Annotated in this window: 92 protein-coding genes, 1 pseudogene and 1 riboswitch (2 of these 94 only partly in view); of the genes and pseudogenes, 53 read left to right on the top strand and 40 right to left on the bottom strand. The window is 72.1% G+C overall.

Annotation, left to right across the window (positions count from 1 at the left end; translation table 11 throughout):
• Positions 1–1193: the 5' portion of an alpha-galactosidase gene (locus ACH54P_RS06220; RefSeq protein ID WP_489911357.1), read on the bottom strand. Its footprint begins 898 nt before the window's first position; 1193 of the gene's 2091 nt are visible here — the first part of the coding sequence; the start codon lies at positions 1191–1193; the stop codon falls past the left edge of the window.
• A 55-nt stretch (positions 1194–1248) separates the two neighbouring features.
• Complete coding sequence (locus ACH54P_RS06215; protein ID WP_489911356.1) at positions 1249–2193, bottom strand: methionyl-tRNA formyltransferase; 945 nt, start codon at positions 2191–2193, stop codon at positions 1249–1251.
• 114 nt (positions 2194–2307) lie between these two features.
• Here ACH54P_RS06215 and ACH54P_RS06210 point away from each other — a divergent pair, with 114 nt between their 5' ends.
• Positions 2308–3624 carry a lysine N(6)-hydroxylase/L-ornithine N(5)-oxygenase family protein gene (locus ACH54P_RS06210; protein ID WP_489911355.1) on the top strand — a complete coding sequence of 439 codons (1317 nt, stop codon included), beginning with the start codon at positions 2308–2310 and terminating at the stop codon, positions 3622–3624.
• On the opposite strand, the gene ACH54P_RS06205 is transcribed toward ACH54P_RS06210, so the two are convergent.
• The 4 genes from ACH54P_RS06205 to ACH54P_RS06190 form a co-directional block, all read right to left on the bottom strand.
• Entirely contained in the window at positions 3611–4096 is a 486-nt protein-coding gene (locus ACH54P_RS06205; RefSeq protein ID WP_489911354.1) for a DinB family protein, read from the bottom strand. The genes ACH54P_RS06210 and ACH54P_RS06205 overlap by 14 nt on opposite strands.
• Before the next feature lie 86 nt (positions 4097–4182).
• On the bottom strand, positions 4183–4986 hold the full coding sequence (locus ACH54P_RS06200; protein WP_489911353.1) for an ABC transporter ATP-binding protein: 804 nt from the start codon (positions 4984–4986) through the stop codon (positions 4183–4185).
• A 4-nt stretch (positions 4987–4990) separates the two neighbouring features.
• Entirely contained in the window at positions 4991–6040 is a 1050-nt protein-coding gene (locus ACH54P_RS06195; RefSeq protein WP_489911352.1) for a FecCD family ABC transporter permease, read from the bottom strand.
• A 1-nt stretch (position 6041) separates the two neighbouring features.
• The gene (locus ACH54P_RS06190) at positions 6042–7079 is read right to left on the bottom strand and encodes a FecCD family ABC transporter permease (RefSeq protein WP_489911351.1); all 1038 of its coding nucleotides are present in this window, start codon (positions 7077–7079) and stop codon (positions 6042–6044) included.
• Positions 7080–7232: 153 nt separating this feature from the next.
• Here ACH54P_RS06190 and panD point away from each other — a divergent pair, with 153 nt between their 5' ends.
• From panD to ACH54P_RS06175, 3 genes are all read left to right on the top strand, one after another.
• Positions 7233–25775 (top strand): aspartate 1-decarboxylase, encoded by an 18543-nt coding sequence (gene panD, locus ACH54P_RS06185; protein ID WP_489911350.1) that lies wholly within the window; start codon positions 7233–7235, stop codon positions 25773–25775.
• A 142-nt stretch (positions 25776–25917) separates the two neighbouring features.
• On the top strand, positions 25918–26943 hold the full coding sequence (locus tag ACH54P_RS06180) for an ABC transporter substrate-binding protein (protein WP_489911349.1): 1026 nt from the start codon (positions 25918–25920) through the stop codon (positions 26941–26943).
• A gap of 11 nt (positions 26944–26954) precedes the next feature.
• Positions 26955–27164 carry an MbtH family protein gene (locus ACH54P_RS06175; RefSeq protein WP_489911348.1) on the top strand — a complete coding sequence of 70 codons (210 nt, stop codon included), beginning with the start codon at positions 26955–26957 and terminating at the stop codon, positions 27162–27164.
• Between the two features lie 261 nt (positions 27165–27425).
• On the opposite strand, the gene ACH54P_RS06170 is transcribed toward ACH54P_RS06175, so the two are convergent.
• The 3 genes from ACH54P_RS06170 to ACH54P_RS06160 all read right to left on the bottom strand — a co-directional run bounded on the left by ACH54P_RS06170 (position 27426) and on the right by ACH54P_RS06160 (position 31762).
• Positions 27426–29177: an ABC transporter ATP-binding protein gene (locus ACH54P_RS06170; protein ID WP_489911347.1), complete on the bottom strand. Its 1752-nt coding sequence runs from the start codon at positions 29175–29177 to the stop codon at positions 27426–27428.
• On the bottom strand, positions 29174–30844 hold the full coding sequence (locus tag ACH54P_RS06165; RefSeq protein ID WP_489911346.1) for an ABC transporter ATP-binding protein: 1671 nt from the start codon (positions 30842–30844) through the stop codon (positions 29174–29176). Before ACH54P_RS06165 ends, ACH54P_RS06170 begins: the two co-directional genes overlap by 4 nt.
• A 78-nt stretch (positions 30845–30922) precedes the next feature.
• Positions 30923–31762, bottom strand: coding sequence for a DMT family transporter (locus ACH54P_RS06160; protein ID WP_489911345.1), 840 nt, complete (start codon positions 31760–31762; stop codon positions 30923–30925).
• Positions 31763–31951: 189 nt separating this feature from the next.
• Between ACH54P_RS06160 and ACH54P_RS06155 the strand changes: the two genes are divergently transcribed.
• Entirely contained in the window at positions 31952–32464 is a 513-nt protein-coding gene (locus ACH54P_RS06155; protein WP_489911344.1) for a DinB family protein, read from the top strand.
• 452 nt (positions 32465–32916) lie between these two features.
• On the top strand, positions 32917–34092 hold the full coding sequence (gene srmL, locus ACH54P_RS06150; RefSeq protein WP_489911343.1) for a PheS-related mystery ligase SrmL: 1176 nt from the start codon (positions 32917–32919) through the stop codon (positions 34090–34092).
• Here srmL and ACH54P_RS06145 read toward each other — a convergent pair.
• A complete protein-coding gene (locus tag ACH54P_RS06145; protein WP_489911342.1) occupies positions 34024–34593 on the bottom strand; it encodes a TetR/AcrR family transcriptional regulator in 570 nt (189 codons plus the stop codon). The genes srmL and ACH54P_RS06145 overlap by 69 nt on opposite strands.
• Before the next feature lie 79 nt (positions 34594–34672).
• On the opposite strand from ACH54P_RS06145, the gene ACH54P_RS06140 reads away from it, so the two are divergent.
• The 6 genes from ACH54P_RS06140 to ACH54P_RS06115 all read left to right on the top strand — a co-directional run bounded on the left by ACH54P_RS06140 (position 34673) and on the right by ACH54P_RS06115 (position 40152).
• Entirely contained in the window at positions 34673–35638 is a 966-nt protein-coding gene (locus ACH54P_RS06140) for a zinc-binding dehydrogenase (protein ID WP_489911341.1), read from the top strand.
• 9 nt (positions 35639–35647) lie between these two features.
• The gene (locus ACH54P_RS06135) at positions 35648–36358 is read left to right on the top strand and encodes an MBL fold metallo-hydrolase (RefSeq protein WP_489911340.1); all 711 of its coding nucleotides are present in this window, start codon (positions 35648–35650) and stop codon (positions 36356–36358) included.
• Between the two features lie 126 nt (positions 36359–36484).
• Complete coding sequence (locus ACH54P_RS06130) at positions 36485–37303, top strand: ABC transporter permease (protein ID WP_489911339.1); 819 nt, start codon at positions 36485–36487, stop codon at positions 37301–37303.
• Positions 37288–37992: an ABC transporter ATP-binding protein gene (locus ACH54P_RS06125; RefSeq protein WP_489911338.1), complete on the top strand. Its 705-nt coding sequence runs from the start codon at positions 37288–37290 to the stop codon at positions 37990–37992. The genes ACH54P_RS06130 and ACH54P_RS06125 overlap by 16 nt, the downstream gene beginning before the upstream one ends.
• Positions 37993–37996: 4 nt before the next feature.
• Positions 37997–38989, top strand: a complete 993-nt coding sequence (locus ACH54P_RS06120) for an ABC transporter substrate-binding protein (protein WP_489911337.1) — start codon at positions 37997–37999, stop codon at positions 38987–38989.
• Positions 38986–40152 (top strand): LLM class flavin-dependent oxidoreductase, encoded by a 1167-nt coding sequence (locus tag ACH54P_RS06115; RefSeq protein ID WP_489911336.1) that lies wholly within the window; start codon positions 38986–38988, stop codon positions 40150–40152. The genes ACH54P_RS06120 and ACH54P_RS06115 overlap by 4 nt, the downstream gene beginning before the upstream one ends.
• On the opposite strand, the gene ACH54P_RS06110 is transcribed toward ACH54P_RS06115, so the two are convergent.
• The 3 genes from ACH54P_RS06110 to ACH54P_RS06100 form a co-directional block, all read right to left on the bottom strand.
• Positions 40101–41912 carry a glycosyl transferase gene (locus ACH54P_RS06110; protein WP_489911335.1) on the bottom strand — a complete coding sequence of 604 codons (1812 nt, stop codon included), beginning with the start codon at positions 41910–41912 and terminating at the stop codon, positions 40101–40103. The two genes, ACH54P_RS06115 and ACH54P_RS06110, sit on opposite strands and share 52 nt — an antisense overlap.
• A 96-nt stretch (positions 41913–42008) precedes the next feature.
• Positions 42009–42794 (bottom strand): IclR family transcriptional regulator, encoded by a 786-nt coding sequence (locus ACH54P_RS06105; protein ID WP_489911334.1) that lies wholly within the window; start codon positions 42792–42794, stop codon positions 42009–42011.
• 59 nt (positions 42795–42853) lie between these two features.
• Entirely contained in the window at positions 42854–43444 is a 591-nt protein-coding gene (locus tag ACH54P_RS06100; RefSeq protein WP_489911333.1) for a TetR/AcrR family transcriptional regulator, read from the bottom strand.
• Between the two features lie 86 nt (positions 43445–43530).
• Here ACH54P_RS06100 and ACH54P_RS06095 point away from each other — a divergent pair.
• The 4 genes and pseudogenes from ACH54P_RS06095 to ACH54P_RS06080 all read left to right on the top strand — a co-directional run.
• Positions 43531–44433 (top strand): annotated as a pseudogene (locus tag ACH54P_RS06095) (oxygenase MpaB family protein); the annotation flags it as partial.
• Between the two features lie 95 nt (positions 44434–44528).
• Positions 44529–45554, top strand: a complete 1026-nt coding sequence (locus ACH54P_RS06090) for an LLM class F420-dependent oxidoreductase (protein ID WP_489911332.1) — start codon at positions 44529–44531, stop codon at positions 45552–45554.
• A gap of 127 nt (positions 45555–45681) precedes the next feature.
• On the top strand, positions 45682–46986 hold the full coding sequence (locus ACH54P_RS06085) for an MFS transporter (RefSeq protein ID WP_489916331.1): 1305 nt from the start codon (positions 45682–45684) through the stop codon (positions 46984–46986).
• Positions 46986–48401 (top strand): pyridoxal phosphate-dependent decarboxylase family protein, encoded by a 1416-nt coding sequence (locus ACH54P_RS06080; RefSeq protein ID WP_489916329.1) that lies wholly within the window; start codon positions 46986–46988, stop codon positions 48399–48401. Before ACH54P_RS06085 ends, ACH54P_RS06080 begins: the two co-directional genes overlap by 1 nt.
• Before the next feature lie 23 nt (positions 48402–48424).
• Here ACH54P_RS06080 and ACH54P_RS06075 read toward each other — a convergent pair whose 3' ends face one another.
• From ACH54P_RS06075 to mrf, 11 genes are all read right to left on the bottom strand, one after another.
• Positions 48425–52645 (bottom strand): hypothetical protein, encoded by a 4221-nt coding sequence (locus ACH54P_RS06075; protein ID WP_489911331.1) that lies wholly within the window; start codon positions 52643–52645, stop codon positions 48425–48427.
• 760 nt (positions 52646–53405) lie between these two features.
• Positions 53406–56390, bottom strand: a complete 2985-nt coding sequence (locus tag ACH54P_RS06070) for an AAA family ATPase (RefSeq protein WP_489911330.1) — start codon at positions 56388–56390, stop codon at positions 53406–53408.
• 14 nt (positions 56391–56404) lie between these two features.
• Positions 56405–57247, bottom strand: a complete 843-nt coding sequence (locus ACH54P_RS06065; RefSeq protein WP_489911329.1) for a hypothetical protein — start codon at positions 57245–57247, stop codon at positions 56405–56407.
• A gap of 159 nt (positions 57248–57406) precedes the next feature.
• Positions 57407–57682 (bottom strand): DUF6295 family protein, encoded by a 276-nt coding sequence (locus ACH54P_RS06060; protein ID WP_489911328.1) that lies wholly within the window; start codon positions 57680–57682, stop codon positions 57407–57409.
• An 11-nt stretch (positions 57683–57693) separates the two neighbouring features.
• Positions 57694–58434 carry a dienelactone hydrolase family protein gene (locus tag ACH54P_RS06055; RefSeq protein ID WP_489911327.1) on the bottom strand — a complete coding sequence of 247 codons (741 nt, stop codon included), beginning with the start codon at positions 58432–58434 and terminating at the stop codon, positions 57694–57696.
• Positions 58431–60116 carry an MFS transporter gene (locus ACH54P_RS06050; protein ID WP_489911326.1) on the bottom strand — a complete coding sequence of 562 codons (1686 nt, stop codon included), beginning with the start codon at positions 60114–60116 and terminating at the stop codon, positions 58431–58433. The genes ACH54P_RS06055 and ACH54P_RS06050 overlap by 4 nt, the downstream gene beginning before the upstream one ends.
• 2 nt (positions 60117–60118) lie before the next feature.
• On the bottom strand, positions 60119–60553 hold the full coding sequence (locus ACH54P_RS06045) for a MarR family winged helix-turn-helix transcriptional regulator (protein ID WP_489911325.1): 435 nt from the start codon (positions 60551–60553) through the stop codon (positions 60119–60121).
• A gap of 243 nt (positions 60554–60796) precedes the next feature.
• Entirely contained in the window at positions 60797–61852 is a 1056-nt protein-coding gene (locus ACH54P_RS06040; RefSeq protein WP_489911324.1) for a GTP-binding protein, read from the bottom strand.
• Positions 61849–62001 (bottom strand): 50S ribosomal protein L32, encoded by a 153-nt coding sequence (rpmF, locus tag ACH54P_RS06035; RefSeq protein ID WP_489911323.1) that lies wholly within the window; start codon positions 61999–62001, stop codon positions 61849–61851. The genes ACH54P_RS06040 and rpmF overlap by 4 nt, the downstream gene beginning before the upstream one ends.
• Entirely contained in the window at positions 62001–62255 is a 255-nt protein-coding gene (locus ACH54P_RS06030) for a type B 50S ribosomal protein L31 (RefSeq protein ID WP_489911322.1), read from the bottom strand. Before ACH54P_RS06030 ends, rpmF begins: the two co-directional genes overlap by 1 nt.
• Positions 62252–63514 (bottom strand): ribosome hibernation factor-recruiting GTPase MRF, encoded by a 1263-nt coding sequence (mrf, locus tag ACH54P_RS06025; RefSeq protein WP_489911321.1) that lies wholly within the window; start codon positions 63512–63514, stop codon positions 62252–62254. The genes ACH54P_RS06030 and mrf overlap by 4 nt, the downstream gene beginning before the upstream one ends.
• Before the next feature lie 78 nt (positions 63515–63592).
• On the opposite strand from mrf, the gene rpmB reads away from it, so the two are divergent.
• From rpmB to cobA, 5 genes are all read left to right on the top strand, one after another.
• Positions 63593–63829, top strand: coding sequence for a 50S ribosomal protein L28 (gene rpmB / locus ACH54P_RS06020; protein ID WP_489911320.1), 237 nt, complete (start codon positions 63593–63595; stop codon positions 63827–63829).
• Complete coding sequence (gene rpmG, locus ACH54P_RS06015) at positions 63829–63996, top strand: 50S ribosomal protein L33 (protein ID WP_400873181.1); 168 nt, start codon at positions 63829–63831, stop codon at positions 63994–63996. The genes rpmB and rpmG overlap by 1 nt, the downstream gene beginning before the upstream one ends.
• Positions 63996–64301, top strand: coding sequence for a 30S ribosomal protein S14 (rpsN, locus tag ACH54P_RS06010; RefSeq protein WP_489911319.1), 306 nt, complete (start codon positions 63996–63998; stop codon positions 64299–64301). Before rpmG ends, rpsN begins: the two co-directional genes overlap by 1 nt.
• Positions 64298–64552: a 30S ribosomal protein S18 gene (gene rpsR / locus ACH54P_RS06005; protein ID WP_489911318.1), complete on the top strand. Its 255-nt coding sequence runs from the start codon at positions 64298–64300 to the stop codon at positions 64550–64552. The genes rpsN and rpsR overlap by 4 nt, the downstream gene beginning before the upstream one ends.
• A gap of 317 nt (positions 64553–64869) precedes the next feature.
• On the top strand, positions 64870–66090 hold the full coding sequence (cobA, locus tag ACH54P_RS06000) for a uroporphyrinogen-III C-methyltransferase (protein WP_489911317.1): 1221 nt from the start codon (positions 64870–64872) through the stop codon (positions 66088–66090).
• Between the two features lie 69 nt (positions 66091–66159).
• On the opposite strand, the gene ACH54P_RS05995 is transcribed toward cobA, so the two are convergent.
• Together ACH54P_RS05995 and ACH54P_RS05990 are read right to left on the bottom strand one after the other, a co-directional pair.
• Positions 66160–66714: an AAA family ATPase gene (locus ACH54P_RS05995; RefSeq protein ID WP_489911316.1), complete on the bottom strand. Its 555-nt coding sequence runs from the start codon at positions 66712–66714 to the stop codon at positions 66160–66162.
• 12 nt (positions 66715–66726) lie between these two features.
• A complete protein-coding gene (locus ACH54P_RS05990) occupies positions 66727–67608 on the bottom strand; it encodes an alpha/beta fold hydrolase (protein WP_489911315.1) in 882 nt (293 codons plus the stop codon).
• Positions 67609–67758: 150 nt separating this feature from the next.
• Here ACH54P_RS05990 and ACH54P_RS05985 point away from each other — a divergent pair, with 150 nt between their 5' ends.
• A complete protein-coding gene (locus ACH54P_RS05985; protein WP_489911314.1) occupies positions 67759–68601 on the top strand; it encodes a crotonase/enoyl-CoA hydratase family protein in 843 nt (280 codons plus the stop codon).
• A 12-nt stretch (positions 68602–68613) separates the two neighbouring features.
• A complete protein-coding gene (locus ACH54P_RS05980) occupies positions 68614–70317 on the top strand; it encodes an AMP-binding protein (protein WP_489911313.1) in 1704 nt (567 codons plus the stop codon).
• Positions 70318–70330: 13 nt separating this feature from the next.
• Here the strand turns inward: ACH54P_RS05980 and ACH54P_RS05975 are convergent, their stop codons facing one another.
• Both ACH54P_RS05975 and ACH54P_RS05970 read right to left on the bottom strand, forming a co-directional pair.
• On the bottom strand, positions 70331–70726 hold the full coding sequence (locus tag ACH54P_RS05975) for a hypothetical protein (protein WP_489911312.1): 396 nt from the start codon (positions 70724–70726) through the stop codon (positions 70331–70333).
• Between the two features lie 33 nt (positions 70727–70759).
• Complete coding sequence (locus ACH54P_RS05970; RefSeq protein ID WP_489911311.1) at positions 70760–71272, bottom strand: hypothetical protein; 513 nt, start codon at positions 71270–71272, stop codon at positions 70760–70762.
• 315 nt (positions 71273–71587) lie between these two features.
• Here ACH54P_RS05970 and ACH54P_RS05965 point away from each other — a divergent pair, with 315 nt between their 5' ends.
• The 8 genes from ACH54P_RS05965 to trxA all read left to right on the top strand — a co-directional run bounded on the left by ACH54P_RS05965 (position 71588) and on the right by trxA (position 75773).
• Entirely contained in the window at positions 71588–71815 is a 228-nt protein-coding gene (locus ACH54P_RS05965) for a hypothetical protein (protein WP_489911310.1), read from the top strand.
• 23 nt (positions 71816–71838) lie between these two features.
• Positions 71839–72456 (top strand): cardiolipin synthase ClsA, encoded by a 618-nt coding sequence (clsA, locus tag ACH54P_RS05960; RefSeq protein ID WP_489911309.1) that lies wholly within the window; start codon positions 71839–71841, stop codon positions 72454–72456.
• Between the two features lie 101 nt (positions 72457–72557).
• The gene (gcvH, locus tag ACH54P_RS05955) at positions 72558–72941 is read left to right on the top strand and encodes a glycine cleavage system protein GcvH (protein ID WP_331660181.1); all 384 of its coding nucleotides are present in this window, start codon (positions 72558–72560) and stop codon (positions 72939–72941) included.
• A gap of 136 nt (positions 72942–73077) precedes the next feature.
• On the top strand, positions 73078–73548 hold the full coding sequence (garA, locus tag ACH54P_RS05950; protein WP_348954380.1) for a glycogen accumulation regulator GarA: 471 nt from the start codon (positions 73078–73080) through the stop codon (positions 73546–73548).
• Complete coding sequence (gene ftsR / locus ACH54P_RS05945) at positions 73545–74291, top strand: transcriptional regulator FtsR (protein ID WP_489911308.1); 747 nt, start codon at positions 73545–73547, stop codon at positions 74289–74291. The genes garA and ftsR overlap by 4 nt, the downstream gene beginning before the upstream one ends.
• A 215-nt stretch (positions 74292–74506) precedes the next feature.
• A complete protein-coding gene (locus tag ACH54P_RS05940) occupies positions 74507–74980 on the top strand; it encodes a bifunctional nuclease family protein (protein ID WP_009078856.1) in 474 nt (157 codons plus the stop codon).
• Positions 74981–75021: 41 nt separating this feature from the next.
• Positions 75022–75417: a MerR family transcriptional regulator gene (locus tag ACH54P_RS05935; protein WP_489911307.1), complete on the top strand. Its 396-nt coding sequence runs from the start codon at positions 75022–75024 to the stop codon at positions 75415–75417.
• 11 nt (positions 75418–75428) lie between these two features.
• The gene (gene trxA / locus ACH54P_RS05930) at positions 75429–75773 is read left to right on the top strand and encodes a thioredoxin (protein WP_489911306.1); all 345 of its coding nucleotides are present in this window, start codon (positions 75429–75431) and stop codon (positions 75771–75773) included.
• Here the strand turns inward: trxA and ACH54P_RS05925 are convergent.
• Positions 75754–76386, bottom strand: coding sequence for a TetR/AcrR family transcriptional regulator (locus ACH54P_RS05925; RefSeq protein WP_489911305.1), 633 nt, complete (start codon positions 76384–76386; stop codon positions 75754–75756). The two genes, trxA and ACH54P_RS05925, sit on opposite strands and share 20 nt — an antisense overlap.
• Positions 76387–76664: 278 nt before the next feature.
• Here ACH54P_RS05925 and ACH54P_RS05920 point away from each other — a divergent pair, with 278 nt between their 5' ends.
• From ACH54P_RS05920 to ACH54P_RS05905, 4 genes are all read left to right on the top strand, one after another.
• The gene (locus ACH54P_RS05920; RefSeq protein WP_489911304.1) at positions 76665–77243 is read left to right on the top strand and encodes a MerR family transcriptional regulator; all 579 of its coding nucleotides are present in this window, start codon (positions 76665–76667) and stop codon (positions 77241–77243) included.
• A 42-nt stretch (positions 77244–77285) separates the two neighbouring features.
• Positions 77286–77384, top strand: a riboswitch (glycine riboswitch).
• A gap of 417 nt (positions 77385–77801) precedes the next feature.
• Positions 77802–80678, top strand: a complete 2877-nt coding sequence (gene gcvP, locus ACH54P_RS05915; protein WP_489911303.1) for an aminomethyl-transferring glycine dehydrogenase — start codon at positions 77802–77804, stop codon at positions 80676–80678.
• A gap of 383 nt (positions 80679–81061) precedes the next feature.
• A complete protein-coding gene (locus tag ACH54P_RS05910) occupies positions 81062–81997 on the top strand; it encodes an NAD-dependent epimerase/dehydratase family protein (RefSeq protein ID WP_489911302.1) in 936 nt (311 codons plus the stop codon).
• Entirely contained in the window at positions 81994–84168 is a 2175-nt protein-coding gene (locus ACH54P_RS05905) for a glycosyltransferase family 2 protein (RefSeq protein WP_489911301.1), read from the top strand. The genes ACH54P_RS05910 and ACH54P_RS05905 overlap by 4 nt, the downstream gene beginning before the upstream one ends.
• Here the strand turns inward: ACH54P_RS05905 and ACH54P_RS05900 are convergent.
• Positions 84098–84595 (bottom strand): GtrA family protein, encoded by a 498-nt coding sequence (locus ACH54P_RS05900; RefSeq protein WP_489911300.1) that lies wholly within the window; start codon positions 84593–84595, stop codon positions 84098–84100. The genes ACH54P_RS05905 and ACH54P_RS05900 overlap by 71 nt on opposite strands.
• 179 nt (positions 84596–84774) lie before the next feature.
• Here ACH54P_RS05900 and ACH54P_RS05895 point away from each other — a divergent pair, with 179 nt between their 5' ends.
• Complete coding sequence (locus ACH54P_RS05895; protein ID WP_489911299.1) at positions 84775–85929, top strand: NAD-dependent epimerase/dehydratase family protein; 1155 nt, start codon at positions 84775–84777, stop codon at positions 85927–85929.
• A gap of 52 nt (positions 85930–85981) precedes the next feature.
• On the opposite strand, the gene ACH54P_RS05890 is transcribed toward ACH54P_RS05895, so the two are convergent.
• A complete protein-coding gene (locus ACH54P_RS05890; protein ID WP_489911298.1) occupies positions 85982–86341 on the bottom strand; it encodes a nuclear transport factor 2 family protein in 360 nt (119 codons plus the stop codon).
• 159 nt (positions 86342–86500) lie between these two features.
• Between ACH54P_RS05890 and ACH54P_RS05885 the strand changes: the two genes are divergently transcribed.
• Together ACH54P_RS05885 and ACH54P_RS05880 are read left to right on the top strand one after the other, a co-directional pair.
• Positions 86501–87301, top strand: coding sequence for a helix-turn-helix domain-containing protein (locus ACH54P_RS05885; RefSeq protein ID WP_489911297.1), 801 nt, complete (start codon positions 86501–86503; stop codon positions 87299–87301).
• A 49-nt stretch (positions 87302–87350) separates the two neighbouring features.
• The gene (locus ACH54P_RS05880) at positions 87351–88130 is read left to right on the top strand and encodes an aldo/keto reductase (protein ID WP_489911296.1); all 780 of its coding nucleotides are present in this window, start codon (positions 87351–87353) and stop codon (positions 88128–88130) included.
• Here the strand turns inward: ACH54P_RS05880 and ACH54P_RS05875 are convergent.
• From ACH54P_RS05875 to ACH54P_RS05855, 5 genes are all read right to left on the bottom strand, one after another.
• The gene (locus ACH54P_RS05875; RefSeq protein ID WP_489911295.1) at positions 88127–90073 is read right to left on the bottom strand and encodes a hypothetical protein; all 1947 of its coding nucleotides are present in this window, start codon (positions 90071–90073) and stop codon (positions 88127–88129) included. The genes ACH54P_RS05880 and ACH54P_RS05875 overlap by 4 nt on opposite strands.
• A 117-nt stretch (positions 90074–90190) precedes the next feature.
• On the bottom strand, positions 90191–91072 hold the full coding sequence (locus ACH54P_RS05870) for a 3-methyladenine DNA glycosylase (RefSeq protein ID WP_489911294.1): 882 nt from the start codon (positions 91070–91072) through the stop codon (positions 90191–90193).
• A complete protein-coding gene (locus ACH54P_RS05865) occupies positions 91069–92112 on the bottom strand; it encodes a hemolysin family protein (protein WP_489911293.1) in 1044 nt (347 codons plus the stop codon). Before ACH54P_RS05865 ends, ACH54P_RS05870 begins: the two co-directional genes overlap by 4 nt.
• Positions 92109–93446 carry a hemolysin family protein gene (locus ACH54P_RS05860; protein WP_489911292.1) on the bottom strand — a complete coding sequence of 446 codons (1338 nt, stop codon included), beginning with the start codon at positions 93444–93446 and terminating at the stop codon, positions 92109–92111. Before ACH54P_RS05860 ends, ACH54P_RS05865 begins: the two co-directional genes overlap by 4 nt.
• 210 nt (positions 93447–93656) lie before the next feature.
• Entirely contained in the window at positions 93657–94238 is a 582-nt protein-coding gene (locus ACH54P_RS05855; protein WP_489911291.1) for a TetR/AcrR family transcriptional regulator, read from the bottom strand.
• A 185-nt stretch (positions 94239–94423) separates the two neighbouring features.
• On the opposite strand from ACH54P_RS05855, the gene ACH54P_RS05850 reads away from it, so the two are divergent.
• The 5 genes from ACH54P_RS05850 (at position 94424) to pip (ending at position 99152) form a co-directional block, all read left to right on the top strand.
• Positions 94424–94816: a hypothetical protein gene (locus ACH54P_RS05850; protein WP_489911290.1), complete on the top strand. Its 393-nt coding sequence runs from the start codon at positions 94424–94426 to the stop codon at positions 94814–94816.
• Positions 94817–94864: 48 nt separating this feature from the next.
• Complete coding sequence (locus ACH54P_RS05845; protein ID WP_489911289.1) at positions 94865–95467, top strand: DUF3558 domain-containing protein; 603 nt, start codon at positions 94865–94867, stop codon at positions 95465–95467.
• A 3-nt stretch (positions 95468–95470) separates the two neighbouring features.
• Complete coding sequence (locus tag ACH54P_RS05840) at positions 95471–96844, top strand: hypothetical protein (protein WP_489911288.1); 1374 nt, start codon at positions 95471–95473, stop codon at positions 96842–96844.
• 25 nt (positions 96845–96869) lie between these two features.
• A complete protein-coding gene (locus ACH54P_RS05835) occupies positions 96870–97598 on the top strand; it encodes an ESX secretion-associated protein EspG (protein ID WP_489917139.1) in 729 nt (242 codons plus the stop codon).
• A 612-nt stretch (positions 97599–98210) separates the two neighbouring features.
• Positions 98211–99152 carry a prolyl aminopeptidase gene (pip, locus tag ACH54P_RS05830; RefSeq protein ID WP_489911287.1) on the top strand — a complete coding sequence of 314 codons (942 nt, stop codon included), beginning with the start codon at positions 98211–98213 and terminating at the stop codon, positions 99150–99152.
• A 48-nt stretch (positions 99153–99200) separates the two neighbouring features.
• On the opposite strand, the gene ACH54P_RS05825 is transcribed toward pip, so the two are convergent.
• Positions 99201–100400: a Glu/Leu/Phe/Val dehydrogenase dimerization domain-containing protein gene (locus tag ACH54P_RS05825; protein ID WP_489911286.1), complete on the bottom strand. Its 1200-nt coding sequence runs from the start codon at positions 100398–100400 to the stop codon at positions 99201–99203.
• 120 nt (positions 100401–100520) lie between these two features.
• Here ACH54P_RS05825 and ACH54P_RS05820 point away from each other — a divergent pair, with 120 nt between their 5' ends.
• The 7 genes from ACH54P_RS05820 (at position 100521) to ACH54P_RS05790 (ending at position 108122) form a co-directional block, all read left to right on the top strand.
• On the top strand, positions 100521–101447 hold the full coding sequence (locus ACH54P_RS05820; protein ID WP_489911285.1) for a LysR family transcriptional regulator: 927 nt from the start codon (positions 100521–100523) through the stop codon (positions 101445–101447).
• 120 nt (positions 101448–101567) lie between these two features.
• The gene (locus ACH54P_RS05815; protein ID WP_489911284.1) at positions 101568–102830 is read left to right on the top strand and encodes a glutamate-cysteine ligase family protein; all 1263 of its coding nucleotides are present in this window, start codon (positions 101568–101570) and stop codon (positions 102828–102830) included.
• Positions 102827–104173, top strand: a complete 1347-nt coding sequence (gene egtB / locus ACH54P_RS05810; RefSeq protein WP_489911283.1) for an ergothioneine biosynthesis protein EgtB — start codon at positions 102827–102829, stop codon at positions 104171–104173. Before ACH54P_RS05815 ends, egtB begins: the two co-directional genes overlap by 4 nt.
• 4 nt (positions 104174–104177) lie before the next feature.
• On the top strand, positions 104178–104933 hold the full coding sequence (gene egtC / locus ACH54P_RS05805; RefSeq protein ID WP_489911282.1) for an ergothioneine biosynthesis protein EgtC: 756 nt from the start codon (positions 104178–104180) through the stop codon (positions 104931–104933).
• Positions 104930–105907, top strand: a complete 978-nt coding sequence (gene egtD, locus ACH54P_RS05800) for an L-histidine N(alpha)-methyltransferase (protein WP_489911281.1) — start codon at positions 104930–104932, stop codon at positions 105905–105907. The genes egtC and egtD overlap by 4 nt, the downstream gene beginning before the upstream one ends.
• A 46-nt stretch (positions 105908–105953) precedes the next feature.
• A complete protein-coding gene (locus tag ACH54P_RS05795) occupies positions 105954–106376 on the top strand; it encodes a nitroreductase family deazaflavin-dependent oxidoreductase (protein WP_489917137.1) in 423 nt (140 codons plus the stop codon).
• A 141-nt stretch (positions 106377–106517) separates the two neighbouring features.
• Positions 106518–108122: an alpha/beta hydrolase gene (locus tag ACH54P_RS05790; protein WP_489917135.1), complete on the top strand. Its 1605-nt coding sequence runs from the start codon at positions 106518–106520 to the stop codon at positions 108120–108122.
• A 45-nt stretch (positions 108123–108167) separates the two neighbouring features.
• Here the strand turns inward: ACH54P_RS05790 and ACH54P_RS05785 are convergent, their stop codons facing one another.
• Positions 108168–108746 carry a TetR/AcrR family transcriptional regulator gene (locus ACH54P_RS05785; protein WP_489911280.1) on the bottom strand — a complete coding sequence of 193 codons (579 nt, stop codon included), beginning with the start codon at positions 108744–108746 and terminating at the stop codon, positions 108168–108170.
• A 91-nt stretch (positions 108747–108837) separates the two neighbouring features.
• Between ACH54P_RS05785 and ACH54P_RS05780 the strand changes: the two genes are divergently transcribed.
• Together ACH54P_RS05780 and ACH54P_RS05775 are read left to right on the top strand one after the other, a co-directional pair.
• The gene (locus ACH54P_RS05780) at positions 108838–109692 is read left to right on the top strand and encodes an alpha/beta fold hydrolase (protein ID WP_489911279.1); all 855 of its coding nucleotides are present in this window, start codon (positions 108838–108840) and stop codon (positions 109690–109692) included.
• 207 nt (positions 109693–109899) lie between these two features.
• Positions 109900–110607 carry an MgtC/SapB family protein gene (locus tag ACH54P_RS05775; RefSeq protein ID WP_489911278.1) on the top strand — a complete coding sequence of 236 codons (708 nt, stop codon included), beginning with the start codon at positions 109900–109902 and terminating at the stop codon, positions 110605–110607.
• On the opposite strand, the gene ACH54P_RS05770 is transcribed toward ACH54P_RS05775, so the two are convergent.
• Together ACH54P_RS05770 and ACH54P_RS05765 are read right to left on the bottom strand one after the other, a co-directional pair.
• Complete coding sequence (locus ACH54P_RS05770; RefSeq protein WP_489911277.1) at positions 110604–111401, bottom strand: alpha/beta fold hydrolase; 798 nt, start codon at positions 111399–111401, stop codon at positions 110604–110606. The two genes, ACH54P_RS05775 and ACH54P_RS05770, sit on opposite strands and share 4 nt — an antisense overlap.
• Positions 111402–111468: 67 nt before the next feature.
• Positions 111469–114300: an aconitate hydratase gene (locus ACH54P_RS05765; protein WP_489911276.1), complete on the bottom strand. Its 2832-nt coding sequence runs from the start codon at positions 114298–114300 to the stop codon at positions 111469–111471.
• Positions 114301–114661: 361 nt separating this feature from the next.
• Here ACH54P_RS05765 and ACH54P_RS05760 point away from each other — a divergent pair, with 361 nt between their 5' ends.
• Positions 114662–115343 carry the 5' portion of an NlpC/P60 family protein gene (locus ACH54P_RS05760; protein WP_489917133.1) on the top strand. Its footprint extends 632 nt past the window's final position, so only the first 682 of its 1314 coding nucleotides appear in the window; it begins with the start codon at positions 114662–114664; its stop codon lies off the right edge, out of view.

Raw genomic sequence — 115343 nt, 5'->3', positions numbered from 1 at the left:
GGGTGGGCGCGGTAGAGGTCGCTGTCCGGGTTGACCATCTCGGGCTCGACCCAGATGCCGAACCGCAGGCCCAGCCCGTGGACGGCGTCCACCAGGGGTTTCAGCCCGTCCGGGAAGCGGTCGCGGTTGACGGTCCAGTCGCCGAGGCCGGCGTGGTCGCCGGTGCGGGTGCCGAACCAGCCGTCGTCCATGACGAACAGCTCGACCCCGAGCGACGCGGCCCGTTCGGCGAGCGCCCGCTGCCCGGCCTCGTGGACGTCGAAACCCGTGGCCTCCCAGGAGTTGTAGAGCACCGGACGCAGTTCGCCGGGGTGCGGCAGGACGTGCTCGAGGACGTAGGCGTGCCAGGCGCGGCTCGCCGCGCCGAACCCGCCCCGCGTGTACAGCCCGGCCGCGACCGGCGTGGTCAGCGGGCGTCCGGGGCCGACGCGGTGGACGACGCCGTCCTGGCCGAAGCCGCCGCTCACCGTCAGGCGGCCGGTCGAGGAGCGGGTGGTGGTCAGCCGCCACGATCCGCTCCACGCCAGCGCGACGCCGTAGACCTCGCCGTGGCGTTCGGTCGCCGTGCCGTCGTCGACCATCACCCACGGGTTGGCGTGGTGGCCGGTGATCCCGCGGCGGCTGCCGAAGACGGTTTCGCCGTGGGGCACGGGTTCCCGGTGCAGCTGGGTCTCCGCGGCCCAGCGGCCGGTGGCGTGGCTGAGCCGGTAGCCGTCGAAGACCGGGAGCGCCCACGTCGCCGAATCCGCGCGGACGACCTCGACGTCGGCGTCCGCGGTCAGCTCGGTCCAGCGTTCGAGGACGTCGGAGCGCAGCCGGTAGTGCAGGGTGATCCGCAGCGGGTAGTGGCGGTCGGCGAACCGGAGGCGCAGGTGCCCGGCGGTGATTTCGTGGTCTTCGTACCGCCATTCGAGGGCCCGCGTGCCGTCGGCGAAGCGGACTTGCAGGGCGGGCGTCCAGTACCGGGTGCCGCCGTCGGCGGCGAGCTCGTCGAGCCCTTCGTTCGGGTCGTTGAAGCCGTCCCACGGGGGAAGCGTTTTCTCCGTGAGCTCGACGACGTCGGCCGCGGACAGCGCGGGACCCCAGTACACGTGGGTCGGGACGTCATCTTCGCCGAGCCGCAGGGCGTACGTGCTCGATTCCCCCGTGAGCACCCAGGTGCGGTGCGCGGGGATGTGGCGGATCCCGGTCATGCGGGACATCCTGCTGACCGGCGTGGCCGCCGCCAAGGGATGTCCCGCTCACCGGTCAGGGGCGGTCGGTGAGGTAGCCGCCCATCGTCTTGAAGTACTCCTGGGCGGGCAGGTCGGTGCCGTCGGCGGTGCGGACCCGCTCGACCAGCAGGCCGGGCGACTGCCCGCGGCGGGCGTCCGGCCCGGCCACGATCACGACGCCGTCGCCCTCCCTGATGAAGATCCGGCCCGGCGTGCCGCCGTAGTGGCCCTTCGACACCGACGCCCGGGTGATCCGCAGCTCCTGGCCGCGGTGGTAGGCGAACGCGTTCGGGTACGGGTCCGACAGCGCCCGCACGAACCGCTCGATGTCGGCGGGCGGCGAGGTCCAGTCGATCAGGCTGTCGCGGTGGGCGCGCTTGTGGAAGAAGCTGGCGTTCGCCCGGTCCTGCGGCACGGGCGTGTAGCCGGTCTTGATGAGCTGGATGGCCTCGGCGGTGATCGGGGCGATGAGGTCCACGGTGCGGTGGAACAGGTCCGTCGTGGTGTCCTGCGGTCCGACCGGGATCGCGCGCTGCAGGACGATGTCGCCGGCGTCGAGCTCGCCGTCCATCATGTGGGCGGTGACGCCGACTTCGGGCTCGCCGTTGATCATCGCCCAGATCAGCGGGGAGAAGCCCGCGTACGCCGGCAGCAGCGAGTCGTGGATGTTCAGGGTGCCGTGGCGCGGCAGCGCGAAGATCTCCGGCGGCAGCCAGGTGCGCCAGTTGTTCGCGACGATCAGGTCGAGGTCGGCCGCCTTCAGTTCGGCCAGCAGCTCGGCGTCGTCCGGGCGGTTGCGCAGCAGGACGCGGATGCCGTTGGCCTCGGCGAGGTCGGCGACCGAGTCGGCCCAGATCCGCTCGTAGGCGTGGTCGCTCTTCGGGTGCGTGACCACGAGGGCGACCTCGTGGCCCGCGTCGATGAGCGCCTGGAGGGTCCGGTGCCCCCAGGTCTGGTAGCCGAACATCGCCACGCGCATTCGAGAGTGCCTTTCATGGTCGGGGGACGAACATCACCACGAACGTACTAGGCGAGGCTCGCCTAAGTTAGGTTAGGGTTCCCTGAACGGTACCGGAGCGCGCGAGGGAGCAACATGACTTCAGAGGTCCCGATCTACGACATCGTCGGCGTGGGCTTCGGGCCGTCGAACCTGGCGCTCGCGATCGCCCTCGCCGAGCACAACGCCGGCAACGCCGCTCAGGACAGCCCGGTGACCGCGCACTTCCTCGAGCGGCAGCCGCGGTTCGGCTGGCACCGGGGGATGCTGATCGACACGGCCACCATGCAGGTGTCGTTCCTGAAGGACCTGGTCACCATGCGGAACCCGACCAGCGGGTTCAGCTTCCTCAACTACCTGCACGCGTCGGGCAGGCTGGTCGACTTCATCAACCACAAGAACCTCTTCCCGCTGCGGGTCGAGTTCCACGACTACTTCGAGTGGGCGGCCGCGAAGGTCGACGACGTCGTCTCGTACGGCACCGAGGTCGTGTCGGTGAAGCCGGTGTACGACGGTCCGGAAGTGGCCTACTTCGACGTCGAGGCCTCGGACGGCTCTTCGCTGCGCGCCCGGAACCTGGTGATGGGGACCGGTCTGCGGCCGCAGCTGCCCGATGGCGTCACGGCCGGCGCCCGGATCTGGCACAACAGCGAACTGCTGTTCCGCGTCGAAAGCCTGCGCGGCAGCGCGCCGCGGCGGTTCGTCGTGGTCGGCGCCGGGCAGAGCGCCGCCGAGGTCGCCGCGCTGCTGCACGACGAGTTCCCGCGCGCCGAGGTGTGCGCGGTGTTCGCGCGCTACGGCTACAGCCCCGCCGACGACAGCGCGTTCGCCAACCGGATCTTCGACCCGGAGGCCGTCGACCAGTTCTACCGCGCGGGCGAGCCGGTGAAGGACCGCCTGATGCGCTACCACGGCGCGACGAACTACTCGGCCGTCGACATCGACCTGATCGACGAGCTCTACCGCCGGGTCTACCGCGAGAAGGTGCTGGGCGAGCAGCGGCTGCGGCTGTTCAACGTCTCGCGCCCGGTCGAGGTGACGGACACGGGGACGGCGGTCTCGGCGACGGTCGAGTCCCTGACGACGGGCGAGCGCACGGTGCTGGAGGCCGACGCGGTCGTCTACGCGACCGGCTACCGGCCCGCGGACCCGACCCCGCTGCTCGGCGAGCTCGGCGCCCGCTGCCGGCGCGACGAGTCCGGCCGCCTGCGCGTGGAGCGCGACTACCGGCTGACGACGGACTCGCCCCTGCGCGGCGGGATCTACCTGCAGGGCGGGACGGAGCACACGCACGGCATCACGTCGTCGCTGCTGTCGAACACGGCGGTGCGGGTGGGGGAGATCCTGCAGTCCATTGTGGAACGCCGAGAGGCCCCCGCGCCCGCCGGGGAGTACGCCGTCAGCCTGCGGTGATCTGCTCCCGGAGGATGTCGCCGTGGCCGGTGTGGCGGGCGAACTCCTCGATGAGGAACAGGTAGATGAACCGGAGGGTGACCTCGCCGACGACCGGGTGGGTCCAGCGGTTGTCGAGCGAGAAGCCCGCCGCTATCTCGCGGGAGCGGGCGCTCGTGCGCTCGTACTCGGCGATCACGTCGGCCACCGTCTCGTCGTCGGCGACCGCGAAACTCGGGTCGCCGGGTGTCGACGGGCCGTCGCACTCGGCTTCGGCCAACCCGGCCACCAGCCACTGGAACCAGCGGCGTTCGGCGACCGCGGCGTGCTTGACCAGGCTGATCGGCGTGGTCAGCGACGAGACCAGCCGCTGCCGGGCCTCGCTTTCCGACAGGCCTCGCGCGTTCTCGACGAGGGCGAGCCGGTTGCGGTCGAGCATGGCCTCGAGCAGCTCGCGCTCGGGGCCGGTGGTCTTTTCGGGCAGCACGTACATCACAACCTGCTTCCTGGTGGGGGAGAAGGCCGAAGAGTCCTCGGGGACACGGTCCGGAGCCGAGGAAGGCCGACGCCAGGATAGCGCTAGTTCACCGGCGCCGGGTGGTGACGGCTGATCGGGATCACCATCGGCGTCCCGCTCACCGGGTCCGGGGTCACCTGGCAGCGGACGTCGAACACCTCGTCGACCAGCTCCTCCGTGATGACGGCGGCCGGCGCGCCCGAGGCCACGATCCGGCCCGCCTTCATCGCGATCACGTGGTCGGCGTACCGGCAGGCCTGCGGCAGGTCGTGCAGCACCATCACCACCGTCCGGCCCTCGGCGCGGTTGAGGTCGACCACGAGATCCAGCACGTCGATCTGGTGCGCCAGGTCGAGGTAGGTCGTCGGCTCGTCCAGCAGCAGCACCGGCGTGCCCTGCGCGACCGCCATCGCGATCCACGCGCGCTGCCGCTGGCCGCCGGACAGCTCGTCCACCGGCCGGCCGGCCAGGTCGGTCATCTCCGTGGCCGCCAACGCGGAAGCGACCGCGCCTTCGTCCGAAGTGGACCATTGCCGCCACCAGCTCTGGTGCGGGGCGCGGCCGCGGCCGACGAGGTCCGCCACCGTCATGCCCTCGGGCGCCACCGGGGACTGCGGCAGGATCCCGAGCCGCTGGGCGACCTGGCGGGTCGGCAGGTCGTGGATGGACCGGCCGTCCAGGTAGACCCCGCCCGCCCGCGGCGTGAGCAGCCGGGCCAGCGTGCGCAGCAGCGTCGACTTGCCGCACGCGTTCGGCCCGACGATCGCGGTGATCCGCCCCGGCGGGATGTCGAGGTCGAGGCCGTCGATGACGACCCGGTCGTCGTAGGCGACGCGCAGGTCCTGCACGCGCAGGGACGGTGTCATCTTCTCAGCCTCCGGAACCGGATCGGTTGGCCCTGGCCAGCAGCCAGAGCAGCAGGGGGGCGCCGAGCGCGCCGGTCACGACGCCGACCGGCAGCGGCGACGCGGTCAGCGAGCGCGCGACGACGTCACTGCCCAGCACCACGACCGCGCCGGTGAGCGCGGACGCCGTGACCGGCGGCGACGACAGCCGCGCGAGCCGTTGCGCGATCTGGGGTGCGGTCAGCGCGACGAAGGAGATCGGGCCCGCCGACGCGGTCGCGAACGCGACCAAGCCGGCGCCGGCGAGCAGCAGGCCCAGCCGGACCGGCTGCACCGGTGTGCCGAGCCCGGCCGCCACGTCGTCGCCGAGCAGCAGCGTGCCCATCCACCGGGACAGCGCCAGCACCAGCGGGAACAGCACGGCCAGCGCGATGGACAGCGGCACGACGTGTTCCCAGCCGCGGTTGGCGAGGTTGCCCACCAGCCAGCCGATCGACGCCTGCGCCTCGGTGATCTGCGCGCGGCTGAGCAGGTAGTCCGTCAGGCTGGTGCACATCGCGAAGATCCCGATGCCCACCAGCAGGATCCGGTACCCGGTGGTGCCGCGCCGCCACGCCAGCGCGTACACGAGCAGCGCGGTGAGCAAGCCGCCGAGCAGGCCGAGCGTGGTGGTGCCGAGCCCGCCGCCGAACCCGAACGAAATCCCGGCGACCACGGCGGTCGCCGCGCCCGCGTTGATCCCGATCATGTCCGGGCTGGCCAGGGGATTGCGGGTGATGGTCTGGAACACCGCGCCGGACGCGCCGAACGCGAGCCCGGCCAGCAGCCCGGTGAGCGCCCGCGGCAGCCGCAGTTCCTGGACGATGTAGCCGGTTCCGCTCTCGCTGCCGAAGAGACCCGAAAGCACGTCGGACACGCTCATCGGGACGTCCCCGATCGTCATGCCCACACAGAAGAGGACGAACGCGGCCACGGCGAGCACGACCGAGACGAAGACCAGCCGCGGCCGGACCCGGCCCGACACCACGCCGGCGCGGAAGGTGACGCGGTCACGCCGCACCTGAAGCAGGCTCATGTCAGGACTCCACGAGCTTGCGCCGGCGGACCAGGTGGATGAAGAACGGTGCGCCGACGAACGCGACGATCACCCCGGCGCGGATCTCCCCGGGCCGCGCCAGGATCCGGCCGAGGATGTCCGCGGCCAGCAGCAGGCACGGCGCGAGCACGGCGGTGTAGGGCAGCAGCCAGCGGTGGTCCGGGCCGATGACGAACCGCACGGCGTGCGGCACGATCAGGCCGAGGAACACGATCGGCCCGGCGACGGCGACCGACGCGCCGGTCAAGAGCGTGATGGCCAGCGCGCCGCGCAGCCGCAGGGGGCCCAGCTTCCGGCCGAGCGCGACCGCGACGTCGTCGCCGAGGGCGAGGCTGTTGAGCGCCGGGCCGGACGCGATCGCGAGCACCACGCCGGCCACGAGGAACGGCAGCACCTGCAGCAGGGCGACGCCGTCCACCCCGGCCAGCGAGCCGGCCGACCAGAACCGGTAGCGGTTGAGCGCCACGGGGTCCGAGAGCACCATCGCGCTGGTGAACGACCAGAGCAGCGCCGTGACGGCGGCCCCGGCGAGGGCGAGCTTGACCGGGCTCGACCCGCTGCGGCCGCGAGTGCCGAGGAAGTAGACGACCGCGGTCGCGGCGAGCGCGCCGGCGAAGGCGAACCAGATGTAGCCGTAGAGCGAGCCGACGCCGAGCACGGTGATCGAGAAGACGATGGCGAACGCGGCCCCGGCGCTGACGCCGAGCAGCCCGGGGTCGGCGAGCGGGTTGCGGGTCAGCGCCTGCATGAGCGTGCCGGCCAGCCCCAGCCCGGCGCCCACGAGGACGGCGAGCAGCGTCCGCGGCATCCGGACACTGTGGATGATCACCGCGTCCGCCGAGCCGTCGTCGTGCCACAGCACCTGCCAGACGGCGCCGAACGAGATCTCCTTCGACCCCAGCCAGATGCTCAGCAGGCACAGGAAAACCAGGACGCCGAGAGCGGCCAGCAGACCGAGGGCGCGGCCCGTGTGTGGCGGGCGTCGCGTGAGAGCGATCCCTCCTGGGTCTGTTCGCACCGCACCTCCGACTGGTACTCATTTTAGGTAAGGCTAACCGATGGTACAGGAGTGCATCCTCACCATCCGTTTGTTAGGGTCACCTAAGTTTGCGCCCGTCCGGGGCGCCGCGAGCAGCGGGAGGCTGGTCTACCGGTGAGCAACGGTGACGCTGTGCAGCAGGTGTCGGGGCTCGGGTTCTGGCGTGACCGCCTCGCCTCGGCGCCCAAGGAGCTGCCGCTGCCGGTGGACCGGCCGTACCCCGCGGAGCCCGGTCCGGCCAGGGCGACGCTCGTCCGGCCCCTGCCCGCGGCCGACGAGCTGACCCTCCTCGCGGCCTTCACGGTGCTGCTGTCCCGTTATGCGGGATCCGCCGACGTGGTCCTCGGCATCGGCTCGCTGGTGCCGCTCAGGGTCGACCTCGGCGGGACGCCCGGTTTCGCCGACGTCGTCGCCCGCGTGCGCGAAGCGCGTGAAGAGGCCCTGGCTCACGAGGTTCCGTTCGGCGACCTGGTCGCCGAGCTGGAGCCGGAGCCCGGTCGCGGGGGATCGGTGCTCGTCAACGTCGGGTTCGGCGCCGAAACGGACCTGCCCCTGGACTTGAACCTGACCACCGCCGGGGACGTCCTGGCGGCGCACTACCGCGCCGACGTCCTCGACGAGTCCACTGTGGACCGGATGCTCGGGCAGCTCGAGCACCTGCTGGCCGACGCCCAGGTTCGTCCACAGTGGCCGGTCGCGCGGCTGGACCTGCTGCCGGAGCCGGAACTGCGGCGGATCCTGGACGACTGGAACGCCACGGATCTCGACACGCCCATGGTCACTCTGCCGGAGCTGTTCGCCGCCCGCGTGCGGGAGACGCCGGACGCCGTCGCGCTCGTCTTCGAAGACGAGGAGCTGACCTACGCCGAACTGGACGCGCGCGCCAACCGGCTCGCCCACGTCCTCATCGGTCGCGGGGCCGGGCCGGAGCGGGTCGTCGCGCTGGCCGTGCCGCGCTCGGTCGAGATGATCGTGGCCGAACTGGCCGTGCTCAAGGCCGGTGCCGCCTACCTGCCGCTCGACCAGGACTACCCGGCCGAGCGGATCGCGTTCATGGTGGCCGACGCCCGCCCGGTGTGCGTGGTGACCACGAGCGACCTCGCCGATCGCTTCGACGGCGACGTCCTCCTCCTGGACGAACTGAACCTCGACGACGCCCCGGCGACGGACCCGGAGGCGCGGATCGTCCCCGCCAACGCGGCCTACGTCATCTACACGTCCGGCTCCACCGGGCGCCCCAAGGGGGTCGTGGTTTCCCACGCCGGCGTGGCGAAGCTCGTCGCGACGCAGGCGGAGCGGTTCGGTGTCGGCCCGCACAGCCGAGTCCTGCAGTTCGCGTCGCCGAGCTTCGACGTCGCCTTCTGGGACCTGTGCCTCGGCCTGCTGTCGGGCGGCCGCCTGGTGATCGTGCCCGCCGAGCGGCGGGTGCCCGGCCCCGAACTGGCCGATTACGCCCACGCCAAGGGCGTCGACTTCATGATCCTGCCGCCCGCGCTGCTCGCCGAGTTCCCCGAGGACTGCGACCTGCCGCGGGACAGCGTCCTGCTCGCGGGGACCGAGCGCGTGTCGCCGGAGCTGGTGCGGCGGTGGGCCCCCGGGCGGCGGATGTTCAACGCCTACGGCCCGACCGAAGCCACGACCAACTCGACGCTCGGGCTCTGCGACCCGGAGATCGCCCCCGGTTCGGCCGTGCCGATCGGCGTCCCGGACCCCGGCACCCGCGCGTACGTCCTCGACGCCTCCCTCGCCCCCGTCCCGGTCGGCGTGGTCGGGGAGCTCTACCTCGCCGGATCCGGCTTGGCGCGCGGCTACCTCGGGCGGCCGGGGCTGACGGCGGAGCGGTTCGTGGCCGACCCGTTCGGCTCCGGTGGGCGCCTCTACCGCACCGGCGACCTGGTGAAGTGGCTGCCGGACGGGCGGCTGGTGTTCCTGGGCCGCGCCGACGACCAGGTCAAGATCCGCGGCTACCGCATCGAACTCGGCGAAATCGAGTCGGTCCTCGCCGAGCACCCCCGCGTCGGCCAGTCGGTCGTCGTCGCCCAGGACGGGCAGCTCGTCGCCTACGCCGTGCCGGTGCCCGACCGCGACCCGGCGGCCGAGCAGGGCCACGTCGCCGAATGGCACGACGTCCACGAGGAGATGCTCGCCGGTTCCACCGGCATCGAGGAGAACTTCGCCGGCTGGAACTCCAGCTACGACGGCTCGGAAATCCCGCTCGAGGAAATGCGGGAGTGGCACGCGGCGACGATCGAGCGGATCGCCGCCCTGCGGCCGCGCCGGGTGCTGGAGATCGGCGTGGGCAGCGGGCTGATCCTGTCGCGGATCGCCCCGGCGGCCGAAACCTACTGGGGCGTGGACCTTTCCGAGAGCGCGATCGAGAACGTCCGGCGCGAGGTCGCCGCGATGCCGGAGCTCGCGGGCAAGGTCCACCTCGCCGCGCGCCCGGCGCACGACCTGGGCGAGCTGCCGGACGAGCCGTTCGACACGGTGATCATCAACTCCGTCGCCCAGTACTTCCCGAGCGCCGACTACCTCGCCGAGGTCGTCCGCACGGCCGCCGGTCTCCTGGCCCCGGGCGGGACGATCTTCCTCGGCGACATCCGCAACCTCCGCTCGTTGCGGGCGTTCCGCACCGCGGTCGAGCTGCGGCACGGCCGCACCGACGTCGCCGCGGTCGACCAGGCGATCGCGCGCGAGGGCGAGCTCGTGCTCGACCCCGACTTCTTCCCGGCATTGGCCCGCGGCCTCGACGGCATCGGGGACGTCGACCTGTGGGTGAAGCGCGGCAAGGCGCACAACGAGCTGACCCGCCACCGCTACGACGTCGTCCTGCGGAAGGCCCCGAAGCCGGCCGCGGGCGGCGAACAGGTCGTCGCGTTCGGCGATCTGGGGACGGTGGAACGGTTCCTGGCCGCCGAGACCCCGGAGCGGCTGCGGGTCACCGGGATCCCGGACGCCCGATCGGCCGGCGAGCTGGCGGCGGTCCGCGCCCTGGACGAGGGTGACGCCGAGGGCGCCCTGACCGCGCTCGGACGCCGGGAGGGCGTCGACCCCGAAGCCCTGCACCGGCTCGGCGAAGGCGCGGGTTACCGGGTGGCGGTGACGTGGGCGGCCGAGGGTGGTGAGCTGGAGGCCGTCTTCACGCGGGGGGAGGACGGCCCCGCCTACCGCCCGGTGCGCCCGGCGGGCGCGCCCGCGTCCTACGCCAACAACCCGGCCGCCCGGCGGGAGACCGGCGCGCTGGTCGCGGCGCTGCGCGCGCACGTGCGCGACCGGCTGCCGCTGTACATGGTCCCTGCGGCGTTCGTCGTGCTGGACAAGCTGCCGGTGCTCGCCTCGGGCAAGCTGGACCGCAAGGCCCTGCCCAGCCCGGAGCGGTTCACCGCCGGGCCGGGCCGCGCGCCCCGCCACCCCGTCGAGCTGCTGCTCTGCGAGATGTTCGCCGACGTCCTCGGGGTGCCGCAGGCCGGCCCCGACGACGACTTCTTCGCCCTCGGCGGCCATTCGCTGCTGGCCACCCGGCTGATCCAGCGCATCCGCGCGGCGGTCGGCGCCGAGGTCCCGGTGCGCGCGGTCTTCGACGCCCCGACCCCGGCCGCGCTGGCCGACCTCCTCGCCGGCGCCGTCACCGGTACGGAACGGCACCCGCTCACCCGCGTCACCGAGCGGCCGGAGCGGCTGCCGCTGTCGTTCGCGCAGCGGCGGCTGTGGTTCCTGCACGGCCTCGAAGGCGGATCGGCCACCTACAACGTCCCGCTCGTCATGCGGCTGGCCGGCGAGCTGGACGTCGACGCGCTGCGCTCGGCGCTGAACGACGTCGTCGCCCGGCACGAGGCGCTGCGGACGGTGTTCCCGCTCGCCGATGGCGTCCCGTACCAGCGGGTCCTCGACGAAGGGGTCGTGGAGCTGGCCGTCCGCGCGGTCGGGGAGTCCGAAGTGGACCCGGCGGTGGACGGTCTGGTCCGCGGGGTGTTCGACCTCGGCGCGGGCGTGCCGGTGCGCGCCGAGCTGCTGACCGTCGACCCGCGCCGGCACGTGCTGGTCCTCGTCGTGCACCACATCGCCGCCGACGGCTGGTCGCTGTCCCCGCTCTGGCGCGACATCGCCACGGCGTACCGCGCCCGCCTCCGCGGCGAGGCGCCGGCGTGGACGCCGCTGCCGGTGCAGTACGCGGACTACACGCTCTGGCAGCGCGAGCTTCTCGCGGCCGAGGAGGCCACCCAGCTCGATTACTGGCGCGAAACCCTCGACGGCCTGCCCGAGCGGATCACCCTCCCGCTCGACCGGCCGCACCCGCCGACGTCGGCCTACCGCGGCGGGTTCTTCACCTTCGCCTGGGACGCCGGGCTCCAGGCCGGGCTCGCCGACCTCGCGCGGGCGTGCGGCGCCAGCCCGTTCATGGTCGTGCACGCGGGCCTGACCGCGCTGTTGTCCCGGCTCGGCGCCGGCACCGACATCCCGATCGGCACCCCGATCGCCGGGCGCACCGACCCGGCGCTGGACGACCTCGTCGGGTTCTTCGTCAACACCCTCGTCCTGCGCGTCGGCACCGGCGGCGACCCGACGTTCCGCGACCTCGTGGCGCGGGTCCGCGAGCGCAGCCTCGACGCCTACGCCCACCAGGACGTCCCGTTCGAACGGCTCGTGGAAGCGCTCAACCCCGCCCGGTCGCCGGCGCACCACCCGCTGTTCCAGACCATGCTCGCCTGGCAGAACACCCCCGGCACCGGCGTCGAACTGCCCGGGCTGACCGTCACCGAGCAGCCCGTCGGCACCGGCACGGCCAAGTTCGACCTGTGGTTCTCCTTCACCGAGCGGACCGGCGGCCTCCACGGCCAGGCCGAGTTCAACGCCGAGGTGTTCGACCGCGCCACCGTGACCGGCCTCCTCGACCGCCTGGAAGTCCTGCTGCGCCAGGTCGTCGCCGCCCCGGACCGCCGGCTCGGCACCCTGGACGTGCTGACCCCGGCCGAGCGCGACAACCTGGACGCGGTGTGGTCGGGTGCCGTCGAGGACGTCCCCGCGGTCACCGTGCCCGAGCTGTTCGCCGCCCAGGTCGCGCGGACGCCGGACCACCCGGCCCTGGTCTTCGAGGACGAAGAACTCACCTACGCCGAGCTGGACGCCGTCTCGAACCGGCTCGCCCGCGTGCTGGCCGCGCGAGGTGCGGGGCCCGAGCGCGTCGTCGCCCTGGCGTTGCCGCGCTCGACGCACCTGGTGACGGCCATCCTCGCCGTCCTCAAGACCGGCGCGGCCTACCTGCCGCTCGACCCCGGTTATCCGGCCGACCGCATCGCCTTCATGCTCGACGACGCCGACCCGGCGCTGGTGCTGGCCGTCGCGGACACCGCCGTCCCGGGCGCGCTGCTGCTCGACGACCCGGACACCCTGGCCGGAGTCCCGGACCCGCCCCTCGGCGTCGTGGTCCGGCCGGAGAACCCGGCGTACGTCATCTACACGTCCGGCTCGACGGGCCGCCCCAAGGGCGTCGTCGTGCCGCACGCCGGCATCGTCAACCGGCTGCTCTGGATGCAGGACGAGTACGGCCTCACCGGCGACAACCGCGTGCTCCAGAAGACGCCGTCCAGCTTCGACGTCTCGGTGTGGGAGTTCCTCTGGCCGCTGCTCACCGGCGCCACCGAGGTGCTCGCCCGGCCCGGCGGCCACCAGGACCCCGCCTACCTCGCCCGGCTGATCCGCGAACGCGCGATCACCACCGTCCACTTCGTCCCGTCGATGCTCCAGGTCTTCCTGCAGGAGCCGGCGGCGGCGGACTGCACCAGCCTGCGCCGCGTGCTGTGCAGCGGCGAGGCCCTGCCGCCGGACGCGGTCGCCCAGTTCGGCCGGGTCCTGTCCGCCGGGCTGCACAACCTCTACGGCCCGACCGAAGCCTCGGTGGACGTCACGTCGTGGCACACGTCCCCCGGGGACACCACCGTCCCGATCGGACGTCCGGTGTGGAACACGCGGACGTACGTGCTCGACGCCGCCCTGCGCCCGGTCCCGCCGGGCACCCCGGGGGAGCTGTACCTGGCCGGTGTCCAGCTCGCCCGCGGCTACCTCGGCCGGCCCGGGCTGAGCGCCGAGCGGTTCGTCGCCGACCCGTTCGGCGCGCCGGGCTCCCGCATGTACCGCACCGGGGACCTGGCCCGCTTCCGCCCGGACGGCGTTCTCGAGTTCCTCGGCCGCGGCGACGAGCAGGTCAAGATCCGCGGGTTCCGCGTCGAGCCCGGCGAGATCGCCGCGACCCTGGCCGCGCACGACGACGTCGCCCACGCCGTGGTGGTGGCCCGCGAAGACCGGCCGGGCGACGTCCGCCTGGTCGGGTACGTCGTGCCGGCGGACAGTGCCGGATCGCCCGCGGAAGAGACCGAGCAGGTCGGCGAATGGCGGGACCTGTACGACTCGATGTACTCGGGCGCCGAAGACGACTTCGCCGGCTGGGACTCCAGCTACACCGGCGAGCCGATCCCGCTGCCCGAGATGCGCGAGTGGCGCGAGGCCGTCGTCACGCGGATCCGCGACCTGGAGCCCCGGCGCGTGCTCGAGATCGGCGTCGGCACCGGCCTGCTCCTGACCGAGCTGGCGCCGCGGTGCGAGACGTACTGGGGCACGGACTTCTCGGCCGAGGTCATCGCCTCGCTGGGCCGGCGCGTGGCGGCCGACCCCGCGCTCGCCGGCCGCGTCGAACTGCGCACCGGCGCCGCCGCCGACCTCGACGGCCTGCCGTCCGGGTTCTTCGACACGATCGTGCTCAACTCCGTCGTCCAGTACTTCCCGAGCGGCACCTACCTCCTGGACGTCCTGCGGAAGGCCCTCGACCTGCTGGCACCGGGCGGGTCCGTGTTCGTCGGCGACGTCCGCGACCTGCGTCAGCTCCGCGCGTTCCACACCGCCGTGGCCGAGGCTCGCGGCGGCGACGTCGAGCAGAGCCTGCTGCGCGAAAAGGAACTCCTCATCGCTCCGGAGTTCTTCGCGGGCCTCGACGGCGTCACCGCGGACATCCGGGTCAAGCGCGGCCGCGCGGTCAACGAGCTGACCCAGTACCGCTACGACGTCGTCCTGCGCCCCGGCACGGCCGAGCCGCGCCCGCTGGAGACGCTGACGTGGGGCATCGAGGTGTCCTCCGTGGACGAGGTGGTTGCGCGGCTTCGCGACGGTCTGCGCGTCGAAGGCGTCCCGAACGGGCGGATCACCGAAGGCGTGGACCCCGAATACTGGTACGAACTGGGTGCGGTCGTCACCTGGTCCGCCGTCGGCGACGGCTCGGTCGACGTTCTGTTCACCGGCGGCGACCCGGCCGGGGCGTTCCGGCCCGGCCCGGACCCGATCCTCACCTACACCGGCAACCCGGGCCGGACGCGCCGGATCGGCACCCTGCCCGCGGACCTGCGGGCGCTGGCCGCGCACCGGCTGCCCGAGCACATGGTGCCGTCGGCGATCGTGGTGCTCGACGCGCTCCCGGTGACCGCCAACGGCAAGCTCGACCGCCGGGCCCTGCCGTCGCCGGACCCCGTGGCGCCGACGTCGGACCGCGAGCCGCGCACCCCGGTCGAACGGCAGCTGTGCGAGCTGTTCGCCGACGTCCTCGGCCTGCCGCGGGTCGGCCCGGACGACGACTTCTTCGCCCTCGGCGGCCATTCGCTGCTGGCCACCCGGCTGATCGCCCGGATCCGCACGGCGCTGGGTGCCGAGCTCGAGGTCCGGTCCGTGTTCGAGACGCCGACCGCCGCGGGCCTGGCCGGGGTCCTCGCCACGGCCGGCGGGAACGCGCGGCCGCCGCTGGTCCGGATGCGCCGGCCGGAGCCGGTGCCGCTGTCCGGCGCGCAGCAGCGGCTGTGGTTCCTGCACCACCTCGAAGGACCGTCGGCCACCTACAACGTGCCGCTGGTCATGCGCCTCGAAGGCGACCTCGACGTCGCGGCGCTGCGCACCGCGTTGTCCGACGTGGTCGCCCGGCACGAGGCCCTGCGCACCCGGTTCCCGCAGCGGGACGGCGTGCCGTACCAGGAGATCCTCCCGGCCGGAGACGTCGATCTGCCCGTCCGCGAGGTCGCCGACCTCGGCGAGGCGCTGACCGGGCTCGTCCGGGGTTCGTTCGACCTCGAACGGCAGGCGCCGATGCGCGTGGAGCTGCTGCGGCCGGGTGCGCGCGAGCACGTCCTGGCGCTGGTGTTCCACCACATCGCCTCCGACGGCTGGTCGATGGCGCCGCTGTGGCGCGACATCGCCACCGCCTACGCCGCCCGGCGTGCCGGTGAGCCTCCACAGTGGACTCCGCTGCCGGTGCAGTACGCGGACTACACCCTGTGGCAGCGGGAGCTGCTCGGCAGCGAGGACGACCCGGACAGCGTGCTGAGCGCCCAGCTCGGCTACTGGCGCGAAGCCCTGGAAGGGCTGCCGGACCGGATCGAGCTGCCACTGGACCGGCCGCACCCGGCGAACGCGACGTTCCGCGGCGAGCTGCACACCTTCACCTGGGACGCCGAACTCCACGGGCGGCTGGCCGAGCTGGCCCGCGAGTGCGGGGCGAGCGTGTTCATGGTCGTGCACGCGGCCCTCGCCGCGTTGCTCACTCGGCTGGGGGCGGGCACCGACGTGCCGATCGGCTCGCCCATCGCCGGGCGCACCGACCAGGCCCTCGACGACCTCGTCGGGTTCTTCGTCAACACCCTCGTCCTGCGGGTCGACACCGCGGGCGAGCCGTCGTTCCGCGACCTCGTGGCGCGGGTCCGTGAACGCAACCTCGACGCGTACGCGCACCAGGACGTGCCGTTCGAGCGGCTCGTCGAGGTGCTCAACCCGGCGCGGTCGCTGTCGTACCACCCGCTGTTCCAGGTGATGATCGCCGGGCAGAACAACGCCCGCGCCGAGGTGAGCCTGCCCGGCCTGACCGTCACCGAAATCCCGGTGACCACCGGGACGGCCAAGTTCGACCTCTCGATTTCGCTGACCGAGCGCGAAACCGGGATCGCGGGCGTGCTGGAGTTCAACGCCGACGTCTTCGACCACCCGGGGGCGAACGCCATCCTGCGCCGCCTCGAAGTGCTGCTCCGCGCGGCACTGGCCGAGCCCGACCGTCCCGTCGGAGCCCTCGATCTGCTGGCGGGCGACGAGCGCGACCGGGTCCTCGGCCAGTGGGCCGGGTCGCTCGAACCGGCGGGCACGGAGACGTTCCCCGCCCTGTTCGCGCGGCGCGTGGCCGAGGCACCGGACGCCGTGGCGCTGGTGTTCGAGGACATCGAGCTCACCTACGCCGAGGTGAACGCCCGCGCCAATCGGCTCGCGCACCTGCTGGCCGGGCGGGGCGCCGGGCCGGAGCGCGTGGTCGCGCTGGCCGTGCCGCGGTCGATCGACATGATCGTCGCCGAACTGGCCGTGCTCAAGGCGGGCGCCGCCTACCTCCCCATCGACGTCGACTACCCCGGCGACCGGATCGCCTACCTGGCCGGGGACGCGGCCCCGGTCTGCGTCGTCACGACCCGCGAGATCGACGCGAAGCTGCCTGCGGACGTGCCGCGGGTCCTGCTCGACAACCCGGCTCTGACGAAAATGTCCACAGAGGACCCGCAGGTCGAGGTGAAGCCGGAGAACGCGGCGTACGTGATCTACACGTCCGGCTCGTCCGGCCGGCCCAAGGGGGTCGTCCTCCAGCACTCGGGTGTCGCGAAACTCGTCGCCACCCAGGTCGAGCGCTTCGGCGTCGGCCCGCACAGCCGGGTGCTGCAGTTCGCGTCGCCGAGCTTCGACGTCGCGTTCTGGGACCTGTGCCTCGGCCTGCTCTCGGGCGGGCGCCTGGTCGTGGTCCCGGCCGAGCGCCGGGTCGCCGGGCCCGCGCTCAGCGAGTACGCGCAGCAGCACGAGGTGGACTTCATGATCCTCCCGCCCGCGTTGCTCGACGCCATGCCGGAGGACTGCGACCTCCCGCGCGACAGCGTGCTGCTGGCCGGGACCGAGCGGGTCTCGCCGGAGCTGGTGCGGCGGTGGGCGCCGGGGCGGCGGATGTTCAACGCCTACGGCCCGACCGAGGCGACCACCAACTCGACGCTCGGCGAGAGCGACCCGGCCGAGCTCGCGGACGCGACCGTCGTCCCGATCGGCATCCCCGACCCCGGGACCCGGGCGTACGTCCTCGACGCCGGGCTGCGGCCGGTGCCGCCCGGGGTGGTGGGGGAGCTGTACCTCGCCGGTTCCGGGCTGGCGCGCGGCTACCTCGGCCGGCCGGGGCTGACCGCCGAGCGGTTCGTCGCCGACCCGTTCGGCGCGGGCGGGCGGCTGTACCGGACCGGTGACCTCGTGAAGTGGCTGCCGGACGGACGGCTGGTGTTCCTGGGCCGGGCCGATGACCAGGTCAAGATCCGCGGCTACCGGATCGAGCCGGGCGAGATCGAAGCCGTGCTCGCCGAGCACCCGGCGGTCGGGCAGTCCGTCGTGCTCGCGCAGGACGGCCGGCTCGTCGCCTACGCCGTCCCGGCGGCCGGCCGGGACGAAGAAGCCGAGCTGGACCACGTCGGCGAGTGGCGCGAGCTGCACGAGAACGTCTTCACGGAAGCGGCGTCCGGCGGCCTGGAAGAGAACTTCACCGGCTGGAACTCCAGCTACGACGGTGCCGAGATCCCCCTCGGCGAGATGCGGGAGTGGCACGCGGCGACGATCGACCGGATCCGGTCGCTCCGGCCGAAGCGGGTGCTGGAGATCGGGGTCGGCAGCGGCCTGATCCTCTCGCGGATCGCGCCGGACGCCGAGGAGTACTGGGGCGTCGACCTGTCCGAGAAGGCGATCGCCAACCTGCGGCGGGAACTGGCGGCGACGCCGTTCGCGGGCAAGGTGCACCTCGCGGCGCGCCCGGCGCACGACCTGGGTGACCTGCCGGACTTCGACACGGTGATCATCAACTCGGTCGCGCAGTACTTCCCGAGCGTCGGCTACCTCGCCGAGGTCGTCCGCACGGCCGCCGCGCGGCTCCGGCCCGGTGGCGTGGTCTTCCTCGGCGACATCCGCAACCTGCGCTCGCTGCGGGCCTTCCGGACCGCGACCGAGCTGCGGCACGGCCGCCGGGACGCGGCGGCGGTGGACCAGGCGATCGCGCGCGAAGGCGAGCTGGTCCTCGATCCGGGCTTCTTCACCGCCTTGGCGCGGGAACTGGACGGCTTCGGTGACGTCGACCTGTGGGTCAAGCGCGGTGCCGCGCACAACGAGCTGACCCGGCACCGCTACGACGTCGTCCTGCGGAAGGCACCTCGCCCCGAGCCGCCCGAAGAGCAGGTCGTCGCCTTCGCCGCACTGGACGAGCTGGAGCGGGTCCTGGCGGCCGGCCCGGCCCGGGTGCGCGTCACCGGCGTGCCGGACGCCCGGCTGTCCGGCGAGCTCGCCGCCGTCACCGCGCTGGCGGCGGGGGACGCCGAGGGAGCACTGTCCGCTTTGGACAGCGAGCCGTCCGGGGTGGATCCGGAAACCCTGCACGCACTGGGTGAACGCCTGGGCTACCGGGTGTACGCGACGCCGACCGCGCAGGAAGGCGTGCTCGAAGCCGTCTTCACGCGCGGCGAGCCGACGCGGATCCACCGCGGCCGCCCGGTTCGCGCCGCCCTCGAAGCGCTGGGCAACCACCCGGCCGGCCGGCGCGACACGAGTGCGCTGGTGTCGGCGCTGCGGGCCCACGTCCGCGACCGCCTGCCGCAGTACATGGTGCCCTCGGCGTTCGTGGTGCTGGACCGGTTGCCGCTGCTCGCCTCCGGCAAGCTCGACCGCCGGGCCCTGCCCGGCCCGGACCAGCAGGCGGTCACCGCCGGCCGGGCGCCGCGCACCCCGGTGGAAGAGGTCCTCTGCGGGCTCTTCGCCGAAGTCCTCGACGCCCCGTCGATCGGCGTCGACGACGACTTCTTCGCCCTCGGCGGGCATTCGCTGATGGCGACGCGCCTGGTGGCTCGGCTGCGCGCGGTGTTCGGCGTCGAGCTGCAGGTGCGGTCGGTGTTCGAGACCCCGACGGTCGCCGGGCTGGCCGCGCTCCTGTCCACTTCGGGCGCCGCGGCCGCCCGGCCCGCGCTGGTGCGCGCCGAGCCGCGCCCGGCCGTGCTGCCGCTGTCGTTCGCCCAGCAGCGGCTGTGGTTCCTGCACCGCCTGGAGGGCCCGTCGGCGACGTACAACATGCCGACCGCGGTCCGGCTGACCGGCGACCTCGACGTCGAGGCGTTGCGGACCGCGCTGTCCGATGTGGTCGAACGCCACGAAGCCCTGCGCACCGTCTTCCCCGAGATCGACGGGGAGGCCCGGCAGCTGGTCCTCGACGACGTCACCCTCCCGCTGCCCGTCCGCGCGGTCACCGGTTCCACGCTCGCCGGCGCGGTCTCCGCGGTGGCCGGTTCGGTGTTCGAGCTGGAGTCCGAGATCCCGCTGCGGGCGGAGCTGCTCCGGTTGGGTGCGCGCGAGCACGTCCTGGTGCTGGTCTTCCACCACATCGCGTCCGACGGCTGGTCGACCGCGCCGCTGTGGCGCGACCTCGCCACGGCCTACACCGCCCGGCAAGCCGGAGAGGCTCCTCAGTGGACGCCGTTGCCGGTGCAGTACGCCGACTACACGCTGTGGCAGCGTGACGTCCTCGGCGAGCCGGTGATCGAGCCGCAGCTGGCCTACTGGCGCGAAGCACTGGCCGGCCTGCCGGAGCGGATCGAGCTGCCGGCCGACCGGCCGCACCCCGCGGAGGCGTCCTACCGGGGCGAACAGTTCGCGTTCGGCTGGGACGCGGAGCTCCACAGCGGACTCGTCGAACTGGCCCGCGCCTGCGGCGCCAGCGTGTTCATGGTCGTGCACGCCGGGCTCACCGCGGTGCTCACCCGGCTCGGCGCGGGCACCGACATCCCGCTCGGCACGTCCATCGCCGGGCGCACCGACCAGGCCCTCGACGACCTCGTCGGCTTCTTCGTCAACACCCTGGTCCTGCGCGTCGACACCGGCGACGACCCGTCGTTCCGGGACCTCGTCGCCCGGGTGCGGGACCGCAGCCTCGACGCGTACGCCCACCAAGATGTGCCGTTCGAGCGGCTCGTGGAGGCGCTGAACCCGGTCCGGTCGCTGGCGTACCACCCGCTGTTCCAGACGATGATCGCCTGGCAGAACAACGCCGTCGCCGACCTCGCGCTGCCCGGCCTGACCGTCGCGGAGGAACCGGTCCGCACCGGCACCGCCCGCGCCGACCTCACGTTCTTCGTCGGCGAGCGGCCCGGCAACCAGGCCGGGATCCGTGGTACGGCCGAGTACAACAGCGACGTCTTCGACCGCGCGAGCGTCGAACTGCTCCTCGAGCGGCTCCGGATGCTGCTGCGGGCCGTCGTCGCCGATCCGGACACCCGGATCGGCGCGGTCGACCTGCTCACCGACGCCGAGCACGACCGGCTCGCGGCCGTCCCCGCGACGCCGCTGCCCGCGGAGACGGCCGCCGAGCTGTTCTCCGCCCAGGTCGCGCGGACACCGGACGCGACGGCGCTGGTGTCCGGCGACGACCGCCTGACCTACGCCGAACTGGACGAACGCGCGACGACGCTCGCCCGGGCGTTGCTCGCGCGGGGCGCGGGGCCGGAGCGGGTGGTGGCGGTCGCGCTGCCGCGGTCGGCCGACCTGGTCGTCGCCCTCCTGGCCGTGCTCAAGACCGGCGCCGCCTCCCTGCCCGTCGACCTGAACCACCCGGCCGAGCGCATCGAGCTGATGCTCACCGATGCCGAGCCGCACCTGGTCATCGCCGAAGACGGCTTCGGTGCCCGGCTGGTCCGGCCCGGCGACACCGGGCCGGAACCGGCCTGGCCGTCGATCAGCCCGGACCACCCCGCGTACGTGATCTTCACGTCCGGCTCCACCGGACGCCCGAAGGCCGTCGCGGGCACCCAGCGGGCCCTGGCCAACCGGCTGCACTGGGGCCGGGACGTCGCTCAAGGCGTGCGTTTGGCCAAGAGCGCGCTGACGTTCATCGACGGCTCGACCGAGCTGCTCGGCGGGCTCGTCGCGGGCGACCCGGTGGTCCTCGCCGACGACGCCACGGCCACCGACCCGCACGCCCTCGCCGCAGTGGTGCGCGAATCCGGCGCGCAGGTGCTGACCGTGGTGCCGAGCCTCCTCGACAGCTTCGCCGAAGACGCCCCGGCCGACGCGTTCGCCTCGGTGACCACGTGGATCACCAGTGGCGAACCGCTTTCCGCCGCTCTCGCCGGGAAGGTCGCGCGGAAGTGGCCCGCGGCGAAGCTGGTCAACCTCTACGGCTGCTCGGAGGCCGCGGGCGACAGCCTCGTCCAGGTCTGCGGGCCGGTAGCCATCGGACGGCCGATCGCGAACACCCGCGCGTACGTCCTCGACGCCGCCCTGCGGCCGGTGCCGCCGGGGGTGCGCGGCGAGCTGTACCTGGCCGGTGCCGGGCTCGCCCGGGGCTACCTCGGCCGTCCGGCGCCGACCGCGGAACGGTTCGTCGCCTCGCCGTTCGAGCCGGGGGAGCGGATGTACCGGACCGGCGATCTCGTCCGCCGCCGCGCCGACGGCGCACTGGACTTCCTCGGCCGCGCGGACCAGCAGATCAAGATCCGCGGGTTCCGCGTCGAGCCGGGCGAGGTGGAAGCCGCGCTGACGGCCGACGCCTCGGTGGCGCGCGCGGCCGTGATCGCCCGGGAGAACCGGCTGATCGCTTACGTGGCGCCGTCGGGTGACCCGGTGGCACTGCGGGCGCTGCTCGCCGCGCGGCTGCCGGAGTACCTGGTGCCCTCGGCGATCGTCGTCCTGCCGGAGCTGCCGGTGAACGCCAACGGCAAGCTCGACCGCGCCGCCCTGCCCGACCCGGAAGTCCGGACCTCCGACCGGGTCGCGCGGACGCCGGCCGAGCAGGCGCTCTGCGACCTCTTCGCCGACGTCCTCGGCGTGGCCCAGGTCGGCCCGGACGACGGGTTCTTCACCCTCGGCGGGCACTCCCTGCTGGCGACGCGGCTGGTCAGCCGGATCCGCGCGCTGCTCGGCGTCGAGGTGCCGATCCGGGCCGTGTTCGACGCGCCGACCCCGGCCCGGCTCGCCGAACTGCTCGACCCGGGCCGCGAGAGCCGTCCGGCGCTGGTCCCGGCCGAGCGGCCGGAGGTCCTGCCGCTGTCGTTCGCCCAGCAGCGGCTGTGGTTCCTCGACCGCCTGGACGGGGTGAGCGCGACCTACAACATCCCGTGGGCGTGGGAACTGACCGGACCGGTCGACGCCGGCGCCCTGCGGGCCGCGCTCGCCGACGTTGTCGCGCGGCACGAAATCCTCCGCACGATCATCGTCGAGGAGCAGGGCAGGCCGCGGCAGGTCGTGCTCGATCCCGGCGACGACCGGGCGCGGCCCGTGCTCGTCACCGAAACGGCGGCCGATCTCGCCGGCCGCGTCACCGCCGCGGCGTCGTACTGCTTCACCCTGGACGCCGAGATCCCGGTGCGCGCCACCCTCGTTTCGGCCGGACCGGACCGGCACGTGTTCGTGCTGCTGGTGCACCACATCGCGGGGGACGGCTGGTCACTGCCGCCGCTGAAGCGCGACCTCGACACCGCGTACGCCGCCCGGCTGCGCGATGAGCGTCCACAGTGGACGCCGTTGCCGGTGCAGTACGCGGACTACACCCTGTGGCAGCGGGAAATGTTCGGCCGCGCCGACGACCCGGACAGCCTCCTCGGCCGCCAGGCCGCGTTCTGGCGCCGCACCCTGGCCGGACTCCCCGACGAGCTGGCGCTGCCGGCGGACCGGCCGCGCCCGGCCCGGTCGACCAACCGCGGTGCCGCCGTGCCGTTCACCGTGCCCGGCGAGGTCCACCGCGGCCTGCGCGACCTGGCCCACGGCAGCGACACCAGCACGTTCATGGTCCTGCAGGCGGCGCTCGCGGCCCTGCTGACCCGGCTCGGCGCGGGCACCGACATCCCGTTGGGGACGCCGGTGGCCGGCCGCACCGACCACGCGCTGGAGGACCTCGCCGGGTTCTTCGTCAACACCCTGGTGCTGCGCACCGACACCGGCGGCGACCCCACGTTCCGGGAGCTCCTCGACCGCGTCCGCGAGGCCGACCTGGCCGCGTACGCCCACCAGGACCTGCCGTTCGAGCACCTCGTCGAGCTGCTCAACCCGGCCCGGTCCCTGGCCCGGCACCCGCTGTTCCAGGTCATGCTCGCGGTGTACCACTCGGGCTCGGAGCCGGAGCGGCTGCTCGGGCTCGACGCGTCCTACCGGGACACCGGGCTGCGGCAGGCGAAGTTCGACCTGTCGTTCGACCTGGTGGAGACGCCCGGCGGCATCGAAGGCGACCTCGAGTTCAGCCTCGACCTGTTCGACGAGCCGACCGCCCGGACGCTCACCGAACGCCTGGTGCGGCTGATGGCGGCCGTCGTCGCGGACCCGGACCGGCCGCTGAGCCGCATCGACGTCCTCGAACCCTTTGAGCGCGACGAGATCCTGCACGAGTGGGGCGCCGGCGAGCCGCTGACGACCTCGGCGCCGACGGTGGTCGACCGGCTGGCCGCCCAGGTGGCGGCGACCCCGGGCGCGACGGCGGTGAGCGACGCGGAGTCGAGCGTCACCTTCGCGGAGTTCGCGGTCCGGACCGACCGTCTCGCCCGGTGGCTGGCCTCGCACGGTGCCGGTCTCGAGCGGATCGTGGCGCTGGTGCTGCCGCGGTCGGCGGCCGTCGTCGAAGCCATCTTCGGCGTGTTCAAGGCCGGTGCGGCGTACCTGCCGGTGGACCCGGACCAGCCGGCCGGCCGGATTTCGGCGATCCTCGCCGACGCCGGGCCCGCGTTGGTGCTCACCAGCCGTTCGCTGGCGTCACCGGTTCCCGGGGCGTTGTTCGTCGAGGACATTGTGGACAGTGACGCGGCCCTGATCCCGCCGTCACCGGCGAACCCGGCGTACGTGCTCTACACGTCCGGATCCACGGGCAAGCCCAAGGGTGTGGTGATCCCGCACTCCGGCCTGGTGAACCTGTTCCACAGCCACCGCGAGACGCTCTACCGCCCGGCGGTCGCGGCGGCGGGCGGGCGGCGGCTGCGGGTCGGGCACGCCTGGGCGTTCTTCTTCGACGCGTCGTGGCAGCCGCAGCTGTGGCTGCTCGACGGGCACGAGGTGCACGTCGTCGACGACGACACGCGCCGCGACCCGGACCGGCTGGCCGCGGTGGTGCGCGAGCGCGGCCTCGACTTCCTCGAGCTCACGCCGTCGCACTTCGCGCAGCTGGCCGCGGCCGGGGTGATCGAGGACGGCGAATGCGCGCTGGGGGTCGTCGGTGTCGGCGGTGAAGCGGTGTCCCAGACGTTGTGGGAGACGCTGCGGTCCATGCCGGGCACGGAGGCGTACAACCTCTACGGCCCCACGGAGGCCACGGTGGACGCTCTGGTCGGCCGCTTCCGCGACGCCGACCGGCCGGTGATCGGCCGTCCGGTGCACAACGCCCGCGCGTACGTCCTCGACGGCGGCCTGACCCCGGTCCCGGCCGGGGTGCCCGGCGAGCTGTACCTGGCCGGTGCCGGGCTGGCCCGCGGCTACCACGGCCGCGCGGCGCTGACCGCGGACCGGTTCGTCGCCGACCCGTTCGGGCCGCCGGGGGAGCGGATGTACCGCACCGGCGACCTGGTGCGGTGGCGGCCGGACGGGCAGCTGGAGTACCTCGGCCGCACCGACGACCAGGTCAAGATCCGCGGCTTCCGGATCGAACCCGGCGAGATCGAGACGGCGCTGACCCGGCACGAAGACGTCACGCAGGCCCTGGTCGTCGTGCGTGAGGACCGGGACAAGCGGCTGGTCGCCTACACGACGCCGGCGACCGTGGACCCGGTGCGGTTGCGGGAGTTCGTGGCGCGGTCGCTGCCGGAGTACATGGTGCCCGCGGCGATCGTGCCTCTCGACGCGTTCCCCGTGACCCCCAACGGGAAGCTGGATCGGGCGGCGTTGCCGGTGCCCGGGTACACAGCTCGCGGCCGGGCCCCCGAAACGGCCACGGAGAAGGCTCTTTGCGAGATCTTCGCGGAGGTCCTGGACGTCGCCACCGTCGGCGCCGACGACGACCTGTTCACCCTCGGCGGCCATTCGATGCTGCTGGTGGTCCTGCGCAACCGGATCACCGAGCGGCTCGGGACCGAGCTGGCCATCGCCGAATTCTTCCGTACCCCCACCGCGGCGGGACTCGCCGCACTGTTGAAACCGGGGCTTCGCCCCGGCCGGGGGCTCCGCCACCCGGAGCCCCCGAAAAAGCCCTGTGACCCGAGACACGGAGTAGACGTGCACCGCACCCTGATGAACGCCAAGATCCACCGCGCCACCGTGACCCAGGCCGACCTGCACTACGTCGGCTCCCTGACCATCGACGCCGACCTGATGGCCGCCGCGGACATCGTCGAAGGCGAGCGCGTCCAGGTCGTCGACATCACCAACGGCGCCCGGCTGGAGACCTACGCCATCACCGGTGAGCCGGGCTCCGGCGTCATCGGCGTCAACGGCGCGGCCGCGCACCTCGTGCACCCCGGCGACCTGGTCATCATCATCACCTACGCCCAGGTCCACGAGTCCGAGCGCGCCGGGCACCGGCCGCGGGTGGTGCACGTCGACGCCGGCAACCGCCAGGTCCACCTGGGACACGACCCGGCCGAGCCGGTGCCCGGGGCGGAAGCGCAGCTCTCGGGCCGGGGTGGGCGCTGACACAGAGAAGTCACGGCTGTTGCTTTTGCGAGGCTGTCCTAAATAAGGTGTGCCTATCCTAAAAGCTGCGGTGACATCCGGGCCTTCGGCCCGGGCCGGGGGCGCTGCCACCCGGAACCCCCGAAAGCCTCGAAAGGTTCTCATGTCCGTGTTTCAAGGCGCTGCCGGGCTCAGCCGGCGTGGATTCCTGATCGGGGCCGGCGGGGTCGCCGCCGCCGCGGCGCTCACCGCGTGCGGCAGCGGCGGCGACAAGCCGGCGGCCGCGGCCTCCGGGCCGTGGGAGTTCACCGACGACCGCGGCCAGAAGGCGTCGCGCGACCAGCGCCCCGCCCGGGTCGTGGCCTACGTCAGCTCGGCCGCCGCGCTGTGGGACTACGGCGTCCGCCCGGTCGGCGTCTTCGGGCCGCAGAAGACCGCCGACGGCGCCAAGGAGATCCAGGCCGGCAACATCGACCTGGGCGCCGTCACGTCGATCGGCAACGCGTGGGACGACTTCAGCATGGAGAAGTTCGCCGCCACGAAGCCGGACCTGGTGATCACCGGGCTCACCGGCGCCAAGCCGACCGACCTGTGGGTGCTGAAGGACGACCTCGGCCCGAAGGTGCAGCAGATCGCACCGATCGTCGCGCTGTCGGAGTACAAGGTCACGCTGCCGAAGGTGATCGAGCGGTACGAGCAGCTCGCCGTCGCGCTGGGCGGCGACGCGAACTCCGCCGTCATCAAGCAGGGCAAGGACGACTTCCGGAAGGCCTCCGACGACCTGAAGGCGGCGATCAAGGCCAAGCCCGGCCTCAAGGTGCTCGTGGTGTCCAGCGACAAGGACAACCTGTACATCTGCAAGCCGGAGTTCTTCGCCGACCTCGCCTACTACCGCGACCTGGGCCTGGAGATCGTCAACGGCGGCGGCTCGGACGACTACTTCGAGACGCTCAGCTGGGAGCAGGCCGGCAAGTACCCGGCCGACCTGATCCTCACCGACAGCCGCACGTACGCGCTGACGCGCCGGCAGCTGGCGCAGATCCCGACGTGGGCGCAGCTGCCCGCGGTGAAGGCGAACCAGCTCGCCGACTGGTCGACCGAACCCCGGTTCAACCCGGTGCTCGCGGCCCCGGTCATCCGGAAGCTGACCGAGGTCGTCGCGGGCGCCCGCACGGACATCACCGCCTGAGGAGGCCTGGCATGACCAACCCGTTCGAAGACCCGTCCGGCACGTACCTGGTGCTGGTCAACGCCGAAAACCAGCACAGCCTGTGGCCCGAGTTCGTCGACGTCCCGGCCGGCTGGACGGTCGCCTTCGGCCCCGCAGGCCGCCAGGAGTGCCTGGACCACGTGGAAGCGAACTGGACGGACATGCGCCCCAAATCCCTGGCCGACGCCATGGACGCCTGACCATCCCACCCGACACGCCGGGAGCCTCACGGCTCCCGGCGTGTCGTCCGTCCAGGCACGCGAGCCGACCCTCCAGGCACGCGAGATGCCCCTCCTGTCACGCGAGATGCCCCTTCAATCACGCGAGATCCGCGTCCAATCACGCGAGTCACGCGCTCAATCACGTGAGTCCCGTGTTCCGGAAGGGACGACACGCGTGATCAGAGGGACGACACGCGTGATCAGAGGGACGACACGCGTGATCAGCGGGACGACACGGCGTCAGGTGCGCTGACCGGACCAGGCCGTCCAGAGCTTCGCGTACTCACCACCCGCGGCGACCAGCTCGTCGTGGGTTCCGGACTCCACCACGGCCCCCGCGTCCAGGACGACGATCCGGTCGGACGCCGCCGCCTGCGTCAGGCGGTGGGCGACGACCAACGCCGTGCGTCCCTCCAGCGCCGCCGCGGCCGCGGACTCCAGCACCCGCGAGCCCGCGCTGCCGGCCTCGGCCGTGGCCTCGTCGAGGATCGCGATCGGCGGGTCGGCCAGCACCAGCCGGACCAGGGCGAGCTGCTGCGCCTGCGTCACCGTCAGCTGGTGGCCGCCCTCACCGACCACTGTGGCCAGTCCGTCCGGGAGACTGTCCACCCAGGTCAGCGCGCCCACCTTCGCCAGCGCGGCCCGCAGTTCGGCGTCGGACGCCGACGGGCGCGCGAGCCGCAGGTCGTCGGCCAGTGACCCCGCGAAGACGTGGACCTCCTGGCTGATCAGCGCGACCGTGCGGCGCGTCGCCTCCGGGCCCAGCTCGTCGAGCGGGACGCCGCCGAGGGTGACCGATCCCGTGTCCGGGCGGTGGATCCCGGCGATCAGCTTGGCCAGGGTCGTCTTCCCGGCCCCGCTCGCCCCGACCAGCGCTACCCGCTCGCCGGGCGCGACGCCGAGGTCGATCTCCCGGAGCACCGGGTGACCGTCCACATAGGAATAACCGATCCCCGCGGTCTTGACCGACGCGTCGACCGGCCGCGCCGGCTGGGCGGGCGACGCCTCGGCGGGCAGGTCCGCGACGCCGATCAGGCGCGCGAGGCTGGCCGCGGCCGCCTGCGCGTCGTCGACCAGCGCCAGCGCGGTCGTGATCGGCCCGAAGAGGCTGTGGAAGTACAGGGCCGCCGCCGTCGCGACGCCGACCGTCACCGCGTCCGCCCCGACCAGCACGAACCCCGTCGCCAGCACCGCCGACAGCCCGACGAACTCCGCCAGGTTGAGCCGCGCGTAGAACCGCGTCACCAGCCGGATCCCGCGCAACGCGAGCGACACGGCCGCGTCGGACCGCTCCCGCACCCGCTCCAGGTGGCTGTCGGCCAGCCGGAACGCGCGGACGGTCTTCGCGCCGCCGATGGTGTCCAGCAGCTGCTGCTGTTGCGCCCCGACGGCCTCGCGTTGGCCGGCGTACAACGGCTTCGCGCGCGGGACGTACCAGCGCACGGTCCACAGCTGGATCGGCACGGCCACCAGCGCGGCCAGCAGGAACCGCCAGTCCAGCACGGCCAGCGCGCCCAGGGTGAGCACCACCGTCAGCACCGACCGGCCCAGTTCGGGCAGCGCCTGCCGGACGCCTTCCGCGACCACGGAAACGTCGTTCGTCACGCGGGCGGTGAGGTCGCCGGACCCGGCGCGCTCGAGCTGTTCGAGCGGCAGCCCGAGGGCCCGCTCGACGAACCGTTCGCGCAGCTCGGCCAGGATCGTCTCGCCCAGCCGCGCCACCAGTGACACGCCGATCGCGGTCGCGATCGCCTGCGCCACCGCGACGAGCACCAGCTCGGCCACGGGCGTGAGCAGCTCGGCCGCGGGGCGGCGCGTCGCGACCAGGTCGACCACCTGGCCGAGCAGGGGAGCGGTGAGCAGGCCGATCGCGGTGGCGGCGACGAGCATCGTGAACGCGGCCGCGGCGCGGCCCTTGGACCGGCTCAGGAGCTCGCCGAGGACGGCGCGGATCCGGCGGCCGCCGGCCACGGGGAGGAGTTCGCGGGTCATGACAGCACCGCCGCCCGGTAGTCGGCCCGGCCGGCGAGTTCGGCATGACTGCCTTCGCCCGCGATCCGCCCGTCGTCGAGCAGGACGACGCGGTCGGTCGCGGCCAGCAAGGCCGGGCTGGTGGTCACGAGGATGGTGGTCCGGCCGCGCCGGAGTTCGGCCAGGCCCGCGGCGATCCGGGCTTCGGTGACCGTGTCGACGGCGGTCGTCGGGTCGTGCAGCACCAGCACCGGCGCGTCGACGGACAGGGCCCGTGCCAGCGCGACCCGCTGGCGTTGGCCGCCGGACAGCGACCGCCCGCGTTCGGTGACCGCGGTCGCGACGCCGTCGGGCAGCGCGCTCGCCACCTCGTCGACGGCGGCCGCGGTCATCGCCTCGGCGGCGCGGGGCCCGGTCTCCACGTTCTCGGCGACGGTGCCGGCGAACAGATCCGCGTCGTGCGCGGCCACCAGCACCACCTCGCGCACCCGGGCCGGGTCCACAGTGGACAGGTCGACCGAGTCGACCGACACCGAGCCTGCCGAGGGGTCGGCGGCGCGGCCGAGGCAGTCGAGGAGGTCCGTCGCGGCGGCCGGATCGGTCGCGACCACGCCGAGCAGCTCGCCCGGCCGGGCCTCGAAGTCGACGTCGCGCAGCGCGCCGCGGCTCAGCGAAGACAGCCGCACGTGGCCGGCCGGCGGCGTGGGCAGCGTGGCGGTCCCGGCGCCGACGGCGGGCGGCGCGTTCAGCACGTCGGCGACGCGCCCGGCCGAGGCGCGGGCCTGGGCGAGTTCGCCGTTGACCCACGAGAAGATCGTGAACGGCGTGATGAGGTATTGCGCGAGCCCGACCGCAGCGACCAGGTCCCCGACGCTGATGTCGCCCGCCGCCGCGAGGTTGCCGCCGACGAGCGCGACCACGGCGATGAAGATCCCGGTCAGCGCGAGCAAAGCGCCGTTGTGCCAGGCCTGGGCGCGCGCCGCGCGCAGCGTCGCCCGCAGCGAGTCCTGGCTGGTCCGGCGGTAGCGGTCGACGGCGGCGCGCTCGGCGCCGACGCCCTTGAGCACGCGCAGCCCGGCGACGAGGTCGGTGGCGATGCCGGAGGCGAACGCGGACCGCTCCTGCTCGGCCTCGCTGCGGCGTTCGAGGGGTTTGCCGATCAGGTGCGCCAGGTACAGCATCGGCGGCGTGCCGAGCAGCACCAGCAGGCCGAGGGGGATGCTCATGGTGAGCAGCACGACGGCGCTGACCAGCAGCCCGGCCAGGCCGGCGACCCCGAACGGCAGGACGCCGTTGACCGTGCCGACCCGCTTCGCGTCCGACGTCCCGACGCTCACCAGTTCGCCCGCGAGGGTGCCGGAGTCGGCGACGCCGCCGGGGTGCAGCACCCGGCGTCCGACGTCGAGCCGCAGGTCGTGGGCCGCGCGTTCGGCAGCGCGCTCGCCGAAGCGGGCACCCAGGCGGTAACTGGTCGACAGCGCGGCGAAGAGCACCCCCAGCACCGCCAGCCAGACGACGAGCGTGCCTGCCGAGCCGCCCGCGACGGCCTGGTCGATCACCACGCCGATCACCACCGGCACCAGTGCCTCGCCGCCTTGGTGGCCCGCGGTCAGCAGCGCCGCCAGCGCCACCGATCGTCGTTGCCCGGCGATCGAACGGCGGAGGACTTCCCGTCCGGTCGTGCTCACCCGCGCCTCCCTGTCCTGTGCTGGGATAGGTAAGGCTAGTCTAAGTAAAGAAGTTACGGGAAGACGGTCGACTTCGTCTCACTTCGCGACGGCGGCCGGCTCGGGCTCCCCGAAACGGGCCAGCGCGAGCGCGGCGGCCACGGCGAGGACGAACCCGGCGACGGCGACCACGGCGAACCCCGGCCGCGTGCGGTCGCCGAGCACGAGCACGCCGATCAGGGACGGGATCACCGTCTCGCCGAGCACCATCATCGCGGTCGAGGTCGTGACGCTCCCGCGTTGCAACGCCGTCGCGTAGAACAGCATCGCCATCCCGCCCGCGACGGCGACGGTGTAGGTGGCGGGGTCGGTGAGCAGGTCCAGCGGCGCGAGGCTGGGGATGATCCGGCCGGCGGTGGCGACGACGCCGAAGCTCAGGCCGGCGACGAGCCCGAGCGCGGGCGTCCGCACGCGGCGGCTCGCCTTGCCCGCCGCGATCCCGGCTCCGGCCAGCACGACGACCGCGCCGATCAGGACGATCCGGAACCCGAGCCCGACCGGGTCCGAGCCCTCGCTTTCGGCGGCGGCACCGAGCAGTGCGAGTCCGGCGCACACGACGACCACGGCCACCCACTCCCGCTTGCCGAGCCGGACGCCGAGGAACCGCGCGGCGACGGCGGTCACGGCGAGGCTCGCGGCGAGCGCGGCCTGCACGACGAACAGCGGCAGCACGTGCAGCGCGACGATCTGCGCGACGAACCCGAGGACGTCCAGCACCAGGCCCAGCACGAACTTCCACTGGCCGAGCACGCGCACGAGCAGCTTCGGGTCGACGCCGTCGGCGCCGGTGTCCGTCGCCCGCGCGGCGACCGACTGCATCACCGAAGCCACCCCGTACGCGCATGCCGCGCCCAAGGCGCAGAGCAGTCCCCACCACATGCCGATCACTCTATGGCCGCCGGGGTGGTGCCCGTCTTCGCTGGGCGGATATTCCGCCGCGGGGGAGTTCACGCGGTTGTCCCCGCCCGCTCACTCGCCGGGTGGCCTCGCACCGGTCAGGCGCGCCTCGACCCGAAGGGCTCGAGCCCGGTGCCGGTTTTTGTCGGACCGGCGCGGTAGGTTGCCCTCATGTCGAACACGAGTTCGAAGACGCGCCGGAGCTGGCCGGGTCGCCTGGCCTTCGACGAGCTGCGCCTGTCCCTGGACTTCCTGCAGTTCCTCCGCGCCACGGCGGTGAACAAGCTGGCGGGCCTGAGCCCCCCGCAGGCGGCGGCGACGCCGTTGCCGTCGTCGCCGCGGATGAGCGCGCTGGGCGTGGTGAAGCACCTCACGGCGGTCGAGCGTTGGTGGCTGTGCATCGAGGCGGGCGGGGCGGACCTGCCGTCGCTGTGGGCGGGCACGCCCGACCCGAGCTGGAACCTGACCCCGGACGACACCCCCGCATCGGTGGTGGCCGCCTACAAGGCGGAGTGGGCGCGGGCGGAGAAGGCACTGAACGGGCTGGGCCCGGACGACCGCACCCGGCGCCGGTCGGAGTTCACGGTGCGCTGGGTGGTGGCCCACGTGGTGCAGGAGACGGCGCGGCACGTGGGGCATCTGGACGTGCTGCGTGAATTGGCGGACGGAGAGGTGGGCGAGTGAGGCGCGGGTGACCGGTTGGGGTGGCTGGGTCGCTGGGAGGCTCTGGCGGAAAGCCCGTAGCCGCGCTTCGGCCGCGAGAGTTCCGATGTAGCGCGATGGCACCGACGCCACAATGGACGGGGGTGGCCCGCCCCAACCGCGAGGGCGAGCCGACGAGCTGCCTCCTCATCCGCGGAAACCCGGGTGACGAGCCCGCTACCCTGGATCCGTGGCCGTCATCGCGGGAACCCGCCGATTTACCGGCCCCCTGGCCCTACACGGGTGCCAGCGGGGTTCCGGTGCCACGTCCGCGGCCGGCGCTGCCTGAACAGGCTCGCCGTCTCCACACACCTCCGACCGCCGTCACGGCCGTCGAACCGGTGTCGCCGCCCGCATCGCGCTGAACCTCGCCGAGGTGTCCGGGCCAGGGGGAGCAGTACCCCCACCCTCCCGTTCACCCCGGAGGTTCCGTCATGCCCGAAGCACTCACCCCCGCCCAGCTGATCCGTGACCTCGCCGTCCGGGATCTCGCGGATCCGGCCGGCGGGCCGCACGCCGTCCAGCTCGTCGTCGACCGGGCCGTCGCCGCCCTCGCCGGTGCTTGGCCCTGTGCCGTGCGGCGGTGGCCCGGCGACCGGATCGTCACCGTCGCCGACAACTACGACAACCTCGGCTACGACCCCGCCGACGTCACCCGCGACGCGCGCTACACCCGTTACGTCGACGCCGATCACGTGCTGCGCAGCCACTCCAGCGCCATGATCCCGGCGGCGCTGCGGGCACTGGCGGCGAGCCCGGCCGACGACGTCCTGCTCGTCTGCCCCGGCGTCGTCTACCGCCGCGACAGCATCGACCGCCTCTACAGCGGCACGCCGCACCAGCTCGACCTGTGGCGGATCACCCGCGGCCCCACCACCCGTCAGGACCTCGAGCAGATGGTGACCGCCCTGCTCGACGCGCTCCTGCCGGGACGGCGGTGGCGGCTCGAACCCCGCCGTCACCCGTACACAGTGGACGGTGCCCAGCTGGACGTCGAGCACGACGGCGGCTGGGTCGAGGTCGCCGAGTGCGGGCTCGCCCACCCGGCCGTCCTCGCCCGCGCCGGGCTCGGGGACGGCTGGTCCGGGCTCGCCCTCGGCCTGGGACTCGACCGGATGCTGATGCTGCTCAAGGGCATCCCGGACATCCGGCTGCTGCGCTCGGCCGAACCGGCGGTCGCCGCGCAGCTCACCGACCTCACGCCCTACCGGCCGGTGTCCGCCCTGCCGCCGGTGCGCCGCGACCTGTCGATCGCGGTCGCCGCCGACGACCGGGCCGAGGACCTCGGCGACCGTGTCCGGGACGCCCTCGGCGACGACGCCGACGTCGTCGAGTCGGTCGAGATCCGCCAGGAGACCCCCTGCGCGGAGCTGCCCCCGCGGGCGCGCGCCCGGCTCGGCGCCCGCCCGGACCAGAAGAACCTCCTGATCCGGCTGGTGCTCCGGCCGATGGGCGCGACGCTGTCGGACCACGAAGCCAACGTCCTGCGTGACCGCGTGTACGCCGCGCTGCACCGGGGGAGCGTCCACCAGTGGGCCGTCTCAGGCTCGGAGCCCCCGGATCGCGAGCGCGGCGAAGCGGCGGGAAGCCGCGACGCGGGCCGCCGGTGAGGCGGCCTGGATGCCGCTGTTGGCCATGAGCACGAGGATCACGTCGTCCAGGACGACGTCGGGGCGCAGGTGCCCGGCTTCGCGGGCCCGGCGGGTCAGCTCCGCGAGCGACTTCACCGCCCGTTCGCGGTCCGCGGTGAAGTCCAGGGCGCGCGGGAAGGCCGCCATGAAGGCCGCGGTGAAGCCTCGGTCGCGGGCGTGCAGCTCGAAGAGCTTCTCGACGACGACGGTGAAGCCGCGCCACGGATCCGGGTCGGCGAGCCCCTCGTCGACGATGGCGTAGCACGCGCGCATCTGGTCCGTGAACGCCGCGGTGACCAGCGTTTCCTTGGTCGGGAAGTGCCGGTACAGCGTGGCCGGGCCGACCCCGGCGCGCCGGGCGATCGTCCGCAGCGGCACGTTCAGGCCGTCGGTGGCGAACACCTCGCGGGCGGCGCCGAGGACGCGCTCGCGGTTGTCCCGGGCGTCGGAGCGCAGCAGGTGAGGCAATCGGTCGGGCACGCTCTCACTTTAGCCAACCGGACGCCGGCGTCCGTTACCGTCCGGCGTCGGAAGAGGCTCGACGAACACGGAGAGAACAGTGAAAGCGGTAGCGGTGCAAGCGTTCGGCGGCCCCGAGGGGCTCGCGGTCGTCGACCTCCCGGACCCGAGCCCGGGCGCGGGAGAGGTGCTGCTCACCACCGAGGCGATCGGTGTCGGTGGCGTCGACGTCCTGATCCGCAGCGGCGCCCTCGCCGCGTACGGCTTCGAGGACGGCCACATCCTGGGCGGCGAGGTCGCGGGCACGGTGACCGCGGCCGGGGACGGCGTCGACCCGGCGTGGACGGGCCGCCGCGTGTGGGGGTTCACCGGTGTGGGCGGCGGTTACGCGGAGCGGGCGATCGCCCCGGCCGAGACGCTCGTCCCGCTCCCGCCGGCCGTGTCGGCCGTCGACGCGGTCACGCTCGGCAGCTCCGGGGTGGTCGCCCGCTTCGGCCTCCGCCACGCCCGCTTCGCGCCCGGCGAGTCGGTGCTGGTGCGCGGCGCCGCCGGCGGCATCGGGATCATGGCGGTCCAGCTCGCGGCGCAGGGGGGCGCCGCGACGGTCGCGGTCACGACGTCGTCGGCCGAGCGCGGCGACCGTCTGCGCGAACTGGGGGCGACCCACGTCCTGGACCGCGCGGCGACGGGAACCGAGGGCTTCGACGTCATCATCGACGTCGTGGCCGGCGCGGCCCTGCCGTCGTTCTTCGCCAAGCTCAACCCGAACGGCCGCATGGTCGCCGTCGGCGCGATCGCGGGCGACCCGCCGGCGGGCTTCGGCCGGGAGCTGTTCACCCGGTTCCAGAAGTCGATGTCGTTCGCGACCTTCAGCGCGGACACGGTCCCCGTCTCCGAGCGGCGCGCCGCGATCGCCGAGCTGTTCGCCCGGCGCGCCGAGCTGGCGGCGGTCGTCCACGAAGTCCTGCCGCTGGAGCAGGCGGCGCTGGCGCACCGCAAAATGGACACCGGCGAGGTGTTCGGCCGGATCGTGCTGGTGCCGTCGGGGGCGGGAGGCGCCCCGTAAGGTGTGGCCATGGCAGATCGGCTCTACTTCCGGCAGCTCCTCGCCGGCCGCGACTTCGCCGTCGGGGATCCCGTCGCGACGCAGATGGTGAACTTCGCCTACCTGATCGGCGACCGGGAGACCGGGGACGCCGTGATCGTCGACCCGGCCTACGCGGTGCAGGACCTCCTCGGTGTCCTGGAGAACGACGGCATGCGGCTCACCGGCGTGCTCGCGACGCACCACCACCCCGACCACGTCGGCGGCGAAATGCTCGGCTTCTCGCTGCCCGGCATCGCCGAGCTGCTCGCGATCCAGCCGGTGCCCATCCACGTCAACGGCGCCGAGACCGAGTGGGTCCGCCGCGTCACCGGCGTCTCCGGCACCGACCTGCGCGCGCACGACCACGACGACGTCCTCGAGGTCGGGGCGATCCCGATCCGGCTGCTGCACACGCCCGGGCACACGCCGGGCAGCCAGTGCTTCCTGGTCGAGGACAAGCTCGTCTCGGGCGACACGCTGTTCCTGGAAGGCTGCGGCCGCACCGACTTCCCGGGCGGCGACGCCGAGGAGATCTACCGCAGCCTGCAGGCGCTCGCCGGCCTGGCCGGGGATCCGGTCGTCTACCCCGGCCACCAGTACTCGGCCGAGCCGTCGGCCGCGCTGTCGGAGGTCAAGCGCACGAACTTCGTCTACCGGCCGCGGTCGCTCGACGAATGGAAGGTCATGTTCGGCGGCTGAGCCAAGCCGTTCCACGGGCTGAAACGCCGCGATTTCACGGACTGGGCGCGCATTGACTTCGCCTGCCCGGGGCTCGAAGGTCGGGACCACGCAATCCGTGATCCCCCCGTCCCCCGGGAGAAATCCGTGTCGATTTCCACCACGGGCGTGCTGGCGCGCGCCCGAAAACCGGCCGAAGGGCCGCCGCGCAACGCCGTGCGGCGGCCCGATCTCCGGCGCTGGATCAGCCCGGTGGTGCTCGTCGCCGCCTGGCAGATCGCCGGCACCGCCGGCGTGCTGCCGCCCGACAAGCTCAGTTCACCGTGGACGGTCGTGCAGGCCGGTCTCGAGGTCGCGCGCAGCGGCGAACTCGGTGACGCCTTCGCCGTGTCACTCGGCCGCGTCGGCGCCGGGTTCGCCATCGGCGCCGTCGCCGGAGTCCTGCTCGGCATCGTCTCCGGGCTCTCGCGCTGGGGGGAGGCGCTGGTCGACCCGCCCGTCCAGATGCTGCGCACGTTGCCCTTCCTCGGCCTGATCCCGCTGTTCATCCTGTGGTTCGGCATCGGCGAGGAGACGAAGATCGTGCTGGTCGCGCTCGGCGTGGCCTTCCCGCTCTACCTCAACGTCCACTCGGGAATCCGCGGCGCCGACCCGGACCTCGTCGAAGCCTCGCGGGCCCTCGGGTTCACCCGCGCCGAACGGCTCTGGCACGTCGTCCTCCCCGGCGCGCTGCCCCAGGCGCTGGTGGGGCTGCGGCAGTCGCTCGGCCTCGCCTGGCTCGCGCTGATCGTCGGCGAAACGGTGAACGCCGACGCCGGGGTCGGGTACCTCATCAACAACGCGCGGGAGTTCCTGCGCACCGACGTCGTGGTCGTCGGCCTCGTCCTGTACGCCCTGCTCGGCCTGGTCACCGACGCGCTGGTCCGGCTGCTCGAACGGAAGGTGCTGCGGTGGCGAACCCGGTAGCCGAGGTCCGGGACCTCACGAAGCGGTTCGGCGACCGGACCGTCCTCAAGGGACTCGACCTGACCGTCGGGCGCGGCGAGTTCGTCGCCCTGCTGGGCCGCAGCGGCTCGGGCAAGTCGACGCTCCTGCGCGTGCTGGCCGGTCTCGACGGCGACGTCGAAGGCGGCGTGGCCGTCAGCGGGACGGTCTCGGTCGCCTTCCAGCAGCCCCGGCTGCTGCCGTGGCGGAAGGTCTGGCACAACGTCGTCCTCGGCCTGCGCCAGGACGGCGTCGCGAAGTCCCGCAACCGCGCGCTGGCCGAGAAGGCCCTGGCCGAGGTGCACCTGGCCGCGCACGCCGACGACTGGCCGCTCACGCTGTCCGGCGGCGAGGCCCAGCGCGTGTCGCTGGCCCGCGCGCTCGTGCGCGAACCCGGCCTGCTCCTGCTCGACGAGCCGTTCGGCGCCCTCGACGCGCTCACCCGGATCGCGATGCACGAGCTCGTCCGGGACCTCTGGCGGCGGCACCGGCCCGCGGTCCTGCTGGTGACCCACGACGTCGACGAAGCACTTCTGCTCGCCGACCGGGTCCTCGTCCTCGACGGCGGCCGGATCGTCGCCGAACACCGGCCGCGCGAAAGCGACGGCCACGACGACCTCCGCCGGCGCGTGCTGGCCGACCTGGGAGTGACCGAAGATGCTGTGGCGTAAGGGAATGATCGCGGTCGCGGCGGCCATCGTCGTGTCCGCCTGCGGGACGGCGACCGGCGAGGGCCCCGCCGCGGTGCCGGCCGCGGTGAGCGCGGCCGACCTGGCGAAGGTGACGCTCAAGGTGGGCGACCAGAAGGGTGGCGTCAAGTCCCTGCTCACCGCGGCGAACCTGCTGCAGGGGACGCCGTACAAGATCGAATGGGCGACCTTCACCTCGGGCCCGCCGCTGCTCGAAGCGGCCTCCGCCGGGGCGATCGACGCCGGGCGCGTCGGCAACACCCCGCCGATCTTCGCAGCGGCCGCGAAGGCGAAGATCAAGGTGATCAGCGTGTCGCGCAGCAACGTCGAGCGGGAAGCCGTCCTCGTCCCGCCGGACTCGCCGCTGCAGGACGTGGCTTCGCTCAAGGGCAAGACGATCGGCGTCGCCAAGGGCACCTCGGCACACGGACAGCTGCTGAACACGCTGCACAACAACGGCTTGTCCACCAAGGACGTCAAGCTGAGCTTCCTCCAGCCGTCCGAGGCCTATGCCGCGTTCACCCAGCGCGCCATCGACGCCTGGGCGATCTGGGACCCCTACACCGCGCAGGCGCAGCTCGAAGCGCACGCGCGGGTGCTGGCCGACGGCCGGGGCGCGTCGAACGGCCTCGGCTTCCTCACCGCGAGCACGGCCGCTCTCGGCGACCCCGGCAAGAACTCCGCGCTGCGGGACTTCGCGGTGCGCGTGGTCAAGGCGCAGAAGTGGGCCGACACCCACCGCGAAGAGTGGGCGCAGGCATGGGCCAAGGAGACCGGGCTGAAGCTCGAGGTCGCGCGAAAGGCCGTCGAAGCGGGCCGCGACCTGCCGATCGTGCTGGACGACGCCGTCGTCGCCTCCGAACAGCAGCTCGCGGACGCCTTCACCGACGAGAAGACTTTGCCGGGCAAGGTGGACTTCGCCGCCTTCGTCGACCGGCGGTTCGGTCCCGATCTGGATCAGGCGAGGAGCAACGGATGAGCATCAGGCTGCACTGGTTCCTGCCCACCAGCGGCGACGGCCGCACGATCGTGGAACGCTTCCACGCCAACCGGTCCGCGGGCCCGGCGCCCCAGCGCGAACCGGACCTGGACTACCTGGCCCAGGTCGCCCGCGCCGCCGAGCGGCAGGGGTTCGAAGGCGTCCTGACCCCGACCGGCACGTGGTGCGAGGACGCCTGGCTCACCACGGCCGCGCTGATCCGGGAGACGACCCGGCTGAAGTTCCTGGTCGCGTTCCGCCCGGGCGTCATCTCGCCGACGCTCGCCGCGCAGATGGCCGGGACGTTCCAGCGGCTGTCCGGCGGTCGCGTGCTGCTCAACATCGTCACCGGCGGCGACGCCGTGGAGCAGCGGCGGTTCGGCGACTGGCACGACCACGACGCCCGGTACGCGCGCACCGACGAGTTCCTGACCATCGTCCGCGGCGTCTGGTCCGGCCGGCCGTTCACGTTCGAAGGCGAGCACCTGCGGGTCGAGGGGGCGACGACGCTGGCCGCCCCGGATCCGGTGCCGCCGATCTACTTCGGCGGCTCGTCGCCCGCCGCGCTGCCGGTCGCGGCGCGGCACGCCGACGTCTACCTCACGTGGGGCGAGCCGCCCGCGCAGGTCGCCGAGAAGATCGGCAAGGTCCGGGAGCTGGCCGGGGACCGGCCGATCCGGTTCGGCGTGCGGCTGCACACGATCTCCCGCGACACGTCGGCCGAGGCGTGGGCGGAGGCGCAGAAGCTGCTGGACGCGCTGAGCCCGGAGCAGGTCGCCAAGGCACAGGCGCAGCTGGCCGCGAGCGAGTCGGTCGGACAGCAGCGGATGGTCGCGCTGCACGGCGGCCGAACGGACGGCGGCGTCCGCGGCCTGGAGATCCACCCGAACCTGTGGGCCGGCGTCGGGCTGGTCCGCGGCGGCGCGGGCACCGCGCTGGTCGGCAGCCACAGCGAGGTCGCCGACCTGATCGAGGAGTACCACTCGGTCGGGGTCACGGAGTTCGTGCTGTCGGGCTACCCGCACCTGGAGGAGGCGTACTGGTTCGGCGACGGCGTCCGCCCGGAGCTGGCTCGCCGCGGCCTGCTGAGGGACGTGCCCGCGCTGCTTCGTCAGGGTGTGGAGAACGGCACGAGGAGTCCGGTCGGCGCGAGCAGCGGATAGGTGACCAGGACGCCGTCGCCGGTGCGGGCGACCGTCGCCGGACGGAACAGGTCGCGCCGGCCCGTGTAGAACGCGACGGCGCCGTCTTCGCCGCCCGTCAGCAGGACCCGGCGGCGCGGCTGGCCCGCGCGATCCTCGCCGGGGACCTCGGGGAACGCCGTGACCCGGACCGGCTGGAGCGCGGCGAGGGCGGCGATCGTCGCGATCAGCCGGGGGTCGGCGCGGCCTGCGCGGAGGACGGCGGCGGCGTCCGGGGCGATGGTGATCCGGGCCGACGCCGTCAGCGCCTCACCCGCGTGGGCGCGGGCCGGCCACTCCGGCGGGGGCGCCGCGGGCAGGCCCAGGCGGGACACGGTGACCCGCCGGTCGCCGTCGCCGAAGACCGCCGTCTTCGCCGCGCCGACCAAGGCGGCGTTGAGGGCCGGGTAGCGCTTCCGGAGTCCGGGGCCGTCGGCGGTGAAGACGGCCCATTCGGCCGGCGGGCAAGCGGCCGCGCACGCGGCGGGGGCGGCCAGCATGCCGGTCGGCCAGCCCGCGTTGGCGAGCTCCGCCCAAGCCGCGTCGTCGGCGAGCACCCGGGCGCCGGAAGCGTTGTCCCACAACCATTCCCTCGCGTCGGCGAGCGGCTCCGCCCGGCTCGCCGACGGCCGCAGCGCCGGGTAGCCGTACCCCCAGCCGGTAGCGACGATCGCGAGCAGGACGACGGCGGCGAACGCCGGTCCACGCCGGCGGCCTGCCGGACTCCGGTGCGCCGGGACGCGCTGCCGGGTGACGGCCTGGACGACCCCGGCCAGCAGCACCGGCGTCACCGGCAGCAGCAGGGCGAGCACGGCGGTGGCCGGCACGCCGGGCACGAACAGCGTCGCGGCCAGCAGCAGGCCGGACACCGCGAACGGCCGCAGCGCGGGGACGGCCGGCGCGGCCAGCAGGGCGACGGCCGCCAGCAGCGCCCAAGCCGGGTCGAGGGCCAGCCAGTCCGCGACCGCCGGGCGGCCCGCCGTCGCGAGGTGGGGCCGGAGGACCGCGGCCGCCGGCCCGAACGCGATGCCCAGCCCGAGGTTGAGCAGCACCGCCACCAGCGCGGCCCGGGCCGGCGCGCGCCGCACCAGCAGCCAGCCGGCCGCGGGCAGGAAGAACAGCGCGAGCGGCGAGGTGAGCACGGCCGCGAGCAGGCAGCCCGCCGCCACGACGTCGTGCCGGATCCGGGCGCCGGGCCGGGTGATCAGCACCAGCGCCCCCAGTGCCCACACCACCGCCAGGTTCTCCACGACGACCAGCCGCTGCACGCCGAGGGCCAGCGGCGACGCCGCGAGGAGCAGCACCGCGGCCGCCGACGCCCACCGCGTCAGGCCCAGCCGCCGCGCCAGGAACCACAGCAGCAGAGCGCCGGTCACCGCCGTCATCAGCATGGCTTCGCGGACCGCGTCCGACGCCGTGGGCGAGCGGCCGAACGCGCCCGTGACCATCGAGTACGCCGAGAGCTGCACCCAGCCGAAGGGGCTGGACCCGGCGCCGCCCGCGTCGGTGAACGGCGTGAGGTGGCCGAGCGCGTAGGCGTGGGCGATGTTCGCGGCTTCCGCGGGCCAGGCCGGTGCGGGGGTGGCGAGGAAGAGGACGCGCAGGCCGCCGGTCAACGCCAGCAGCGCGAGCACGGCGTCGAGCGAGAGCAACCGGTGTGCGGCCGAGGACCGGTCGCCCGGTCCGGGGAACGTCGCGGGGGAGCGGCCCGAGAACGTCGTTCCCCGGCTGTGCTGGGCCATCGCAGGAGATGGTAGCGGGTCCCGGCCACCCGTCCAGCGCGGGACGGCTCCGTCAGCCGGACGGCCCAGCCGCCGGGAAAGCCTTGGCACGCAAGATTATTTCCGGCTGTCCGGAGTGGACCCGGAGAGTGTCCTGGTCAACGCCAGCGCGACCGTGTGGACGGCGGGGGCGACCCGCTCGGTCCGCATCCGGTTGGCCCAGCCGGAGATCGACACCGCCGCCACCGCGACGCCGCGGGAGTCCAGCAGCGGGCTGGCCGCGCACACGACACCGACGCCGGATTCCTCGCGCTCCAGCGCGATCCCGTCCTCCCGGATCCGGGAGAGCTGGCGGCGGAGCAACCCGGGCGCGGTGATCGTCCGGGCGCTCATCCGCGCCAATCCGGCGTCGATCACCTGGTTCACCACGGATTCCGGGGAGAACGCGAGGATCGCCTTGCCGACGCCGGTGGCGTGCGCGGGGAACCGGCCGCCGATGCGGGAGGGCAGCGTCGGCGCGTCCGGTCCGCGCAGGACGTCGAGGTACACCACTTCGGTGCCCTCGAGGATCGCGAGGTGGACGGTGTTGCGGGTCGCCTCGCGCAGGTCGGCGAGGTAGGGCCGGGCCGCCTCGACCAGTCCGCGCCGGGGCGAAGCGAGCTGGCCGATCTCGAACAGGCGCAGGCCGAGCCGCACCGCGCTGTCCTCCCGCTCGAGCAGGCCGGTGTCGGCGAGGTGCCCGACGAGCCGGTGCACCGTGGTCTTCGCCAGCCCGGTCCGGCGGGCCAGCTCCGAGACGCCGAGGGCCTCGTCACCGGGGCGGAAGGCTTCGAGGAGCGCGGCGAGCCGGGTCGCGACGAGACCGTCGCCGCTCACCCCGTCGTTCCGCCCAGCGGTACGCATGGGTTGAGTGTGCCCGATCCGCCGCGCGACTGTCACCCGGTCGGCAGGCGGAGGTGAGGTCAGTGGTCGTCGGCCCCGAGCACGAGTTTCACGCAGTGCGCGACGAGCCGCTCGCGCGAGACCCTCAGCGAGCCGTCGAGGTAGGCGATGAAGACGTTGCTCAGCGCGCCGACCAGCCCGACGGCGACCAGCTGCCGTTCGGTTTCGTCGCCGTGGGACAGCTGCTCGCCGACGAGCGCGGCGAACACCGGCAGCAGGTGCAGGCCCCGGCGGGTCAGCGCGGGGTCGGTCAGCGGGGCGAGCAGCAGGACGCGGCCCTTGCGCGGGTCGTCGACGATCAGCTCGACGAACGCCCGCACGGCGTTCTCCGCCCGCAGCGCCGGGCTCGGGGCGTCCCGGACCGCGTCGACGAGAGCCTGCCGCGCCTGCTCGCCGACGTGCTCGTACACCGCCGCGACGAGCTCCTCGCGGTCGGTGAAGCTCTCGTAGAAGTAGCGCTCGGTGAGCTTCGCGTGCCGGCACACCGCGCGGACGCTCGTCCCGGCCGAGCCCTCGGTGCCCAGCAGCTCGAGCCCGGCGGACACGAGCTGCTCGCGCCGCAGCGCCTTCCGGTCGTCCAGCGTCGTGCCCGCCCACGTGCGGCCCGGCATGGCGGCTCCTCGGTTGACTACGTGTGTTGTCAGATCCTAGCCTGACAACACACGTAGTCAGTTTCCGACTCGACGAGGAGCCGCCGATGACCCGGGAAGAGCCCCAGCCGCTGGGCCCCGACTCGCTGACCTGGAAGTACTTCGGCGACTGGCGCGGCCTGCTCATCGGCCTGTGGGCCGGCTCGATGCAGAACCTGCACCCGGGCCTCGGCGCCGGCGTCGAGCAGCACTCGCGGTTCTTCGAGGAACGCTGGCAGCGGCTGTTCCGTTCGCTCTACCCGATCGGCGGGGTGGTCTACGACGGCCCGCGCGCCCACGCGACCGCGCTCGAAGTCCGCGGCTACCACGACCGCATCAAGGGCGTCGACGCCCGCGGCCGCCGGTACCACGCGCTCGACCCGGAGACGTACTACTGGGCGCACGCGACCTTCTTCGTCAGCACGATCCTCATCGCCGACCACTTCATGGGCGGCATCGGCGAGGCCGAAAAGCGGCGGCTGTTCGACGAACACGTCCAGTGGTGGCGGATGTACGACATGACGATGCGGCCGGTCCCGGAGAGCTGGGAGGACTTCCAGCGCTACTGGAAGCACATGTGCACCGACGTCCTGGAGGACAACAAGGCGACCAGGGACGTCCTCGACATCCGCGGGCTCGGCAAGCCGCCGTTCCTGCCGTGGCTGCCGGACGCCCTGTGGCGGCCGGCCCAGCGGGTCATCGCGCGCAATTTCGTCTGGCTGACGGTCGGCCTCTACGACCGCGAGGTCCGCGACCTGCTCGGCTTCCGCTGGTCCGAGCGCGACGCCCGGCGCCACCGGCGCTTCGGGAAGCTGGTCAACGCCGTCTTCAAGCTCGTGCCGCACGACCGCCGCTACCACCCGCGGGCGCGCGCCGGCTGGCGCCGCGTGCGCGGCGAGGTGGCTGCGGACGCGCCCTTGGTCGAGACTCCACGAAGGAACCTGCCGCCATGGACGGTGGTGGGGGGTCCAGGGGGCAAGCCCCGGGCCGGGTCCGGGGCTTGCCCCCGGAAGCAATTGCGCGGGGCAAGCCCGAGCACTACGCGCCGAACGTCTAGGAGGCATTCGTGAAGCTGGGATTCCACGTCGGGTACTGGGGCAGCGGCCCGACGCCGGGTGCGCTGGAAGCGGTCCTCAAGGCCGAGGAGCTCGGCTTCGACTCGGTGTGGACGGCGGAGGCGTACGGCTCGGACGCGTTCACGCCGCTGGCCTGGTACGGGGCCTCCACCAGCCGGATCCGGCTGGGCACCAACATCGTGCAGATGGCGGCGCGCACCCCGACGGCGACGGCGATGAGCGCGCTGACGCTGGACCACCTGTCCGGCGGCCGGATGGTGCTGGGGCTCGGCGCCTCCGGGCCGCAGGTCGTCGAGGGCTGGTACGGCCAGCCGTACCCGAAGCCGCTGGCCCGGACGCGCGAGTACGTCGACATCGTGCGGCAGGTCATCGCCCGCGAAGCACCGGTGACCCTGGACGGCGAGCACTTCCAGCTGCCGCTGAAGGGCGGCACCGGGCTCGGCAAGCCGCTGAAGCCGACGGTGCACCCGCTGCGCAAGGAGATCCCGATCCACCTGGCCGCCGAGGGCCCGAAGAACGTCGCGCTGGCCGCGGAGATCGGCGACGGCTGGCTGCCGCTGTTCTTCTCGCCCAAGAGCAACGCCTTCTACCAGGCCGCGCTGGAGGAAGGCTTCGCGCGCCCGGGCGCCCGGCACACCCTGGAGACGTTCGAGGTGCCCTGCTCGCTGCCGGTGATCGTGCACGACGACGTCGAAGAGGCGGCGAGCTGGATCAAGCCGTCGCTCGCGCTGTACATCGGCGGGATGGGTGCGAAGAGCGTCAACTTCCACCACGACGTCTTCGCGCGGCTCGGCTACGAGGACGTCGCCGACAAGGTCCAGGAGCTGTTCCTGGCCGGCCGCAAGGAGGAGGCGACGGCCGCGATCCCGACGTCGCTCGTGGAGGACACGTCGCTGATCGGCCCGCCGGCGAAGATCCGCGAAGAGCTGAAGGCCTGGGAGGACACGGTGGTCACGCACCTGCTCCTGCGGGGGGACGCGGCGGCGCTGGAGAAGATCGCGGGCGCCCTGTCCTGACCGCCCGAGCGGGTCGCTTCGTGTCCTTGGTCACGACGATGGCACGATTCCCCTCGACCACTACCGGGTGCACGCCGAGATCGAATACTCATGGCCTGCACCCGGTATGCCTGACGAGGAGGACCTGTTGGCGACGTTGTCCGGCCGGACGAGGTTCCGCTATTCGCTCGGCTCGTTCGTCACCGGGTCCTTCGGGACGGTCCCGGGCCTGGTGCTGGTCAAGTACCTGACCGACACCATGGCCGTGCCCGCCGGCTGGGCGGCCGCGATCGTGTTCGTGCCCAAGGCCTGGGACGTCCTGTTCAACCCGATCGCCGGCCGGATGTCCGACGCCGATCTGCTCAAGACCGGCAGCCGGCGGCGCTTCCTGCTCGTCGGCGGCATCGGCGTGGCGATCCTGTTCGCGGCGATGTTCGCCCACCCGGGCTTCGGCGCCCCGCTGCCGGACGCGCTGTACGTGGCGGTCATGTTCGCCGCCTGCGCCACGGCGTACGCGCTGTTCCAGGTGCCGTTCAACGCGCTGCCCGCCGAGCTCACCGAGTCGGCGACCGAACGCACGAAGCTGACCAGCGTCCGCATCGGCGTGCTGGCCGTGACGATCCTCGTCTGCGGCGGCGGCGCGCCCGCCATCAGCACCGGGATCGGCGGCGTCGCGGGCTACCGGGTGATGGCCGTGGTGATCGGGCTGATCGTGCTCGCCGCGACGCTGCTCGTCTACTTCGGGCTCAAGGACGCGCCGGTCGGCTCGCTGCGGCCGAACACCGTGAACCTGAAGGAGCTGGTGCGCACGCTGGCCGCCTGGCGGCCGTTCCGCTGGCTGCTGGGCACGTACTTCATCCAGGCGCTCGGCATCGGCACGGTGCTGGCCGCGATCCCGTTCTTCGCCCAGCGCATCCTCGGCGACGAGGGCTACGGCACGATCCTGTTCGTCATCTTCGTCGGCCCGGCGCTGGTCACCATGCCGCTGTGGCCCCGGCTGGGTGACCGGGTCGGCAAGCTCAACGGCTTCCGGCTGGCCACCGCGGTGTTCGCGGTCGGGCTGCTCGGCCTGGTCTTCGCGCGGGAGCTGCCGCTGGTGCTGTCCCTGGTGTTCGTGGCGCTGTGCGGCGTCGGGTACGCCGGGATCTCGGTGTTCCCGCTGGCGATCCTGCCCGACCTGATCACCGCCGAGGAGGAGCGCACCGGCGAGACCCGGGCCGGGATCGCGGCGGGCGTGTGGACCGCGGGGGAGACGCTCGGGCTGGCCTTCGGCGGCGGGCTGTGGGCACTGATCCTCGCCGTCGGCGGGTACGTGTCGAGCACCGACGCGACGGCGAACCAGCCGCACAGCGCGATCCTGGCGATCCTCGTCGGGGCTTCGATCATCCCCGGCGTCCTGATCGCCCTGGCCCTGCCGCTGCTGCGGCGCTCGGTGCTGGAGCCGCGCCCGTGATCCCGCCGGAGGACGTCCTCGCGTCGCTGCGGGAACTGCGCGCCGGCGACCTGCCGACGCACGGCGGCCGCACGCTGGCCTACGTCTACGACAGCGGATTGTCCGAAGTGGACTCCCTCGGGGCGGCGGCGCACGCGCTGGCGTCGTCGGCGAACGGGCTGGACCCGACGGCGTTCCCGAGCCTGCTGCGGATGGAGAACGACCTCGTCTCCGCGGCTTCTTCGCTGCTCGGCGACGTTCCCGGGGTCGTCGGCTCGGTGACCTCCGGTGGCACGGAGTCGTGCCTGCTGGCGGTGCTCGCGGCCCGGGACGCGCGGCCCGGCGTCGCGTCGCCGTCCCTGGTGCTGCCGACCACCGCGCACGCGGCGTTCCACAAGGCCGCGCACCTGTTCGGGCTGCGGCGCGTCGAGGTCCCGGTCGACCCGGTGACGTTCCGCGCCGACCCGGCGGCGATGGCCGCGGCGATCGACGACTCGACGGTGCTCGTCGTGGCGAGCGCGCCGTCGTACGCCCACGGTGTGGTGGACCCGGTGGCCGAGATCGCGGCTCTCGCCCTCGAGCGGGGCGTCCGGATGCACGTCGACGCCTGCATCGGCGGCTGGGTGCTGCCGTACTTCGCGCGCCTGGGTGCGGACGTGCCGCCGTTCGACTTCCGCGTCCCGGGCGTCACGAGCATTTCGGTGGACCTGCACAAGTACGCGTACTGCCCGAAGGGCACGTCGGTGCTGCTGCACGCGTCGGCGGAGCTGCGCCGCTCGCACTACTTCGCGAGCGCGAGCTGGCCCGGCTACACGATGCTGAACACGACCATCCAGAGCACGCGCTCGGGCGGTCCGCTCGCCGCGGCGTGGGCGGTGGTGAACCACCTCGGTGAAGACGGCTACCTGCGGCTGGCGTCGGCCGCTCGTGAGGCGGCTTCGCGCATCCGGGCGGGCATCGCCCAGCTGGAGGGCCTGCGGGTGCTCGGCGACCCGGTGTCGACGCTGATCGCGTTCACCGGCGACGACGGGTTCGACCTCTTCACGGTGGCCGACGAGATGAAGGCGCGCGGCTGGTACGTCCAGCCGCAGTTCGCGCACCTGGCGTCCCCGGTGAACCTGCACCTGACGGTGACGGCGGCGAACCAGGGCAGCGAGAAGGAGTTCCTGACCGACCTCGCGGCTTCGGTGGACGCTGCCCGCGAGTCGGGCCCGGTGACGGTGGACCCGGCGGTGGCGGAGTTCGTCGCGGCCCTCGACCCGGCGACGCTGACGTCCGAGCAGTTCGCCGGGCTCCTGGCCGCGGCGGGCCTCGGCGGCGCCGCCGGTCTCCCGGACCGCATGGCGCCGATCAACGCGCTCCTCGCGACGGCACCGGCGCCGCTGCGGGAGCGGCTGCTGCTGGAGTTCCTGGGCGCGCTCTACACGCCGGGGTAGCCCGTTACTTACTCGGTGAGCTGTCACTCGATTGCGTGAAGGTGCCTGCGTACTACCGGGAGGAAAGGATCAGCCGCTAAGGAGGGGTGTTTGATCCGCGTCGTCAGGTACGGCTTCAACTGCCTGAGCAGCGCGGCGAGGGCTTCGTTGTTCGTGACGCCGAACGCGACCGCTAGCAGGCCCAGCCCGGCATCACCGATCTGGCCCCAATAGGTCGCGTCTTCCACGAACTTTGGTGCCTGTCCCGCACGCGCGAGGTGGATCACCACCATCGCAATGCGGTCGGCGTGTTTGTCGGTGCGTGGCTGATTCATGAATTCCTGCAGCGCACCGGCAGCTAGCTGGATCGTGGAAGGGGGCAGCCAGGTCGCCGCCCAGGCCGCCTCCGGGAAGTAGGCCTCGTGGGGTTTGACGGCAGTTTCTTCTTGAGGGATCAAGGCACTCAGACCAGCTTGGTGCAGCATGGCCGCAGCCCAGCCGAGTTCCAGCCAGTGCCGGCGTTCGTCGACGACGATCCGGCGGCGAAGCGCAGTTCCGCAGACCGCGGCGAGCGCGGTGCCGAACGAGACAACGTCCTCCGGCGAATGCACCATGAGCTGGTGCAGTAACCGGGAGCCGCTGTGCAGGCCCAGCCTGCGAGCGAGCAATCCCTGGTCGCTCGTCTGCACGACTTCCACGCATCTCCGCAGACCTTCGTGGTCCTTCACCAGCGCCAGTGCGTTGAGCAGGCCGGGCAGGGTAGCCAGGTCGCCGGGGCGCGGCTGGACGAACCGTTGAACGACGTGCTCGATCTCCAGTTGGTCGGCGAGCTTCCGGGCCCACACCGGTTTCCACGCGTAGAGCAGCTTGAGCAGTTGAGTGACAACGTGCGGGCTCCGGATGAAGACGGCGAGCGGCATCCACCGCTTGTTCAACAGGTCAGTGAGCATCCAGTGGGTGTTCAGATTATCCGGGGCCAGCCCCAGTGCGGTCAGCTGTCGGCCGACCTTGCACTGCTGGGCCGGATTCTGCTCGTATTGGAGATTCTTGGTGAACGTAGCCCACGCCCAGCTCGACTGCTGGAGTTCGGCGTACAAGCGGTTGCCCAGTTCCCGGTCTATCCGGCGGCAGGCGTGCAACAGCTCCGCTATGTCGGCCGGCGACTTGACGGCCCGGAACACCATCCGGGTCAGGAAGCTGCGTTGGTTTTCTCCGGTCTGCTCGGCGAGTGAGTGAGCGAGTGCCACCGCAGTGCCGTGGTCGAGCTTCGCAAAACTGTTGAGGCCCTGCGCGAGATCCGCGGGAGTGTACAACGTTCGGAACTTCTCGTCCCATGTGAACGTCGCGACTTCCCTTACTTCCCGGAGGAGCTTAGTGGTCGCATGGCGTTCACCGCCGAGTATCCTGGTCTCCGCACAGATCCGCAGATACTCCACCAGAGCCTGCGGAGGCGCCTCCAGCAGCAGGGGCAGAAACTTGGCCTTTACCTCGGCGAAGTCGGCTACGAAAGTAGCCGGGAGATTGCGGTACAGAACGCGTCCGAGCCGGTACAAGTGGACCAGGGAATCGGCGCGGATCGCCGTGGTCATGTGCCGCAAGAAGAACTTCGCCGGTACATGCTGGCGCAGTCGCTGGAGGAAGCTTTCGCCGAGGAATTCGTCCTGCCCCAGTAGGAGCGCGAGGTGCGCCGCCCAAGGACGCGGGTGCGTCCGCGGCGAACGCAGAGACCGTATGATGGTGTTGAACGCTCGTCCCTCGAGGTCGTTCCAGTAGGACACGTCGGCTTCGTGAAGAGCGCGGAAGAAGTGATAGAGAACTGCCGGCCGCGTGTCGACCTCGATCGTCTCCGCCGCGAACTCCCGTCCGATGTTCTCGGCGACGCGTGTGGCGAACGTCGAGCCATCGGGGGAGAACCACTCGACGGCCCGGTTGATGCTCGACAGCAAAATTCCGATGCCCTTAGCATCGGCGACCGCGGTGGCCTGCCTGGCGAGCTTCATTGCGAGGGACTCGTTCGGAACCAGCTCGTCTTTGACCTTGGTGTAGAGAACTTCGCGCATCACGCCGCCGTGCACGTTACTCACCGTCGATATGAGCTGGGCGGCTTCGGCCGCCTTGGCGGTGGACAGGATTTGGATCAGGCGGTCGACCAAGTCGGCTTCTTTGCGCATTCGGTTGACCATGGTCGTGGCGAACTCGTGCCGGGCGGTGGCGACCTCGGCCAGTCCTCGTGCGCTCTCGGCCGCCCCGGCTTGTCTCATCGAAAGGCCGAGCGTGTAGATGTGCTGGTCCAGGAGTGACTCCCAGTCTAGTGTGGGGCCGCCGAAGTGAACCTGGAAGGCAAGCCAGGACATCTGCGTGTCGAAGCCCCGGTCGGCCGGAAAGGCGGAATCCAGCAGTTCCTGTAGACGCTCGTGCCTGCTGAGTGGCCGGTCGTCGTCGGCAGGAACGCTGTTCGGTCGGCATTGATCTACGACCAGATCGAGTTTGCGCAGCAACCGGTAGTGCTCGGCGGTGGGCTGCACGCCGTGCAACAGCGCGTCGGCGTCTTCGACCACCAGCGCATCGATGTCGTCGCGCACCAGTCTCGCCAGCTGGCGAGCGGCGCCGTACCTCTCTGAGAGAGTCGCCGGCCGATCGAGGATGGCGCGCAGGCCTTGGTACTCATCCGTGAGGAGATCGATCAAGGCCCGAAAAGGTGGTTCGTCCTCGGAATCCATTTCCTCCAGTTCTGGGCGATACCGAACCGCCAAGCGAAGGACCGAAGCCAGCTGGCCTGCTTGAAGATCGGCCCGATGCAGGGCGCTGCGCATCAGCACGGCCACCTGCTCGACCACCCACGACCGGTCGCGGACGAAATCGAGCATCATCAGCACGGAGGTGATCGCGGTGATCTCCGCGTCCTGTACCCAAGCGGCCACGGCAGCGCGGACATCCGGGATGTCGAGGAGGTCGACGGGTAGTCCGAGGTCGTACGTACGGCACAGTCGGAACAGGTGCGTGACCACGTGATCCGATTTCGCTTCGATCAGGCGGATGAGGTGCGGCGCGATGAGCGCGGTGACCACGGACTCCTCCTCTTCGCCATGGTCACCCTGCAGCAGGCCGAGGAGTGTCCGGGCGCGGAAAGCGCTCGCCAGGATCAGTCCGTTCGGTTCGCTGCGGGCACCGAGGGAGCGCAACGTGGAGGCGACGTCCGGGGTGAGGTACTCCTCCGGCAGCCAAGCACCTATCAGCGACAGCGCGACGAGGAGGCCGAATGCTTCGACGCAATCTTCTCCGAGTGTTTCCAGCCGCTCCTTCATGATTTTCTGGCGGAGATCGAACGCGTTGAGGCCGGCAGTCCCTGACCCCGCGGTAGCGGCCAACAGTTCACACAGCAGCAGGAGATCGTTGCCGGAAGCGCGGGCAATGTCCGACAGGTCTTTCCGGTTTGCGCCGTAGACGTCCGGATACTGAGCAACGAGGTCCTCGGCCAGCCGAAGAATCGTGCTGAACCCCGTGAAGGACGGGATGAGGTCGGCGCTGCCGGTGTCCCATTCGTCGCCAACGTCGGTTTGGTAGCGCGCGACGGCCAGCAAGTTGACCTTCTCCGAGTTCTGCACGCCCAGCAGAACGTCGCCGATGTCGGTGCGGCCGACGGTGTACAGGTCTTCGAGCACGACCAGTGTCTTGATCCCGGCTTTGGTGCCCGACACCGTGAGGGCGGACTTGATGAGCTCCGCCAAGTCGTCCGAGGAAGGCAGCGCCCCATCGCGGGGCTTCATGACAAGGACCGTCCACCCATTTTCGTCGAGCTCCTCGGCGAGCTGACGGACGGCGACGCTCTTGCCGGTGCTGACCGGACCACCGAAGACCAGAGCGGTGGGCTTCTGCCGGTGAAGCACCAACGACAGCTGGCCGCGCAACTTCTCGAACACGACGGACTTCGCTTCCGGGAAGCGTGTCTGCTGAGCAGGCCATGCGGATACGCCCAAATTCCAGGACCAGCCGGCGTCTTCCAGAACGCCGGCACGCTGCTGGTCGGTGCCGCCGCGCAGATGATCGCCCCAAAGGAGGTGTGCCGCGCCCACGAGGCCTGGCTCACCGGCGATTTCGGACTCCACGGACCCGTCTTCGAGGGTCCGATCGAGCACCCACGTGCTGTCCGGCCGGGGACGGATGACCGTAGTCGTAGTTCCACCGCTGCGGTGCAGGACCTCCAGCAAGCCTTCGTCCGGCGCGCCCCACGAACGGTCCGGCAGGGCCCGGCCCAGCACCACCACACCGCTCTCGGCCGGAGTCGGAAGATCAGCCGAAGGGCGAGATAGGTCAGCGCGAGGGCCGCCGCAGCTGGAAAGTCGGTTACCGAAACCGGTGGAACAATGCTCGGGGCATCGAGCGACACTGTGGCGGGTGCCTGCGGCTTGAGGCCGTTCTCGGTGAGGAAGTCCGCGGCGGCGGCCAATGCCCACTGCGCTTCGGTCGACACGGCGTCGGTGATCGGCAACCACGTCGGCGCGCCCTGGAAACGCTCGCGCAGGGCATCGATGCGTGCCGCCTGCGCGGTGTCGGTCTCGGCATCGAACTCGGGCACCAGGGTTACGAAAAGCGCACTTGGCCAGCCCGTGCGCCAGATCGGTGTCCACAGCGCCGACCGCATCGACAGTTCCGGAAGTTGGGTGGCATCCGAGGTCGCCGGGTGTTGCGCGATCCGGTCCAGTTCTTCGATGAGGTCCGCCGAAGTCAGCCGCTTGACCACGTCGTCGAGATGAGGATGTGCGGCTTCGTCGATGTATTGGTCTTGCAACGAGCCGACACCGATTCGGAGCAGCCACGCCGGGAGAGCTTGGTCCGGTGACATTCTGGCGATTTCCGCACCGACGTGGTGAATGAGTTCAGTCAGGGCAGGAGGATCGACGTAAAGATCGTCGTCGGGGAGCACGGAGTTCAGGGCGTGGAGGCCAAAGCAGACTCGCTCGTAAACTCCAACACTGTTGATTTCGTCCATTCCTGTGCCTTCCCGCCGGACCGGAACGGCACAGTCTAAACCTTGTGAGAAGGGTCCCAGCGGATGATGGCTCCGCCGAGCGATGGTGTCGCCAGCGCGATCCAACCGATGGCGCCCGCCATCGCGGTGATCTGCTCGCCCAAGTGCATGGTCACGGTCGGCTTGGCGGCGCTCAGGGGTGTCCGGTGGACCACTCCGTCGTGGCCTGCGGACGCCACGACGAGATCGTTGCCGTCTTGGATCACCGCGGCGGCCGAGACCTCTGCTTCGTGGCGGTGCAGTAGCCGGTCCTCGCCGGCGACCGACGTGACACGGACAGTGCCGTCGAGCGCGCCGACCACGACCGCGCCAGTGCGTGCACAGATCGCCAGTGCAGTCGGGCGGCGCCTTTTGACCCTGTCGCGCACGATCGACGCGGCCCCAACCCGGACCTCTTCTCCCGTTCGGATGCTCCAGCCCACCAGCTGCGGTGAACCTCCGAGGGCCACAACGGGCTCGTCGTTCACAGCCCCGCAGGCGAACGCGGTGAACTGCTCGTCGCCCGTGTCGAGGTACCGAATGGGCTCCTTCCCGCTGTGGGGGTAGAGCGACCAGCCACGGTCGGAGGCGACCACCAGCCCGTCCGGGACTATTGCGCACCCGATCACCGATGGCCCGGCGTCGACGATCCGCGTTGCCGTTCCGGCACGCAGGTCATACAAGCGAACGGAGCCGTCGAACGCTCCCACCAGCGCCTGGAGGCGGCCAGCCACGATGCCGACGGCGAGCCCGGTGATCATCGCGGGCATGAGCTCGTTCAACGGCGTGGTCGATCCGTCGCCCAGCCGGTGAAGGCGGACTGATCCGTCGGCACCCCCGATGACGAGTACTTGCTGCCCGTTGCTCTCCCACGAGGCAAAAACCCGTGCCGGCGGGCTGCCGTGCGCCGCCCAAGTCGTTCGCCACGCACAGTCCAACCGCTCGGCTCGGTCCGCCAGATCGTCCAATCCGTTGACCCTGGCGAGGTAACAGAGCTGGGCGGCCCGATCGGCGCTTGCTCCCCCGCGCGGGTTTGCCAGCCTTTCGAGGATCTTCCGGACAACGGTGCTTTTGTCGGAGTCCTCCACGAACAGAGCGCGCCGCGCCCGTGACACATCGGTGGTCAGGAGGAACCCCGGATCATCGAGCAGATCCGGCAACCGGCCGGCTTTGCGAGCGTGAATCACGAGGTGACGCCTCGTGTACTCGTCCGCTCGCTCCCACACTGGTGATGCTTGCTCGCCGTGGGTGAGCGCCGCGAGCAGCGTGTCGGTGAACGCCTCGTGCATGGAACGGCCGTTGCCCGCGGCGACGAGCTCTTCGGCCATAGACGTGTTCTCCAGCCGCCAGCACGCTTGCTCGGGCTGAGCATACGCCTCGGTGACAACGACATCGCGCAATGCGTCCAGCAGTTGACCGAGGTCCGACGCGGAGTAGCCGGTTCCGGTCGACCGTCGTGCCACGTTCAGCCACAGCGTGAAATCCGGGATTCCGGGTCCTTCCGCGAAAGCCAACGGAGTCAGCAGGCCGACGTTCGACTCGGGGTCGAGACCGCGCCGACTGAACTCAGTGCGCAGGTTGGCGAGCGCGTTCGGCACGTCGGTCTCCTTGTGGTGCACGCCGAATCGAGCGAGCATCTCGGCTCTGCGAAAGGACCTGCCGGAGCGGTCCGCAATTCTCCGAGCCACGACCATCAGCTCCGCGCGGCTGTCGAAGTGGTTCTCGTCATCCGAGGCCAGCACCTCCGCGGTGAAGTCCACTAGGTCGTTCCGCTCGAAGTACGCGTCGCTGTCGAGGTCCACGGTAACGGCGAGACCCTGTAGCCTTTCGGGCAGCCGAACGGCGCTGAGCACCAGCCTGAGCGTGACCGATCGCTCGGCGAGCGGCACTAGGACCTTGTCGACGAGCAAGTCGGGTTGGTCGTCCTCGAGTACGTCCACACCGTCGAGGAACAAGGTGACCGGTTTGTCGTACTGGAGTAGCGCCTCGACTGCTCCCCCGTCTGGGTGTTGGCGGTCGAGCTCTAACCGGTCCTGGATGTCGTCAACGACATCCCGCCAATGCCGCCGGTATGCGTCGACAAGCACGCAGCGGATCTGCGGCCGATCCTTGGCCATTCGGTGGAAGTGGGTGACTAGCGTCGACTTCCCCGATCCGGAGGCCCCGGTGACGCACAGCGCGGCAACGGACCCGATCTCGGGCGCACGCAAGTGGAACAACCGCAGCTGGTCGAGCGCCCGTGCTCGGCCGGTGAACATTCCGAGCGTCCGGTCGGTGACCGGCTGCGGCGGACCGCTGTAGAGCGGGTTGACGAACACGCGACAATCGCTTACCTGCGGTCCGATGGGTGCCCAGTTCGCGAACTGTTTTTCGTCGAAGGCTCGGTTGATCTGATCGACGATCGCCGGGATCCGCAGGTACCTCTGACTGCGCCCGACAGCCGGTCTGTAAAGCGCGTCGTGCAACGCCTCGGCGAAGGCAAGCTGAAGGGCCTCCTCGGCACGAGCGGCCGCCGCGACGAGATGAACTTCGGGGCGATGACCGTCCGTTTGGGCCGCCAGCAACGACATCAGCGTCGTCGCTTCCAGCGCTGCCTCCGAGTAGCACGCGTCGATGATTACGACCGCTTGACGCCCTTTGAGGCCTCGAAGCACGGAGGCGAGCTCGACCGAAGAGATGGCGGTGCTTCCCCACATACCGAGCTGCGGCACCGTATCGTGCGTACACAGGTAGTATTGTGATGGGTCCATACTGACGCCGTGGCCACTCAAGTACACGACGAGAGGGCGAGTCGTCTGTTCGGCCACGGCGTCCGCTATCGCCTTCGTGACTGCTCTGCTGTCGGGGTCGAGTCCGCCGCCCGCGACCGCTTTTCCCCCGTTGGCTTCGAGTGTCCCGGCGACGATCGCCAGCTCGTCACCTACCTTGTGGAGTTTTTGGAGCCTGCCGCCGGATCTGGGATAGGTGGCTGTGCCGGCAACCAGATAGCGCATCGTCTCCATCGGGCCCGCCGTAGTCAGCCGAGGCCCTGGGAGATCGCCTCGCAGGCCTCCGCGGAAGTGAGATAACGTGTGACATCGTGGGCGCGTCGCCTGCCGTTGCTGATCACTTGATCCTCGACGTTGCCAAAGACGGTATCGAGGTTTTTCACCGACGCGACGCCGTCTTCGTGCGCGGCGACGTTGACCCACCGGCGCACGGCGGGCATTGACCCCTTGGTGGTCACCCGCGGCCGGATCCGCTGGTTGACCACTCGCATCCCCAGCGGTGATCCCAGCGTGACAAAGGTGTCGATCTGCCACTCCGGGTTCGCCAGCAGCCCCTCGTACGCCACCACACTGCCGAGTGAATGCGCGACGAGGACTCTGGTCCTCGATGTGACTGCGGCGGCGAGACGGTTCTGGATCCGGGCGCGCAACTGGTCGTCGGTGAGATAGCGGTCGACCTGTCGGACGAACCACACGACCGTGTTCTGGAGCGCATCGGGGACGAATTCACTGTCCTGCATGCGCCGAATCAGTGACTGTACAACCTGGGGAAGGTAGACTTTCCCGGAGTCCGTTCCCGCGCTGTTCCCGAATCCTCGAGCGACGGTTTGCAGGAATTCGAACTGGAAGCCGTCCCCGACGTCGGCAGCGCGTAGGGGCGGGGCGCTTTCGTCTTCCCCCTCGGTATCGGACTTGCCGCCACGTGCGCGGAAGCAGTTTCCGTAGTGCACCACCTCGATGTCTTCGGGCCTGATCGGAGGACAGTGACTGTCATCCAGTCCGCGGGCGAGCGCTGCGTACCAGGAGGTCCTGGTCACGTTCCTGGGCCGGTTCTGATGGCCGATCCCGTGAGTCATGACAATCCGCGTCATCGCACCTCCTGCGGCCACCGACCGGGTGTCTGCGGTCACGCCATTTTTTCCTGCGGTGGGTCTGAGTGCAAGGTGCCGCCCCGCAGCCGGTCGAAGCCTACTCGGAGCGTGCTATTCACTGATAGCCGTCCTCCGCCTGTGCAGCGCGAACACGAATGGCTACTGGTTCCGGGAAGCCAGCCCCGCCGGGGCCGACCTGATCGCCGCGTGGATCGCGTCCGCCAGGGCCAGTGCGTCCTCTTCCGTCAGCTCCAGCGCCACGCGCGCCGACGCGCCGAGGCCCGGGTTGCGGAAGTCGATGTTCACCGTGTGCGCGTACGGCGCGTGGACCGGGTGGTCGACGTACACGGTGCCCTCGTTGAGCCGGAACCAGCCGCCGGCGCCCTTGCCGCTGCTGCCGTCGAGGGCGAACTTCTCGGTCAGGTAAGTGCACATGGCGGGTCCTCTCAGGCGGCGAGCGTGCGGGCGCAGAAGGCGAAGATCCGTTCCCAGCCGTCCTTCGCGGCTTCGGGACGGTAGCTCGGGCGGTCGACGGCGAAGAACGCGTGGCCGGCGTCCGCGTACGTGTGGAACTCGTGCTCCTTGCCCAGCTTCTCCAGCTCCGCCGCCAGGACGGCGACCTCGTCGGGGCCGGGGGACTGGTCGTCGGCGCCGAACATGCCCAGCAGAGGGCACGACAGCTGCGGTGCCAGGCCGAGCAGTGGCTTCATCGTCTTCATGGCCGCCGGCGGGTTGTCGACGACGAACGCGCCGTAGCAGTCGATCGCCGCGTCGAGGTCCAGGGAACAGGCGGCCAGGAACGCCTGGCGCCCGCCCGAGCAATGCCCGATCACCCCGACCCGGCCGTTCGCGTTTTCCAGGGCGCGAAGGTAGTCCGCCGCGCCCGAGACGTCGCCGACCAGGCGGTCGTCCGGGACACCGCCGGCCGCGCGGACCGTCGCGGCCGCGTCGTCCGGGTCCGCGCCCGGCGCTTCGCGGGTGTACAGGTTCGGGCAGATCGCGTTGTAGCCCCCGACGGCGAAGCGGCGCACCATCTCCTTGGTCGCCCGGTCGTAGCCGGGGAAGTGGTGGATCACCACGACCCCGCCGCGCGGGGCCGGGTCGGTCGGCTTGGCCAGGTAGGCCTCGAGCTCGTCCCCGCCGTGGCCGGTGATGGGGACGGTCCCGGCGACGATCTCGTCGGTCATCGGTTCTCCTTCGGTTCCTCGGGGGTGCGGACGGCGCGGGCGCCGCGCGAGGCGGACGCCACCGCGGCGACGACGGCCATCGCCGCGGCCGCGGTGAACACGACCACGAGGCCGTGGTGGAACGGCCCGGACACCAGCCGCGGGAAGAACTCGCCGCCGGTGAGCGTCGCCCGGTCCGCGGGCGAGAGTCCGGAAAGGACACCCGGGCCGAGCAGGTGCCCGACCGGGTTGCTGCCGAGGAACGCGGCGAACAGCGTGCTCACCGGCGGCAGCTGCGCGACACCGTCCGCGACGGTCGCCGGGACGCCGTGGGCCTGCAGGCCGCCGGTGAGCGTCTGCGGCAGCGACGAAGCGAGCCCGGCGATCATCAGCGAGAAGAAGACACCGATCGACAGCGACGTCCCGGAGTTCTGGAACGTCGCCCGCATGCCGGACGCGACCCCGCGCTGCCCGGCCGGGACGCTGCTCATGATCGCCGACGTGTTCGGCGCGGCGAACATGCCTTGGCCGATCCCGCTGACGACGAGCAGGGCCGCGAACGCCGGGTACGCGAAGTCCACGGGCAGCGCGAGCAGGCCGAGGAACGCCGCGGCGACGAGGAGCAGGCCGCCGGTGGCCAGGGAGCGGGCCCCGAACCGGTCGGACAGGTAGCCCGACACCGGGCCGGCGACGAGGAACCCGACGGTCAGCGGCAGCAGGTGGATCCCGGCCCACAGCGGCGTCCGCTCGTAGTCGTAGCCGTGCAGGGGCAGCCAGATCCCCTGCAGCCAGATGATGAGCATGAACTGCATGCCACCACGGGCGACCGAAGTGAGCAGCGCGGCGAGGTTGCCCGCGGCGAACGCGCGGATCCGGAACAGCCGCAGCTGGAACATCGGCGCGGCGACCCGCGTCTCGACAACCCCGAACAGCAGGAGCAGCAGGACGCCGGCGCCGATGCCGCCGAGCACCCACGGGTTGCCCCAGCCGGTCGCCCCGCCGCCGTAGGGCTGGATGCCGTAGGTGATCCCGGCGAGCAGCAGCGCGGTCCCCGCGGCGAACGTGACGTTGCCGCCCCAGTCGATCTTGGCGCGCGTGGGCGTGCCGGTCTCGCGGAGGCTGCGGATCGACCAGACCGTGCCGAGCAGCCCGAACGGGACGCTCACCCAGAACACCGCGCGCCAGTCGATCTCGGCGAGCAGCCCGCCGACAACCAGGCCGAGGAACTGCCCGGCCAGCGCGGTGATCTGGTTGACGCCCAGCGCCATGCCGCGCTGCTCGGCCGGGAACGCGTCGGTGAGGATCGCCGCGGAGTTCGCCGTGAGCATCGACCCGCCGACGGCCTGCACGACCCGCCAGCCGATCAGCCACAGCGCGCCGCCGCCGGCGTGGAACGGGTCGAACGACAGGGCCACGGACGCGGCGCTGAACACGACGAAGCCGAGGTTGTACATCTTGACCCGGCCGAACATGTCGCCGAGCCGCCCGAGCGTCACCACCAGCACGGCCTGCACCAGCAGGTAGCCGAGGATCATCCAGAGCAGGTAGCCGATGTTGCCCGGGGCCAGCGGGTCGAGGCCGATGCCGCGGAAGATCGCCGGCAGCGAGATGATCACGATCGAGCCGTCGAGCGCCGACATCAGCACACCGAGCGTGGTGTTCGAGAGCGCGACCCACTTGTAGCGGCTCGGGGCTCCGGTCACGGTCACAGCTCGTCCGCCAGCCGCTCGATCAGCGGGATGGCCGCGATCAGCTCGCGCTGCTCGGCCGCGGTGAACTTCTCGGCCAGCGCGGTCGCCATCTTCTCCGTCGTCCGCGAACGGCGGTCGGTGAGCAGCCGGACACCGGCTTCGGTGACCGACATCAGCACCTTGCGGCCGTCGGAGGCGTCCTTGCGCCGTTCGACGAGCCCGCGGCCGACCAGCCCGGCGAGAGTGACGCCCATGGCCTGCGGCTTGACGCGTTCGAGGTCGGCGAGGCAGCCCGGGGTGGCCGGGCCCTCCCGGTCGAGCCGGGACAGGACCGAGCGCTCGGGCAGGGTCAGTTCGCCGACGACGTAGCCCTGCCGCAGCCGCCGGACCAGCCGGCCGAGGGCGACGCGGAGGTCGGTGCTCGCCTGCAGGAGGTCTTCGTCCGGCACGATCGTCAACCTAGACTGATAAAGCGGGGTTGATCAACTCGGACGGACCGGCTGCCAACGGGTGAGCCGGGAGCTTTCGCCCGGCCCGGCGCGGACACGGGGATCAGCGTCCGAAGCGGACATATCCCGGAGGAGAACCCACGGCGAAGGCTGCGGCCACGTGGCGGTGCCCCACGGCGACCACGTCGACCACCTGCACGACGGGCACCGCCACGCGACCCGCGAAGACCACTACGACAACCACTAGTGGACGTGGACCGGGCCCCACTCCGGGAACGGGTCCGGTCCGGTGGCCTCGCCGAGGCAGTCGTGCAGGGCCGTCAGGAGGGCCTCCCCGGCGAGGTCGACGCCGATGAACACCAGCTCCTGACGCGGTGTCGCGGCGACCCCCTGCGGTTCGAACCGCGCCACCGCGCCCGCCTGCGACCACAGCCCGGTCACCCCGGGCCGGGACGCCAGCGCGAAGAACCCCTTGGACCGCAGCACGGTCCCGAACTCGCCGGAATCGAACCGCCGCGTCACGAAGTCCCACAGCGCCGCCGGGTCGAACGCCCGCTCCGCGCGGAACACCACGCTGGAGATGCCGTACTCCTCGGTCTCCGGGACGTGGTCGCCGTTCAGCTCGGCCACCCAGCCCGGCGCCTCCCGCGCCTTGACCGGGTCGTACCGGCCGGTCCCGAAGACGCGGTCGAGGGGCACCTCGCCGAAGCGGCCCGTGACGACGTCGGCGGCCGGGTTGAGCCGCCGCAGCGTCGCCACGAGCCGGTCCAGCTCGGCGGCCGAGACCAGGTCGGTCTTGTTGAGCAGCAGGACGTCGGCGAACTCGACCTGGTCGACCAGCAGGTCGCTGACCGTCCGCTCGTCGTCTTCGTACTGGTCCAGCCGGCGCTCCACCAGTGCGTCGCCGGTCGCCAGTTCGCGGGCGAAGTTCGCCGCGTCCACCACCGTCACCATGGTGTCGAGGTGGGCGACGGACTCCAGGAACGTGAACGTCGCGGCCACCGGCATCGGCTCGGAGATCCCGCTCGACTCGATCAGCACGTGGTCGAAGCGGTCGTCCGCGCACAGCGCCGCCACCTCCTCGAGGAGGTCCTCCCGCAAGGTGCAGCAGATGCACCCGTTGGTCAGCTCGACCAGCCGCTCCTGCGAGCGCACGAGGGCGGCGTCGATGTTGACCTCGCTCATGTCGTTGACGATCACCGCGACCCGCACCCCCGACCGGTTCGCGAGGATGTGGTTGAGCAGGGTCGTCTTGCCCGCGCCGAGGAAGCCCGAGAGCACGGTGACCGGAACGCTCACCGCTGGTGGAAGTGCTTCATGAGGCGACGCGGCACCAGCTGGACCTCGCCGTCGACCTTGATCGGCACCAGGGCAGGCGCGGCGGCCTTCCACTGCGACCGCCGCGACCGCGTGTTGCTGCGGGAAGTCTTGCGCTTCGGGACGGCCATCAGCGCGTCCCCCGCTTCCCGTAGCGGCGGTGGAACTTCTCGACCTGGCCGGCGCTGTCCATGATCCGCTGGGTGCCGGTCCAGAACGGGTGCGACCACGCGCTGATGTCGACCACGACCAGCGGGTAGGTCCGGCCGTCGGACCACTCGATCGTCTTGTCGGAGGTGATGGTGGAGCGGGTCAGGAACGCGTCGCCGGTGGACGAGTCCTTGAACACCACGGGGTGGTAGTCGGGGTGGATGCCGGTCTTCACTGGTCTTCCTTTCGGTTCGCCGCGGTCGCGTCGTGCCGCGCCGGGTCGGTCTCGGTGTCCTCGCACGGCTCTTCGTGCCAGTCGCCGAACGGGTCGGGGTAGCGCTGCCACTCCGCCGGGCCGGCGATCAGTTCTTCGTCGGTCAGTAGAGCGCCGCGCAGGGCCGCGTCGATCTCGTCGGGCGTTGTCTGGTCGGTCACGATGACGAGCTCCTGCGCCCGGTCGCCGTGCACCGGGTCCCAGCGCAGGGACGCCAGGGTGCGGCGTTCCGGGGAGACGTCCGTCCACTCCGGACCGTCCGGCGCCGCGAGCCACGGCCCGGCGTGGCCGATCCCCAGCCCGCCGCCGGCCGACTCGATCCAGAACGCCACGTCGGGCTGGCTGGCCACCCACGCCCGCCCGCGGGTGCGGACGACGCCGTCGAGCAGGACGTCGAGCGCGTCGTGCAGCCGTTCGGGGTGGAACGGCCGCTGGGCGGTGAACGTGACCAGGCCGATGCCGCAGTCGACGTGCACCGGCGGCTCGCCGCGCAGCAGGGCGCCGTGCATGTCGGTGACCTCGCCGCGGCGCGCGTTCGCCGGGACGGCGTCGAGCACGCTGTGCCCGTCGATCCGGCCCAGCTCCACGCGCGGGACCGACGGCGCGACCCGGTCGAGCACGGCGGCCGCCTTCGCCGCGGTCCACGCGTCGGTGGCCGCGCCGGCCAGCACGAGGACGTCGGCGAACTCGACCTGGGACAGCGCGACCTGCGCGACGGTGCGCTCGTCCTCCGGGCCGGCCTGCAGGTTCCGTTCGGCCAGCACGTCGTCGCCGGTGGCGTCGGCGAGCCAGGTCGCGCAGTCGACGACGGCGAGCACCGCCCGCAGGTCGACGTCGTCGCTCACCGGGTGGTCGCCGACGAGGACGTTCCGGAGCGCCCAGCTCACCGGTTCGGGCTCCATGGCCTCGTCGAGCCGGACGACGATCCGGGTCACCTCCGGGCGCCGGGCCAGCCGCCGCAGCAGGGGGAGCAGGTCCTCCCGCAGGGTGCAGGACACGCAGCCGTGCGCGAGTTCGAGCACGCTCAGCTCGTCGCGCTCGCCGAGCCGCAGCCGTCGGTGGACGACACCGGAGTGGATCTCGCGCAGGTCGTGGTGCACGACGGCGGTGCCCGGCGCGGCGGCCCGCAGCAGCTCGGCGAGCGTGGCGTTCGGTCCCGGGGCGAGGCCGCTCACGAGGACGAGCGGGACGCGGGGACGAGGGGTCTGCTGGGGGGTCACGGTGGCTCCAGGAATGCGGGCGGGGTACGGTGCGTAGAGTAGATGACAATGATAACCACTACCAACTCGGGAGGGTCCGTGTCCGCCGTGTGCCAGGTCACCGGCCGCAAGCCGGGCTACGGCAAGCAGGTCTCGCACTCGCACCGCCGCACGTCCCGGCGGTGGGAGCCGAACCTGCAGAGCCGCCGGTACTTCGTGCCGGGCGAGGGCCGCTGGGTGCGGCTGCGCGTCTCCGTCAAGGGCATGAAGACGATCGACAAGCGCGGCATCGACGCGGTCGTCGCCGAACTGAAGGCGAAGGGGGTGAAACTCTGATGGCGAAGAGCACCGACGTCCGGCCGGTCGTCAAGCTGCGGTCCACCGCGGGCACCGGCTACACGTACGTGACGAAGAAGAACCGCCGGAACGATCCCGACCGGATGGTCCTGCGCAAGTACGACCCCGTGGCGCGCAAGCACGTCGAGTTCAAGGAAGAGCGCTGATGGCCAAGAAGTCGAAGGTCGCGAAGAACGAGCAGCGGAAGGTGATCGCCGCGCGGTACGTCGAACGCCGCCGGGCGCTCAAGGCCGTCGTCGCCTCGCCGGGCTCGTCGGCCGAGGAGAAGGGGGCGGCGGTCGTCGCGCTGCAGAAGCTGCCGCGCGACGCGAGCCCGACCCGCATCCGCAACCGCGACACGGCCGATGGGCGCCCGCGCGGCTACCTGCGGAAGTTCGGGCTGTCCCGGGTGAAGATGCGGCAGGCCGCCCACCGCGGCGAGCTGCCGGGCGTCACGAAGTCGAGCTGGTGAGCCGGATGCCGAAACCCCACCGCGACCGCCCCGCCAAGCGCAAGGTGAACCTGTTGCGCGCCAACAAGATCACCGAGGTCGACTGGAAGGACGCCGACCTGCTGCGCAAGTTCATCTCCGACCGCGGCAAGATCCGCGCCCGCCGCGTCACGGGACTGACACCGCAGCAACAGAAACAGATCGCCACGGCGATCAAGAACGCGCGCGAGATGGCCCTGCTGCCGTACCCGGCCTCGGGCCGCGCGAACTGAACCGGGTGCACACGCTGGGCGGGCGCGCGATCAGCTCGTGGGCACGCCCGCCCAGCCGCCCGAAGTCCTGCCCGCCACCGGCCAGGCGCCGGCCCTGCCGACCACCTCGACGAGGTGCCCCCGGGCTGGATCGACCCGGCGGCCGCGGCCGCGTGCCGGGTGGCCGTCCACGGTTCGCCGAGGCGGTGGCCGTCGGGACGCCGCCGTCGCTCGTTCCCGGTGCCGGAGGGCGCGCCGCTGCCGCGCGGACGGTCTTCCGGGTGGCGTGACCCACGCTGGGCTGGCGTGAGGGTGAACCCTAAATAGACTCCCGGCCTATGGACGACCCGCACTACCTTTCCGGCCTCCAGCTCACCGGCCGCCGCGTTGTGGTGATCGGTGGCGGCACCGTGGCCCAGCGCCGGCTGCCCCGGCTCATCAGCGCGGGTGCCCGCGTCGAACTGGTCTCCCCGCACACCACGCCGTCGGTGCAGGGGATGGTGGACGCGGGCGAGCTCGTCTGGCACGAACGCCGCTACACCGAGGGCGACCTCAAGGACGCCTGGTACGCGCTGGCCTGCACGAACGATCCGGCCGTGAACGCCGCCGTCTGCGCCGAGGCCGAGCGCGAGCGCGTGTTCTGCGTCCGCGCCGACGAGGGCGAGTCCGGCAGCGCCGTGACCCCGGCGTCCGGGCGGCACGGCGGCCTGCTGTTCGGTGTGCTCTCCGGGGGCGAGCCGCTGCGCTCGGCCGCGGTGCGCGACTCGATCCTGGACGGCCTGCACGCCGGCACGATCGAAGACGGCCGCCAGCCGCACCCCGAGGGCAGCCTGCCCGGCGTGGCCCTGGTCGGCGGCGGCCCGGGCGACCCGGAGCTGATCACCGTGCGCGGACGGCGGCTGCTGTCGCGCGCCGACGTCGTGGTCGTCGACCGCCTCGCGCCCCGCGAGCTGCTCGACGAGCTCGCGCCCGAAGTCGAGATCGTCGACGCCGCCAAGATCCCGTACGGCCGCGCGGCCAGCCAGGACGTCATCAACGCCACGCTGGTCGAGCGGGCCAAGGAGGGCAAGTTCGTCGTCCGCCTCAAGGGCGGCGACCCGTACCTGTTCGGCCGCGGCTTCGAGGAGGTGCTGGCCTGCGTCGAGGCGGGCGTCCCGGTGACGATGGTCCCGGGCATCACGAGCGCGTTCGCGGTGCCGGCGGTGGCCGACGTCCCGGTGACCCACCGCGGCGTGGCCCACGAGGTGGTGGTGGTCTCCGGCCACGTCGCCCCCGGCGACGACCGGTCCCTGGTCGACTGGGACCTCCTGGCGAAGATGCGCGGCACGATCGTGCTGATGATGGGCGTCGAGCGCCTCCCGCAGTTCGCGAAGGCCCTCCTGGACGGCGGCCGCCCGGCCGGCACCCCGGTGGCGATCGTCGAGGACGGCACGATGCGCACCCAGCGCACCCTGCGGTCCACATTGGACACGGTGGTCACCGACGCGGCGGCCTCGGGCGTCCGCCCGCCCGCGGTGATCGTGATCGGCCCGGTGGCGGGCCTGGCGCCGGTGACCTGACGGGCCTCACGCGTGATCCCGCGGGCCTCACGCGTGATCAGCGGGGCACCGGACGCGATGCCCCGCCAGTCACGCGTGAGGCCGTGACCCGGGCCCGGAGCGCAGCCGGCGGGCGGCGGCGAGGATCGCGTCGGCGACTTCGGGCAACGGCCGGGTGCCGTCGACGATCGTCGCGCCCAGCCGGCGGTAGGCGGACCCGGTGCCCGCGTTGTCGTCGAGGGCCGCCGCCAGCTCCTCCGGGTGCTTGCCGAAGCTGTTCGTGGTGCGGGTCAGGAGCCGGTGCCGGAGGGTCTCGTCGTCGACCACCAGGCAGACCACGAGGTCGAAGAGGTCCACCACATCCTCTTCGTTCTCGGGGCACCCGCAGAAGAACGCGACGTCGCCGGACGTCCTCGCCGCCAGGGCCTCGACCTTCGCGCGGCTGATCCGCCACCCGAAGCGGCCGAGCCAGCCCGCCGGCACCGGGTCGGGCGGATCGGTGACGACCTGCCCGCTCGTCCGGTCCACCCAGTGGTGGTAGCCCTCCCCGTCCGCGTCGACGGCGACCTCGCCCCGGTCCTTGAGGAGTGCGCAGACCGCCGACTTGCCGACCCCGGCGTTGCCGGTCACCCACACCAATGGCACGGGCGAAGCCTTTCACTCCTCGTAGCAGCTCGCGGCGAACTCCCGGATCGCGTCCGACAGCCGGGTCGGGTCGAGCCGGAGCTCGACCGGGCTGCGGGCCTGGACGAACTCCGCCGCCGGCATGTCGACCGCCAGGGTGTCCGCGTCGCCGAACGGGTGGATCGGGTCGCCCTGGTGGCCGATCACCAGCGCCCTCGTCGTGATCTTGCGGCGCACCGACTTCGGGGGCGCGATCCGGCCGAACAGGACGCCGTGCAGCAGCGCCGCCATCGGGGCCGGGCGCTGCGACAGCGTGTCCGTGACGACGTCGACCCACTGGTTGCCGTGCGGCACCAGGGACGCCGCGAGCGCCACCGCCTGGACCGTGACCGGCAGGAACCGGGCCGCCATCAGCAGCGGCGCGAACGTGACCAGCCCGGCGACGATCGCGTTGTCCAGCACCGGCATCTCGACGATCAGTCCCCGGGCGCGCGAAGGCGCCAGCACCGCCACTTCGAGGGACACGTTCGCGCCCAGCGACGTCCCGCCGATCACGGCGGAGGAGACCTCGAGGTGGTCGAGCAGCGCCAGCGTCTGCTCGGCGAACGACGGCATCGAGTACAGCCACGACTCGGTCGGCCGGTCCGAGTCGCCGTGGCCGAGCAGGTCGAGGGTGACGACGCGGAAGCCGGCGCGGGCCAGCCGGCGCGCCAGCGGGGCGTGCATCCGGCGGGTCAGCATGATGCCGTGCGTGAGCACGACGACCCGGTCGCCGCTGCCGAACTCGGTGTACCAGAGCCGGTGGCCCTCGTGGTCGAACGAGCCGGTCAGCTCGATCGGGCGGGACGACCGCCGGGCCGGCACCGCCGCGGGTTCCGGTTCGATCACGGTCGCGCTACTACTGGCCGGGCTCATGTCCCACCGTCCTCCCCGGGGCGTGGCGTCGGTTCTTTCAGGAAAGCATCCCGTGACCACGTTGGCACAGTGGTTCCTGACAGTGACGATGACGTCAATTGACAACGTGCCAATGGCGGCTCGCCGCGGGCATGGGTCAAGATGACCCCCATGACCGCTACTGCTGACAGTCTGCCCGACCTCGTCTCCCTGAAGGTCGACGTCGACGGCCACGTGGCCGAGGTGACGCTCCTCGGCCCGTCCAAGGGTAACGCGATGGGCCCGGACTTCTGGCGCGAGCTGCCGCTGGTGTTCCGCGCGCTGGACGCCGACCCGCAGGTCAGGGCCGTGGTGCTGACCGGCAGTGGCAAGCACTTCTCCTACGGCCTCGACCTGCCCGCCATGATGGGCGACTGGGCGCCGATGCTGGGCGGGGACAGCCTGGCCGGCCCGCGGACGGCCTTCCTCGACCAGGTCCGGTCGCTGCAGGCGGCGGTCAGCTCGATCGCGGAATGCCGCAAACCGGTCATCGCGGCCGTGTCCGGCTGGTGCATCGGCGGCGGGGTCGACGTCGTCGCCGCCGCGGACGTGCGCCTGGCCAGCGCGGACGCCAAGTTCAGCGTCCGCGAGGTGCGCGTCGCCATCGTCGCGGACCTCGGCAGCCTCCAGCGGCTCGCCTCCATCGTCGGCGAAGGGCACCTGCGGGAGCTCGCCCTCACCGGCAAGGACATCGACGCCGCCCGCGCCGAGAAGATCGGGCTCGTCAACGACGTCCACGCGGACCAGGACGCGCTGCTGGCGGCCGCGCGGGAACTCGCCGGCGAGATCGCTGCGAACCCGCCGCTCGTGGTGCAAGGTACGAAGCAGGTACTGGCGGCGAACACCGAGCGCCAGGTCGCCGACGGCCTCCGGTACGTCGCCGCCTGGAACTCGGCGTTCCTGCCCAGCAAGGACCTCGGCGAGGCGGTCCAGGCGTTCATGGAGCGGCGCGCGCCGGAGTTCAAGGGCGAGTAACGAGGAGGCAGCGTGACCGCTTCGGAGGTCCACCACGCGTTCCGGGTGGCCCGGGACTACCTGCAGACCCACCGCGAGGACTACGAGACGGCCTACCGCGACTTCGCCTGGCCGGAGTTCGCCGAGTTCAACTGGGCGATCGACTGGTTCGACGTCGTCGCGCACGATCCCGACAACGCGGAGCGGCTCGCGCTGTGGATCGTCGAGGAGGACGGCAGCGAGAACCGCTGGACCTACCCGGAGATGTCGGGCCGGTCCAACCAGGTGGCGAACTGGCTGCGCCGCCTCGGCGTCCGCCGCGGCGACCGGCTGATCCTCATGCTGGGCAACCAGGGCGAGCTGTGGGAGACCATCCTCGCCGCGATCAAGCTCGGCGCCGTGATCATCCCGGCGTCCACCCTGCTCGGCCCGGCCGACCTGACCGACCGCGTGGAGCGCGGCGCGGCGAAGCACGTCGTGGTCCGCTCGGCGGACGCGCCGAAGTTCGACGGCGTCGAGGGTGACTACACGCGGATCGCGGTGGGGGAGCCGGTCGAGGGCTGGCACCCGTACGCGAGCGCGTTCGCCGAGTCGCCCGAGTTCACCCCGGACGGCCCGACCCAGGCGGGCGACCCGCTGCTGCTGTACTTCACCTCCGGCACGACGGCGAAACCGAAGCTGGTGCAGCACACGCACGTCTCGTACCCGGTGGGCCACCTGTCCACCATGTACTGGATCGGGCTGGAACCCGGCGACGTCCACCTGAACATCTCCTCGCCCGGCTGGGCGAAGCACGCGTGGAGCAACTTCTTCGCCCCGTGGAACGCCGAGGCGACGGTGTTCCTCTACAACTACAGCCGCTTCGACGCGAACGCGCTGATGGCCCAGATGGACCGGTGCGGGATCACCAGCTTCTGCGCCCCGCCCACGGTGTGGCGGATGCTCATCCAGGCCGACCTGACGGCGCTGAAGACGCCGCCGAAGAAGGTCGTCGGCGCGGGGGAGCCGCTCAACCCCGAGGTCATCGAGCAGGTCCGGAAGTCGTGGGGCGTCACCATCCGCGACGGCTTCGGCCAGACCGAAAGCAGCGTCCAGATCGCGAACACCCCCGGTCAGGACGTCGTGCCCGGCTCGATGGGCCGCCCGCTGCCCGGGTTCGTGGTGGCGCTGGTCGACCCGGTGTCCGGTGAGCGCGCTCAGGAGGGCGAGATCTGCCTCGACCTGCAGCACCGCCCGGTCGGCCTGATGACCGGGTACGCGGACGACGACGAGCGCACGTCGGCCGCGTTCGCGAACGGCTTCTACCACACCGGGGACGTCGGTTCGCTCGACGAGCGCGGCTACATCACCTACGTCGGGCGCACGGACGACGTGTTCAAGGCGTCGGACTACCGGATCTCGCCGTTCGAGCTGGAGAGCGTGCTGATCGAGCACGACGCGGTGGCGGAGGCGGCGGTCGTCCCGGCCCCCGACCCGATCCGGCTCGCGGTGCCCAAGGCGTACGTCGTCCTCGCGGCCGGCCACGAGCCGACCGCGGAGACGGCGAAGGCGATCCTCGCCTACTGCCGCGAGCACCTGGCGCCGTACAAGCGGATCCGGCGGCTCGAGTTCGCGGACCTGCCGAAGACGATCTCCGGCAAGATCCGCCGCGTCGAGCTGCGGGGGCGGGAGAACGACCCGAAGCGGGCCGAAGGCACCGAGTACCGCGAAGAGGACTTCCCGGAGCTCAAGGGCTGACCCGGGGCGGCCGTCAGGCGCGGGTGCCCTCGACCTGGCGGCCGTCCTCGGTGGAGCACGCCGTCACGGGGTCGTCGGCGCCGCTGCCGCACGTCCACTCGTCGAGGACGACCGGGCCCGGGCCGTCGGGCGAGTTCGCCTCGGCGGGCGTCAGCTTCGCGAAGTAGTCCTTCAGCAGCTTCGTCGCCACGGCGCAGTCCACCCGGCCGTGGGCCACGACCGCCGTCCTGGCGCCGCCCGAGCCGGTGACTTCGCCGCACGGCACGCCCGGTGCCGTCGACTCCGCGGCGGCCGCGGCGGCGGGCGGGGCTCCGGGGGACGGCGCCGCGGGCGCCGGGTCACCGCCGCCGCAACCGGCCAGAGCGGCGGTCGCGGCGACGAGCAGCAGGGGGTAGGCGAGTGTCTTCATGGGCCCTTCAGGAGCGGACGGAACGGGAGGACGTCACTCGGACGGGACGACGGCCGCGAAGACCGTCTGCTCGCCCTTGGTGCAGGTGGTGCCGCCTTGCGCGGCCGGCGGCCCGGAGGTGCACAGCCAGCCGTCGACGGTCTCGTTCACCGCGTCGTTCGAGCCGGCGCCCTGGCGCCCGGCGATCTTGCGGTGGAAGTCGCCGACCAGCTTCGTCGCCGCGACGCAGCTGACGCCCGCGGAGCCGCTGTCGAACACGTACAGCGTCAGCCCGCTGGCCGCGGTCACCGTGCCGCAGGACCCGGGCACCGAAGGCGGCGCCCCGGCCGGCTTCGACGCCGGTGCGGGCGCGGACGAGCCGCCGGTGGCGGGCGGCGGGGGAGGCGTGCCCGCCGACGTCGTCGCGGGCGCCGCGGAGGTGGTCGCGGGCGGTGCGGACGGGGGTGCCGGCGCGCCCTGCTCGGCGGCGCAGGCCGCCAGCGCGGGCACGGCGAGGCAGGCCGCGAGCAACGGCCGCCACGTCCTCGTGGTGGTCGGGTGGGGCACCGCGATCCTTCCTCGCCGGTCGGCCGGCCGGGTCGTGCTGGCCCCGCCGGGCGGGGGCCCGCGGAGCGGCTCGCCCACGGGTGTGCCGGAGATTACTCCAGGCGGGTGGCGGCCCGGTCCGGTGGCCGCCACAATACCGTCCACAATGGACGATTAACATTCCGTTCACGCTCCGAAACCTCAGGCTGTCATCAAGAATCGATCGGTCTAATTCCCGCCGTCCCGGTTAACATCCCGGTCCCGCGAGCCGAAGATCTTGGTGGAGGCCGAAGAGCTTCCCCCGTCCCCGACACCCGTCCCGAGCCCGTGAGAGCGATGAACGCCGACGCTGCGACCAGCCCCGAAGACACCACCACCGACGAACCGTGCCGTCCGCCGACCGTCCCGAGCAGCGTCGTCTGGTGCTGCGGCCGCCCGTACGTCCTCGAGGCGCGTCCCGGCCGCGCCCGCTGGATGGGCACCGACTACCGCGGCCGCCCCGAGGCCCTGAGCAGCGCCGAGCTGCAGCGACGCGGCTGGAGCCACCGCCGCCGCGCGTGCTGACCAGCGCTCTAAGCTGAGCTCTTGTGAGCACAGCCGCCCCCGAACCAGCCGCTCCGGCGAGCGCCGAGCCGTCCCTGCTGAGGCAGGCCTTCAACGTCCCCAACATGCTGTCGCTGCTGCGGCTGGCCGGCGTGCCGGTGTTCCTCTGGCTGCTGCTCGGCCCGAAGGAGGACGGCTGGGCGCTCGCCGTGCTGGTCTTCAGCGCGCTGACCGACTGGCTCGACGGCAAGCTGGCCCGCTGGCTCAACCAGATGTCCCGGCTGGGGCAGCTGCTCGACCCGGCGGCCGACCGCCTGTACATCCTCGCGACGCTGGTCGCGTTCCTGCTCCGCGAGATCATCCCCTGGTGGGTCGTGGTGCCGCTGCTGGTGCGCGAAGCCGTGCTCGGGGTGTGCGTCCTGACGCTGCGCCGCCGCGGCTTCGCCCCGCCGGAGGTGACCTACATCGGCAAGGGTGCGACCTTCGTGCTGATGTACGCCTTCCCGTTCCTGCTGCTCACCCAGGGTGGCTCGGACGTCGCGGCGGTCGCCCGGCCGATCGGCTACGCCTTCACGATCTGGGGCGGCGTCCTCTACCTCTGGTCGGGCGTCCTCTACGTCGTGCAGGCGCGCAACGCGCTGCGCGGCGCCGCCGGCGACTGAGCGCGACGCTTTCCCCGGGTCGTGGCGGGCGGCTGGGCCGTGTGGGTGTAAGACTTCGCCCAGCACGTTTTCGCCAGTGAGGGCATGAAAGGGGACCGGCGGTGTCCGCTCCTGAAGAGCTTCGCTACACCGAGGAACACGAGTGGGTCGCCACCCGCGAGGAGACGCTCGTGCGGGTGGGCATCACCGAGTACGCGCAGGACCAGCTCGGCGACGTCGTGTTCGTCGACCTGCCCGAGGTCGGCCGCCAGGTGAGCGCGGGCGACGTCTTCGGCGAGGTCGAGTCGACCAAGAGCGTCTCCGAGCTCTTCGCGCCGGTCGACGGCGAGGTCGTCGCGGTGAACGACGCGGTCGCGGACTCGCCCGAGCTGATCAACAGCGACCCCTACGGCGAGGGCTGGCTGATCGAGATCCGGCTCGACGACCCGGCGGGGCTCGAAGCCCTGCTCGAAGCCGAAGCGTACGACGCGCTGACCAAGGGCTGAAGCCCGTTCCCGCCCCGCCGGACCGGCACTGCGCCGGTTCGGGGAGCCGGGGCTGGGAGAATCGATCAGGCACGGTACGTTGGCAGCTACACGTTCTTGAGTACTGGCAACACAGCATGTGTGGAGGAGAGCTCAGGTGAGCACGAACGACGGGCCCGGCGGCGTTCCCCCGGAGCAGTCTCCGGAGCGGACCTCTGTCTTCCGGGCCGACTTCCTGGCCGAAGCCGAAGGCCACGAGCCCGCCCCGGCCCCCGAGGCACCCGTCCAGGGTGTCGACGCCCTGCCGCCGGGGTCGGCCCTGCTGGTCGTGAAGCGCGGGCCGAACGCGGGGTCGCGGTTCCTGCTCGACCGCGACACCACCAGCGCCGGACGGCACCCGGACAGCGACATCTTCCTGGACGACGTCACGGTTTCCCGGCGGCACGCCGAGTTCCGGCGTGAGGGCGGCGAGTTCGTCGTCATCGACGTCGGCAGCCTCAACGGCACCTACGTCAACCGCGAGCCGGTCGACCAGGCCGTCCTCGCCGGGGGCGACGAGGTCCAGATCGGGAAGTTCCGCCTGGTCTTCCTGACCGGCCCGGGGCACGGGGGCCAGGGGGCGCAGTGACGGCGGCCGGGCGGCCACAGAACCAGGGATTGAGCATCGGGGCCGTACTGGCGCAGCTGCGCGGGGACTTCCCCGATGTCACCATCTCCAAGATCCGGTTCCTCGAAGCGGAAGGCCTGGTCCAGCCGGGCCGGACGCCGTCGGGGTACCGGCAGTTCGCTACGGCGGACGTGGAGCGTCTCAGGTTCGTCCTGGCCGCCCAGCGGGACCACTACCTCCCGTTGAAGGTCATCAAGGAGCAGCTGGACGCGGCGGACTCGGGTGCCGGGCCCGTCGCGGACCTGCCCCGGCCGCCGCGCCGGCTGGTGCCGATCGACGCACCGGCGGAGAACGTCGGCCTGCCCGTGGCGGAGGACTTCACCACGGGCAAGGAGCTGCGCCTGACCCAGGAGGAGCTCCTGGAGCAGGCGGGCATCGACGCCGCCGCGCTGGCCGAGCTGCAGCAGTACGGCCTGGTCCGGCCCGGCCCGGCGGGGTTCTTCGACCCCGACGCGGTGCTGGTCGCGCGGACGGTGCGGGCGATGACCGAATTCGGTATCGAGCCGAGACACCTGCGTGCCTTCCGCGCCGCGGCCGACCGCGAGGTCGGGTTGCTGGAGCAGATCGTGACACCGGTGTATCGGCACCGTGACCCGGAGGCCAAATCGAGGGCCGACGAGGTGGTCAGGGAGCTCGCGGCACTGTCCGTGACCCTGCACACGCTTCTCGTCAAGGCCGGAATCCGTGGCGTCTCGGGGTGTTGATCCGCAACGGGGCAGTGAGATCCTCTTTGCGGTCCCATGTCAATGACTGAATGTTCGGCACCGCATGCCGTACCGTGAGGGCAAGGGTTTGCGGCAGGCGAACCGAGAGAGCCGGACAGCGAGCACAGCGCACGGATGACGGGTAGCGTCGACAGTGGCGGCGCGAAGCCGTTTCAGCGCTGAAGCCCGTGTGCACGAGAGGGAGGCGAAGCCCGATGAGCGAAATGCGCGTCGTCGGTGTGCGGGTCGAGCTGCCCGCGAATCAGCCGATCTTGTTGCTGCGGGAGACCGAGGGTGAACGGTACCTGCCGATCTGGATCGGCTCGGTCGAAGCCACCGCCATCGCCTTGGAGCAGCAGGGGGTCCGCCCCGCCCGTCCGCTCACGCATGACCTGCTGAAAGAGGTCATCGGGGCGCTGGGCCGGGAGCTCGAGCAGGTCGTCATCACCGACCTGAAGGAGGGCACGTTCTTCGCGGAGCTCGTCTTCGACGGTGACATCAGGGTGTCCGCCCGGCCGAGCGACTCGGTCGCGCTGGCCCTGCGGATCGGCGTCCCCATCCACGCCGTGGACGCGGTGCTGGAAGAGGCCGGCCTGATCATCCCGGACGAGCAGGAGGACGAGGTCGAGAAGTTCCGCGAGTTCCTCGACTCGGTCTCCCCGGAGGACTTCCGCGGAGCGGATACCTGAGAACTTGCCTTGACGCGGACGTCAACGTCTAGCGTCGAAGCATGCGGATCGGAGAACTGGCCAGGCGCACGGGTGTCACCACCCGTGCGCTTCGCTTTTACGAGGACCAAGGCCTCCTCGCGGCCCGGCGCTCGGCGAACGGCTACCGCGAGTACGACGAGGACGACCTCCAGCTGGTCAAGGAAATCCTGACCCTCCAGACGGTCGGCCTGACCCTCGAGGAGACCCGGCCCTTCGTCGACTGCCTGCGCAGCGGCCACGAGACCGGCGACGCGTGCGCGAGCTCGATCGAGGTCTACCGCCGCAAGCTCGAAGAAGCGGACGCCCTCCTCGCCAGGCTCGGCGGCATCCGCGCCGAGCTGGCCGCGAAGCTCGCCGGCGCCCTCGCCCGGCAGGCGCCCGATCCGTGTGTCGTCCCCGGAGCACCCCGCCCGTGAAGGAGCCCGCCATGCCCGAAAACACCGCCGTCACCGAAGTCACCGACGCGACGTTCGCCGAGGTCCTCGGCAGCGACGTCCCCGTGCTGGTCGAGTTCTGGGCCACCTGGTGCGGCCCGTGCCGGATGGTCGGCCCGGTGCTGGCGCAGCTGGCCGCCGAGCGGGCCGGGGAGCTCGCCGTCCGCAAGATCAACGCCGACGAGAACCCGGAGACCACCCGCTCCTACCAGGTCATGTCGCTGCCCACGATGATCCTCTTCGCGGGCGGCGAGCCGGTCGAGACGATCGTCGGCGCGTTCCCGAAGGCCCGCATCGAAGAACGCCTCGACCGGGCCCTCAAGGCGCCGTCGCTTTGACGAAGGCGTCCGCGACTTCGCGGCCGTACTGCTCCAGGTCCAGCGACGGGTCGGCCGCGTAGGCGGCGGCCACCCCGTCGATCGCCTGGGCGATCGACATCGCCATCACCTCGGGCGTGAACGCGCCGAACGCGCCCTCGGCCTGGCCCTGCTTGAGCTGGCGGGCCAGGCCGTGCACGCGCATGTCGTCGACCAGCACCTTCGTCATCGACCAGCCGTCGGCGTCGTCGGCGTTGGCCGCCAGCTCCGTCAGCACCCGGACGCACTCCGGGTACGCCCGCAGGAACGCGATCGACGTCTCGATGTGCGCCCGCAGGTAGCCGGGACGGTCCGCCGGGTCCAGCCCGCCGCCGGTGCGGGACGCCAGGAACTCGTTCTTCGTCTCGACGACCGCGCTCAGCACGGCCTGCATCAAGCCGGCCTTGTTGGTGAAGTGGTACGAGATGAGCCGGGTGCTGCTGAGCCCGGCGCGCTCCTTGATCTTGGCGAACGTGGTCTTCCGGTAGCCGAGGTCGTTGATGACCCCGATCGTCGCGCCGACGATCTGCGCGCGGCGGGCGGCCTCGGTGACGCTGAGCCCCAGTTCGGCCATGAGGTCCGTGTTTACTTGCATGAGTAAGAATTTACTCGGCTGAGTAAAACCACGCAAGAAGTTTGAACCGCGCCGTAGGGGGTACGGCGAATGGCTCAAAGGCTCATCCGACCGTTGAGGCTTGCCGCGCGTCGCGTTGACCGGTCCTGTCCGGGCGCTTACCGTCGAAGGAGGTAAATCGCCACGGTGTGATTCACGGTCTGGGGCCGGACCGTGGCGGTTGATCTCCGGTGGGTCCCGCTCCTGGGACCACCCGGCTGTCATTCGCCGGCCGTCCGGTCGGGCGAGGGGAGGCTTGCGTGGTCGAGGCTGGTTCCGAGAAGCAGCCTGTTGAGGTCGCGAGTGGCGAGCAGGGTGAGCTGTTCCCCGACAACTCGCTGCCCGACGAGCTGGTGGGCTACCGCGGCCCGGCCGCGTGCCAGATCGCCGGGATCACCTACCGCCAGCTCGACTACTGGGCCCGGACGAAGCTGGTCGCACCCAGCATCCGCACCGCACACGGCTCCGGCTCGCAGCGGCTGTACTCGTTCAAGGACATCCTGGTGCTCAAAGTCGTCAAACGGCTGCTCGACACCGGGGTCTCCCTCCAGAACATCCGCGTCGCCGTCGACCACCTGCGCCTGCGCGGCGTCCGCGACCTCGCCAAGGTGACCCTGTTCTCCGACGGCACCACCGTCTACGAATGTACCTCGCCGGAAGAGATCGTCGACCTCCTCCAAGGCGGCCAAGGCGTCTTCGGCATCGCGGTCAGCGGCGCCATGCAGGAAATCAGCGGCACCATCCACGAATTCCCGGCCGAACGCGCCGACGGCGGCATCGTCGAAGCGCACGAACCGGACGAGCTCACCCAGCGCCGCAACGCCCGCCGGACCGGGTGATCACCGCTCCGGCGGACGGAGTAAGGTTCCCCCTGCGGTCGACGAAACCGCGCGGGAGAGACCGAGCCTCATATTGAGCTCGGCGCCGAAGGAGCAAGTCCTCCCCGGAACCTCTCAGGCACCCTGGACCGCGCGGACGAGACGCCTCTGGAAAGCGGGTCGTCAGAACACCACCTGACGACCCCGCCGACGGTGCAAGCCCGGCTCAACCACGCGGGCGAAACTCTCAGGCGCCCCTCGGGGTACGGACAGAGTGGGGAGGGTGTTCCTCCGGGTTTGGGTGAGCTGTGCTCGCGGAAGGCGCTCGCCCGAACCCTCCGGAGTGTCTTGTGGGGGTGCAACCCCCACACCCCGCCCGGCGGGCTCCGCCCCCGGACCCCCGTCGTGGTCGCCGTCGCTCTGACGCCCCCCGTCGCTCTGAGCCCGGTGGCTCGGCCGCGGCACCCGCGCCGGCCACATTCGCTTTGAGCCCGGGATGCTCGGGCCCCGGATCGGCGCCGTGGTGACCTTCCGTTCTAGAGTCGGGTCAGGAGACACCGCCGTTCGGAGGAGGCCGTCGTGCACCCAACGCTTGCCTCGCTCGAGCAGGGACTTCCCTTCGCCGACCGGCACATCGGGCCCGGACCGGACGAACTCCGCCGGATCCTCGACGTCATCGGCGTCGCATCTCTCGACGAGCTCTCCGAACGTGCCGTCCCCGAGTCGCTCCGCCGGTCCGCGCAGCCCCTCGAACTCCCTCCCGCCGCCACCGAGGCCCAGGCGCTCGCCGAACTGCGGGAACTCGCCGCCCGCAACCGGCCGATGGCGCAGATGATCGGTCTCGGCTACCACGACACCGTCACCCCGCCCGTCATCCGGCGCAACGTGCTCGAGAACCCCGCCTGGTACACCGCCTACACGCCCTACCAGCCCGAGATCTCCCAAGGCCGGCTCGAAGCGCTGCTCAACTTCCAGACCATGATCGCCGACCTCACCGGGCTGCCCGTCGCCAACGCCTCGCTCCTCGACGAGGCCACCGCGGCCGCCGAGGCGATGACCCTGGTGCGCCGCGCCGGGAAGACCGCGTCGAACCGGTTCGTCGCCGACCAGGACACCCTGCCGCAGACCCTCGCCGTCCTCCGGACCCGCGCCGAGCCCCTCGGCATCGAACTCGTCGTCGAAGACCTCTCCCAGGGCCTCACCGGACTCGGGCTCGGCGGCGACTTCTTCGGCGTCCTGCTGCCCTACCCGGGCGCGTCCGGCGCCGTCCGCGAACTCGACCTGACCATCTCCGAGGCCAAGAAGCACGGCGCGGCGGTGATCGTCGCCGCCGACCCCCTGGCCCTCACCCTGCTGCGGCCGCCGGGCGAGCTCGGCGCCGACGTCGCCGTCGGATCGACCCAGCGCTTCGGCGTCCCGCTCGGCTTCGGCGGTCCCCACGCGGCCTACCTCGCCGTGCGGAAGGGCCTCGAACGGCAGCTGCCGGGACGGCTGGTCGGCGTCTCGAAGGACGCCGACGGCGCGCCCGCGTACCGCCTCGCCCTCCAGACGCGCGAACAGCACATCCGCCGCGAGAAGGCCACGTCGAACATCTGCACCGCGCAGGTCCTGCCGGCCGTGATGTCGTCGATGTACGCGGTGTACCACGGGCCCGAAGGGCTGCGCGGCATCGCGCTGCGCGCCCACCGCATGGCCACCGTGCTCGCGGCCGGCCTCGCCGAAGGCGGCGTCGACGTCGTGCACGGCGAGTTCTTCGACACCATCACCGTGGCGACGCCCGGGCGGGCGGACGCGGTTGTCGCGGCGGCTCGCGACCTCGGCGTGAACCTGCGGCTCGTCGACGGCGGCCACGTCGGCGTCGCCTGCGACGAAACCACCACCCGCGAGCGGCTATCCCTGGTGTGGAAGGCCTTCGGCGTCTCGGTGTCCGATGTGGACGGCCTCGACGCGGACACCGCGGACGCGCTCCCGGCCCCGCTGCGCCGGACGAGCGGGTTCCTCGCCCACCCGGTGTTCCACGCGCACCGGTCGGAGACCGCGATGCTGCGTTACCTGCGTGCGCTGTCGGACAAGGACGTCGCGCTCGACCGCAGCATGATCCCGCTCGGCTCGTGCACCATGAAGCTCAACGCGACCGCCGAGATGGAGCCGGTCACCTGGCCGGAGTTCGCCGGGCTGCACCCGTTCGCGCCGGCCGGGGACGCCGCCGGGCTCCTCGAGGTCGTCGCGGACCTGAGTGCCTGGCTCGCGCGGATCACCGGCTACGACACGGTTTCCCTGCAGCCCAACGCCGGCAGCCAGGGCGAGTTCGCGGGCCTGCTGGCCATCCGCGCCTACCACCGGTCGCGCGGCGAGGGCGAGCGCGACGTCTGCCTCATCCCGGCCAGCGCGCACGGCACGAACGCGGCGAGCGCCGTCATGGCGGGCATGCGGGTGGTCGTCGTCCGCTGCGACGAGCGGGGCAACATCGACCTCGCGCACCTGAAGTCCATTGTGGACGGCCAGCGCGCCGATCTGGCCGCGATCATGCTCACCTACCCGTCGACGCACGGGGTCTACGAGGACACGGTCGGCGAGGTGTGCGCGGCCGTGCACGACGCGGGTGGCCAGGTGTACGTCGACGGCGCCAACCTCAACGCGCTCATCGGCGTGGCGCAGTACGGCCGGTTCGGCGCCGACGTCTCGCACCTCAACCTGCACAAGACGTTCTGCATCCCGCACGGTGGTGGCGGCCCGGGCGTCGGCCCGATCGGGGTGCGCGCGCACCTGGCGCCGTTCCTGCCGAACCACCCGCTGCAGCCGGCCGCCGGCCCGGCCACCGGGGTCGGCCCGATCAGCGCGGCGCCCTGGGGCAGCGCGTCGATCCTGCCGATCTCGTGGGCCTACGTCCGGATGATGGGCGCCGAAGGCCTGCGCCGGGCGACCCTCGTCGCCGTGGCCAACGCCAACTACGTCGCCCGCCGCCTCGGCGAGCACTACCCGGTGCTGTACGCCGGCCACGAAGGACTCGTCGCGCACGAATGCGTGCTCGATCTGCGGCCGCTGACGAAGGCCACCGGAGTCACGGTCGACGACGTCGCGAAACGGCTGGCGGACTACGGGCTGCACGCGCCGACGATGTCGTTCCCGGTCGCGGGCACCCTCATGGTGGAGCCGACGGAGAGCGAAGACCTCGCCGAGCTCGACCGCTTCTGCGCCGCGATGATCGCGATCCGCGGCGAAATCGACCGCGTCGCGGCGGGGGAGTGGCCCCTCGAGGACTCCCCGCTGCGGCAGGCCCCGCACACGGCGCGCTGCGTCGCGGGCGAGTGGAACCGCCCCTACAGCCGCGAAACGGCGGTGTTCCCGGCCGGAACCACGGCACCGAAGATCTGGCCCCCGGTCCGCCGCATCGACGGCGCGGCGGGCGACCGGAACCTGGTCTGCTCCTGCCCGCCCCCGGAGGCGTTCGCCTAGTCAGCCAGCCGGGGCTCGGCTGCCTTGAGTTCGCGCACGAGTTCGAGGGCGCGGTGCAGGCACCGCGCCGTGGGATACGAACCGGGCGATCCGGGCGTTCAGCGTGGTGTTCGACCCGGCACTCACCATCGACTGGGCGATGCCCGCCGCGCGAGTTCGCGTTGCCCGAGTCCTCGTCGTCCATCCGGATCACGACGGCTTCGGTGCCGGCGGGGCAGGATCTGCTCGCCGGGACCACGCCGACGTCGGTCGTGGCCGCCTGTTCCTCCCCCTGGGCGGTGTGACCGGTCAAGGAGACCAACCCGGCGGGGACGGCGGCCATACGCACTTCTGCGTACGCGGGCGCACGGCACCCGCACAGGAACGGGAGGTAGGTTGACGCCATGGCGAGTGCGCACGGTCCTGATCGGACGTCCGTGGTCGTGACCGGCGGTAGCGGCTTCATCGGCCGGGCCGCCGTGCGCGCCTTCCGCGACCGGGGCGTCCCGGTCACCGTCGTCGACCGGGTCCCGTTCCCGGAGGAGCTCGACGGCGTCCGCGTGGTGACCGGCGACCTCCGTGACGCGGCCGTCCGCGAAGAGGCCGTGACCCCGGAGACGGCCGGGATCGTGCACCTCGCCGCGCTGACGTCGGTGCTGAAGTCGGTCGAGCTGCCCGAGGACACCTTCGCCGACAACGTCCTCGTCACCCAGGAACTGCTCGAGCTCGCCCGCCGCCACGAGGTGCCGAAGTTCCTGCTCGCCTCGACCAACGCGGTGATCGGCAACGTGGGGACCGCGACCATCACGCCGGACCTGCCGCTGCGCCCGCTGACGCCGTACGGCGCGACCAAGGCGGCGTGCGAAATGCTGCTGTCGGGCTACGCCGGCGCGTACGGCATGACGACGTGTGCCTTGCGGTTCACCAACGTCTACGGCCCGGGAATGTCCCACAAGGACAGTTTCGTGCCCCGGATGATGCGGGCCGCCCTGGCCGGCACCGGGATCCGGGTGTACGGCGACGGCCGCCAGCGCCGCGACCTCGTGCACGTCGACGACGTCGTCCGCGCGATCCTGCTGGCCTTCGGCAGCGGCCACTCCGGCCGCGCGATCGTCGGCGCCGGGCGCTCGGTGTCGGTGCTGGAGATGGTCGAGGCCGTGCGCGAGGTGACCGGCGCCGAGCTGCCGGTCGAGCACGTCGAGGCCCCGGCCGGGGAGATGCCCGCCGTCGTCGTCGACGTCTCGGCCAGCGCGGAGACGATCGGTTACCGGCCTTCGGTTTCGCTGACCGACGGGCTGGCCACGGCGTGGAAGTACTTCTCCGGCCTCGCAACGCCGTGAAGACCTTTTTCACGCGCCACTGGCTGCTGCTCCTGCTCCTCGTCCCGGCGATCGTCCTGCGGGTCCTGACCTGGCTGGCCTACCGGCCCGCCCTGTTGTTCATCGATTCCTTCCGCTACCTCGACAACCTGCACGCCCTGCGCGCCGACCAGCTCGACCCGATCGGCTACGACCTGGTGCTGCGCCCGCTGCTCGCCGTCGGCGGGCTCGCCTGGGTCGCGGCCGTGCAGCACGTCGGCGGGATCCTCATCGCGATCGGCGTCTACGGCCTGGTCCTGCGCCTCGGCGGCCGCCCGTGGGCCGCCGCGCTCGCCGCCGCGCCGGTGCTGCTCGACGCCTACCAGCTGCAGATCGAGCAGAACATCATGTCCGAAGTGACCTTCGAGGCCGTGCTCCTCGGGCTGCTGTGGCTGCTGCTCGGCCGCGGCGCCCCGGGCTGGAAACGCGCCGGCGCCGCGGGGTTGCTGCTCGGCTTCGGCGTGCTGACGCGGCTGATCGGGATCTCGCTGGCCCTGCCGCTGCTGGTCTTCCTGGTCGCCGCCGGGGGAGCGTGGCGGCAGCGGGCGGGCTGGCGCCGCGCCGGGATCGGCCTCCTGGGCCTTCTCGTCGTGCTCGTGCCCTACTCCGCGCGGGTGCACTCGGAGACCGGGAAGTGGGGCCTCACCGGGCCGTCGGGGAACATGCTCTACGGCCGCACCGCCGCCGTCGCCGACTGCGCGAACCTCCACCTCGACCCGGCGCTGCAGGTGTTCTGCCCGGCCGAACCCCGCGAGACGCGGCTGGTCGACAACTACACGCACGCCGACCTCGACCCGAACTGGCCCGGGCCGCTCCCGCCGGGCGCGGACAAGAAGGCATTGGCCCACGAGTTCGCGATCGAGGTGCTCAAGGCCCAGCCCGGCGACGTCGCCGAAGCGGTCCTGAACGACTTCGCCAAGAGCTTCGCCTGGACCCGCGAGCAGGACCCGACCGACGTCCCCCTGGACCGCTGGCAGTTCCAGCTCACCTACCCGCAGTGGGCCGACCAGTCGCTGATCGACCTGGTCACGCTGCAGAACGACGGCGTCGTCGCGCACGTCGCCCAGCCGCCGGCGAAGATCCTGCGCGACTACCAGCTCGGCGGCGGCTACGTCTCCGGCGGGGTGCTCGGCCTCGGCGCGCTGCTGGGCCTGCTGACGGTGTTCCGCCGCAAGAAACCCCTGGACCGGGCGCGCGCGGGGGCGCTGCTGGCGGCGTCCAGCGGCCTGGTACTGCTCTTCGCCTCGGCCGTCTTCCAGTTCTCCTGGCGCTACCAGATCCCGGCGCTGGTACTGCTGCCGGTCGCCGGCGCGCTTGGCTTCACGACGCTGACATCGGCGAGCCGGAAACGGCTCGCCGCCTTCCCCGACGACGTCGACCAAGGCGCGCTCGACGACTTCCGCGGCCGGCACCCCGCCCTGAAGCTGGCGCCGCTGACCGTCGTCATCGCCGCCTACAACGAAGCCGGCGGGATCGGCGAGGTGCTGGAGAAGATGCCGGACGAGTGCCTCGGCCTGCCGGTGGACGTGCTCGTCGTGGTCGACGGCGGGACCGACGACACCGCCGCGATCGCCGGAGAACACGGCGCCTACGTCTGCGTCGCCCCGCGCAACCGCGGGCAGGGCGCCGCGCTGCGGCTCGGCTACCACCTCGCGGCGGAAGCCGGCGCCGAGTACGTCGTCACGACCGACGCCGACGGCCAGTACGACAACAGCGAGCTGGAAGCCCTCGTCGGCCCGGTCGTCGACGGCACCGCCGACTTCGTCACCGGCTCGCGCCGGCTGGGGCACGAGGAGGCCGACAGCCGCGTCCGGTGGCTCGGGGTCCGGGTGTTCGCCGCGCTGGCGTCGGTGCTGACCGGGCGGCGGATCACCGACACGTCGTTCGGCTTCCGCGCCATGCGTGCCGAGCTGGCGTGCTCCGTGCCGCTCAACGAGCCGCAGTACCAGTCGTCGGAGCTGCTGCTCGGCGTGACGGCGCGCGGCGCGCGGGTGCGGGAGCTGCCGATGAGCATGCGGCTGCGCAAGGCGGGCAAGAGCAAGAAGGGCGGCAGCCTCGTCTACGGCGCCAACTACGCCCGGGTCATGACCGGGACGTGGTGGCGGGGGTACGTGCTGCGCCGCGGCCGAACACGAGCCGGTCGAGCAGGGTGAACTTGACGACGAAGACGAGCGCGTAGCTCGCGACGTACGCGCCGTCGACGAACACGACCCACCAGAAGTGCGGCAGCTCCAGGGGTGCCAGCAGGGAGCCCGCCAGCGTCGTCAGGCCGATCGACGCGAGCCCGCCGAGCCCGATCACCGCGAGGTAGGGGAGCAGTTCGCGCCGCACGCGCGGCCGCCCGGTGCGGCCCCACACCCAGCGCCGCGTGACCAGGAAGTTCAGCACCGCGCCGGCCGCCCAGGCCAGCGTGCTCGCCAAAGCCGCGGCGCCCCCGGTCGCGAGGACGGCGAGCAGGACGACCTGGCTGAGAACCGTGGCGGCGACCGACGTCGTCGCGGCGCGGGCCAGCCGGGCCCAGCCGCGGCGGCGGGTCTCGTCCGCCGTGCGGGGCCGCACGCCGTTGGTTACGGTCGTCATGCCCCCATCCTCCCCGCGGGCCCGCCGCGCCGCCGTCCGGCCCCCTCATGCATAGGAGATTCACAGCCTATTGCCAGGTCTTCATCAGCACGTGATCGATAACGTCGGGTTCTCGCAAGCTTCTGCTCCGGCACGGGGCCGGCATGCTTGTGGCGTAAACGAGCAGGAAAGGCGGCACAATGCGGGTGCTGGTTCTCGGCGGTGACGGATATCTGGGCTGGCCGACCGCGCTGCACTTATCGGACAAAGGCCACGAGGTGGCCGTTCTCGACAATTTCGCGCGCCGCGGGTACGACGTCGAACTGGGCGTCGAAAGCCTGGTTCCGATCGAATCCCTCGCCGACCGGATCGCCGCCTGGCAGGAGGTGTCCGGGCAGGAGATCACCAGCTACGAGGGTGATCTGCTGGACGCGGAGTTCCTGTTCGACGCGGTCCGGGACTTCCGGCCCGACGCCGTCGTCCACTACGCCGAACAGCGGTCGGCGCCGTACTCCATGATCGACCGCGAGCACGCGGTGTACACCCAGCACAACAATGTGGTCGGGACGCTGAACCTGCTGTACGCGATCGCCGAGATCGACCCGGCGATCCACCTGGTCAAACTGGGCACGATGGGCGAATACGGCACGCCCAACATCGACATCGAAGAAGGCTGGCTGGAGCTCGAGCACAACGGGCGCTCCGACCGCGTGCTGTTCCCGAAGCGGCCCGGTTCCTTCTACCACCTGACCAAGGTCCACGATTCGCACAACATCGAATTCACCTGCCGCGCGTGGGGGCTGCGGGCGACGGACCTCAACCAGGGCGTGGTGTACGGCCAGCAGACGCCGCAGACGGCGCTGGACCCCCGGCTGGCCACCCGGTTCGACTACGACGCGGTGTTCGGCACGGTGCTGAACCGGTTCGTCATCCAGGCCGTGCTGGGCCAGCCGCTGACCGTCTACGGCAAGGGCGCGCAGACCCGCGGCCTGATCGACATCCGCGACACCGTGGAGTGCATCCGCCTCGCCGTCGAGCACCCGGCCGAGCCGGGCGAGTTCCGCGTCTTCAACCAGATGACCGAGAGCCTCTCGGTGGCCGGCATCGCCGACCTCGTCGCCGACCGGTTCCCCGGCCCGGTGCAGATCGAGCAGCTGGAGAACCCGCGCACGGAAGCGCCGGAGCACTACTACAACGTGAAGCACACCGGGCTGGTCGAGCTGGGGCTGGAGCCGCACCTGCTTTCGGACACCCTGATCGAGTCGATGTTCGACATCGTCGGCGCCAACAAGCACCGGGTGAACCCGGAGAAGCTGCGCCCGACCGTGCGCTGGCGGGGCGCGCTCAAGGGCTAGCGGCGCGGGTGGCGTGCGGGCTCCCCTGCCCGGGGGCCCGCACGCTTTCCGGTCAGCCGGGCAGCTTGTCGAGGAAGCCGTGCACCCGCGCGATCCGGCCGTCTTCGAACTCGACGACGTCGAACCCGATGGCGACCGGCTCGGCACCCGGCGTCCCGAGGTACCACTGGAACCGAGCGAGGTCGTGGTGCGCGTCGGGGTCCGCGGGCAGGCTGAAGGTGAGCCCGGCGAACTGCTGCTGCGCCCCGGCGACGAACTGGTCGATCCCGTCGTGGCCGGTGACGGCGCCGAGCGGGTCGGTGTAGCCGGCGTTCTCGGTGAAGACGTCGGCGATCAGCGCCCGCCGCTTGCCGGCGTCGGTCTCGTTCCACACGGCGATGTACTGCTCGACGACGGTGCGGACGTCGGTCATGGGGTGCTCCTTCGGTTGGGGGACAACGGGTTCCGTCGTCCTGGGCTGAGCACCACTCTGGCGGCGCGGCGGCGGCCCGTCGATTACGCGGGAGGTAATGCCCCGGCATTACCTCCGAAGTAATGGCAGGGCGTTCGTGATCGCCGTAGCGTCGCCCGGGTGACGACTACGGTGCAGGCGGCCGCGCGGCAGCGGCCCGTCGGTGAGCTGCTGCGGGAATGGCGGGACCGGCGCCGGATCAGCCAGCTCGACCTGGCGATCTCGGCGGACATCTCCACCCGCCACCTGAGCTTCGTGGAAACCGGCCGGTCCCGGCCGAGCCGGGACATGGTGCTGCGCCTCGGCGAGCACCTCGACGTGCCGCTGCGGGAACGCAACCGGCTGCTGCTCGCCGCCGGCTACGCGCCCGCCTACACCGAGAACGCCTTGGGGGACCCGGAGATGACCGCCGTCCGCCAGGCCGTCCGGCAGCTGCTCGCGAGCCACGAGCCCTACCCGGCCGCCGTCGTCGACCGGAACTGGAACCTCGTCGACGCCAACGCCGCCACCGGCCTCTTCGTCGCCGGGATCGCGCCCGAGCTGACCACCAACGTGCTGCGCGCGACCCTGCACCCGGACGGCATGGCGCCGCACATCCGGAACCTGGGGGAGTGGCGTGCCCACCTGCTCGGCCGGCTGCGGCGCCAGGTGACCCAGAGCGCCGACGCCGGGCTCGCCGACCTCCTCGCCGAGCTGCGCGCGTACCCGTGCGACCAGCCGGTGCCCGAGGTGGAGATCCCTGGACCGGGTGAGATCTTCGTGCCGCTGCGGTTCCACCACGAGGGCACCGACCTGACGTTCTTCAGCACGGTGGCCACCTTCGGCACCCCGCTGGACGTGACGGTGGCGGAACTGGCGATCGAGTCGTTCTTCCCGGCCGACCCGGCAACGGCCGCGTATCTGCGCGAGCGGGCCGCGTGAGTGGGATGATGGGGTTCCGCGCAGCATCCGAAGTGAGGATCACCGGTAGATGGCCGTCCCGCCTTCGCTCGCCCTGTCCGACGGAGTCCGCGTCCCCCAGCTGCTGTTCGGTGTCGCGGGCCTGACCGCGGCCGAAACCGGCCGGGCCCTCCGCATCGCCCTCGACACCGGCTACCGCGGCTTCGACACCTCGCCCGGCACCGAGACGGCGGTGGGCGCGGCGCTCGCCGCGGCCGACGTGCCCCGCGAGGAACTGTTCGTCAGCGTGCACGTGCCCGCGCAGGGCTACGACACGGCCCGCCGCGCCGCCGACCAGGCACTGGCCGCGCTCCAGGTCGAGCGGGCCGACCTGTGCCTGCTGGACGGCACGAAGGGCGCGTTCACCGACACCTGGCGCGCCCTGAGCCGGCTGCGCGCCGACGGCCGCGCCCGCGCCGTCGGCGTCGCCGGGTTCGGCGTCTCCGAGCTGCGCCGGCTGATCGACGCGACCGGCTCGGTCCCCGCGGTCAACCTGGTCGAGCTGCACCCGTGGCTGCAGCAGGTGCCGCTGCGCGAGTTCCACACCGGGCACGGCATCGTGACGGCGGCGTCGAGCCCGGCCGCGAACGCCGGGCTGCTGGCCGACGAGACGGTCACCGCGCTCGCCGCGAAGTACGGCAAGACCCCGGCCCAGATCGTGCTCCGGTGGCACCTGCAGGCCGGCACGGTCGCGGTGGCGGCGTCGGCCACGACCACGCGGATCCGCGAGAACTTCGGGATCTTCGACTTCGAGCTGGCCGACGACGACCTCGCCGTCGTCGAGGAGCTCGACAACGGGACGCGCGTCTAGGCCGACTTGATGCCCGCGGCGGCGAAGTCGGCCTGCTGGGCGGGCTGCTCGAGGTACTCGCGGAAGGTCTGGGAGGCGCGCAGCACGGTGTCGTCGATGCCCTGGCCGGCGAGCCCGATGAACGGGTAGTCCGCCGAGCGGGCGTTCGCCACCGACTGGGCGGGCGAGCCGATCATCTCGGGCTTCTTCGTGGTGAGCTCACTCACCCAGTACGACGATTCGGGCAGCCAGGCCGCCGGGAGCCCGCCGATCGAGTCCAGGTTGGCCCGGCCGACGAGCGCGTCGAGGACCTGCGCCGAGGGCTTGGCCTCGATCATGACGTGCACGCACTGGCCGTGGACGACGGTGGCGGCCTGGTTCCACCGGTCGGCCGCCGCGGCGAGGGGTTTCTGCACGCTCGGGGTGACGACGATCCGCATGTGCGAGGTGCCCCCGGAGCAGCTGGCGGCCTGCGCCTCGGCGCGGCTGTTGAGCTCGCTGTCGGCCCAGTTCCAGCCGATCACCCCGAGCCCGATGAGGGCGGCGAGCACGAGGCAGGCGATCGGCCACCCGGCGATCCGGCGCCGCGGGGCCTTCTTGCCGACGATCCGGTGGGAGCCGGTGGCATCGCCCTTGCCCAGGGTGCGGTGGGAGCCGGTGGTTTCCCCGGTGCCGGTGGCGGCGCGGTTCGGACCGGTGCTGTCGCCCCGGCCGGGCATCCGGCGACGGCCGGTTTCGTTCTCGCCGGTGCGGCCTCGGCGCGTGGTTTCGCCACCGGTTTCACCGCGGCGGCGGCCACGGCGGGAGGCGGTGGTTTCGCTGTCGCCCTGACCTGCTGCCTGGTCGCTGCGGGCGGTGATGGGGTAGTCGCCGGAGGTCTCGTCGTGCCGGGTGATGACCTCGGTCCGCTCGACGGCGGGTTCGGTTCGGCGGAGCGCGGTGTAGAAGCCGGACTTCGCGCTGTCGCCGGTGGAGGCGCCGGACGCGGTGGCGGCCTCGCTGCGTCCGGCGGACCGGGCCGCGGGGGCCTCGGTGCGGGCTGCGACCGGGTAGGAGCCGGAGGATTCGCCCCGACGGGCGGCAGGCTGGGCGCCGGAAGCCTCACCGCGACTCGCGACGGGGTAGGAGCCGGAGGATTCGCCCCGGCGGGCGGCAGGCTGGGCGCCGGAAGCCTCACCGCGACTCGCGACGGGGTAGGAGCCGGAAGATTCACCCCGGCGGGCGGCGGGGCGGGCCGCGGGGGCCTCACTGCGGCTCGCGACGGGGTAGGAGCCGGAAGCTTCACCGCGGCGGGCCGCGAGGGAGGAACCGGAGGTCTCGCCCGGGCGAGCGGCAGGGGAGAAGGGCTCCTCGCCGACCGGGTAGGCGCCACTGGCCTCACCCCGCCCGGCGACCGGGTACGAACCTGAGGCCTCGCCGCGGCCGCGGACCCGCGAGGCCGCACCACGCCCGGCGATCCCGAAAGCATCGGAGATGGAGCTGCGCTTCGGCTTCCGGGAAGTGCCCGAGGCATCGCCGCGTCCGGCGGCGGGGTAGGAGCCGGAGGTCGAGCCGCGTCCGGCGGCGGGGTAGGAGCCGGAGGTCTCGCCGCGCCGGGCGGCGGGGTAGGAGCCGGAGGTCTCGCCGCGTCCCGCGGCAGGGTAGGAGCCGGAGGCTTCGCCGCGTCCCGCAGCCGGGTAGGAGCCGGAGGTCTCGCCGCGTCCGGCGGCGGGGTAGGAGCCGGAGGTCTCGCCGCGTCCCGCGGCAGGGTAGGAGCCGGAGGCTTCACCGCGTCCCGCGGCGGGATACGAGCCGGCGGCCGGGTACGAGCCCGAGGCGGCACCACGCCCCGCGACCGGGTACGACCCGGTGGTCCGAGGCGAACCCGGACGACCCGGAGCGGCCGGCCTGCCCTCGGCGGGGACGCGCGGCGTGCGGTCCAGAGGGTGCGGCACCGGCTCCTCGTCCCGGGTGTGTCGCCCCATCGTCATCCTTTCGCGGCTCTGCGCATGCCAAGCACGCGCTGCGATGCAATCAAACCGTTATCACCCTAACAGGTGAGTATCGGTGAGAGAATAATCTGACTCACAGTGCGGCCGTGTTCAGGGCACTGCGCTGACCAGGCGATGGCAATGCGCAATCAGGCGATGACGCAGCGGCGCGGCCCGGCGCGCGAACTCCGCTTGGGCCCGGGCGTACTCGGCCCGTCCCCCGGCCGTTTCGATCCGCACCGGCCGGTAGCCGAACCCGGCGAGGTCGTAGGGGCTCGCCCGCATGTCCAGCGTGCGAATCTCGACCGCCAGCTCGAAGCAGTCCGCGACGAGTTCCGCGGGCACGAACGGATCGAGCTTGTACGCCCATTTGAACAGGTCCATGTTCGCGTGCAGGCACCCGGGCTGCTCGAGGGTGACCTGGCTCTCCCGCGTCGGCGTCAGCTCGTTGCGCGGCCGCGCCGGCGGGGTGAAGAAGCGGAACGCGTCGAAGTGCCCGCACCGGATGTCGAGGGACTCCACGACCGCGTCGGTGCCCGCGGAGCCGAGCCGGAGGGGGACCTGGTTGTGCCGCACCGAGTCCGCCGGCTCGCGGTAGACCATCGCCCACTCGTGCAGGCCGAAGCAGCTCAGCCGGGGCGCCCGCGACGCCGTCGCCGTCAGCAGGCCGAGGACGAACTCGGCCGTCCGCGCCTTGCCCGCGCCGAAGCCCGCCGGATCCAGCGTCACCCCGTCGGGCGTCGAGACGTAGCCCTTGCGGTCCAGGAAGCGCCGCGCCGCGGGCCCGGCGAGCGCGACGCCGGGACCCGGCTGCCACCGCTCGAGGTGCGACGGCCGGTGCGAGTAGTAGGTGAACAGGAAGTCCAGCACCGGGTGCTTCTCGCCCCGCGCCTTCCGCTCCTGGTGCGGGACGGTCCACCGCCGCATCCGCTCGGCGTGCGCCGCCTCCCGGGCCAGCCAGTCCGATTCGGCGAGCACCTCGGGAGCCGTCATGCGCCGACGTGGGTGCCGTCGCGGACGGTCCCCACGTACTCCTCGACGAGGTCTTCGAGGGCGACGACGCCGACGGCGTTCCCGCCCGGGTCGAGCGCGCGGGCCAGGTGGCTGCCCTCCTTGCGCATCGCCGAAAGCGCGACGTCGAGCCGGGCGTCGGCCGGCAGTTCGGTGAGCGCCCGCGTCTTCGCGCCGGGCACGATCGTCGCCGGGTCCTGCCCCGCGAGGTCGAGGACGTCCTTCACGTGGATGTAGCCGGTCAGCCGCCCGTCGTCGGTGCACACCGGGAACCGGGAGAAGCCGGTGGAGGAGACGGCCCGCTCGACGTCGCCGAGGGTCGGCGCGCAGGGCAGCGTGGTCAGCTCGGCGGTCGGCACCAGCACGTCGGCCACCGTCTTCTGCACCGACGACAGCGTCTGGGCCAGCCGCTGGTGCTCGGACTGGTCGAGGAGGCCCTCCCGCCGCGACTCGCTGAGCAGCTCGGCCAGCTCGTCGGACGTGTAGGCCGTCTCCAGCTCGTCCTTCGGCTCGACCTTCACCGCGCGCAGCAGCGAGTTGGCCACGAAGTTCAGCAGCCAGATGAACGGGTTGGCCAGCTTCACCCACCCGACGTGCACCGGCACCAGCCACAGCGCGAGCCGCTCGGGTTCGGCGATGGCGAGGTTCTTCGGCACCATCTCGCCGATCAGCACGTGCGCCACGGTGATGAACGCCAGCGCGATGGCGAACGAAATCGGGTGCAGCAGCGCCTCGGGCAGGCCCAGCAGGTCGAAGAACGCCGACAGCCGGTGGGCGACGGCGGGCTCGCCGAGGCGGCCGAGCAGCAGCGAGCAGATGGTGATGCCCAGCTGCGCGCCGGCCAGCATCAGCGACACGTGCTTGCTCGCGTTGATCACGATCTTCGCGCGCGTCTTGCCCTGCTCCAGCAGCGCCTCGAGCCGGTCGCGCCGGGAGGAGATCAGGGTGAACTCCGCGCCGACGAAGAAGGCGTTGGTCAGCAGGAGGACCACGACGAGCAGGATGTTCAGCCAGTCCGTCACGCCGTCACCTCCGGCCCCGTGGTGGCGGGCACCGGGGCGACCTCGACCTCGGCGATCCGGCGCTTGTCCATCGTGGTGACCGTGAGCCGCCAGCCGTCGACCTCCGCGGCGTCGCCCTCGGCGGGGATCTTGCCCAGCCGCTCGAGGATGAGCCCGGCGATGGTCTCGTAGTCGCCGTCCGGCATCCGGAACCCGGTGACGTCGGTGACCTCGTCGGCGCGCAGCTGCCCGGAGACCAGCCAGCTGTCGGTGCCGACCTGCTGCGACGCCGGCGCCTCCCGGTCGTCGTGCTCGTCGCGGACGTCGCCGATGATCTCCTCGACGACGTCCTCCAGGGTCACCAGCCCGGCCGTGCCGCCGTACTCGTCGACGACGATGGCCAGCTGGAAGCGGGAGTCGCGCAGGCGCAGCAGCAGGTCGTCGCCGGGCAGGGACTCCGGCACGGTCGGCACCGGCCGCATGACCGAGCCGATCGGCACGGCGGCCCGGTCGGCGGCGAGCACGGCGAAGGCCTGCTTGACGTGCACGGCGCCGCGGACGTCGTCGAGGTCCTCGGCGTGCACCGGGAACCGCGAGAACCCGGTGCGCCGCGAGATGTCGATGAGGTCCTCGACGGTGTCGTCGACGGCGAGGGATTCCAGCTGCACGCGCGGGGTCATCAGCTCCTCCGCGGTGCGCTCGCCGAACCGCAGCGAGCGGTCCAGCAGCTCCGCGGTGGACGTGTCGAGCGTGCCGCTCTCGGCGCTCGACCGCACGATCGAGCCCAGTTCCTGCGGCGAGCGCGCGGACCGCAGTTCTTCCTGCGGCTCGACGCCGAACTTGCGCACGAGGAAGTTCGCGCTGTTGTTCATCAGCGTGATGAGCCACCGGAACAGCGCCGAGAACCGCGAGTGGTAGCCGGCGACCGCGCGGGCGGTCGGCAGCGGCCGGGCGATCGCCAGGTTCTTCGGCACCATTTCGCCGAGGATCATCGACAGCGAGGTGGCGATGACCAGGGCGAGCACGATCGACGCGCCCGCGGCGAACCCGGCGGACAGGCCGACCGCCGTCAGCAGCGGCCGGACGAGCTCGCCGATCAGCGGCTCGGCCAGGTAACCGGTGATGAGCGTCGTCAGCGTGATCGCGACCTGGGCACCGGAGAGCTGGAAGGACAGCGTCCGGTGCGCCTTCTGGACGGTCAGGGCGCGGCGGTCGCCGACCTGGCGGACGTTGGCGTCGACGGTGCTGCGCTCCAGCGCGGTCAGCGAGAACTCGGCGGCGACGGCGAGGCCGGTGCCGACCGTCAGCAGCACGAAGAGGAGGACGCCGAGCACGGCGAAGAGGATCTGGATCATTCCGCACCCGCCCCGGTGGCGGGGGATGAACCTATCGGACAGCCGGGTCGGTCACCCGGCCCGGTACTGTCACCGGGTGACTGCGCTGCGCGCACGAAACGGTCACTCCTAGCAAGAAATCGGCGTGTACTGCGAAGATACGGGCAATCTTATCGTGTCCGGCGCGTCCGCCGCGCCACCGCGGGTGTGTCGGCGCGCTCATCTCGCGGCTCAGGCGGTGCCCGGGCGGTGCCGCCGCACGGTCTCCTCGACGAGGTCGAGCACCGGGCCCAGGCCGGCGCCGGGCAGGCCCATGGCCAGGTGCGAGACCAGCCCTTCGAGGACGAGCTCGAGGAAGGCCGTGAGGACGTCGACGTCGACGTCGTCGCGGAGGTTCCCGGCCTCCCGCTGGCGCAGCAGGCGCAGGCGCGTGGCGGTGGTCAGCTGTTCGGACCGCTCGGCCCAGCGGGCGCGGAACTCGGGATCGGTGCGCAGCCGCCGGGACACCTCCAGACGGGTGCCGAGCCAGTCGGCGGGGTGGTCGCCGCCGGCCAGCAGGTCCCGCATCACCTGGACGAGCCCCTGCTCGGCGACGACGTCGGCCATCCGGATGGCGTCGTCCTCGGCGAGGGCGAGGAAGAGCGACTCCTTGTCGCGGAAGTGGTGGAAGATGGCTCCGCGCGACAGCCCGGTGGCTTCCTCGAGGCGCCGCACTGTGGCACCTTCGTAGCCGTAGCGCGCGAAGCAGACGCGCGAGCCGTCGAGGATCTGGCGCCGGCGTGCGTCGAGGTGATCCTGGCTTACGCGTGGCATCCTGAAATCCTGGCACCACGGATGGCGATCTCGCAATCCGTACGTACGTACTGTGACCCGGAGTGCGGGGAACCGCCCGGCCGTCCCCATCGTCTGAACGTTGCGGCGATTCGCTGACACGAAGTGAGACGGTTGGCTAGTCTTTGCCACATCACGGTGGGTGAACTGAGGGGAAGGTGCGGGTCGTGATCATCGGCGAAGCCGGGCAGGCGGCACAGGCGCTGTGGGGCGACGTCTTCGACACCCCGGGCCGCGTCTACGGCGGGGGCAAGGGCGGCCAGTTCAAGATGGACCCGGAAGAGCTGGCCGTGGTGATCGGCCAGTGGGAGGACGTCCTCGACAAGATCTCCGAGGACGGGGACCGGATCCGGCACCTCGTCGTGGAGAGCGGGGCGGCCCCGGGCAAGGACCCGGTCAGCGGGAGCTTCGCCTCGGCCAGTTCCGACTCGATCGTCGCGCTGCTCAACCAGAACGAGTCCATGCGCAAGTACGCGCAGGACTACATCAAGAAGCTCAAGGAAGCGCAGTCGAAGACCGTGGTCACCGACCAGGACCTGTCCGACACCTTCAAGGCATAGGCGAGCCGAACTTTGTTCCGAAGCAAACTGGGTGTCCTGGCGGTCCTCGTGACCGTTTCCGCGGGGCTCGCGGCGGCGTGCACCACGACAACCGGGGGCACGGCCTCGCCGTCGACGGCCTCGCCGTCGGCGACGGACGCGCCGTCGGCGGATCCCGACGTGCCGAAGGTCGCCGTTCCCCTGGATCCGGCCAAGTACGTCGGCGACACCTGCGCGATCGTCCCGAAGGACGTCCTCACCCCGCTGCGCTACACCGAGCCGGGGGTGTACCAGGCGACGGGCGACACGGCGTTCACCAAGGCCGGCCCGTCGTGCTCGTGGAAGCTGCGCGGTGAAGGCATCGGCCTGTCGGTGACGCTCGGGACGGGCAACCGCGACCGGGGCGCGGGTGGCCTGGCCGGGCTCTACGCGGGCTACCGCAACAAGACCTACATCCGGTTCCTCGAGCGGGCCCCGGACATCGAAGGGTATCCGGCGGTCTACTACGGCATCCAGGACGAGCGCCCGGCGGGTTCCTGCGGTCTCGGCCTCGGCATCGCCGACAACCTCGCGATCGACGTGTACGCCCAGGGTTACCAGGGGCAGGACGACTCCTGCGGGGCGGCCACCCAGGTGGCGTCCGGCATCATCAAGACACTCAAGGGGGCCTGACGAGTGGACGGCAAGCAGATCTTCGACAACTTCAGACAGGGCGACACCCGGGGGCTGCAGCAGACCGCGGAGACGGTGAAGCAGCTGTCCGACGCCTACATGGAGCGCGGCGCGAGCATCAAGGCGCTCCAGGCGCGCATGGTGGAGTCGTGGAGCGGGGACGCCGCGGACGCCGCGAACGCGGGCGCGGGACCGATGGAGCGGGCCTTCCACGACAGCTCGGCACCGCTCGACGCGACGACGGATTCCGTCAGGACCCAGGCCGCCGTCTTCGACGACTCGAGCAACACCGTCGTCGAGGTGCCGCCGAAGCCCGACAAGCCGAACCCCTGGACCACCGGTCTCAAGGCCGCCATCCCGATCGCCGGGCCCTTCATGGCGAAGGACGACATCGACTCCTACCAGGAGGGGATGGCGCGCTACAACGCGGCGAACGAGACCAACGTCCGGGTCATGGACCAGTACAGCAGCGCCACCGACAGCACCCGGTCGGCGCTCCCCACCGACTACGGCGTCCTCGAGTCCGACGGTGCGTCGATCTCGGTCACCACGCCCGCGGGCCCGCCGCCGATCGGGCCGCACAGAATCGACGAGCACGAGCTGGAGCCGCATCCGCCCGGCGACCACACCACGACCACCAGCGTCGACACCACGCATACCGGCGGAACCGACAAGCCGGGGCAGACCGACCCGACCCGGCCGACCGACCCGACCCGCCCGACCGACCCGACCCGCCCGACGGACATCACCCGGCCGACGGACACCGGCCGCCCGACCGACACGGGCCGCCCGATCGACATCACCCGGCCGACGGACATCACCCGGCCCACCGACACCGACACGACCCGGCCGACCAGCACGACCCGGCCGACGACGCGGCTGCCGACCGGCGAGACGGACCGGCCGGGCAAGACGCCGCCCGGCACCGGCGGGATCGACTTCTACCCGACCGGCACCGGCGGGGGCGGCGGCCAGAACTACTCGAACACCTTCGGCAGCGACCCCGGCTCCGGCACCGGCGGCCGGGGGCCGAACAGCGGAAACGCGGGCAGCAGGCTGCTCGACTCGAACGGCCGTCCGATCGGCGGCGGCAGTGGCACCGGCGGCGGGAGCGGCGGCGCGGCGGGGGAGCGCGGGCTCGGCGGCGGGCGCGGTTCCGGCATGGGCGGCCTCGGCAACGCGGCCGCCGCGGAAGCCGCCGCCGCGCGGTCGGCGGCCGGCCGGTCCGGGCAGGCGGGGCCGATGGGCCCCGGCGGCCGCCGGGGCGAGGGTGAGGAAGATGATGAGCACCAGCGCCCGGACTACCTGATCGAAGCGGACCCGGACGCGATCTTCGGTACCGACCAGCGGACCAGTCCGCCGGTCATCGGCGAGTAGGCGGGTGGACGTGGCAACAGGCCGGGTGGACGTTCCGGTCGAGGCGCTGGCCGCACTGGCCGAGCGCGAGCAGGTCGGTCAGTTGCACATCACGCTGCGCCCGGAGCCGCTGTGGCTCTCGGACGTCGAGCGCGCCGAAGCCGGCAAGCGGATCGACGCCGCGCTGGCGGAGGCCGGGCTGGTCGACGCGCGCGGCCGGGCCGGCGTCGACTTCCTCGACTGGCTCCCGCTGCTGGTCAAGCCGGCGCGGGAGTGCTACGGCTGGGTCGGGGCCGAGGGACGGACCTACGGCGTGCTCGCCGCGGCGAAGGGCCTGCAGGCGGTCCTCGCGGTCTCCGACGGGACGCACGTCGGCGTGCAGGAGATCGACCGCAACCGGCTGGCCGAATCCCTCGTCGAGCAGCTGCCGCCGGTCGGTCCGGGCGGCGGCCGCCCGCGCACCGTCCGGGTGGCGGACCTGGCCGAGGCGGCCCGCCGGGGCCAGGACGCCCGCTCGCTGGACCCGGCGATCGCCGACGTCGTCAGCTTGGTGCAGCGGCCGGTGTCGGGCAGCGGGGAACTCTACGTCGGCCGCCGTGACGACGTCGGGCGCCACACCTGCCTGCAGCAGCCGCTGCACTACGCCGACACGGACTGGGGCCGCTACCTCAGCTACACGTCCGGCACGGGCGACGACGAGGTCATCCACATCGGCCCGGCGGGCCCGCGGGAGCTGGCCGACACGCTGACCGAGCTGGCGGGCACCCTCTCCTAGGGCCTGTCCTCAAAGCCGGATGAGCAGCGTGGCCAGGTCGATCAGGCCCCGGTAGGAGATGAGCCGGCAGCGTTCGACGATGTTGCGGCGCCGGTAGGCGGTGCGGTCGAAGACGGGTGGGCGTCCACCGCCCGGCCACGGCGCAACCGGTTGGCCTGCTGATCCCGGCGTTCGGGAATCGTCGCCGGGATGAGCCGTCGGTGCAGGGAGAGCGGATGGCGCGACTGGAGTAGCCCCTTGTCCGCCAGCACCCGGCTCAGCCGGGTCGGCGGACGGCCGGGACCTGGCCGGCGGAACTCGATAGCCGACCATGACCTGGACAAACGGTGCAGTCGTTGACGTTGCCGCCAGTCAGCACGACCGACAATGGCCGTCCGTGACCGTCGCAGGCGAGAGGGATCTTGGTGGTGGGTCCTCCCCGGCGCCGGCCGATGGCGTGATCGTCTGGCTCGCTGTGTCCGCCGAGCGCGTGTGCTTCCCCATCCCGCTGATCACCCGCCGGTCACCCACCCACCAGCTTTGAGGACACGCCCTAGGTAAAAACCGCGCGCGGGGGACTCGCGGCCCGGCTAATGTGACAGCGCTGTTGTATTCCGGTGGAAGGACGCGCTGATGCTGTACCCCGCGATCGAGCCGTACGAGCACGGCATGCTCGACGTCGGCGACGGGCACGAGATCTACTGGGAGACCTGCGGGAACCCGGACGGCAAACCGGCGCTCGTCGTGCACGGCGGGCCCGGTTCCGGCTGCTCGGCGAACGTGCGGCGGTTCTTCGACCCGCAGCGGTACCGGATCGTGCTGGCCGACCAGCGCGGCTGCGGCCGCAGCACCCCGCACGCCGGCGCCCCGGTCGCCGACCTGTCCGCCAACACGACCGACCACCTCGTCGCGGACTTCGAGCTGCTGCGCACCCGGCTCGGCATCGAGAAGTGGCTGCTGTTCGGCGGTTCCTGGGGTTCGGTGCTCAGCCTGACCTACGCCCTGCGGCACCCCGGCCGGGTCAGCGAGATGGTCCTGATGGGCCTCGCGACCGACCGGTTCATCGAGATCGAGATGCTCATCCGCGGCCTGGGCGCGTACTTCCCGGAGGGCTTCGCCAAGTTCCGCGACGGCGTGCCGGAGAGCGAGCGCGACGGCGACCTCTCCGCCGCCTACCACCGGCTGCTGATGGACCCGGACCCCGCGGTGCACCACCCGGCGGCGGCCGGCTGGTGCGCCTGGGAGGACGCGATGCTCCCGGGCGTGCCCCCGCACGACGTCTTCGAGGACCCGGCCTACCGCCTCTGCTTCGCGCGGCTGGTGACGCACTACTTCAGCAACCGCGCGTTCCTCGAGGACGGCGAGATCCTGCGGGAGGCGGGCAAGCTCGCCGGGATCCCGGCCGTGCTGGCGCAGGGGGTGCTGGACACGAACAACCTCGTGGGCACGCCCTGGCTGCTGCACCACGCCTGGCCGGGCAGCGAACTGGTCATGCTCGACGACGTCGGGCACACGGTGTCGGCCGCGACGATGCAGGACGTGCTGATCGGGGCGACCGACCGGTTCGCGGCCTGAGGGTTGCCGCGCGGCGCCTCCCCCGCCGAGGCGCCGCGCGGACCCGGCTCAGGGGATGAGCAGCCCCGGCTCACCCTCCGGCGTGCGGGACGCTTCGGCACGCTGGGCCCGGTTCGCCTCGGCCAGCTTCAGCCCGGTGATGCGCAGCGGCAGCCGGTCCATGTTCCACGCCGTCAGCAGGAGCGCGACCTTCGCCTGCATCTCGGTGCGCAGCCGCAGGAACGAGTCGGCCGGGTCCGCGCCGACCTCGCCCAGGAGCAGCCACCACGCCCACGCCGCCGCGCCCGCGTTGGCGACGAAGTCCGGCACGACCGCGACCCCGCGGGCCGACAGCGCGGCTTCCGCTTCCGGTGTCGTCGCCGCGTTGGCCGCTTCGACGACCACCTTGGCCTTGACCAGGTTCTCGTTGTCCGGCCGCAGCGCGTAGGAGATGGCGGCCGGGACGAAGATGTCGGCGTCGGTCGCGACGACGGCTTCGCGCGGCAGCGAGCGGACCCCGGCGGGCAGCCGTGACCGGTCCACCTCGCCGAAGCGGTCGCGCAGCTCGAGCAGCGCCGGGACGTCGAGGCCGTCCGGGGCGTACAGCGTTCCCGCCGCGTCGGCGACCGCGACCACCTTCATGCCCGCCTCGTGCAGGTACCAGGCCGCGCCGCCGCCCATGGTGCCGATGCCCTGGATCGCCACGGTCGTCTCGCGCACGTCCCAGTCCCACGCCGCCGCGACGCCGAGGCACGCCTGCGCCACGCCGTAGCCGCCGACGACGTCGCCGAGCAGCAGCCCGCCGGGCACGGGGGCGTTGAGGCCGGCCTGCACCCGGCGCAGCGTGCGCGCCGGATCGGCCGAACGGCGGATCGCCGCGTGGTACGACTGCTCCAGGCCGAGCTCGGCGAACACCTCGTCGATCAGGTGCTGCGGCACGCCGAGGTCCTCGGCGGTGACCCAGTGCGCGTCCAGCCAGGGCCGCAGGAAGGAGCAGAACCGCTTCAGGACGCCGAACGCGCGCGGGTCCTTCGGGTCGAAGTCGATGCCGCCCTTGGCGCCGCCGACCGGGAGGTTGAACGTCGCGGTCTTGTCGGCCATGCCCCGGGCGAGGTCCTCCACCTCCCTCATCGTGCAGCCCGCCCGCATCCGGGTGCCGCCGGTGGCGACGCCGGAGACCAGGCTGTGCACGACCAGGTAGCCGTGCGCGCCGGTGCTGGGATCGGTCCACGTGAGCCGCATCAGGGGCTCGGCGTTGCGCGGGGTCATCAGGCCACTCACCTCCAGGGAAGTCCGGGGCGGCCTCGTGACCGCCGGCACCGAGCGTGCGCCCGCGGTGGCGTCCGCGTCCATTTAACGAACCTGCACGATCTCGTTTAGGTTTGGTGTATGGAGCTTTCGTTGCACCGCTTGCGGATGCTGCGCGAGCTGCACCGCCGGGGCACCGTGACCGCGGCGGCCGCCGCGCTGCACTACACCGCTTCGGCGGTTTCGCAGCAGCTCGCGCAGCTGGAGCGCGACGTCGGCGCGAAGCTGTTCGAGCGGCTCGGCCGCCGGGTCCAGCTGACCGAGCTGGGCACCCTGCTCACCGAGCACGCCGAAGAGATCCTCGGCTCGGTGGAGCGCGCGACGCTCGCCCTGGAGGAGGCCCAGGAGGCCCGCACGGTCCGGCTGACCGCCGGGGTGTGGGCGTCGGTGGCCTCCGGCCTGCTCCCGACGGCGCTGACCGCGCTCGCCGGCGAGCACCCCGGCATCGAGGTGCGCACCCGCGAACTGGCGCCCGAAGACACGGCCGAAGCGGTCCGGGACGGCACCCTCGACCTCTCGTTCGTGATCGAGTACTCCGACGCGCCGACGACGTGGGACGCCGGGCTGGAACGCGCCGTCGTGGCCGTGGAACGGCTGCACGCGGCGGTGCCCCGCGGTGCGGTGCCGTCGGGAACGGCGTCCCTGGACGACCTCGCCGAGCACCCCTGGATCCTGGCCAGCCCGAAGTCGCACTTCGGCCGGGCGATGCGCACGGCCTGCCGTCGGCACGGCTTCGCCCCGAAGATCAACCACGAGGTCGAGGAGCAGTCGACGGCGATGGCCATGGTGGGCGCCGGGCTCGGCATCACCCTCGTGTCGGACCTCGGCCTGCGGTTGCTGCGGCCACCCGGGATCGACGTCGTCACCCTCACCACGCCGCTGCTCCGGACGGTTTCGATCGCCTACCGGCGCGCCGCGTTCCGGCGCCCGGCGTTGCACCTGGTGATCGAGGCCGTGCGGGCGTCCGCGGCCGAGCTGGGCCTGGGCACGGAGTCCGCTTTGCCCTGATCCGGGACTTCTTACGGAGTGGTGATCCGGTCCCGTTGGGCAAGATCCGGCCTGATTTTGTCGTACCCCGCGTGTAGCGTCCGAAGTCAAGAAGTTCCACCACACGGAACAGGAACGGACATGCAAGCGGTGCACGATTTCCCCGAGAAGTCGGGTAGTGCGTCGAACCGTACCGCGCGGGTCCTGGCGGACCGCGCGGCCGGGGAGGCGTACGTCGCATCGGTGTGTTTCAAGCACGGACCACCCCGCCTGACCGGCGTGGAGCTGGAGTTCACCGTGCACCACGCCGACGACCCGGCCAGACCCCTCGATCCCGACGTCCTCGCCACGGCGCTGGGTCCGCACACCCCGCGGACGCTCCGCCCCGACAGCCCCGCCTCGCCGCTCCCGGCCGGCTCACCCGTGAGCCTCGAACCCGGGTGCCAGGTCGAGATCTCGGCTCTTCCCCAGGCCTCCCTGCGCGACCTCGACGCAGCCGTGACGGCCGACCTCCACCACCTGCGTGACCGCCTCGCCCGGCACGGCCTCGAGCTGGGCGAATCCGGTATCGACGCGCACCGCGCGCCGCGCCGGGTCCTGCACACGCCGCGCTACGCGGCGATGGAGCGCCGGTTCGCGCCGATCGGTCCCGGCGGCATCACGATGATGTGCAGCACCGCGGGCCTGCAGGTCTGCGTCGACACCGGGGAGCCGGGGCAGTACGCGGCCCGGTGGGCGGCCGCGCACGCGATGGGCCCGCCGTTGCTGGCCCTGTTCGCCAATTCCCGCGTCCACGCCGGACGGGACACGGGACACGCCTCCGCCCGCTGGCTCGCGGTGCACGACACGGAGGCGGTCCGCACGCGCACGTCCGGCGTCGCGGACGACGACCCCGCCGGAGCGTGGGCCGGGCGCCTGATGGACACCCCGCTGATGGTGCTGCGCCGCGGCGACCGGCCGTGGGACGCGCCGGAGGGGCTGACCTTCGCCGACTGGATCGACGGCAGAGGAGCGGCGGCCCTGCTGCCGAGGCCCACGGTGGCGGATCTCGACTACCACCTCACCACGATGTTCACCCCGGTCCGCCCGCAGGGGTACCTGGAGATCCGGTACCTCGACGCGCAACCGCCGGACGAGTGGCTGGCGCCGGTGGCGCTGGTCACCGCGCTGCTCGCCCGGCCGTCCACTGTGGACAAGGTGCGCGACCTGTGCGCACCGGTCGCGCACCGGTGGACCACGGCGGCGCGGCGCGGCCTCGCCGACCCGGAGCTGGCGGCCGCCGCGGCCGCGCTGGCCGACCTCGGCTGCGCCGAGCTGGGCGTGACGGGGCTGGCGGACGAGTCGATCACCGAGATCAGCGAGAGCGTGCAGGGGCGCGCGTACCGATCGAGGAGCGAAGCATGACCACGACAGAGGCCGACGAGCTGGGGAAGCTGAGCGCGCAGGACCTGCGCGCCCGGGCGGCCGAAGCACTGACCAGGGCGCGTGCCCGCAGTGTCGCGCTGACCGACGCGGTCGACGACGAAGACCTGGTCCGGCAGCACTCCAAGCTGATGTCGCCGCTGGTCTGGGACCTGGCGCACATCGGCGTCCAGGAGGAGCTGTGGCTGGTCCGCGACGTCGGCGGCCGGGAGCCGCTGCGGCCGGACATCGACGACATCTACGACGCCTTCCAGCACGCCCGCGCCGACCGGCCGGAGCTGCCGCTGCTCGGCCCGGCCGAGGCGCGCGCGTACGTCAAGCAGGTGCGCGAGAAGGCGTTCGACGTGCTGGAGCACGCGCCGATGACGGGGCGGCGGCTGACCGAGCAGGCGTTCGCGTTCGGCATGATCACCCAGCACGAGCAGCAGCACGACGAAACCATGCTGGCCACCCACCAGCTGCGCCGGGGCGACCCGGTGCTGCACGCGCCGGAACCGCCGCCCGCCCGGTCGGGCGAGCTGCCGGCCGAGGTCCTGGTGCCCGGCGGGGCGTTCACGATGGGCACGTCGGCGGAGCCGTGGGCGCTGGACAACGAGCGACCGGCGCACGAGATCGCCGTCGACGCGTTCTGGATGGACACCGTGCCGGTGACGTGCGGGGCCTACACCGAGTTCCTCGACGCCGGCGGCTACGACGACGAGCGCTGGTGGAGCCCGGCCGGCTGGGCCTACCTGCGCGAGCACGGCATCCGCGCCCCGCGGTTCTGGAAACGGGAGCAGGACGGCTGGTGGCGGACCCGGTTCGGCGTCTACGAGCGCCTTCCCGCCGCCGAGCCGGTCGTGCACGTCTCCTACTACGAGGCCGAGGCGTACGCGGCCTGGGCCGGGCGGCGGCTCCCGACCGAGGCGGAGTGGGAGAAGGCGGCGCGGTTCGACCCGGCGAGCGGGCGGTCGCGCCGGTTCCCGTGGGGTGACGAGGAGCCGTCCGCCGAGCACGCCAACCTCGGCCAGCGGCACCTGCGCCCGGCGCCGGCGGGGGCGTACCCGGCCGGCGCGTCGCCGACCGGCGTGCACCAGCTGATCGGCGACGTCTGGGAGTGGACGAGCACCGACTTCCACGGCTACCCGGGGTTCTCGGCCTTCCCGTACCGGGAGTACTCGGAGGTGTTCTTCGGCCCGGAGTACAAGGTCCTGCGCGGCGGTTCGTTCGGCACGGACGCGGCGGCGATCCGGGGCACGTTCCGCAACTGGGACTACCCGATCCGGCGGCAGATCTTCGCCGGGTTCCGCTGCGCCCGTGACGCGGCACCCGGCGAGGTGGGCTAGGCGCATGTGCCGCCACATCGGCTACCTCGGCGAGCCCGCTTCGCCCGCCGAGGTGCTCTTCCGCGCGCCGCACTCCCTGCTGGTGCAGTCCTACGCGCCGGCGGACATGCGGGGCGGCGGCTCGGTGAACGCCGACGGGTTCGGGCTGGGGTGGTACCCCGGCCCGGGCTCCGCGCCGCTCCGGCACCGCCGGTCCACTCCACTGTGGACGGACGAGACGCTGCCGCCGCTGGCCGCGGCGGTGACCTCGGGCGCGTTCGTCGCCGCGGTCCGCAACGGCACCACCGGCATGCCGGTGACCGAAGCGGCCGCGGCGCCGTTCACCGCGGGGCGCTGGCTGTTCAGCCACAACGGCGTCGTCCGCGGCTGGCCCGGCTCGCTGGCGGAACTCGCCAAGGAGCTGCCGGTCACCGAGCTGCTGACCCTGGAGGCACCGACCGACTCGGCGGTGCTCTGGGCGATGCTGCGGGCCCGGCTGGCCACGGGGGAGGACCCCCTGGCGGCGGTGGCGGGCCTGACCGCCGCCGTCGAGGCGGCCGCGCCCGGTTCCCGGCTCAACTTCCTGCTCACCGACGGCGAAACGCTGATCGGCACGGCCTGGACGCACGCGCTGTCGCTGCTGGAGACCCCGGCTGGCGTCCTGCTGGCGTCCGAACCCTGTGACGGCGACCCGCGCTGGCGACCCGTTCCCGACCACCACGCCGTGCGCGCCACCGCGGCCGGCGTCGACCTGCTTCCCCTGACCCAGGAGCACCCATGACCGAAGTCGATCTCGACCACCACCGCTCCGGCGACGCCGTCACCGCGGAACTGCGCGCGGACGTCGTCGCCGGGCTGACCGCCGCCCAGAAGTGGCTGCCGCCCAAGTGGTTCTACGACGCCGAGGGCAGCGAACTGTTCGAGAAGATCACCCAGCTGCCGGAGTACTACCCGACCCGCAGCGAACGCGAAGTGCTGGCCGCGCACGCCGGCGACGTCGCGGAGCTGACTGGCGGGCACACGCTCGTCGAACTCGGTTCGGGATCGAGCGAGAAGACCCGGCTGCTGCTCGACGCCCTCACCGGCCACGGGACGCTGGAGGCGTTCGTCCCGCTGGACGTGTCCGAGTCCGCGCTGGCCGACGCCGCCGAGGCCATTTCGAAGGACTACCCGGGCCTGACCGTCCGCGGGGTCGTCGGGGACTTCACGCAGCACCTGGCTCTCCTGCCCGGCGGCCAGCCGCGGGTGGTGGCGTTCCTCGGCGGCACGATCGGCAACTTCCTGCCCGCCGAGCGCGCGACCTTCCTCCGCTCGGTGCGCGAAGTGCTCGACGAGGGGGAGTGGCTGCTGCTCGGCACCGACCTCGTGAAGGACCCGGGCATCCTCGAACGCGCCTACGACGACGCCGCCGGTGTCACGGCCGAATTCGACAAGAACGTGCTGCGGGTGGTCAACGCCCGCCTCGGCGCGAACTTCGACCCCGACGAGTTCGACCACGTCTCCCACTGGGACACCGAGAACGAGTGGATCGAGATGCGCCTGCGGGCCCGCCGCGACCTGACCGTCGAGATCCCCGGCGCGGACCTCACGGTGAGCTTCGCCGCGGGCGAGCACATCCGGACGGAGATCTCCGCCAAGTTCCGCCCGAGCGGCGTCGAGGCCGAGCTGGCCGCGGCCGGGTTCGCCCTCGAGCGCTGGTGGACCGACTCGCAACAGCGGTTCGGGGTGAGCCTGGCAAGATCTGTGCGTGGCTAATCCTCTCCGGGCGCTGGCCCGGGCCCTCGGCACGAAGCCGTGGCTGATGCGCTCGGCCCGGTTCGTCGTCTGGGCGGACAAGAAACTGCACCGCGCGTTCGGCGGCCGGGTGAGCCTCGTGGCGCTCGCCGGGCTGCCGTCGCTGCGGCTGACGACGACCGGGCGCAAGAGCGGGCTGGCCCGCAGCACCAACCTGCTCTACTTCCCGCACGGCGGCGACATCGTGCTGACCGCGTCCAACTGGGGCCGCCCGAACGACCCGGCGTGGGCGCTCAACCTGCGCGCGAACCCGAAGGCGGAGGTCGCGCTGGCGGGGCGTCCCGCCGACGTCGTGGCGCGGGAGCTGCACGGCGAGGAGTACGACGCGATGTGGGCGGAGCTGCTCGCGTTCTGGCCGGGCTACGCGATGGAGCAGGAGGAGGCGGCCCGGCCGTTGCCGGTTTTCGTGCTCACCCGCGTGGCCAGGTAGGTTCCCACCATCCTTTTGGCCGGTGACGGCTTTCACCGGTTTGTGCCAGTCTCTCCCGGGTAACGCGCCGTGACGGTTCGGCCGCGCGGCTTGTGCGTGACCAAGGGAGGAGACGTCTTGCCGAGATCCACACAGGGCCGGGTGCGGTCGTTCGCACTGGTGGGGGCGCTCGTGGCCGGCGTGGGACTGGCCGGGACGGCCGGAACCGCCGCGGCGGCCGAAGACGCGGTGGCCAAGCCCGCCGTCGTCGGGGCGACCGCCGCCGTCAACTGGGGCACCTGCTCGAGCGACACCCTCGCCGGCGTGCCCGCGGACCAGGTCGAGTTCTACAGCTGCGCGCGCTACCGCGTGCCGATCGACCACGACAACGCGTCGCTGGGCACCATCGACATCGCGCTGCTCAAGCGCGCTGCCCGCACGCCCGGCGCTCGCGTCGGCTCGCTGTTCCTCAACCCCGGCGGCCCCGGCGGCTCGGGCCTGCGGATGCCGATCAGCGGGCAGTACTACTTCCAGCCGCAGGTGCTCGACCGGTTCGACCTCGTCGGGTTCGACCCGCGCGGCGTCGGGGAGAGCAACCCGCTTCGCTGCTTCACCACCCAGGAGGACGCCGACGAGGTCTTCGGCGCCCAGATCCCGGTGCCGCTGACCCGCGCCGAGATCTCCGGCACCCTCGCGAGCTACCGCGACTACGGCCGGTTCTGCAAGAACAACGCGGGTTCGCTGCTGAACCACATGTCCACCAAGGACGTCGTGCGCGACCTCGACACGCTGCGCGCGGCGGTCGGCGACCAGAAGCTGACCTTCGTCGGCTTCTCGTACGGGACGCTCATCGGCTCGACCTACGCGTCGATGTTCCCGAAGCAGTCCCGCGCGATCGTGATCGACGGCAACGTCGACCCGGCGCTGCGCACCAGCGACGGCGTCGAGTACGACCGGGAACGCGCGCAGGGCTTCGAGATCGCGCTCGACGCGTTCCTCAAGCGGTGCGACCAGGTGGGCGCGAAGTGCGCGTTCAGCGACGGCACCCCGCGGGCGAAGTTCGACGAGCTGCGGGAGTACCTGCGCAAGCAGCCGATCACCATCCCCGGTGGCGGCACGGTGGACATCAACCAGTTCACCGGCGGGGTTTCGGGCGTCCTGTACTCGCCGGGGGCGTTCGCCGGCCTGGCCGAGGACCTGCAGGCGCTGTACACCGCGATCCACCCGGCGGGCGCGCAGACCCAGGCGCTGCAGGCCAAGCCGCTGAAGGCGCTCACGCCGGGCAAGCAGGGCCTGGCCGACCAGAACCCGGACAGCCCCTACACCAGCGACGACTCGTACTTCGCCGTCAACTGCTCCGACAAGCCGTTCCGGATCAAGCAGGAGCAGGTGCCGGACATCGCCGCGAAGTGGGAGCGCGAGTCGCGCACCTTCGGCCGCTACCAGGCGTTCGCCGACACGGCGGCCTGCCCGGTGTGGCCGGCGAAGAAGCCGGACGCCTACCGCGGCCCGTGGCGGGCGAAGACCGACGTCCCGGTCGTCGTGGTCGGCAACTACTACGACCCGGCGACGCAGTACCGGTTCGCCCAGCGGATGGCGGCCGAGCTCGGCAACTCGCGGCTGCTGTCGGTCGACGCGTTCGGCCACTGCATCCTCGGCGACGCGCTCGGCGTCGACAAGGCCGTGGCGGACTACCTGACCGACCTCAAGGTGCCGGCGAACGGGCAGGTGTTCCAGCCGAACGTCCAGCCGTTCGAGATCGCGTAGCAGCAAGGAAAACGGGCCGGGGTGACGCTGTCGCCCCGGCCCGTTTCACGTTCCGAGCAGCCGGTCCAGCACGTCCCCGGCGGCGGCCTCGGCTTCGGCGACCGCGCTCTCGTGGTTGTCGGCCCGGGCGACCAGCAACGCGATCTCGTTCATGCCGGCGAGCAGCACGTGCGCGAAGAGGTCCACCCGCGGGGCGGGGATCCGGCCGTCACGCCGCAGGGCCGCCTTGATCCGGCCGAGCGTGCGCACCTCGTCGAGCTCCCGCCAGCGCTGCCAGCCCAGCACGGCCGGCGCGTCGATGAGCATCACCCGCCGCACCACGGGGTCCCGGGTGCTCCGGATCCACGCGAGACACGCGGCGCGCAGCGCCTCGACCGGGTCGCTCATGCCCTCGACGGCCCGCGCCCCCTCCGCGCCGACCCGGTCGTAGACGGTGTCCAGGACCGCCGCGAACAGCGCGTCCTTGCCGGGGAAGTGGTGGTAGAGCGCGCCACGGCTCACGTCGGCGGCCCGCAGCACGGCCTCGATCGACGTGCCGTCGTAGCCGTGCTCGGTGAACAGGCCGGTCGCGATCGCGACGAGGTGCTCGCGGGTCGCCTGACCTCGGTCGCTCTTCTTGTTCATGCGGTTCGGCAGCCTCCGTCGTTGACAAACCGACTGTCGGTCTGTTGATACTAGACCGTCAGTCGGTTTACTTCTGGAGGGACCTTAGACCATGGACCTGAGCACCTGGGAGGACCAGCGCGGACGCGTGTCGACGGCGTCCGGCGAGGTGAGTTACACCGACGTCGGCGAAGGGCCGGTAGCGCTCTTCGTGCACGGCGTGGGAACGAACAACCTGTTGTGGCGCAAGGTGATGACCGAGCTGGCAAAGGAGCGCCGGTGCGTCGCGCCCGACCTGCCGGGGCACGGCGCTTCGCCGGTGACGCCCGCGCAGGACCTCAGCCTCGGCGGGCTGGCCCGGCTGCTCGAAGACTTCTGCGAGTCCCTGGAACTGAGCGAGTTCGACCTGGTCGCCAACGACACCGGCGGTGCGGTCGCGCAGGTCTTCGCCGTGCAGCACGCCGACCGCCTGCGCACGCTCACCCTGACCAACTGCGACACGCAGGGGAACCTGCCGCCCGAGGCGTTCCGCCCGGTCGTCGAGCTGGCCGAGCGCGGGAAGCTCGCCCCGTCGCTGGTCCGGCTCGCCACGGACCCGGCACAGGCGCGGGCCGGTGCGCTCGGCGCGGGTTACGAGCACCCGGAGCAGCTGCCCGACGAGGTCCTGGCCGCCTTCGTGCGGCCGGTCGGTGCCACGCTCGACGCGGCGCGGCAGTTCGAGCGCCTGCTGACGTCGGTCCGCGGCGAGGAACTGGACGCGATCGAGCCCCTGCTCAAGGAGTTCCGCGTGCCGACGCTGCTGGTGTGGGGAACCGGCGACCCGAACTTCGGTGTCGAGTGGGCGCACCGGTTCCGGGACGCGGTCCCCGGCGTCACCGAGGTCGTCGAGGTGCCCGGCGCCAAGCTGTTCTTCCCCGACGAGCGGCCGGGGGACCTCGTGCCGCACCTGCGCCGGCACTGGGCGTAGCGATCATCACAGGCGCCGGGCCCGGGACCGGGGCGCTACAGTGGGGGAGTTGATCAACCACGAGCAACGGAAGCGAGGTGAGCGGCACATGCCGGCGGACAGTCACGAGACGACCGGGCGTGCGCTCACCGGAGGCTTCCGGCTGGGCTGATCCCGTCCGGTCTTCCCCTGTCCGGCAGTGCGCGCACGCCGGAAAAGAGCGAGATCATGACCCTCTTCGAAATGCTGCTGCGCGTCGGCACCGGCGTCGGCCTGGGTGCCGTCATCGGGTTCGAGCGCCAGTTCCGCGCCCGGATGGCCGGGCTGCGCACCAACGCGCTGGTCGCCGTCGGCGCGACGCTGTTCGTGCTGCTGTCGGCCCACGGTTTCGGCGGGCTGACCACGAGCGGCGACGCCGACCCGACCCGGGTGGCCGCCCAGATCGTCTCGGGCATCGGGTTCCTCGGCGCCGGGGTCATCCTGCGGGACGGCCTCAACGTCCGCGGCCTCAACACCGCGGCGACGCTGTGGTGCTCGGCGGCGGTGGGCGCGCTCGCCGGGGCAGGGCTGTACGCGGTGGCGGCGGCCGGAACCGCCGTCGTGGTCGGGGTGAACGTGGTGCTGCGCCCGCTCGGCCGCGTCGTCGACCGCCGTCCCGACTCGGGCGACGAGACCCCGGCGCGCTACGAGTTCCAGGCGGTGACCCGCGACGAAGCCGAGGCGCACGTGCGGGCCCTGCTCGTGCAGGCGTTGACGCGCACGGACTTCCGGCTGCTGTCGGTGCTGAGCACGGACCGCCCGGAGGACCGCACGGTCGAGGTCCGCGCCGAACTGGTCGGCGACCAGCGCGACGACGCTCAGATGGAGTCCGCGGTGTCCCGGCTTTCGCTGGAGCCCGCGGTGTCCAGCGTGCGCTGGGTGGCCGTGCCGGGTTAGCAGGTGCGGAGGAATGCGCCGAGCAGCTCGTCGAACCGGGCGGGCTGCTCGGCGTTGACCTGGTGGCCCACGCCCTCGAGCGAGACCCGGCGGGCGTGGGGCCCTTCCCGCTCGATCAAGTCCGCGACGGCGTGGATGTCGGTGGTGTCGAGGGCTCCGACGACCACCAGGATCCGCGCCCGCAGCTCGGCGGCCCGGCTGATCGCGTGCAGTTCCGCGCCGAGCGGGAAACGGCCGTGGCCCTTCCGCGCGTTGTCCGTCAGCAGGCCCAGGAAGCGCGCGCGCACCCCCGGGGCGACCTGCTCCGGCGTCCGGTGCGGGCCGTCGACCAGCATCCGGAGCACGCACTCGAACGCTTCCGCGAAGTCCTGGCGGGCGATCGCCTCGCCGGCCAGCCGGCGCTGGTCGAGGGTGAACGGGTCCTGTTCGGCCATGCCGCTCATCCCCGGCGAGGCCAGGAGCAGGCCGTCGACGCGGTGGGGGTGGAGGAGCGCGAAGTCGATCGCCGTACGGCTGCCCAGCGAGGAACCGACCAGCACCGCGCGGTCGATCCCCAGTGCGTCGAGCAACCGCCGGAGGTCTTCGTGGTGGGCGAACCCGGCCGGTGGCTCCGACGAGTCGCCGTGGCCGCGGGCGTCGTACCGGACGCACCGGTGGTGCGCGGCGAACCGGGCCAGCTGCTCGTCCCAGACCGCGCTGCCGAAGCCACCCGGGTGCAGGAAGACGAGCGGCCGGCCCCGGCCGCGCACTTCGTAGGACAGCCTGCCGTCACCGAGATCGAGAAGTTCCCCCATACCGGCCACGGTACCGAAGACGAAGGCCTCCCCACCTGCACGGTGGGGAGGCCTTCGGGAACGCTGCTTACGCCTGCGTCATCTTCCGCAGCACGTACTGCAGGATGCCGCCGTTGCGGTAGTAGTCCGCCTCGCCCGGGGTGTCGATGCGGACGTCCGCCTCGAACTCCACCTTGCTGCCGTCTTCCTTGGTGGCGGTGACGTGCACCGTGCGCGGGGTCTCGCCGTCGTTCAGCTTGGTGATGCCCGAGATGTCGAACGTCTCGGTGCCGTCGAGGCCGAGCGACGAGGCCGACTCGCCCGCCGGGAACTGCAGCGGGATGACGCCCATGCCGATCAGGTTGGACCGGTGGATGCGCTCGAACGACTCGGTGATCACCGCGCGGACGCCCAGCAGCGAGGTGCCCTTGGCCGCCCAGTCACGCGACGAACCCGAGCCGTACTCCTTGCCGCCCAGCACGACCAGCGGGGTGCCCGCCGCCGCGTAGTTCTGCGCCGCGTCGTAGATGAACGCCTGCGGCGCGCCCTCCTGCGTGAAGTCGCGGGTGTAGCCGCCCTGCACGTCGTCGAGGAGCTGGTTGCGCAGCCGGATGTTCGCGAACGTGCCGCGGATCATCACCTCGTGGTTGCCGCGCCGCGAGCCGTAGGAGTTGAAGTCCTTCTTCTCCACGCCGTGCTCGGTCAGGTACTGCGCGGCCGGGGTGCCCGGCTTGATCGCGCCGGCGGGGGAGATGTGGTCGGTGGTGACCGAGTCGCCCAGCTTCGCCAGCACGCGCGCGCCGGTGATGTCGGTGACCGCCGCCGGCTCCGGCGTCATGCCCTCGAAGTACGGGGGCTTCCGCACGTAGGTGGACTCGGCGTCCCACTCGAAGGTCTTGCCCTCCGGGGTGGGCAGCGACTTCCAGCGCTCGCCGCCGTCGAAGACGTCCGCGTAGTCCTTGGTGAACATCTCCTGCGTGATCGCGTAGTCGATGGTCTCCTGGATCTCCTGCGCGGTCGGCCAGATGTCCTTGAGGAAGACGTCGTTGCCCTGCGCGTCCTGGCCCAGCGGCTGGGTCGCGAAGTCGAAGTCCATCGTCCCGGCCAGCGCGTACGCGATGACCAGCGGCGGCGACGCGAGGTAGTTCATCTTCACGTCGGGGTTGATCCGGCCTTCGAAGTTGCGGTTGCCCGAGAGCACCGAAACCGCGGTGAGGTCGTTCTCCTGGATCGCCGCGGAGATCTCGTCCGAGAGCGGGCCGGAGTTGCCGATGCACGTGGTGCAGCCGTAGCCGACCAGGTGGTAGCCCAGCTTCTCCAGGTACGGCCACAGGTTGGCCTTGGTGTAGTAGTCGGTGACGACCTGCGAGCCCGGCGCCATCGACGTCTTCACCCACGGCTTGACCGCGAGGCCCTTGTCCACGGCGTTGCGCGCGAGCAGCGCGGCGCCGAGCATGACCGACGGGTTCGAGGTGTTGGTGCACGAAGTGATCGAGGCGATCACGACGGCGCCGTGGTCGAGGACGAACTCGCCGCGGTCGGACGTGGAGACCTTGACCGGCTTGGTCGGGCGGCCCGAGGCTCCGTTCGCGGCGGAGGAGGTGACCGGCGCGGCGTCGTCCTCGGCGAACGACAGCGACGGGGCGTCGCTGGCCGGGAAGGACTCCTCCGAAGCCTCGTCCATCTTCGTGTGCGGCGTGAGGTCCTCGCCGTCGACGTAGTCGTGGATCGACTTGCGGAACGACGACTTCGCGTCCGTCAGCTCGATGCGGTCCTGCGGGCGCTTCGGGCCGGCGATCGACGGGACGACCGTCGAGAGGTCCAGCTCGAGGTACTCGGAGTAGGCCGCCTCGCGCGACGGGTCGTGCCAGAGGCCCTGCTCCTTGGCGTACGCCTCGACCAGCGCGACCTGCTCCGCGGACCGGCCGGTCAGCTTGAGGTAGCGGACGGTCTCCTCGTCGATCGGGAAGATCGCCGCGGTGGAGCCGAACTCGGGGCTCATGTTGCCGATGGTGGCGCGGTTGGCCAGCGGCACCGCGGCCACGCTCTCGCCGTAGAACTCGACGAACTTGCCGACCACGCCGTGGCGGCGCAGCATCTCGGTGATGGTGAGCACGACGTCGGTGGCGGTGACGCCGGCCGGGATCTCGCCGGTCAGCTTGAAGCCGACGACGCGCGGGATGAGCATCGACACCGGCTGGCCCAGCATGGCGGCCTCGGCCTCGATGCCGCCGACGCCCCAGCCCAGCACGCCGAGGCCGTTGACCATGGTGGTGTGCGAGTCGGTGCCGACGCAGGAGTCGGGGTAGGCCTGGCCGCCCCGGGCCATGACCGTGCGCGCGAGGTGCTCGATGTTGACCTGGTGCACGATGCCGGTGCCCGGCGGGACGACCTTGAACTCGTCGAAGGCGCCCTGGCCCCAGCGCAGGAACTGGTAGCGCTCGCGGTTGCGCTCGTACTCGATCTCGACGTTGCGCTCGAAGGCGTCGGGCCGGCCGAAGACGTCGATGATCACCGAGTGGTCGATGACCAGCTCGGCCGGGGCGAGCGGGTTGACCTTGTCGGGGTCGCCGCCGAGGTCCGTGACCGCCTCGCGCATGGTGGCGAGGTCCACCACGCAGGGGACGCCGGTGAAGTCCTGCATGATCACGCGGGCGGGCGTGAACTGGATCTCGATCGACGGGTCGGCGTTCGGGTCCCACGAGCCGAGCGCGCGGATGTGGTCGGCGGTGATGTTCGCGCCGTCCTCGGTGCGCAGCAGGTTCTCGAGCAGGATCTTCAGGCTGTAGGGCAGGCGCTCGGCGCCTTCGACCTTGTTCAGGCGGAACACCTCGTACGAGGCGTCGCCGACCTTCAGCGTGTCTTTGGCGCCGAAGCTGTCCTTGCTGGCAGGTGCGGTCACGTCTAACTCCAGTGGCATGGACTCCGCGCCGGTGCGGCGGTCGGTCCCGGGTCAGTTCGGTCGGGTTCGGTGTCGTGCAGGTCCGCACGAGGCGGAAGCGAGTGTTGCGCACCCCCACCGTAGGACCGGATGCGGGATGGCACACCTCGCCGTCGCCTCAAACAGTACGCGTGTCCTGTTTGGGGTTCAAGACGACACGCGGTGTGGGCTGCGCCATCCGGACACGCGGTGGGGCGGGGGTCCCTCAATGAGGGGAATTGATGCCTACGGTGTGTAAGTTTCCGGTGATGCTTGTGATAGTGGTGTGACTGCAGTGACACGCGGTGTGCGCTGGTGAGCGGAGGTGGCGGTCGTGGCGGGACGGCGTGGCGGGGACCGGGTGCCGGGAGCCCGCCGTGGACTCACCGTGAGCACCCTGGTCCTGGTGATCTTGTTCGGCGCGGGCGGCACGGGCCTCGCCGCGCCCCCGCCGCCGCCCAACCCGAGCGACTCGGACCTGAACTCGAGCAAGGCCGACGCCAACGCGAAGGCCGGCGAGGTCGGCAAGCTGACCAACCAGCTGGCCCAGGCCGAGCAGAAGCTGTCGCAGCTGCAGGACGACGTCGAGCTCAAGCAGGAAGAGGCCAACAAGGCCCTGGTCGACCTGCAGGCGGCGCAGGACGACGCCGAGCGCGCCGAGAACGACGCCCGGGCGGCCCGCGCCCAGGCCGACGCGGCGTCGGCGGCCATCGAAAAGGCCCGCACGGACCTCAAGACGTTCGCCTCGGCGAGCTTCCAGCAGGGCAGCACGGTCGGCTCGCTCTCGGCGTACCTCAGCGCCGACAGCCCCAAGGACATGCTCGCCCGCGCCCAGCTGCTCGACGCCGTCGGCGGCGACCGGCTCAACGCGCTCGACCGGCTCCAGCAGGCCCAGACCGAGAAGTCCAACAAGGACGCCGCGGCCCGCAAGGCCGCCGAGATCGCCCAGCAGAAGCAGGACGCCGCGCGCGAGGCCAAGAACGGGGCCGACGCCGCGCAGGCCGCCGCCGTGCGGGCGCAGGACGACCAGGCGTCGCAGAACA

The organism is Amycolatopsis sp. N2S4-7, assembly GCF_058119595.1.
Note: the sequence above shows the minus strand (reverse complement) of the source record. Positions and strands in the feature narration are given on the sequence as shown.

Coding starts and splice junctions, on each gene's coding strand:
- ACH54P_RS05775 (WP_489911278.1), top strand. CDS start 109,900: ATGACCCTCTTCGAAATGCTGCTGCGCGTCGGCACCGGCGTCGGCCTG.
- ACH54P_RS06175 (WP_489911348.1), top strand. CDS start 26,955: ATGACCAACCCGTTCGAAGACCCGTCCGGCACGTACCTGGTGCTGGTC.
- ACH54P_RS05770 (WP_489911277.1), bottom strand. CDS start 111,401: ATGGGGGAACTTCTCGATCTCGGTGACGGCAGGCTGTCCTACGAAGTG.
- ACH54P_RS06135 (WP_489911340.1), top strand. CDS start 35,648: ATGGCAGATCGGCTCTACTTCCGGCAGCTCCTCGCCGGCCGCGACTTC.
- egtD (WP_489911281.1), top strand. CDS start 104,930: ATGACCGAAGTCGATCTCGACCACCACCGCTCCGGCGACGCCGTCACC.
- trxA (WP_489911306.1), top strand. CDS start 75,429: ATGCCCGAAAACACCGCCGTCACCGAAGTCACCGACGCGACGTTCGCC.
- ACH54P_RS05855 (WP_489911291.1), bottom strand. CDS start 94,238: ATGCCACGCGTAAGCCAGGATCACCTCGACGCACGCCGGCGCCAGATC.
- pip (WP_489911287.1), top strand. CDS start 98,211: ATGCTGTACCCCGCGATCGAGCCGTACGAGCACGGCATGCTCGACGTC.
- ACH54P_RS05890 (WP_489911298.1), bottom strand. CDS start 86,341: ATGACCGACGTCCGCACCGTCGTCGAGCAGTACATCGCCGTGTGGAAC.
- ACH54P_RS06160 (WP_489911345.1), bottom strand. CDS start 31,762: ATGTGGTGGGGACTGCTCTGCGCCTTGGGCGCGGCATGCGCGTACGGG.
- ACH54P_RS06110 (WP_489911335.1), bottom strand. CDS start 41,912: ATGGCCCAGCACAGCCGGGGAACGACGTTCTCGGGCCGCTCCCCCGCG.
- ACH54P_RS06210 (WP_489911355.1), top strand. CDS start 2,308: ATGACTTCAGAGGTCCCGATCTACGACATCGTCGGCGTGGGCTTCGGG.
- ACH54P_RS05985 (WP_489911314.1), top strand. CDS start 67,759: ATGACCGCTACTGCTGACAGTCTGCCCGACCTCGTCTCCCTGAAGGTC.
- egtC (WP_489911282.1), top strand. CDS start 104,178: ATGTGCCGCCACATCGGCTACCTCGGCGAGCCCGCTTCGCCCGCCGAG.
- ACH54P_RS05785 (WP_489911280.1), bottom strand. CDS start 108,746: ATGAACAAGAAGAGCGACCGAGGTCAGGCGACCCGCGAGCACCTCGTC.
- ACH54P_RS06100 (WP_489911333.1), bottom strand. CDS start 43,444: ATGCCGGGCCGCACGTGGGCGGGCACGACGCTGGACGACCGGAAGGCG.
- ACH54P_RS05875 (WP_489911295.1), bottom strand. CDS start 90,073: ATGGGGCGACACACCCGGGACGAGGAGCCGGTGCCGCACCCTCTGGAC.
- ACH54P_RS05780 (WP_489911279.1), top strand. CDS start 108,838: ATGGACCTGAGCACCTGGGAGGACCAGCGCGGACGCGTGTCGACGGCG.
- ACH54P_RS05940 (WP_009078856.1), top strand. CDS start 74,507: ATGAGCGAAATGCGCGTCGTCGGTGTGCGGGTCGAGCTGCCCGCGAAT.
- cobA (WP_489911317.1), top strand. CDS start 64,870: ATGGACGACCCGCACTACCTTTCCGGCCTCCAGCTCACCGGCCGCCGC.
- ACH54P_RS05990 (WP_489911315.1), bottom strand. CDS start 67,608: ATGAGCCCGGCCAGTAGTAGCGCGACCGTGATCGAACCGGAACCCGCG.
- egtB (WP_489911283.1), top strand. CDS start 102,827: ATGACCACGACAGAGGCCGACGAGCTGGGGAAGCTGAGCGCGCAGGAC.
- ACH54P_RS05860 (WP_489911292.1), bottom strand. CDS start 93,446: ATGATCCAGATCCTCTTCGCCGTGCTCGGCGTCCTCCTCTTCGTGCTG.
- ACH54P_RS05925 (WP_489911305.1), bottom strand. CDS start 76,386: ATGCAAGTAAACACGGACCTCATGGCCGAACTGGGGCTCAGCGTCACC.
- ACH54P_RS06155 (WP_489911344.1), top strand. CDS start 31,952: ATGTCGAACACGAGTTCGAAGACGCGCCGGAGCTGGCCGGGTCGCCTG.
- ACH54P_RS05815 (WP_489911284.1), top strand. CDS start 101,568: ATGCAAGCGGTGCACGATTTCCCCGAGAAGTCGGGTAGTGCGTCGAAC.
- ACH54P_RS06180 (WP_489911349.1), top strand. CDS start 25,918: ATGTCCGTGTTTCAAGGCGCTGCCGGGCTCAGCCGGCGTGGATTCCTG.
- ACH54P_RS06060 (WP_489911328.1), bottom strand. CDS start 57,682: ATGTGCACTTACCTGACCGAGAAGTTCGCCCTCGACGGCAGCAGCGGC.
- ACH54P_RS05900 (WP_489911300.1), bottom strand. CDS start 84,595: ATGACGACCGTAACCAACGGCGTGCGGCCCCGCACGGCGGACGAGACC.
- rpmF (WP_489911323.1), bottom strand. CDS start 62,001: ATGGCCGTCCCGAAGCGCAAGACTTCCCGCAGCAACACGCGGTCGCGG.
- ACH54P_RS05880 (WP_489911296.1), top strand. CDS start 87,351: ATGGCCGTCCCGCCTTCGCTCGCCCTGTCCGACGGAGTCCGCGTCCCC.
- rpmG (WP_400873181.1), top strand. CDS start 63,829: ATGGCGAAGAGCACCGACGTCCGGCCGGTCGTCAAGCTGCGGTCCACC.
- ACH54P_RS05795 (WP_489917137.1), top strand. CDS start 105,954: ATGCGCTCGGCCCGGTTCGTCGTCTGGGCGGACAAGAAACTGCACCGC.
- ACH54P_RS06195 (WP_489911352.1), bottom strand. CDS start 6,040: ATGAGCCTGCTTCAGGTGCGGCGTGACCGCGTCACCTTCCGCGCCGGC.
- ACH54P_RS06205 (WP_489911354.1), bottom strand. CDS start 4,096: ATGTACGTGCTGCCCGAAAAGACCACCGGCCCCGAGCGCGAGCTGCTC.
- ACH54P_RS06120 (WP_489911337.1), top strand. CDS start 37,997: ATGATCGCGGTCGCGGCGGCCATCGTCGTGTCCGCCTGCGGGACGGCG.
- ACH54P_RS06070 (WP_489911330.1), bottom strand. CDS start 56,390: ATGGAGACGATGCGCTATCTGGTTGCCGGCACAGCCACCTATCCCAGA.
- ACH54P_RS05870 (WP_489911294.1), bottom strand. CDS start 91,072: ATGACGGCTCCCGAGGTGCTCGCCGAATCGGACTGGCTGGCCCGGGAG.
- ACH54P_RS06055 (WP_489911327.1), bottom strand. CDS start 58,434: ATGACCGACGAGATCGTCGCCGGGACCGTCCCCATCACCGGCCACGGC.
- ACH54P_RS05825 (WP_489911286.1), bottom strand. CDS start 100,400: ATGACCCCGCGCAACGCCGAGCCCCTGATGCGGCTCACGTGGACCGAT.
- ACH54P_RS06215 (WP_489911356.1), bottom strand. CDS start 2,193: ATGCGCGTGGCGATGTTCGGCTACCAGACCTGGGGGCACCGGACCCTC.
- ACH54P_RS06115 (WP_489911336.1), top strand. CDS start 38,986: ATGAGCATCAGGCTGCACTGGTTCCTGCCCACCAGCGGCGACGGCCGC.
- ACH54P_RS05820 (WP_489911285.1), top strand. CDS start 100,521: ATGGAGCTTTCGTTGCACCGCTTGCGGATGCTGCGCGAGCTGCACCGC.
- ACH54P_RS06065 (WP_489911329.1), bottom strand. CDS start 57,247: ATGACGCGGATTGTCATGACTCACGGGATCGGCCATCAGAACCGGCCC.
- ACH54P_RS06170 (WP_489911347.1), bottom strand. CDS start 29,177: ATGACCCGCGAACTCCTCCCCGTGGCCGGCGGCCGCCGGATCCGCGCC.
- ACH54P_RS05765 (WP_489911276.1), bottom strand. CDS start 114,300: ATGCCACTGGAGTTAGACGTGACCGCACCTGCCAGCAAGGACAGCTTC.
- ACH54P_RS06105 (WP_489911334.1), bottom strand. CDS start 42,794: ATGCGTACCGCTGGGCGGAACGACGGGGTGAGCGGCGACGGTCTCGTC.
- rpsN (WP_489911319.1), top strand. CDS start 63,996: ATGGCCAAGAAGTCGAAGGTCGCGAAGAACGAGCAGCGGAAGGTGATC.
- ACH54P_RS06200 (WP_489911353.1), bottom strand. CDS start 4,986: ATGACACCGTCCCTGCGCGTGCAGGACCTGCGCGTCGCCTACGACGAC.
- ACH54P_RS05895 (WP_489911299.1), top strand. CDS start 84,775: ATGCGGGTGCTGGTTCTCGGCGGTGACGGATATCTGGGCTGGCCGACC.
- ACH54P_RS05975 (WP_489911312.1), bottom strand. CDS start 70,726: ATGAAGACACTCGCCTACCCCCTGCTGCTCGTCGCCGCGACCGCCGCT.
- ACH54P_RS05910 (WP_489911302.1), top strand. CDS start 81,062: ATGGCGAGTGCGCACGGTCCTGATCGGACGTCCGTGGTCGTGACCGGC.
- ACH54P_RS05965 (WP_489911310.1), top strand. CDS start 71,588: ATGAACGCCGACGCTGCGACCAGCCCCGAAGACACCACCACCGACGAA.
- srmL (WP_489911343.1), top strand. CDS start 32,917: ATGCCCGAAGCACTCACCCCCGCCCAGCTGATCCGTGACCTCGCCGTC.
- ACH54P_RS05935 (WP_489911307.1), top strand. CDS start 75,022: ATGCGGATCGGAGAACTGGCCAGGCGCACGGGTGTCACCACCCGTGCG.